Annotated in this window: 116 protein-coding genes, 4 tRNA genes and 1 other RNA gene (2 of these 121 cut by a window edge); 65 read left to right on the top strand and 56 right to left on the bottom strand. The window is 59.2% G+C overall.

The window, feature by feature from the left end; all coding sequences use genetic code 11:
• The 3 genes in view from ACK509_RS10210 to ACK509_RS10200 are tightly spaced (at most 24 nt apart) and all read left to right on the top strand, a layout consistent with a single transcriptional unit that may run on beyond the window.
• Nucleotides 1-991: the 3' portion of a substrate-binding domain-containing protein gene (locus ACK509_RS10210; RefSeq protein WP_410766433.1), read on the top strand. 26 nt of this gene lie to the left of the window's left edge; the window shows 991 of its 1017 coding nt (coding positions 27-1017); its start codon lies beyond the left edge, outside the window; its stop codon occupies nucleotides 989-991.
• A gap of 24 nt (nucleotides 992-1015) precedes the next feature.
• On the top strand, nucleotides 1016-1708 hold the full coding sequence (locus ACK509_RS10205; protein ID WP_410766432.1) for an ABC transporter permease: 693 nt from the start codon (nucleotides 1016-1018) through the stop codon (nucleotides 1706-1708).
• On the top strand, nucleotides 1705-2487 hold the full coding sequence (locus tag ACK509_RS10200; protein WP_410766431.1) for a phosphate ABC transporter ATP-binding protein: 783 nt from the start codon (nucleotides 1705-1707) through the stop codon (nucleotides 2485-2487). Before ACK509_RS10205 ends, ACK509_RS10200 begins: the two co-directional genes overlap by 4 nt.
• A 281-nt stretch (nucleotides 2488-2768) precedes the next feature.
• On the opposite strand, the gene ACK509_RS10195 is transcribed toward ACK509_RS10200, so the two are convergent.
• Both ACK509_RS10195 and ACK509_RS10190 read right to left on the bottom strand, forming a co-directional pair.
• Nucleotides 2769-3422, bottom strand: a complete 654-nt coding sequence (locus tag ACK509_RS10195) for a potassium channel family protein (RefSeq protein ID WP_410766430.1) — start codon at nucleotides 3420-3422, stop codon at nucleotides 2769-2771.
• A gap of 43 nt (nucleotides 3423-3465) precedes the next feature.
• Nucleotides 3466-4083, bottom strand: coding sequence for a hypothetical protein (locus ACK509_RS10190; RefSeq protein WP_410766429.1), 618 nt, complete (start codon nucleotides 4081-4083; stop codon nucleotides 3466-3468).
• A gap of 95 nt (nucleotides 4084-4178) precedes the next feature.
• Here ACK509_RS10190 and ACK509_RS10185 point away from each other — a divergent pair, with 95 nt between their 5' ends.
• Nucleotides 4179-4790, top strand: coding sequence for a metal-dependent hydrolase (locus ACK509_RS10185; RefSeq protein WP_410766428.1), 612 nt, complete (start codon nucleotides 4179-4181; stop codon nucleotides 4788-4790).
• Nucleotides 4791-4930: 140 nt separating this feature from the next.
• Here the strand turns inward: ACK509_RS10185 and ACK509_RS10180 are convergent, their stop codons facing one another.
• Entirely contained in the window at nucleotides 4931-6256 is a 1326-nt protein-coding gene (locus ACK509_RS10180) for an MFS transporter (protein WP_410766427.1), read from the bottom strand.
• Nucleotides 6257-6638: 382 nt separating this feature from the next.
• Between ACK509_RS10180 and ACK509_RS10175 the strand changes: the two genes are divergently transcribed.
• The 4 genes from ACK509_RS10175 (at nucleotide 6639) to ACK509_RS10160 (ending at nucleotide 9450) form a co-directional block, all read left to right on the top strand.
• Nucleotides 6639-7778 carry a GNAT family N-acetyltransferase gene (locus ACK509_RS10175; RefSeq protein WP_410766426.1) on the top strand — a complete coding sequence of 380 codons (1140 nt, stop codon included), beginning with the start codon at nucleotides 6639-6641 and terminating at the stop codon, nucleotides 7776-7778.
• A gap of 46 nt (nucleotides 7779-7824) precedes the next feature.
• Nucleotides 7825-8031 (top strand): hypothetical protein, encoded by a 207-nt coding sequence (locus ACK509_RS10170; protein WP_410766425.1) that lies wholly within the window; start codon nucleotides 7825-7827, stop codon nucleotides 8029-8031.
• Nucleotides 8028-8177, top strand: a complete 150-nt coding sequence (locus tag ACK509_RS10165; RefSeq protein WP_410766424.1) for a hypothetical protein — start codon at nucleotides 8028-8030, stop codon at nucleotides 8175-8177. Before ACK509_RS10170 ends, ACK509_RS10165 begins: the two co-directional genes overlap by 4 nt.
• Before the next feature lie 265 nt (nucleotides 8178-8442).
• On the top strand, nucleotides 8443-9450 hold the full coding sequence (locus tag ACK509_RS10160) for a tyrosine-type recombinase/integrase (protein WP_410766423.1): 1008 nt from the start codon (nucleotides 8443-8445) through the stop codon (nucleotides 9448-9450).
• Between the two features lie 11 nt (nucleotides 9451-9461).
• Here the strand turns inward: ACK509_RS10160 and ACK509_RS10155 are convergent, their stop codons facing one another.
• Nucleotides 9462-10088: a DUF6338 family protein gene (locus ACK509_RS10155; RefSeq protein ID WP_410766422.1), complete on the bottom strand. Its 627-nt coding sequence runs from the start codon at nucleotides 10086-10088 to the stop codon at nucleotides 9462-9464.
• Nucleotides 10089-10517: 429 nt separating this feature from the next.
• Entirely contained in the window at nucleotides 10518-10742 is a 225-nt protein-coding gene (locus ACK509_RS10150; protein WP_410766421.1) for a hypothetical protein, read from the bottom strand.
• 296 nt (nucleotides 10743-11038) lie between these two features.
• Here ACK509_RS10150 and ACK509_RS10145 point away from each other — a divergent pair, with 296 nt between their 5' ends.
• The gene (locus ACK509_RS10145) at nucleotides 11039-11947 is read left to right on the top strand and encodes an ATP-binding protein (RefSeq protein WP_410766420.1); all 909 of its coding nucleotides are present in this window, start codon (nucleotides 11039-11041) and stop codon (nucleotides 11945-11947) included.
• 518 nt (nucleotides 11948-12465) lie between these two features.
• Here ACK509_RS10145 and ACK509_RS10140 read toward each other — a convergent pair.
• The 5 genes from ACK509_RS10140 to ACK509_RS10120 all read right to left on the bottom strand — a co-directional run bounded on the left by ACK509_RS10140 (nucleotide 12466) and on the right by ACK509_RS10120 (nucleotide 16676).
• Complete coding sequence (locus ACK509_RS10140; RefSeq protein ID WP_410766419.1) at nucleotides 12466-14148, bottom strand: winged helix-turn-helix domain-containing protein; 1683 nt, start codon at nucleotides 14146-14148, stop codon at nucleotides 12466-12468.
• A gap of 474 nt (nucleotides 14149-14622) precedes the next feature.
• Nucleotides 14623-15198, bottom strand: coding sequence for a hypothetical protein (locus tag ACK509_RS10135; protein ID WP_410766418.1), 576 nt, complete (start codon nucleotides 15196-15198; stop codon nucleotides 14623-14625).
• 2 nt (nucleotides 15199-15200) lie between these two features.
• Nucleotides 15201-15401, bottom strand: a complete 201-nt coding sequence (locus ACK509_RS10130) for a hypothetical protein (protein ID WP_410766417.1) — start codon at nucleotides 15399-15401, stop codon at nucleotides 15201-15203.
• A gap of 447 nt (nucleotides 15402-15848) precedes the next feature.
• Nucleotides 15849-15920 (bottom strand) — tRNA-Thr (locus tag ACK509_RS10125).
• 78 nt (nucleotides 15921-15998) lie between these two features.
• Nucleotides 15999-16676, bottom strand: a complete 678-nt coding sequence (locus tag ACK509_RS10120) for a hypothetical protein (protein WP_410766416.1) — start codon at nucleotides 16674-16676, stop codon at nucleotides 15999-16001.
• Nucleotides 16677-16736: 60 nt separating this feature from the next.
• Between ACK509_RS10120 and ACK509_RS10115 the strand changes: the two genes are divergently transcribed.
• Nucleotides 16737-17432 (top strand): enoyl-CoA hydratase/isomerase family protein, encoded by a 696-nt coding sequence (locus ACK509_RS10115; protein WP_410766415.1) that lies wholly within the window; start codon nucleotides 16737-16739, stop codon nucleotides 17430-17432.
• A 29-nt stretch (nucleotides 17433-17461) separates the two neighbouring features.
• Here ACK509_RS10115 and ACK509_RS10110 read toward each other — a convergent pair whose 3' ends face one another.
• A complete protein-coding gene (locus tag ACK509_RS10110; protein WP_410766414.1) occupies nucleotides 17462-18292 on the bottom strand; it encodes an NAD+ synthase in 831 nt (276 codons plus the stop codon).
• A 262-nt stretch (nucleotides 18293-18554) separates the two neighbouring features.
• On the opposite strand from ACK509_RS10110, the gene ACK509_RS10105 reads away from it, so the two are divergent.
• Nucleotides 18555-18625, top strand: a tRNA-Gly gene (locus ACK509_RS10105).
• A gap of 185 nt (nucleotides 18626-18810) precedes the next feature.
• On the opposite strand, the gene ACK509_RS10100 is transcribed toward ACK509_RS10105, so the two are convergent.
• The 3 genes from ACK509_RS10100 to ACK509_RS10090 form a co-directional block, all read right to left on the bottom strand.
• Nucleotides 18811-18990: a hypothetical protein gene (locus ACK509_RS10100; protein WP_410766413.1), complete on the bottom strand. Its 180-nt coding sequence runs from the start codon at nucleotides 18988-18990 to the stop codon at nucleotides 18811-18813.
• A 51-nt stretch (nucleotides 18991-19041) separates the two neighbouring features.
• A complete protein-coding gene (locus ACK509_RS10095) occupies nucleotides 19042-19332 on the bottom strand; it encodes a hypothetical protein (RefSeq protein WP_410766412.1) in 291 nt (96 codons plus the stop codon).
• Nucleotides 19333-19448: 116 nt separating this feature from the next.
• Complete coding sequence (locus ACK509_RS10090; protein WP_410766411.1) at nucleotides 19449-20366, bottom strand: acyltransferase; 918 nt, start codon at nucleotides 20364-20366, stop codon at nucleotides 19449-19451.
• A gap of 158 nt (nucleotides 20367-20524) precedes the next feature.
• Between ACK509_RS10090 and ACK509_RS10085 the strand changes: the two genes are divergently transcribed.
• Nucleotides 20525-21811: a glycoside hydrolase family 68 protein gene (locus ACK509_RS10085; protein WP_410766410.1), complete on the top strand. Its 1287-nt coding sequence runs from the start codon at nucleotides 20525-20527 to the stop codon at nucleotides 21809-21811.
• Nucleotides 21812-21826: 15 nt separating this feature from the next.
• Here the strand turns inward: ACK509_RS10085 and ACK509_RS10080 are convergent, their stop codons facing one another.
• Nucleotides 21827-23995 (bottom strand): GH32 C-terminal domain-containing protein, encoded by a 2169-nt coding sequence (locus ACK509_RS10080; protein WP_410766409.1) that lies wholly within the window; start codon nucleotides 23993-23995, stop codon nucleotides 21827-21829.
• 150 nt (nucleotides 23996-24145) lie between these two features.
• Between ACK509_RS10080 and ACK509_RS10075 the strand changes: the two genes are divergently transcribed.
• From ACK509_RS10075 to ACK509_RS10060, 4 genes are read left to right on the top strand one after another with little or no spacing between them, the layout of a single operon-like run.
• Nucleotides 24146-25219 carry an aldo/keto reductase gene (locus ACK509_RS10075; protein WP_410766408.1) on the top strand — a complete coding sequence of 358 codons (1074 nt, stop codon included), beginning with the start codon at nucleotides 24146-24148 and terminating at the stop codon, nucleotides 25217-25219.
• Nucleotides 25220-25387, top strand: a complete 168-nt coding sequence (locus tag ACK509_RS10070; protein WP_410766407.1) for a hypothetical protein — start codon at nucleotides 25220-25222, stop codon at nucleotides 25385-25387.
• Nucleotides 25388-25432: 45 nt separating this feature from the next.
• Nucleotides 25433-25843 carry an SHOCT domain-containing protein gene (locus tag ACK509_RS10065; RefSeq protein ID WP_410766406.1) on the top strand — a complete coding sequence of 137 codons (411 nt, stop codon included), beginning with the start codon at nucleotides 25433-25435 and terminating at the stop codon, nucleotides 25841-25843.
• 44 nt (nucleotides 25844-25887) lie between these two features.
• Nucleotides 25888-26139 (top strand): hypothetical protein, encoded by a 252-nt coding sequence (locus ACK509_RS10060; RefSeq protein ID WP_410766405.1) that lies wholly within the window; start codon nucleotides 25888-25890, stop codon nucleotides 26137-26139.
• A gap of 184 nt (nucleotides 26140-26323) precedes the next feature.
• On the opposite strand, the gene ACK509_RS10055 is transcribed toward ACK509_RS10060, so the two are convergent.
• From ACK509_RS10055 to ACK509_RS10045, 3 genes are all read right to left on the bottom strand, one after another.
• On the bottom strand, nucleotides 26324-27850 hold the full coding sequence (locus ACK509_RS10055) for a heme-binding protein (protein ID WP_410766404.1): 1527 nt from the start codon (nucleotides 27848-27850) through the stop codon (nucleotides 26324-26326).
• 95 nt (nucleotides 27851-27945) lie between these two features.
• The gene (locus ACK509_RS10050) at nucleotides 27946-29739 is read right to left on the bottom strand and encodes a site-2 protease family protein (protein WP_410766403.1); all 1794 of its coding nucleotides are present in this window, start codon (nucleotides 29737-29739) and stop codon (nucleotides 27946-27948) included.
• 70 nt (nucleotides 29740-29809) lie between these two features.
• A complete protein-coding gene (locus tag ACK509_RS10045) occupies nucleotides 29810-30247 on the bottom strand; it encodes a hypothetical protein (protein WP_410766402.1) in 438 nt (145 codons plus the stop codon).
• A gap of 132 nt (nucleotides 30248-30379) precedes the next feature.
• Between ACK509_RS10045 and ACK509_RS10040 the strand changes: the two genes are divergently transcribed.
• Complete coding sequence (locus ACK509_RS10040) at nucleotides 30380-30919, top strand: hypothetical protein (protein WP_410766401.1); 540 nt, start codon at nucleotides 30380-30382, stop codon at nucleotides 30917-30919.
• Between the two features lie 54 nt (nucleotides 30920-30973).
• Here the strand turns inward: ACK509_RS10040 and lysS are convergent, their stop codons facing one another.
• Nucleotides 30974-32605, bottom strand: a complete 1632-nt coding sequence (lysS, locus tag ACK509_RS10035) for a lysine--tRNA ligase (RefSeq protein ID WP_410766400.1) — start codon at nucleotides 32603-32605, stop codon at nucleotides 30974-30976.
• A 1-nt stretch (nucleotide 32606) separates the two neighbouring features.
• Complete coding sequence (pyrH, locus tag ACK509_RS10030; protein ID WP_410766399.1) at nucleotides 32607-33320, bottom strand: UMP kinase; 714 nt, start codon at nucleotides 33318-33320, stop codon at nucleotides 32607-32609.
• A 93-nt stretch (nucleotides 33321-33413) separates the two neighbouring features.
• Between pyrH and ACK509_RS10025 the strand changes: the two genes are divergently transcribed.
• From ACK509_RS10025 to ACK509_RS10010, 4 genes are all read left to right on the top strand, one after another.
• Nucleotides 33414-33725, top strand: a complete 312-nt coding sequence (locus ACK509_RS10025) for a hypothetical protein (protein ID WP_410766398.1) — start codon at nucleotides 33414-33416, stop codon at nucleotides 33723-33725.
• A gap of 25 nt (nucleotides 33726-33750) precedes the next feature.
• Complete coding sequence (locus ACK509_RS10020; protein WP_410766397.1) at nucleotides 33751-34536, top strand: molybdopterin synthase; 786 nt, start codon at nucleotides 33751-33753, stop codon at nucleotides 34534-34536.
• A gap of 306 nt (nucleotides 34537-34842) precedes the next feature.
• On the top strand, nucleotides 34843-35088 hold the full coding sequence (locus ACK509_RS10015; RefSeq protein ID WP_410766396.1) for a hypothetical protein: 246 nt from the start codon (nucleotides 34843-34845) through the stop codon (nucleotides 35086-35088).
• A gap of 195 nt (nucleotides 35089-35283) precedes the next feature.
• Nucleotides 35284-36435 carry a site-2 protease family protein gene (locus ACK509_RS10010; protein ID WP_410766395.1) on the top strand — a complete coding sequence of 384 codons (1152 nt, stop codon included), beginning with the start codon at nucleotides 35284-35286 and terminating at the stop codon, nucleotides 36433-36435.
• A gap of 12 nt (nucleotides 36436-36447) precedes the next feature.
• Here ACK509_RS10010 and thiL read toward each other — a convergent pair whose 3' ends face one another.
• On the bottom strand, nucleotides 36448-37329 hold the full coding sequence (thiL, locus tag ACK509_RS10005; protein ID WP_410766394.1) for a thiamine-phosphate kinase: 882 nt from the start codon (nucleotides 37327-37329) through the stop codon (nucleotides 36448-36450).
• A 117-nt stretch (nucleotides 37330-37446) separates the two neighbouring features.
• Between thiL and ACK509_RS10000 the strand changes: the two genes are divergently transcribed.
• The 9 genes from ACK509_RS10000 (at nucleotide 37447) to ACK509_RS09960 (ending at nucleotide 44364) form a co-directional block, all read left to right on the top strand.
• On the top strand, nucleotides 37447-38475 hold the full coding sequence (locus ACK509_RS10000) for a lysylphosphatidylglycerol synthase transmembrane domain-containing protein (RefSeq protein WP_410766393.1): 1029 nt from the start codon (nucleotides 37447-37449) through the stop codon (nucleotides 38473-38475).
• A 135-nt stretch (nucleotides 38476-38610) separates the two neighbouring features.
• Nucleotides 38611-39066, top strand: a complete 456-nt coding sequence (locus ACK509_RS09995; protein WP_410766392.1) for a 30S ribosomal protein S19e — start codon at nucleotides 38611-38613, stop codon at nucleotides 39064-39066.
• 112 nt (nucleotides 39067-39178) lie between these two features.
• Nucleotides 39179-39541, top strand: a complete 363-nt coding sequence (locus ACK509_RS09990; protein WP_410766391.1) for a DNA-binding protein — start codon at nucleotides 39179-39181, stop codon at nucleotides 39539-39541.
• 4 nt (nucleotides 39542-39545) lie between these two features.
• Nucleotides 39546-40139: an alpha hydrolase gene (locus ACK509_RS09985; protein WP_410766390.1), complete on the top strand. Its 594-nt coding sequence runs from the start codon at nucleotides 39546-39548 to the stop codon at nucleotides 40137-40139.
• Between the two features lie 49 nt (nucleotides 40140-40188).
• The gene (locus ACK509_RS09980; RefSeq protein WP_410766389.1) at nucleotides 40189-41094 is read left to right on the top strand and encodes an EamA family transporter; all 906 of its coding nucleotides are present in this window, start codon (nucleotides 40189-40191) and stop codon (nucleotides 41092-41094) included.
• Between the two features lie 84 nt (nucleotides 41095-41178).
• Entirely contained in the window at nucleotides 41179-42474 is a 1296-nt protein-coding gene (gene hisS, locus ACK509_RS09975) for a histidine--tRNA ligase (RefSeq protein WP_410766388.1), read from the top strand.
• 63 nt (nucleotides 42475-42537) lie between these two features.
• A complete protein-coding gene (locus ACK509_RS09970; protein ID WP_410766387.1) occupies nucleotides 42538-42984 on the top strand; it encodes a universal stress protein in 447 nt (148 codons plus the stop codon).
• Between the two features lie 73 nt (nucleotides 42985-43057).
• Nucleotides 43058-43873: a tRNA pseudouridine(38-40) synthase TruA gene (gene truA, locus ACK509_RS09965; protein ID WP_410766386.1), complete on the top strand. Its 816-nt coding sequence runs from the start codon at nucleotides 43058-43060 to the stop codon at nucleotides 43871-43873.
• A 188-nt stretch (nucleotides 43874-44061) separates the two neighbouring features.
• On the top strand, nucleotides 44062-44364 hold the full coding sequence (locus ACK509_RS09960) for an amphi-Trp domain-containing protein (RefSeq protein WP_410766385.1): 303 nt from the start codon (nucleotides 44062-44064) through the stop codon (nucleotides 44362-44364).
• A 15-nt stretch (nucleotides 44365-44379) separates the two neighbouring features.
• On the opposite strand, the gene ACK509_RS09955 is transcribed toward ACK509_RS09960, so the two are convergent.
• Complete coding sequence (locus ACK509_RS09955) at nucleotides 44380-45717, bottom strand: M28 family peptidase (protein WP_410766384.1); 1338 nt, start codon at nucleotides 45715-45717, stop codon at nucleotides 44380-44382.
• A gap of 111 nt (nucleotides 45718-45828) precedes the next feature.
• Between ACK509_RS09955 and ACK509_RS09950 the strand changes: the two genes are divergently transcribed.
• The 3 genes from ACK509_RS09950 to ACK509_RS09940 all read left to right on the top strand — a co-directional run bounded on the left by ACK509_RS09950 (nucleotide 45829) and on the right by ACK509_RS09940 (nucleotide 48586).
• Nucleotides 45829-45984 (top strand): hypothetical protein, encoded by a 156-nt coding sequence (locus ACK509_RS09950; RefSeq protein ID WP_410766383.1) that lies wholly within the window; start codon nucleotides 45829-45831, stop codon nucleotides 45982-45984.
• A gap of 79 nt (nucleotides 45985-46063) precedes the next feature.
• A complete protein-coding gene (gene pepF / locus ACK509_RS09945; protein WP_410766382.1) occupies nucleotides 46064-47863 on the top strand; it encodes an oligoendopeptidase F in 1800 nt (599 codons plus the stop codon).
• A 168-nt stretch (nucleotides 47864-48031) separates the two neighbouring features.
• Nucleotides 48032-48586, top strand: coding sequence for a DoxX family protein (locus ACK509_RS09940; RefSeq protein ID WP_410766381.1), 555 nt, complete (start codon nucleotides 48032-48034; stop codon nucleotides 48584-48586).
• Between the two features lie 80 nt (nucleotides 48587-48666).
• On the opposite strand, the gene ACK509_RS09935 is transcribed toward ACK509_RS09940, so the two are convergent.
• Together ACK509_RS09935 and ACK509_RS09930 are read right to left on the bottom strand one after the other, a co-directional pair.
• Nucleotides 48667-49059, bottom strand: coding sequence for a hypothetical protein (locus ACK509_RS09935; RefSeq protein ID WP_410766380.1), 393 nt, complete (start codon nucleotides 49057-49059; stop codon nucleotides 48667-48669).
• 289 nt (nucleotides 49060-49348) lie between these two features.
• Nucleotides 49349-49422, bottom strand: a tRNA-Lys gene (locus ACK509_RS09930).
• Nucleotides 49423-49506: 84 nt separating this feature from the next.
• On the opposite strand from ACK509_RS09930, the gene ACK509_RS09925 reads away from it, so the two are divergent.
• Nucleotides 49507-50751 (top strand): M20/M25/M40 family metallo-hydrolase, encoded by a 1245-nt coding sequence (locus ACK509_RS09925; protein ID WP_410766379.1) that lies wholly within the window; start codon nucleotides 49507-49509, stop codon nucleotides 50749-50751.
• Here the strand turns inward: ACK509_RS09925 and ACK509_RS09920 are convergent.
• Both ACK509_RS09920 and ACK509_RS09915 read right to left on the bottom strand, forming a co-directional pair.
• Nucleotides 50739-51410 carry a hypothetical protein gene (locus tag ACK509_RS09920; RefSeq protein WP_410766378.1) on the bottom strand — a complete coding sequence of 224 codons (672 nt, stop codon included), beginning with the start codon at nucleotides 51408-51410 and terminating at the stop codon, nucleotides 50739-50741. The two genes, ACK509_RS09925 and ACK509_RS09920, sit on opposite strands and share 13 nt — an antisense overlap.
• 67 nt (nucleotides 51411-51477) lie before the next feature.
• On the bottom strand, nucleotides 51478-51651 hold the full coding sequence (locus tag ACK509_RS09915; protein ID WP_410766377.1) for a hypothetical protein: 174 nt from the start codon (nucleotides 51649-51651) through the stop codon (nucleotides 51478-51480).
• Nucleotides 51652-51955: 304 nt separating this feature from the next.
• Between ACK509_RS09915 and ACK509_RS09910 the strand changes: the two genes are divergently transcribed.
• The 4 genes from ACK509_RS09910 to ACK509_RS09895 all read left to right on the top strand — a co-directional run bounded on the left by ACK509_RS09910 (nucleotide 51956) and on the right by ACK509_RS09895 (nucleotide 55697).
• Nucleotides 51956-52276, top strand: a complete 321-nt coding sequence (locus ACK509_RS09910; protein ID WP_410766376.1) for a hypothetical protein — start codon at nucleotides 51956-51958, stop codon at nucleotides 52274-52276.
• A 90-nt stretch (nucleotides 52277-52366) separates the two neighbouring features.
• Nucleotides 52367-54139: a nitrite/sulfite reductase gene (locus ACK509_RS09905; protein ID WP_410766375.1), complete on the top strand. Its 1773-nt coding sequence runs from the start codon at nucleotides 52367-52369 to the stop codon at nucleotides 54137-54139.
• On the top strand, nucleotides 54136-54420 hold the full coding sequence (locus ACK509_RS09900; protein ID WP_410767248.1) for a DUF6360 family protein: 285 nt from the start codon (nucleotides 54136-54138) through the stop codon (nucleotides 54418-54420). The genes ACK509_RS09905 and ACK509_RS09900 overlap by 4 nt, the downstream gene beginning before the upstream one ends.
• Nucleotides 54421-54776: 356 nt before the next feature.
• Complete coding sequence (locus ACK509_RS09895) at nucleotides 54777-55697, top strand: DMT family transporter (RefSeq protein WP_410766374.1); 921 nt, start codon at nucleotides 54777-54779, stop codon at nucleotides 55695-55697.
• A gap of 169 nt (nucleotides 55698-55866) precedes the next feature.
• On the opposite strand, the gene ACK509_RS09890 is transcribed toward ACK509_RS09895, so the two are convergent.
• Together ACK509_RS09890 and ACK509_RS09885 are read right to left on the bottom strand one after the other, a co-directional pair.
• The gene (locus ACK509_RS09890; protein WP_410766373.1) at nucleotides 55867-56301 is read right to left on the bottom strand and encodes a hypothetical protein; all 435 of its coding nucleotides are present in this window, start codon (nucleotides 56299-56301) and stop codon (nucleotides 55867-55869) included.
• A gap of 144 nt (nucleotides 56302-56445) precedes the next feature.
• Nucleotides 56446-57384 (bottom strand): DMT family transporter, encoded by a 939-nt coding sequence (locus tag ACK509_RS09885; protein WP_410766372.1) that lies wholly within the window; start codon nucleotides 57382-57384, stop codon nucleotides 56446-56448.
• Nucleotides 57385-57586: 202 nt separating this feature from the next.
• On the opposite strand from ACK509_RS09885, the gene ACK509_RS09880 reads away from it, so the two are divergent.
• On the top strand, nucleotides 57587-58075 hold the full coding sequence (locus ACK509_RS09880; RefSeq protein WP_410766371.1) for an Lrp/AsnC family transcriptional regulator: 489 nt from the start codon (nucleotides 57587-57589) through the stop codon (nucleotides 58073-58075).
• 62 nt (nucleotides 58076-58137) lie between these two features.
• Complete coding sequence (locus tag ACK509_RS09875; protein WP_410766370.1) at nucleotides 58138-58479, top strand: hypothetical protein; 342 nt, start codon at nucleotides 58138-58140, stop codon at nucleotides 58477-58479.
• A gap of 1 nt (nucleotide 58480) precedes the next feature.
• Here ACK509_RS09875 and ACK509_RS09870 read toward each other — a convergent pair whose 3' ends face one another.
• Nucleotides 58481-60232 (bottom strand): ATP-binding protein, encoded by a 1752-nt coding sequence (locus ACK509_RS09870; protein ID WP_410766369.1) that lies wholly within the window; start codon nucleotides 60230-60232, stop codon nucleotides 58481-58483.
• 524 nt (nucleotides 60233-60756) lie between these two features.
• On the opposite strand from ACK509_RS09870, the gene ACK509_RS09865 reads away from it, so the two are divergent.
• Nucleotides 60757-61140, top strand: coding sequence for an SHOCT domain-containing protein (locus ACK509_RS09865; RefSeq protein ID WP_410766368.1), 384 nt, complete (start codon nucleotides 60757-60759; stop codon nucleotides 61138-61140).
• Here the strand turns inward: ACK509_RS09865 and ACK509_RS09860 are convergent, their stop codons facing one another.
• Nucleotides 61141-62373, bottom strand: coding sequence for an MBL fold metallo-hydrolase (locus ACK509_RS09860; RefSeq protein WP_410766367.1), 1233 nt, complete (start codon nucleotides 62371-62373; stop codon nucleotides 61141-61143). It lies immediately after the preceding gene.
• An 86-nt stretch (nucleotides 62374-62459) separates the two neighbouring features.
• Here ACK509_RS09860 and ACK509_RS09855 point away from each other — a divergent pair, with 86 nt between their 5' ends.
• Nucleotides 62460-62756, top strand: coding sequence for a hypothetical protein (locus ACK509_RS09855; protein ID WP_410766366.1), 297 nt, complete (start codon nucleotides 62460-62462; stop codon nucleotides 62754-62756).
• Between the two features lie 12 nt (nucleotides 62757-62768).
• Here the strand turns inward: ACK509_RS09855 and ACK509_RS09850 are convergent, their stop codons facing one another.
• From ACK509_RS09850 to rnpB, 5 genes are all read right to left on the bottom strand, one after another.
• Nucleotides 62769-64001: a digeranylgeranylglycerophospholipid reductase gene (locus ACK509_RS09850; protein ID WP_410766365.1), complete on the bottom strand. Its 1233-nt coding sequence runs from the start codon at nucleotides 63999-64001 to the stop codon at nucleotides 62769-62771.
• Between the two features lie 178 nt (nucleotides 64002-64179).
• On the bottom strand, nucleotides 64180-64491 hold the full coding sequence (locus tag ACK509_RS09845; RefSeq protein ID WP_410766364.1) for a hypothetical protein: 312 nt from the start codon (nucleotides 64489-64491) through the stop codon (nucleotides 64180-64182).
• Between the two features lie 69 nt (nucleotides 64492-64560).
• A complete protein-coding gene (locus ACK509_RS09840) occupies nucleotides 64561-65436 on the bottom strand; it encodes a hypothetical protein (protein WP_410766363.1) in 876 nt (291 codons plus the stop codon).
• Between the two features lie 52 nt (nucleotides 65437-65488).
• Nucleotides 65489-66529, bottom strand: a complete 1041-nt coding sequence (locus tag ACK509_RS09835; protein ID WP_410766362.1) for a zinc-dependent metalloprotease family protein — start codon at nucleotides 66527-66529, stop codon at nucleotides 65489-65491.
• Nucleotides 66530-66629: 100 nt separating this feature from the next.
• An RNA gene (gene rnpB / locus ACK509_RS09830) (RNase P RNA component) lies at nucleotides 66630-67107 on the bottom strand.
• Nucleotides 67108-67258: 151 nt separating this feature from the next.
• Between rnpB and ACK509_RS09825 the strand changes: the two genes are divergently transcribed.
• On the top strand, nucleotides 67259-67861 hold the full coding sequence (locus ACK509_RS09825; protein ID WP_410766361.1) for a TIGR00296 family protein: 603 nt from the start codon (nucleotides 67259-67261) through the stop codon (nucleotides 67859-67861).
• Nucleotides 67862-67947: 86 nt separating this feature from the next.
• On the opposite strand, the gene ACK509_RS09820 is transcribed toward ACK509_RS09825, so the two are convergent.
• From ACK509_RS09820 to ACK509_RS09805, 4 genes are all read right to left on the bottom strand, one after another.
• Nucleotides 67948-69099 (bottom strand): nicotinate phosphoribosyltransferase, encoded by a 1152-nt coding sequence (locus ACK509_RS09820; RefSeq protein WP_410766360.1) that lies wholly within the window; start codon nucleotides 69097-69099, stop codon nucleotides 67948-67950.
• Between the two features lie 70 nt (nucleotides 69100-69169).
• Nucleotides 69170-70564 carry an Hvo_1808 family surface protein gene (locus ACK509_RS09815; RefSeq protein ID WP_410766359.1) on the bottom strand — a complete coding sequence of 465 codons (1395 nt, stop codon included), beginning with the start codon at nucleotides 70562-70564 and terminating at the stop codon, nucleotides 69170-69172.
• Nucleotides 70565-70607: 43 nt separating this feature from the next.
• A complete protein-coding gene (locus ACK509_RS09810) occupies nucleotides 70608-71045 on the bottom strand; it encodes a hypothetical protein (RefSeq protein WP_410766358.1) in 438 nt (145 codons plus the stop codon).
• Between the two features lie 41 nt (nucleotides 71046-71086).
• On the bottom strand, nucleotides 71087-72550 hold the full coding sequence (locus ACK509_RS09805) for an Hvo_1808 family surface protein (protein ID WP_410766357.1): 1464 nt from the start codon (nucleotides 72548-72550) through the stop codon (nucleotides 71087-71089).
• 145 nt (nucleotides 72551-72695) lie between these two features.
• Here ACK509_RS09805 and ACK509_RS09800 point away from each other — a divergent pair, with 145 nt between their 5' ends.
• Nucleotides 72696-73268, top strand: a complete 573-nt coding sequence (locus ACK509_RS09800; RefSeq protein ID WP_410766356.1) for a cysteine hydrolase family protein — start codon at nucleotides 72696-72698, stop codon at nucleotides 73266-73268.
• A gap of 15 nt (nucleotides 73269-73283) precedes the next feature.
• On the opposite strand, the gene ACK509_RS09795 is transcribed toward ACK509_RS09800, so the two are convergent.
• On the bottom strand, nucleotides 73284-73769 hold the full coding sequence (locus tag ACK509_RS09795; protein ID WP_410766355.1) for a PaaI family thioesterase: 486 nt from the start codon (nucleotides 73767-73769) through the stop codon (nucleotides 73284-73286).
• A 113-nt stretch (nucleotides 73770-73882) separates the two neighbouring features.
• On the opposite strand from ACK509_RS09795, the gene ACK509_RS09790 reads away from it, so the two are divergent.
• Nucleotides 73883-76477 (top strand): PAS domain S-box protein, encoded by a 2595-nt coding sequence (locus ACK509_RS09790; RefSeq protein ID WP_410766354.1) that lies wholly within the window; start codon nucleotides 73883-73885, stop codon nucleotides 76475-76477.
• A 60-nt stretch (nucleotides 76478-76537) separates the two neighbouring features.
• On the top strand, nucleotides 76538-77671 hold the full coding sequence (locus ACK509_RS09785) for a hypothetical protein (RefSeq protein WP_410766353.1): 1134 nt from the start codon (nucleotides 76538-76540) through the stop codon (nucleotides 77669-77671).
• Nucleotides 77672-77850: 179 nt separating this feature from the next.
• On the opposite strand, the gene ACK509_RS09780 is transcribed toward ACK509_RS09785, so the two are convergent.
• Nucleotides 77851-78549, bottom strand: coding sequence for a helix-turn-helix domain-containing protein (locus ACK509_RS09780; RefSeq protein WP_410766352.1), 699 nt, complete (start codon nucleotides 78547-78549; stop codon nucleotides 77851-77853).
• 273 nt (nucleotides 78550-78822) lie between these two features.
• Nucleotides 78823-79737: a hypothetical protein gene (locus tag ACK509_RS09775; protein ID WP_410766351.1), complete on the bottom strand. Its 915-nt coding sequence runs from the start codon at nucleotides 79735-79737 to the stop codon at nucleotides 78823-78825.
• Between the two features lie 54 nt (nucleotides 79738-79791).
• On the opposite strand from ACK509_RS09775, the gene ACK509_RS09770 reads away from it, so the two are divergent.
• From ACK509_RS09770 to ACK509_RS09760, 3 genes are all read left to right on the top strand, one after another.
• Complete coding sequence (locus ACK509_RS09770) at nucleotides 79792-80475, top strand: biotin/lipoate A/B protein ligase family protein (RefSeq protein ID WP_410766350.1); 684 nt, start codon at nucleotides 79792-79794, stop codon at nucleotides 80473-80475.
• 45 nt (nucleotides 80476-80520) lie between these two features.
• Entirely contained in the window at nucleotides 80521-81810 is a 1290-nt protein-coding gene (locus ACK509_RS09765; protein WP_410766349.1) for a dihydroorotase, read from the top strand.
• 129 nt (nucleotides 81811-81939) lie between these two features.
• A complete protein-coding gene (locus ACK509_RS09760) occupies nucleotides 81940-82461 on the top strand; it encodes a hypothetical protein (protein WP_410766348.1) in 522 nt (173 codons plus the stop codon).
• On the opposite strand, the gene ACK509_RS09755 is transcribed toward ACK509_RS09760, so the two are convergent.
• Nucleotides 82458-83216 carry a DUF5806 family protein gene (locus ACK509_RS09755; protein ID WP_410766347.1) on the bottom strand — a complete coding sequence of 253 codons (759 nt, stop codon included), beginning with the start codon at nucleotides 83214-83216 and terminating at the stop codon, nucleotides 82458-82460. The genes ACK509_RS09760 and ACK509_RS09755 overlap by 4 nt on opposite strands.
• A 100-nt stretch (nucleotides 83217-83316) precedes the next feature.
• Here ACK509_RS09755 and ACK509_RS09750 point away from each other — a divergent pair, with 100 nt between their 5' ends.
• Nucleotides 83317-83685, top strand: coding sequence for a universal stress protein (locus ACK509_RS09750; RefSeq protein ID WP_410766346.1), 369 nt, complete (start codon nucleotides 83317-83319; stop codon nucleotides 83683-83685).
• Nucleotides 83682-84221: a GNAT family N-acetyltransferase gene (locus ACK509_RS09745; protein ID WP_410766345.1), complete on the top strand. Its 540-nt coding sequence runs from the start codon at nucleotides 83682-83684 to the stop codon at nucleotides 84219-84221. Before ACK509_RS09750 ends, ACK509_RS09745 begins: the two co-directional genes overlap by 4 nt.
• On the opposite strand, the gene ACK509_RS09740 is transcribed toward ACK509_RS09745, so the two are convergent.
• The gene (locus tag ACK509_RS09740) at nucleotides 84218-84673 is read right to left on the bottom strand and encodes a universal stress protein (protein ID WP_410766344.1); all 456 of its coding nucleotides are present in this window, start codon (nucleotides 84671-84673) and stop codon (nucleotides 84218-84220) included. The genes ACK509_RS09745 and ACK509_RS09740 overlap by 4 nt on opposite strands.
• An 80-nt stretch (nucleotides 84674-84753) precedes the next feature.
• On the opposite strand from ACK509_RS09740, the gene ACK509_RS09735 reads away from it, so the two are divergent.
• Both ACK509_RS09735 and ACK509_RS09730 read left to right on the top strand, forming a co-directional pair.
• Entirely contained in the window at nucleotides 84754-85212 is a 459-nt protein-coding gene (locus tag ACK509_RS09735; protein ID WP_410766343.1) for a universal stress protein, read from the top strand.
• Between the two features lie 54 nt (nucleotides 85213-85266).
• Complete coding sequence (locus tag ACK509_RS09730) at nucleotides 85267-86481, top strand: DHH family phosphoesterase (protein WP_410766342.1); 1215 nt, start codon at nucleotides 85267-85269, stop codon at nucleotides 86479-86481.
• A gap of 1 nt (nucleotide 86482) precedes the next feature.
• Here ACK509_RS09730 and ACK509_RS09725 read toward each other — a convergent pair whose 3' ends face one another.
• The 3 genes from ACK509_RS09725 to ACK509_RS09715 are packed head-to-tail and all read right to left on the bottom strand — an operon-like array spanning nucleotide 86483 to nucleotide 87821.
• Entirely contained in the window at nucleotides 86483-86905 is a 423-nt protein-coding gene (locus ACK509_RS09725) for a DUF5807 family protein (protein WP_410766341.1), read from the bottom strand.
• Between the two features lie 49 nt (nucleotides 86906-86954).
• Nucleotides 86955-87392 (bottom strand): hypothetical protein, encoded by a 438-nt coding sequence (locus ACK509_RS09720; RefSeq protein ID WP_410766340.1) that lies wholly within the window; start codon nucleotides 87390-87392, stop codon nucleotides 86955-86957.
• 24 nt (nucleotides 87393-87416) lie between these two features.
• A complete protein-coding gene (locus ACK509_RS09715; protein ID WP_410766339.1) occupies nucleotides 87417-87821 on the bottom strand; it encodes a 30S ribosomal protein S6e in 405 nt (134 codons plus the stop codon).
• Between the two features lie 153 nt (nucleotides 87822-87974).
• Between ACK509_RS09715 and ACK509_RS09710 the strand changes: the two genes are divergently transcribed.
• A complete protein-coding gene (locus ACK509_RS09710) occupies nucleotides 87975-88181 on the top strand; it encodes a rubrerythrin-like domain-containing protein (RefSeq protein ID WP_410766338.1) in 207 nt (68 codons plus the stop codon).
• 15 nt (nucleotides 88182-88196) lie between these two features.
• Here the strand turns inward: ACK509_RS09710 and ACK509_RS09705 are convergent, their stop codons facing one another.
• Both ACK509_RS09705 and ACK509_RS09700 read right to left on the bottom strand, forming a co-directional pair.
• Entirely contained in the window at nucleotides 88197-88721 is a 525-nt protein-coding gene (locus ACK509_RS09705) for a high-potential iron-sulfur protein (RefSeq protein ID WP_410766337.1), read from the bottom strand.
• A 70-nt stretch (nucleotides 88722-88791) separates the two neighbouring features.
• Nucleotides 88792-89892 (bottom strand): aminopeptidase, encoded by a 1101-nt coding sequence (locus ACK509_RS09700; RefSeq protein WP_410766336.1) that lies wholly within the window; start codon nucleotides 89890-89892, stop codon nucleotides 88792-88794.
• Between the two features lie 100 nt (nucleotides 89893-89992).
• Between ACK509_RS09700 and ACK509_RS09695 the strand changes: the two genes are divergently transcribed.
• The 8 genes from ACK509_RS09695 (at nucleotide 89993) to ACK509_RS09660 (ending at nucleotide 96745) form a co-directional block, all read left to right on the top strand.
• Nucleotides 89993-90865 (top strand): RimK family alpha-L-glutamate ligase, encoded by an 873-nt coding sequence (locus ACK509_RS09695; protein WP_410766335.1) that lies wholly within the window; start codon nucleotides 89993-89995, stop codon nucleotides 90863-90865.
• Between the two features lie 15 nt (nucleotides 90866-90880).
• A complete protein-coding gene (gene gnd, locus ACK509_RS09690; protein WP_410767247.1) occupies nucleotides 90881-91816 on the top strand; it encodes a phosphogluconate dehydrogenase (NAD(+)-dependent, decarboxylating) in 936 nt (311 codons plus the stop codon).
• 106 nt (nucleotides 91817-91922) lie between these two features.
• Nucleotides 91923-92507 (top strand): 2Fe-2S iron-sulfur cluster-binding protein, encoded by a 585-nt coding sequence (locus tag ACK509_RS09685; RefSeq protein ID WP_410766334.1) that lies wholly within the window; start codon nucleotides 91923-91925, stop codon nucleotides 92505-92507.
• A 223-nt stretch (nucleotides 92508-92730) separates the two neighbouring features.
• Nucleotides 92731-94197 (top strand): MATE family efflux transporter, encoded by a 1467-nt coding sequence (locus ACK509_RS09680; protein ID WP_410766333.1) that lies wholly within the window; start codon nucleotides 92731-92733, stop codon nucleotides 94195-94197.
• Nucleotides 94198-94250: 53 nt separating this feature from the next.
• Nucleotides 94251-94323: transfer RNA gene (locus ACK509_RS09675), tRNA-Arg, on the top strand.
• A gap of 308 nt (nucleotides 94324-94631) precedes the next feature.
• Entirely contained in the window at nucleotides 94632-94856 is a 225-nt protein-coding gene (locus tag ACK509_RS09670; RefSeq protein ID WP_410766332.1) for a hypothetical protein, read from the top strand.
• A 180-nt stretch (nucleotides 94857-95036) separates the two neighbouring features.
• Nucleotides 95037-95465 (top strand): hypothetical protein, encoded by a 429-nt coding sequence (locus tag ACK509_RS09665; RefSeq protein WP_410766331.1) that lies wholly within the window; start codon nucleotides 95037-95039, stop codon nucleotides 95463-95465.
• 644 nt (nucleotides 95466-96109) lie between these two features.
• Nucleotides 96110-96745, top strand: a complete 636-nt coding sequence (locus ACK509_RS09660; protein ID WP_410766330.1) for a hypothetical protein — start codon at nucleotides 96110-96112, stop codon at nucleotides 96743-96745.
• Nucleotides 96746-96853: 108 nt separating this feature from the next.
• Here the strand turns inward: ACK509_RS09660 and ACK509_RS09655 are convergent, their stop codons facing one another.
• From ACK509_RS09655 to ACK509_RS09645, 3 genes are all read right to left on the bottom strand, one after another.
• Nucleotides 96854-98062 carry a CBS domain-containing protein gene (locus tag ACK509_RS09655; RefSeq protein ID WP_410766329.1) on the bottom strand — a complete coding sequence of 403 codons (1209 nt, stop codon included), beginning with the start codon at nucleotides 98060-98062 and terminating at the stop codon, nucleotides 96854-96856.
• Between the two features lie 627 nt (nucleotides 98063-98689).
• A complete protein-coding gene (locus tag ACK509_RS09650) occupies nucleotides 98690-100498 on the bottom strand; it encodes an SLC13 family permease (protein ID WP_410767246.1) in 1809 nt (602 codons plus the stop codon).
• Between the two features lie 197 nt (nucleotides 100499-100695).
• Nucleotides 100696-101112, bottom strand: coding sequence for a cyclic nucleotide-binding/CBS domain-containing protein (locus ACK509_RS09645; RefSeq protein WP_410766328.1), 417 nt, complete (start codon nucleotides 101110-101112; stop codon nucleotides 100696-100698).
• A gap of 487 nt (nucleotides 101113-101599) precedes the next feature.
• On the opposite strand from ACK509_RS09645, the gene ACK509_RS09640 reads away from it, so the two are divergent.
• The gene (locus ACK509_RS09640; protein WP_410766327.1) at nucleotides 101600-101794 is read left to right on the top strand and encodes a cold-shock protein; all 195 of its coding nucleotides are present in this window, start codon (nucleotides 101600-101602) and stop codon (nucleotides 101792-101794) included.
• Nucleotides 101795-102013: 219 nt separating this feature from the next.
• Here ACK509_RS09640 and ACK509_RS09635 read toward each other — a convergent pair whose 3' ends face one another.
• From ACK509_RS09635 to ACK509_RS09625, 3 genes are all read right to left on the bottom strand, one after another.
• The gene (locus ACK509_RS09635; RefSeq protein WP_410767245.1) at nucleotides 102014-103159 is read right to left on the bottom strand and encodes a Fic family protein; all 1146 of its coding nucleotides are present in this window, start codon (nucleotides 103157-103159) and stop codon (nucleotides 102014-102016) included.
• A gap of 675 nt (nucleotides 103160-103834) precedes the next feature.
• A complete protein-coding gene (locus tag ACK509_RS09630; protein WP_410766326.1) occupies nucleotides 103835-104278 on the bottom strand; it encodes a hypothetical protein in 444 nt (147 codons plus the stop codon).
• A 203-nt stretch (nucleotides 104279-104481) separates the two neighbouring features.
• Nucleotides 104482-106590 carry a DNA cytosine methyltransferase gene (locus tag ACK509_RS09625; RefSeq protein WP_410766325.1) on the bottom strand — a complete coding sequence of 703 codons (2109 nt, stop codon included), beginning with the start codon at nucleotides 106588-106590 and terminating at the stop codon, nucleotides 104482-104484.
• A gap of 244 nt (nucleotides 106591-106834) precedes the next feature.
• On the opposite strand from ACK509_RS09625, the gene ACK509_RS09620 reads away from it, so the two are divergent.
• Both ACK509_RS09620 and ACK509_RS09615 read left to right on the top strand, forming a co-directional pair.
• Complete coding sequence (locus ACK509_RS09620; RefSeq protein ID WP_410766324.1) at nucleotides 106835-108181, top strand: DNA methyltransferase; 1347 nt, start codon at nucleotides 106835-106837, stop codon at nucleotides 108179-108181.
• Nucleotides 108182-108526: 345 nt separating this feature from the next.
• Nucleotides 108527-109615: a TrmB family transcriptional regulator gene (locus ACK509_RS09615; RefSeq protein WP_410766323.1), complete on the top strand. Its 1089-nt coding sequence runs from the start codon at nucleotides 108527-108529 to the stop codon at nucleotides 109613-109615.
• A 26-nt stretch (nucleotides 109616-109641) separates the two neighbouring features.
• Here the strand turns inward: ACK509_RS09615 and ACK509_RS09610 are convergent, their stop codons facing one another.
• Nucleotides 109642-110399, bottom strand: partial view of a glycoside hydrolase family 3 N-terminal domain-containing protein gene (locus ACK509_RS09610; protein WP_410766322.1) — the 3' portion only. Its footprint extends 1435 nt past the window's final position; only the last 758 of its 2193 coding nucleotides appear in the window; the start codon falls outside the window, past its right edge; the stop codon is at nucleotides 109642-109644.

The raw sequence follows: 110399 nt of genomic DNA, 5'->3' as shown, positions 1-110399 counted from the left end.
TCAGGCGGCAGGTGTCGGTGCAATTCTCGGATTGAGTGGCTGTACCGGGGATACGGGTGCCCCACAAGCCGGCGGTAGTCAAGATTCGAGTAACAACAAAGAGACGAGTGGCTCGACACAGGAGTTGACGCTTGCGACGACGACGAGTACGTACGACACGGGACTGTTGGATGCGCTCAACCCCGAGTTCGAATCGATGTTCAACGCGACGGTGAAGACGATTCCGCAAGGTACCGGCGCGGCCATCGAAACCGCCCGAAACGGCGACGCTGACGTGATTCTCGTCCACGCCCGCGGTGCCGAAGACGAGTTCATGGAAGAAGGCTACGGCGTCAACCGCCGCGACGTGATGTTCAACGACTTCGTTATCGTCGGCCCCGCAGGTGACCCCGCCGGGATTCAGGGCATGTCGAGCGCGGCAGACGCGTTCGCAACGATTGCTGAGTCTCAATCGACGTTCGTCTCGCGCGGTGACGACTCGGGGACGAACAAGAAGGAGTTGCTCATCTGGGAGGCCGCGGGTGTCGAACCGTCGGGGCAGTGGTACCAAGAGATTGGCAAAGGGATGGGCGACACGCTCGTCCAGGCCGACCAGTCCGGCGCGTACACGCTCGCTGACCGCGGGACGTACCTTGCTACGCAGTCGAACATCGACCTCGAAATCCTCGTGCAAGGGCCGCTGAAAGGCGGGCCGACAATTCTGAAGAACCCCTACGGTGTGATTGCGGTCAACCCCGCCGTCTATCCCGACGTGAACTACTCGCTTGCGATGGCGTACATCGGCTTCTTGACCGGTCCACAGGGCCAGACCATCATCGACGAGTACACGGCCAATGGCTCGCAGTTGTTCTTCCCCAACGCGCTCTCCGAGTCGCCGAACTTTGGACAGTACGTCTCTGAGGGCTACAGCGAAAACGAGTCCAACTCGAACGCGATTGCAGATGCGCAGTTCGAACAGTGGGTCGCAGACCGCGTGCCCGAGGACTTTTAGTCCACCCGGTTCGCACCTCTGTTCGTGTTTGGCCTCGGCGACCTGAATCTCACCTACCTCGTGAGCATTACGCTCGTCTCGTTGTACGTGAGCACGGTGGCAGTCGCGGTGAGTTCGCTCATCGGCCTGCCAATCGCACTCATCGTCGGTTTCCGCGACTTTCGCGGGAAGTCGGCAGTCACCTCGATTATCTCGACCGGGATGGGCTTTCCGAGCGTCGTCGTCGGGTTGGTCGTCCTCTTGTTGCTCTCGCGGTCGGGACCGCTCGGCGTGTTCGACCTCTTGTTCACACCAGAGGCGATGATTATCTCCCAGACGATTCTCGCACTTCCCGTCCTCGTGAGCGTCTCACTCTCGGCGGTGCAGTCGGTTCCACAGGACCTTCGTGACGCCGCGTTCGCCGCTGGGGGGACTTCGACCGATGTCGCGCTGCTCGTGGTTCGTGAGGCTCGCTACGGCATCGTGACCGCTCTCTTAGCCGCCTACGGGCGCGCAATCAGCGAAGTCGGGTCGGTACTCATCGTCGGGGGCAACATCGTCCTGACGGGAGATAGGTCGTTCACGCGGACGCTCACGACGGCGATTACCGTCGAAGCACGGAAGGGTAACATCGAGACGGGTATCGCTCTCGGCGTAATCTTGCTCGCGCTCGTCCTCTTCGTCAACGCGCTCGGGGCGCGGTTCCGTGACCGAACCCAGACGGGTGGTCGGCAATGACGGACGCACCGCCTGCATTGGCGACTCAACGGGTCACTCACGGATTCGGTAACGGGGCGATTCTCGAAGACGTGTCGCTCTCGGTCGAACCGGGTGAAATCTTGGCCGTCGTCGGCCCCTCTGGGACCGGAAAGACGACGCTCTTCCGACTGCTCGCACTGTTCGAGCGACCGGATTCAGGCACCATCGAACTCGCCGGTGACGACGTGTGGTCGATGCCGGACGAGCAACACCTCGCCGTGCGTCGGAAAATCGGCATGGCGTTCCAGAATCGAAGTTTGTTTTCGACCAGCGTCGCCGAAAACGTCGCCTACGGCCTTCGCGTCCGCGACTCGTGGAAGATTCGCCTTCGTGACTCCATCTCGAAACTCGTCGGCGACGAAAATCCACCTACTCCGGTCAGCGAGGCGCTCGAAACCGTCGGCATGGCCGATAAGGCGTTCCGAGACGCGCGTTCTCTCTCGGCGGGTGAGGCCCAGCGTGTCGCAATCGCTCGCGCACTCGCGCCCAACCCCGATATCTTGCTTCTCGACGAACCAACCTCGAATCTCGACCCGCGTAACACGGCCGTCATCGAGGCGACGATGCGCGCGGCGAGAGAACGCGGCATCGCCGTCGCGTTGGCGACACACGACATGCAGCAGGCTCAGCGCGTCTCCGACCGAACGGCAGTACTCCTGAACGGGACGTGCATCGAATCGGGGAAGACAGAGCAGGTGTTCGAATCACCAGCAGACGACCGGGTGCGGCAGTTCGTCAACGGCGAGCTGGTGTACTGACAGGCAATTTTTACGGACAGTCACGGCCACGTGAGGCACAAGAATGTTCGTTGGTGAACAGACTCACCACACTCGGGTGACGACGTGTTGCGAATAGCAGACAATCGTCTGACACAGATTTAAGATATCTCATACGTATCCGTCGATTGGGCGCGTTTCGGCCTCAGTTCCTACCTACAACTCGCGCGCCCGGCACACCACCACAACCGTTCTGGTTCCCCCGGCACGGAAAATCGACGATTCGGCGCCTCCCCCGGCGCCACTCGCGTCCCCGTTTTCACTTACCCGAGAAGTTCCTTCTGGACGCGTTCGAGTGCGTTGCGTTCGGTGAGCAGTGCGAGTCTGTCACCGGGTTCGACCACCGTTCCGGGCAGCGGAATCGTCATCGGTTCGCGACGGCGACCATGTGCGTAGATTCGTCCGTCGCCGTCGAGGTCGATAGCGGCGACGTGTTCACCCACGATTGGTGCGCTATCGGGAACGGTGACCGTCGCCAGTCGGAGGTGGTCGGTCAGGTCGCCGATGGCGTTGAAGTTCCCGCCGAGAAGCGCCGTCTTTGCCCCCGCAGCACCGAGTCGCTCGGGGTAGATAATCTCGTCAACGTCGTCGGCGTAGCGCTCGTAAATCTCCTGTCGGTAGTCCTCGCTGATGCGCATGACCGTCCGACAGCCGTATTCTTTGCCGAGCATGCAGGCCGCGAAGTTCGTGTTCGGGTCGCCAGTCAACCCACCGACCGCCGCCACGTGTTCGACACCGGCCTGTTTGAGGACGCTCTCGGTCCCGCCATCGCCGAGGTACGCTTCGAAGCCATCCTCAGTGGCACGTTCGACCTTCTTCTCGTTGTTATCGACGACAGTCACCGTATGACCTTCTTCTCGAAGCACTCGTGCCGTTCGTGCACCAACCCGTCCGTACCCAACGATAACGAAGTCCATGGTACTACCATACACACCGGGTGGCTAAAAGATGGCCCCCATCTCAGGACCGAGCCCGTTCGAGTCGTTCGTTCAGCGACTCAATCGTCTCGGAGAGTGTTGGCGTCCCGAACAGGGCGACGAGCATCGCACCGACGGTGTCGAAGACGAGGTCGATGATGGTGTCGCCGAGTCCGTACTGAACGAGGACGGCTTCGATACCCAGTGCTTCGGCCGAGAGTCGCGCCCCAAATTCGAGGACTTCCCAGAGTACGCCCGCGGCGAGCGTGAAGAGCAGAATGTACACGAAGAGAAAACGCGGCGGGAAGTACACTGCATCGGAGTACTCGTCGAAGACGCGTGCCGAGACGTAGCCGACGGCGGCGACGACAGACGCCGAGAGCGTGTGAGTGACGTGGTCCCACCAACTGATGTAATTGTACGGCCCGAGCATTCCAATCGCGTGCAAGAGGACGGCGGCGGTCAGCCACAGACCGGGCAACGGGTGGAGTCGAATCTCCCAGTCACGCTGGAGAATTGCGGGGAGAAACGTCACACTGAGTGCCAGCAAGGAGTTGACGATGACACTCAGATTTCGCGTGTATACACCAGCGAAAAAAACCAGACAGATGGCTCCCTGCATCGCCTGACTGGCACGATACTCGATTCCCCGCGAATGCATACGTCCTGATAGGGTCCGCGACGGCTAAATGTAGTTTGTTCAATGCTAGCACATGTACCGACACCGTTTTTCTCTCGGATTACTTACGGCCACCGATGATGGCCACCACGCACGCCTTGGCAGGTGTCTTTATCGGCACCATCGCCTGGGCGTTGTTCCCCGAGGCCGGGACGCTCCCAGTCCTCGCGGCCGCACTCGGCGGTCTGTTTCCCGATTTTGACCTCTATGCAGGTCACAGAAAGACGCTTCACTTCCCCGTGTACTTCAGCATACTCGCGGTTCCCGCGCTCGCAATCGCGGCGTGGAATCCAACCACGGTGAGTCTCGCGATCGCGTTGTTCCTCGCGGCCGCGGCGCTGCACTCGGCGTCGGACGTACTGGGCGGCGGTCTCGAACTCAAGCCGTGGCTCGCAACGTCCGAGCGCGCGGTGTACGACCACTGGAACGGTCGATGGCTCGCGCCGAAGCGCATGATTCGCTACGACGGCGCGCCCGAAGACCTCATCTTGGCGACGTCGCTGGCGGTCCCGCCAGTCATTGTCTTCGACGGCACGATTCAATTCCTCGCGATTGGGGCTGTCGCAGTCTCCGGTGTCTACGTACTGCTGCGCAAGCCCATGGTGGCCGCCGCAGAGTACGCCGTCGCCGCGATGCCCGACCACATCATCGACTACATCCCCGAGCGATTCGTCCGCGACCTTCAGTAACGACAGCGTGAGGACGACGGGTTTTTCACTGCGCTCCCCAGATTCTCGAGTGAAGCGAGCGAGTTGCGACGTAGGATACCGGAACTCGCTCTCTTCACTGTACTAACTGCTGAGCGGCGCGACTATGTCTTTAAAAACGCCTAGTCAGTCGGTTCGACAGTCGCCGTCGAAGCCGCATCGAGTGCCGACTCGCGGCGATGGAGTGCGTACGCACACACCAGCGCGACGACTCCCGAGACGGTCGCGATTGCGAACGCCACGCGGTAGCCTGCGGCGGTGTAGACGCGTGCCCCCGCGAGCATCTCGCCGGTCCAGAACGCGTCGAGCGCGTAGCCCATCAACGCGGGCAGGACGGCCGCACCGAAGTAACCAAGACTGTTTATCGCGCCCGTCGCAGTCGCGCTCGCTTCGGCCTCGTGTCGCTCTTTGATGACGGTAAAGGCGATGACCGTCCCACCCATGACGAACAAGGCGACAAAGAGCAATCCACCAGCGACGAGCAACGGCGGCGTCACGGTGACGAGCAACACTGCATAGGCGAGCGTGAACAGCGTACAGGAGAAGACGATGAGTTCTGTTCGGTAGCCCAGTCGGTCCGAGAGCGTCCCCATGATGGGAGACCCGAGGAGGAATCCGACGTTCCCGGCGAAGACGAACAACGACGCCGTCTGGACGGAGACGTCGTAGAGGTTGGCGATGTAGGGGACTCCCCACAGCCCCAGGAAACTGAAATTCGTCCCCAAGACGAGAAAGAGCATCGTCCCCAACAACCACGTCTCGCGCTCGTGGAGGACGGTTTTCGTGTTCTCGACGACGGTCGAAAAATCGACGGTCGAGGTCGATGGTTCGACGCCCGAAAGTGGAGTGAAACCAGCATCTCGTGGGCGGTCACGAACGACGAAGAAGGTCAAGACTGCGATACCAACCCCGAAGACCCCGATTGCGAGGAGGACGGTGCGCCAGTCGGCGGCGTCGATGGCGAGTGCCAGCGGCGTCGTTGCGAGTACGCCACCCATCCCCGCGGCAGCGACAGTCCATCCGGTCATCGTTGCGAACTCGTCCGGGCGATACCAGTTGGCGAGAAATCGAAGCGTCGCCGTGTAGAGGACGCTCCCACCAAGCCCTAAGAGTGCGCGTGAGGCGAACGATATCGCGTAGGTCGGCGCGAGTGCAAACCCGAAGACGCCAAGCGACATGATGAGCAGACCGGCTGATGCGACGCGACGCGACCCCACTCTATCTACCAAAATTCCTGCGGGTAATTGCAACCCGGCGTAGATGTAGAAGAACGACGCGTGCAGTAAGCCGAGTTCTGCCCCGGTCGTGTCGAACGCCCGAGAGAGGTCTTCGGCGAGGACGGCGGTCGTCACCCGGTGAAAACTAACGAGGATAAACCCAACAGCGAGCAGTGCCCACAACACCCATCGCCAGCGTGTTGGACTCGCCCGAATCGAGAACCGTGCCATGGTCACGAGACAAAGCCTGCGTGTAAATGTCTGTCGTGGGAGGCAGAGGTAGTGTCCAAATCTCGAACGACAGCTCGGCATCGTGGTGAGTCACGACAGCGAGAGCCATCTATTCAGTATCACGTCGAGACATATGTTGTGGGATAATAGCACATTACACCCCGGCAGTAGTGATTTTCTCAACATGGCGGTTTTTAACATATAGTCTACTGCCTTCGCAAACGTAGCTGTCAGGCGTTCTGGTACGTACCTGCACAATAAATGTCCGGTTCGAACGAGTGGCAGAGGAGTCTGGTATTAGTCTCGTATTCAACCTCTTAACCGACAATTCAGTGCAATTAGGAGGTCCATTGCTAATTCACTTTCAGTCTAATACCGCCATATGTCGGTGCGAAAAGTATTGGAGGACGAGGCAGGTGGCGACGACGCCTACGAGATTCGCTGGTACGAACCGGAGGACCGAGCGGCGTTCATCGACCTGTACGAACTCGCCTTCAATCAACGCAGCGAGGCGTGGTTTTCGTGGAAATACGAACAGAACCCGTACGCCGAGCGCGTTCCCATCATCCTCGCCGACAAGGATGGTGAAATCGCTGGCCTGCGACCGTTTATTCCACTCCCACTACGCATCGGTGACCAAATCATCACTGCACACCAACTCGTCGACCTCGTCGTTCACCCTGACCACCGCCGAAAAGGGTTGATGACGCGGATGTCGCGATGGATGAACGCCGCGATTTGGGACGACTCGGCGGCGACGTTTACCTACGCAAATCCGCCCGCACACCGCGGTCTGATGAAGATGACGAGCGAGTATTGGACGAACTACCACCTCGACACGTTCGTTCGATACGAGCGTCTCAACGACATTTCGGCGTTTCTGACGGCCGACCACCCGTTGTCGGTTCGCCTCGGCGTGGCCGCGATGGACCCCTATTATCGCGTGAAACATCGCGTGCAAGACAGGCTTTCAGACGACGACTCGACTCTCACGATTACTCGCTTCGATTCTGTTCCGATATCGACGCTCACGCAGCTCTACGAGCGCGCCCCACCATCGAACGCCCACATTCTCCGCGACGACACGTTCTACCAGTGGCGCTTTGCCGAGCCCGACCACCAGTTCATCACGTACGTCGCCGAACGCGATTCGACACCGGTTGCCGCAATCGTCGTCGGGGCGAAAGACGACTACGGGATGCCATCGACCACCGAACTCGTCGAAGTACTGCCGATGGCCGGCGGAGCAGACCTTACAGACGCGTTTTCGGCCCTCCTCTCGGAGATTACCGCCGACTTCGCATCGAGTGACCACATCTGCGCGTCGAACGGGTGTATCCCCCACGAGGTGTTCGCGTCTCACGGCTTTGTTCGAACCGACGAGTTCCCCCTCTCGAAGTTCGTCGACGAGACGACGTTCATCGTCTGCCCGTTGGGTGGGTTAGACGACGAAGGGGCGAAAGAACAACTGACGGAGCGAGGGTCGTGGACGATGTCGTACTGTGTTCGGTTGCTCGGGTGAGATGGTCGAGCGGTTATCTGTGTTGAGTGGTATCTGTAGGGAGACGATGACGACGACGCGACGATGCCCAGACTGCGGCGTGATGATGGAGAAGATGGAGATACAGACCGGCGACGGATTCAACCTCTATCTCGTGACGAACGAGCCAAAGCCGGGGATGCTCGGGGGATTGGGATTGAAAGAGAAACTCAAACCGGTGGTCGTAGTGTGCCCAGAATGTGGGTTGATTCGGCAGTACGCGGAGAAAGAGTGAGCAGTTCGGCTCCGCGAAATCAGTCGAAGCAAGTTCGGCAGTTGCTCGAAGCGGCTGAGCTGGACGAAAAGCTCGGTGAAATTGAGGAAGAAGAGACGGCCGCATCGACCATCGACCGCTGGCGGGGTGGGCGTGGAGTGGTGTGAATCCTGTGTTCCCTTTTTTGAGGAAAAGATTCACCGCTCAGAATGTTGCGTTCGGAAGAAGCCTAGGCCGGGATTTGAACCCGGGCTCTCGTCGCCGCCAGGTGGTTTCACCACCTTCCGGCTATGAACTTACCAAGGACGCACGCTTTGAATCTGGGCCACCCAGAAATCGGCCTGTTCGGCTTTGGGTTCGCTCTGAATCGGCTCGATTCAGGACGAGTGTGGCTGTGGCTGGTTCCTTCGTGGACGAATTGACGGAAACAACATGAGCCTGAAAACGACACCGCCCCACGAAGCGAAGAACCGGTTTCTGAAAGACAAGAACCCCGGAGTCACCGAGAAGACCCTCAAGAACTACCGGACCTGCCTGCGTCAGTTCTGTGATTGGTTAGACGACCAGCGGGTGACGAACCTGAACGACCTCGACAGCGAACTCATCCAGCGGTACAAAGAACACCGTCTATCCAAGGTCAAGGTCATCACCGCCCGGCAGGACATGATGACGATAAAGCAGTTCATCGAGTTCTGTGAGCATATCGCGGCAGTCCCACGCGGAATGGGGGACATGGTTCGGATACCCTCGGTCAGTGAGCAAGACGAGATTTGTGACGACCTGCTGACCCGGGACGAAGCCACTGAGATACTGGACTTCCTCGGGAAGTACGAGTACGCGAGCAAGCGCCACGTCACACTCCTCCTCTTGTGGAAGACCGGGATGCGGATGAGTGGTCTTCGGGCTTTGGACCTCGGGGATTTCGACGAAGGAAGGCCCGCGTTGGAACTCAGGCATCGAGCAAGAGCGGGAACCCCACTGAAGAACAAAGAGAAGAGCGAGAGAGATGTCCTCATCACGCCTGAGACGGCTGAGGTTGTCTCCGATTACATCACACAGACTCGGCCTGACGTAGCGGACGAACACGGGAGAGCGCCGCTTCTCGCCTCTGAGAGTGGAAGAGTTGTGGGAACGACCATCCAGCGGTACGTCTACACTGCGACTCGGCCCTGCTACTACAACGGTGGGGAGTGTCCGTTTGACCGGAATCCCGAGGACTGTGAGGCTATGTCTTGGAATGCCTCGTGTAAGTGTCCGGGTTCGGTGAGTCCTCATGCACTCCGTCGGGGGTATGTGACTGCCGCTCGGAACGCAGGGCAGCCGAAGGACGTGACTGGAGAGCGGGTGAATATGAGCGGGAAGGTGCTGGACAAACACTACGATAAGGGGACGAGTGCAGAGAAGGCCAAGCGGAGACAAGGATATATTAAGGACATATAGCTATCTGACCGTCAATCCTTTTTTGTGATAATCGTGAGGCGTTGAATATCATCTTCTAACAGCACTACGCTTTTTTCACCCGATTTGACTAAGTTCCCGCTTTGACGGTCTAACCAAGATGGGTCTTGGAGAACTAATTGACGTTCTTTCTCAACACGGCTGTATTCGCTCAAGATTCCGTTTACTAGCTCTCTGTCCGACGTGATTACGTTAACTTCGTGAGCATTCTCAAGTGCCCCTTCCCAAGGCTGTCTATGATGTCGTGAATAGTGGTTTCGTGACCAAATCCCACGCCGGATTCTTTTCGGAATATCGTATGTTAGAGCAATCGCATAGAGGAGACCAAGTACCACAGAGCCTGCGAGTAATCCAAGGACCAAGTCACCACGGAACTGTGGTGTGAAAAATATTGTTTGTGTACCGGAAAGACTGGTTACACTTCCTCCTGTTCGCTGATATAGTTCTATGAATACAGTGTCGATAATTAGACTAGAGACAAGGCTGACACCCAATAGCCTCGTTTCAGATATCTTTCGTTCTACAACTCCTAGGTTAATCGCAATGAGAGTAGAGATAAAACCGGGTGCAACTAACAATAGCGCCAGCAGAATATATTGGGGAGAGAGAGATGGGGCCAAAGTATTCTAGATGTCGAATCTATTCGTCTGACGAACCGCTGTCAGAGGAACCACTACCACTGTCTCCACCTCCACTCCCTTGCATGTCATGAGGGATATGACCAGTTACCTCTTGACGTGCTGGGCCATCTCCATCGTTTGACCCACTTTTCTTGACACGGCTAAATTCCCTTCTCTCACTTAGAGAGTCACCCTCAGAGGCTGAAGAATCATTGCTGGAATTAGATTCTGATGAAGAGTTCGATGATGATTCATCACTCATAATCATATGATATAACGCCAATAAGAAAAATATGCTGGTGAAGAAAGTCTAAATATCGTGATTGAATGCAGTCCTTCGTCAAGCACACTTTGACATCTAATCGTTCTATCTCTTGTTGGACATGGTGAATAAATTGCGTAGAAGTGCTAACAGAATCCCGTACAGACTTAGGTTGAAGTGAAGTAGATGCCAGAGTCCGCTGAAACATAGACTCGGAACTCATCGCCTTCATCGAGTACGTCGTCTACATAGTCAATTTCTAGAACGTCGTCAATATCCAAGCCTGAACTCGGTATATACACATCTACGCTCTTGTTACCACTGGCGTCAGGGTTTTCACGTTTATCGGAGAATTCGGCTTCGATTCGAGATTTTGCTCGCTCTTTAGACATACCCTCACAGAAAATCTAATGGCATATCAAACTTGTCCAGCCCACATACATTCCAAACAGGTTACCAGACGATAGGAGGTAGGCTACACTCGCCACAGATAGAATCTTGTCTATCAATACTGAGTCGTGCTTAGCCCTTCACTGACCGCAATCCTTCGTATGGAAAGGACTGCGGTCTCGTAAGGAGGGTTGAAATGATGCGGGAACGGAGAGGTCACTGAACGCCGTAGAGAACCATCCACAGGGAACGCAGGACGCGTTGGGGTTTTGTGAGTTGGTTGCGATGGGGATAGACGATGGAGAGCCAACCGTTCCCCTCTGAAGTCTCTGACTGGACGTGGGACACGCTTCAATCGTTATCGGACTCTGGTCAGTCCGAAAACCTGTATCTCGAATACAAGCAACATCTACGATACGCAGATACGAACCAAGAGAAATCGAAAAGCGAGTGGAAGAAGAACATTGAGCGAGAATTCACGGCCTTTGCTAATGCGAGTGGTGGCATCATTGTTTTCGGGATGGACGATGATGGCAAACCCGCTCCGTTTGACCCACCCGAACATGAAATTTCGAGGACTGTCTCGCAGCTCATACAGAACACTACTCCGCTGGTCAAGACGGATGTTTCACCACCACTGCGCGTCCCGAGCGAAAACGTTGACATGGTGGTATTAGCAGTACGTGTTTACGAAGCAACCAGAAAGCCGGTTGCGACTTCTGATTCTGCTTACTACGCTCGTATCAACGACCAAAAGCAGCCGATGAGCCGTGAACAAATCGAGTCGCTATTCGTTGAGGCCGATAGACGGCAACAAGCAGTCAGGCAGCTTGAAATGGAGATTGGTCGTTTCCACGATGTGTATGAATCCTCGTTTAGGGGCAGGTCAATAACGGAATCCGTTCCCGAGTTCCACATTATTAACGTCGAGTCGCTGCGGGAGGTACTCCGCGAGAATACTCACCTATACGCTGACGAGAACCTACAGGGGATTATCCTTGGTATCTTCAGCAAACTTCGAGATATAGACTCCCGAGAACGGCACTATGGTCGAGTTATCAATGGCAAGGCAGACCCCTCGCTCCGCGTAGAGCGGGATAGATTCAACCGGAGCCAACAGCGTGAGTTGGCGAGGGAAGCCCGAAGACTTCACACTCTACTTGAGAACCTCACTGAGCAGGCTGGCTTGGAAGCACTCGAAGACTAGTATCGGAGACCACGATTACTCCTCATTGGGCCGTACTTCGACTCGTAAAGGACTGTTGTCTGTGAATCACGGTAGTATGTTCCTCCGGGGGCGGTTAGAACACGACGAAGAAGGCGACCGCAGTCACAACGTAACCTGCCGCGGAAAATTCTCTAAATTCTCTTCGCGCGCATGGGCCTCACTAGAAGACTGGTTGAACCAATAGGCTGCTTAAACGCGATAACCCGGACTCTCGATTAGGTTCGGGGGTCACCCCATCTACTTGGTTGAGACTTGTTCAGTAAATCCACCTCCCCTTCCCGCTTTTGAGAAGCCGTTTTGCGGAAGTCTACCATATAGAGTTATAATATGGCTCACTTCCGGAACTTTGCTGTTTAAGAGACCAAGAAGACGGCCGATGAGTATTCTGGTGCAACGGAAGGACCAGACCCATGTAGGATAACTTGAATGAATAATGGCCTACTCTGCTTGGGGATTTCAAACGGGGATGATTTCTGGTTAGCCTGACGAATCAGTGTTCACCCAGAGTCGTTGGACGTTTTGAAGTGTACATGGCCTCGCCCAGACTGGTCAATGTTTTTAGCAAACCATGTCTTTCCTCGCCCAACGGTTCTGTGTCCCACATATCCCAACTCTTCGAGTGAGTTGAGGTGTGTTCTTACCTGCCTCGTTGAGATAGAGACCTCCTCTGCAAGCTCTTTTGTTCTCCATTCGGGGATTGGAAGAGCCTTAATGGCGTCAATCACTTCGAGCATTCCGTCCGACCATTGACGGACATCAGGTACAGGCTCCTCAAGCTCTACCCAATCAGGGATTGCTCCCGTATGGACGTAGACAGTAGCTCCACGTCCATCTCTGCCAAATCGCAATAATGCCTGCAAGACCTCTGATTCTCTCATCCCTTGGAGAATCTGGTTTCCGAAGGGCCCAAAGTCTTGTTCCACCCCATCTGTATCCTTTTTTCGAGATGCAGACTCCTTGGCAAGGGCTGCCCACTTCTTGATGTAGGGGTCTCCGTAGTGAGGACTCCCGGCGACAATGCCCACTCGGGTTGCACTGAACTCATTGCTGCCTTTGATGCCACCGTAGTTTGCACAGTCGCTGACATATTCTGCAACGCCTTCCTCCTGATACGCCTCCAAAGCAGAATTTGTCGAAATTAATACTGGCTGCACCTCCTCACGGTTACTAACGGCTTCAAACAGCACCATGTCTAACTCCTCCGTTAGAGAGATTCCGCTCCGTCCGGAGTAGTGATTAGCAGCCGTGGTGGTCTGAACGACCTGTATTCCCAACTCGTTCCTCAGGAAATTTGCTTTCTCAGAGCCAGACATGAGGGACTGGTGATGGAGGTCATTGCCAAGCAGCAGTTCCCACTTTTCTACCGTTGGCGTTCCGTCAAGTGCAAGAACACCTTGTGCCTCATCAAGGTCTGGTCTGTCCAGAACGGTGAGTTCCTCATTACTCGGGTCAATGACCGCTGGCCGACCGTCAAGAAGCTGGGCGTGCATCCAGTGGTTCCCGACATCTTCTGCGGCAAGAAGTGCGTTGGCCATTGCGGGTGCGCGTGGGTGTGCGCCACCTGCCGGACTATTAATTGCACCGCGTGCGTCTCGACCAACAATTCCGTAAAGCGGTTCTAGCCACTGAAGAACATCTCTTTCGTCTGAAGAGCCCTGCTGAACCGCTCTCAGCTCTTTGGGGTAAGAGAATCGAATATCGTCATGCTGGTTGAGAAGCGAACTGATGGCTTCTTTCCACGTTCCAGCGTCATATTCTGAGCGGAAGGCCCCTTCTGGGAACTCGTCGAACACAACGTGTCTGCCGTCCACGTTTTTTGGAACATGGGCGTGAACGTAGTGCCCGACCAGCACATCGTACTCTTCTGGGTCGTAATCTTGGTTTGCGAGATAGCCGCAGTTACCTTCCCGCGTACAAGGGAGTTGTTCCCCGAAGAGGCACTCTGCCTCTCTGTGTATCTCCTTGGGCAGCAGTCCAAAGGAGTGGTACTGATTCCGGACTTTTTGTTCCCACTCGGTCCCGTGTTCGCCTTTTGCAGTTTCACAGTCACTGTGGAACGACGGGAGCTTCCGAGAGGACAGCCCTGCCTCATCACACCAGTCTTGGACCTGGTCGAAAAGTTCTACACGTGAAGTCAGATACGTGAGAGTCCTATCAGATTCAGCAGTTTCCTGAATCACACCGTAACTCTTCCCTGTGGAAGGAAGAGCCTCAATCAGGCTGGGCTCGTCTCGTTCCCAGGCACTTTTAATGGCGTGCTTGAGACGGATTCGAGCGGTATCAACTGAGATGGAACTATCACTAGTGTCTGTTGCTAGCATGGTTAGTAAGCGAGGGGAATCAGAAGTGGCTTTTCAGCCCCAATCCTGGCGCTCGACAAAGCAGTAGCTCAATTTGTAATGAGCTGTGAGCGAAGACGTCTGTCAGACGCGACTGCTGCGCAGATTGTGGATATCGCAGAGATACGACCGATAGACAGCCGTCTGTGACGGTTTGGGTTCAGAACTGAGGCCGCAGAAGACGTTCTTTCTTCCCTTAGATATTGTGGCTGGAGATTTTTAAACCTTTGTTACCCAGTCTCGCTGACATTCCCACGAGTGCTAGCACTAATGGCTCTTCTCATACCATTCGATAGCGTTGAACAAGGGGGCTTATCAGAGCCCCAGAATCGACTTCATCTGAGACGATTTACGAGTAACAGCCGTTTCAGTGAGACTTAGCCCAACCTTGAGTCCACCTCCAACCGCTACGTTCGCAAATCCGGCTATTGCTAATCCAAATCCGACTTTCCCGGCTAGCGATGGCTGAAGCAGAGCGAATTGAAGCCCGTACACATCCGCGCTGATGGAAAGCGTAATCATCATCATCCCGGCTAAAGCGGCAATACCACCAACACGCAACACATTCTCTGAAACGGTTCGTCCCTCTTCACATACCCGAGCGAACCAATAACGCTCTGCGGAGACAGGACGCTTACGTTCATCTTCGGCCAGATACCAAGCGAGGTTCCCACGTTCTGGATGCCCGATTCGCTTTTGATGAATACGACCTTCGTCTTCGAGATTCTCCAATCGGTTACGTACAGCGTCCTCTTTCAGGTCAATCCGCTCGTCGTCACTAACCTCGGTCGTGCCAACGAAGCCAGCTTTGCTCTCTCGGATGACATTGAGTATCTTCTCGTCAATAATTCGGTTCTCTTTTTTCTCACTCAGGTAATCTTTGATTCCCATCGTTATCTCCCGAAGAGTCCACCGAAGAGCGTTGCTACCACTCCGACCGCGAGGACAATGCCAAGCAGTATCATGAAGAGACCATAGCTACTGAGGTTGTAGAGGATTGAGCTAGACTCGATTGCCGAGCCAATCAGAAGAAGCATGAACCCGCCAATGATGAACGCGATAGCTCCTTCGACCGCTTCAATGACATCACTCATGGGTGCCTCCGCACGATACGTCGGTCATTTCAGTTCTCTTGAACATCACAAGAATAGACACGGGTTGGATGACTATATAAGGGGTTGACGTTTCACGATTTCCGCCATCAATAGCTCTACTGCACGGAGAGACCTTTCACGTCGATTTCCCCAGAGTGTGTAATCAGCCGGTGTTGAATTGGTGGTCGGCCTAGGCCGATTGGCAGACAGCGGAGGGGTGCCGACTCACCTCTCTCTGGAATAAGAATACGTGCGCGTTCCCGCGTTTCACCGTCATTTTCAGAAAACCGTCCACGGCATAGGGTGGTTGCGCTCGCGGGTGTCCTTTCACAGGCCAATCCACCGGCAAAACAGGCCGGATAACGGGTGTCCTTCTCGAAGCTAATCGGCGGAAAACTTATGCTAGAGGACCACTGTCTACGAATTACAATTTGTTCCGCAGGAACAAGCCTAGGCCGGGATTTGAACCCGGGCTCTCGTCCTTACCAAGGACGCGCTTTACCGCTAAGCTACCCAGGCAGGCAATCATTCGTTGTCCGGGTTCCTCTTTAGGGGTTTCGATTCGAACCGACCCGGAACCATGGTAGCGTATGTCGATTACCGGTCCGCAGTAGAGGTCACTCGGTCGTCGGCAGCGTCGCCCTGATAGAGCGTTGCGATACGCTCGACAGTCGAATCAGAAATCGACGCCGCTTCGGGAAGCAGTTCCTCGTCTTGCCCGCTGACGAGAGTCGCAGCGTAGTCGAGGAGTGCCGACGGCGGTGCCGACCCAACGGCAGTCGTTCCGGCGATGACAGCCAGTGTGCAGATGTTCACTTCGAGGTGTCGGTCGAGCGTGTGGCGCTCGGGGTTGGAAGCCGACTGCGCGCGAGTTTGGTCGCGTCCGAACGCGCGAACCGTCTCGACGGCGTGGTCGGCGGCCTCGGTACGAGCGAGGAGGTAGAAGCCACGCGAAACGAGTACGTCGGCGGCGAGGATATCCAAATCGGCGGCAGTGTCGTCCGAAACGGCGTCGAGGTGGGCCCACGGTTCGTCGTTGGCGAGGCTCCGCGTGAGGCGGAGCCCTTCGTAGATGAGTTGCACGCCAGCGGCACGCTCCGAAAGCCCACGCAAATCGACGTTCGGGTCAACAGCCCGCGCGCTCACGAACGTGAGTACCGCCGGAGTAACAGAGGCGGTGTCGAGACGCTCGTTTAACGCCGCCAAGAGTGCTTCGGGCTCAATGTCCGAGAGCGCCTTTTTGGCGGCCTCACGGGCTCGAACGGCGTCGTCCATTAGTCGGGGGTTACGGGTGTGAGGGCAAAGACCTTTGGAAAACCACAGCCCACCGAGAGTATGATACAAACGACGGACGACGATGGAATTCGAGTCATCACCATCAATCGCCCGGACAGTCGGAACGCACTCCGTCCACAGGACCTCGAAGCACTCGACTCGGCCGTCGAAGAAGCTGAGACGCCAGTCATTCTTGTTCGGGGCGCGGGGAACGCATTCTGCGCCGGTGCCGACCTCGACAGCGTCGCCGAACTCTCGGACCCAGAGGCGTTCGCTCGATTGGGCCAAGAGGTTGCCTCGACCATCGAATCTTCGCCAGCAGTCGTCGTGGCGGGCATCGACGGACCAGCACGCGGCGGCGGCGTTGAACTCGCGCTCGCCTGCGACGTTCGCGTTGCAACCCCTCGTGCGACTCTCGGCGAGCCCGGCGTCAAACTCGGATTGTTCGGCGCGTGGGGCGGGACAGTTCGGCTGCCGCGAATCGTCGGTGAGGGGCACGCGCTCGAATTCTCGCTCTCCGGACGCGTGGTCGATGCCGACGAAGCGCTCCAGATGGGGCTCGTCTCGCGCATCGAAGACGACCCACGAACGGTCGCCGAGGAAATCGCCGAAAATGAGCGACAGTCACTTCGAGTCATCAAAGAGCGACTTCGTGACCGCGGAAGTGACGTGTCCCGGTTCGAAGCAGAGGCGCAGGGCTTCGGTGAGTTGCACCGCGCGAACGTCGGCGACATCGCCGCGAGTCGAGAGAAGTAAGTAAACTCGGAATTCGGTGCCGACCGGGCTTACAGCGACAGCGCGTCTGGTGCGGGTGGCATCGAGCGCTTGTGTTCGCTGCGTTCGACCAGTTCGACCACTCTGTCGATTTGTTCTGCGGTCACGCCGAGGTGACGAACCGTCACCGACTTCGTGAGCGGGCCGTCTACGTGGAGTGCGAGAATCGCGTCCAGCACGTCGTAAGTAAGTCCCAGTTCGGCTTCGTCGGTCTGACCAGACCACATCTCGGCCGACGGCGTCTGCATCACGAGGTCTTCGGGGACGCCAACGTAGGCGGCGAGTTGGCGGACCTGCTGTTTGTACAGATTGCCAATCGGGTTGCAGTCCACAGCTTGGTCGCCGTACTTCGTGAAGTAGCCAGTCATCGCTTCGGCGCGGTTGCCCGTCCCGAGGACGATGCGGTTCTCGTGGTTAGCGACGAAGTAGTTGAGGATGCCACGAGTCCGGACGTAGACGTTTCCGGCGGCCATGCGGTCGTCTGCCGCTTCGGGGAAGACGTTGAAGAACGCCTCCGCGATGGGCTGGATTTCCACCACGTCGTACTCGATTTCGAGTTGCTGGGCGACACCTTCTGCGTCGCTCATCATGTCTTCGGCGTTCGCCACGCTCGGCATGACGAGGCCGTGGACGTTCTCTTTCCCGAGTGCTTCGACGGCGAGGAACGCGGTGAGCGTCGAGTCGATACCACCCGAGAGGCCGATGACCGCACCCTCGGCGCTGGCGGCCTCGACCGTCTCGGCGATGAACGAGGTGATGTGTTCGCGGTGGGCTTCGAGTTCCGAGTCGGACAGGCGGAGGTCAAGCGGGGCATCCGCAGAGAGGATGTCGGCTTCTGACATGCAGACGGATTAGGACCGGAGGGGCAAATAGTCACTCGTTGGCGAAGAATGGTGGACGGGCGTCCAATTTTTGGACAGGATGTGGTCAGTGAAGCGCTATGTTCAAGTGTCCACGCGGTCTACGGATTTTTGCTTCCTATCGAAGCGCAATGCGCCGATGTGTTGTCGAACGAAGTGAGACAACGCTCAAGGCGAATGCAATGAGCGCTGATGTTTCACCGAACGAAGTGAGGTGAAGCACGGGGCACGAGCGAAGCGATGTGCGCCGATGGTCCAATGGTAGGACACGAGCTTCCCAAGCTCGAAGTCCGGGTTCAATTCCCGGTCGGCGCACTTCCGGCGAAGCTTTGCTTCGCCGACGTACCACTCACCAAACTCGTGGTACTCCCTACGGTCGTTTGCCGACCGACCTTCGCAAACCTTCGGTTTGCTCAGTCCTGACGAGACTTCGTCTCGTCAACGTTCACTTCGTTTCACTCAGTAAACTCCCAGTCAGCGCAAAGAATTCTCAATAGCTTCTAAAAAAACAAATCCTGCACGTCGTCAACCTCACCGGGGCCGGACCGAAACACGGGCGTGTGGGCACGCTGGCGGACCTGCGAGTGGCGGTCGATTGCCGTGTCGAATTCGAGAATCGCCCGTTCGACGTCGCGTGCGAACGCATCGAGTTCGTCGTGGAGGTTCTCGCTCTCAGCCATACCGTAACGGTCGTGACGGGTGGATAAAACGGAATCGACTGAAAAACGAATTTAGCGAATGCGGCCGGTGCAGTTCCAACAGAGGTCGAACGTCGGGTCGGGTTCGTTTTCGGTGCCGCAGTGGGGGCAGATACGCTCGCCTGTGGGCGTGCGTCGAACCCCAGTGCGGTCGTCGAAGGGAACTGCAATTTCGGGGTGACCGTACCGGTCGGTTCGGTCACTGTCACGCCCCATTCCGTCCCCCATCGTTGGCTCACCGTTGGTGACGAGATAGCGGTAGACCAACAACTGGAGGAGCGTCAGCCCAAGGGCGTAGACCACAATCCATCCCCACGTATCCATGATATGATGTACGTTAGCACGCTATATTGGTTCTTCGGTTGACCCACGTTTTCAGCAGAAAACCAACGGCGAGAAACGACTCTCAGTCGAGAGATGTTCAGAATCCGTGGACGTCGTTATTCCGTCCGGTGGGGCTTGACCGGCCCGCCGAAATCTCGTCCAAATTCGTCGAATGCATCGAGGTCGTCGGGGAGCGTGTAGGGAATCTCTCGCTCGTCGGCGTGCTTCTCGCCGCCAGCATCGAGTGGTTCGGCGACGTCTTCGAACCCGGGTTTGATGCGGACGCTCTTGGCGGGCGCCCCGACGACGATGTGGTGTGCTGGAACATCGCCTTGGACGATCGAGCGAGCGCCCACGATGGCGTTCTCGCCGACGACGTTTCCGGCGTTGACCATCGCGTCGTAGGTAACCCGAGCGTCGTCGCCAATCTTCGTGTGATAGTTCCGAACCTCTGTTTGGTCCACGACGTCGTGCGAGTGAGAGTAGATGTGGGCGCCGTCGGAGATTGAGACGCGGTCACCGATTGTGAGTTTCCCGCGGTCGTCGAGGTGGACGTCGTCGTGGATGACTGTGTTGTCGCCGACAGAGATGTTGTGGCCGTACGAGAAGGTGACGCCCTTGAAGATACGGAGGTTGTCGCCCGCCTCTTCGAAGAGGTGAGTGGCGAGCATCTGCCGGAATCGAAGCGCGAAATCGACGTTGTCGGCCATCGGTGTGGCGTCGAACTGCCGCCAGAGCCACTGGAGGTGCTTCGATTGTTTGAACGTCTCGTGGTCTTTCTCGGCGTAGTATTCAGCTTCGAGCGTCGCGTTACACGGGTCGTAGCCCTGCAAGCGCACTTTCGTCGCGGGCGAGACAGGCTTGCCGTTCTGCCAGCGCTCCCACGCCTCGCGGTCGCCGAAGAGGTCGATAAGCGTGTCTCGGACGACGATACAGGTGTCTTCGTCCGAAGAGAGGCGTTCATCCACCTCGTCGATGAAGGCCTGCAAGCCTTCCTCGGCGTCATCCGGAAGCGAAACGTGGACCTTCGTCATGCACCGTCGTTTGGTGGCATCGTTCATATGGGTTCGGTTGTGCGAACCGAACGACAGAGAGCGTGTGGGCAATATTCACTGGTTTCAGACGGAGCGCGCTGTTCGTTGCCCAGCGAAGAATGGTGAAGCATAACACCCCCTCCGAAGTTCATTCACATATGAGTGAAGAGGACGCCGGAGGCACGCCAGCGTGGACGCGAGAACACGCATCGAGCCTTCGTCGCGACGAGTCGAACGTCGCACCCATCATCTACCCGCCGGAAGAGCGAATCGACGACGACCTACACATCTGGGACACGTGGTTTCTTCGCAACCGCGATGGAACCATCGCCGAAATCGACGGCTATCGTGTCATCTTCTCCTTAACGTCGCCATCGCACTTGTTGCCGGGCAAGCGTCACGACGTGGCGACCATCCGCTATTTCTACTCGCATGACGGCGAGAATTGGACGACCGGCGGCACCGTCTTCGATGGCGGCGCACTCGGTCAACGCCAGTGGGCCGGGTCTGCGATGTACGACCCCGACGGCGACGAGGGAGAGATATACTTCTACTACACCGCCGCTGGCGAGGACGGTGCCGAGGAACTGACCTACACCCAGCGACTCGCGCTTGCGACGGGCGGCACCGTCAACACGGATTCCGGATTCGAAATCGACGGTCCGTGGGACCACCAAGTCCTCCTCACGCCCGACGGCGACTGGTACGAGCGCGAAGACCAGTCTCGCGGGATGATTTACACCTTCCGCGACCCGTGGTTCTTCGAAGACCCTGAGTCGGGAGAGACCTACCTCTTGTTCGAGGCCAACACCCCCGTTCCCGAAGGGACTGGGGCGTGCGACGACCCCGTCTGGGAGGAGTTCAACGGCAGTATCGGCATCGCCCACTCGCCGACCGGCGACCCGACAGACTTCGAACTTCGGCCACCGCTCCTCGATGCAGTCTGCGTGAATCAAGAGTTGGAGCGCCCGCATCTCGTCGTCCGCGACGGCACGTACTATCTCTTCATCTCCAGTCACGTCCACACGTTTGCACCCGAACTGGAGGGGTACGATGCTCTCTACGGCTTCGTCGCAGACGACCTCCGAGGCGAGTACGAACCCCTGAACGGTCACGGGATGGTCCTGACCAACCCCGCAAACGCACCGTTCCAAGCCTACTCGTGGCTCGTCTACGACCACGGCGACGAACTGCTCGCCTCGTCCTTTTTCAACTACTTCGACTACAATCGTCCGAATCTGGACGACGTTTCACTGCTTCCCGAAGACGAACAGATGCGACGCTTCGGTGGGACGCTCGCGCCGACGGTCCGACTCGGCCTCGACGGCACGGAGACGAACGTCATCGACACGCTCGGCCACGGACACCTGCCGCTCTCGAGCGAAGCACTGCCGAAGTCGTGGTGGGAGAACGAATCGAGCGAAGGCGGCGACGGCTACTACTGAACGCGGATTTCTTTCTTAGTCGTCTCGCTTTCTCGCGTCGAACGTCGCATCGAGTTCCCACGCGTCGAGCGACGTCACTTCGACAGCGTCGCCGTGCGCCGAAATCGACACGCCGTCAGCATCCGAGCGAATCGGGTACGCACGCGTCGTGAGACACTGCTGTTCGTCGGCGAATACTTCGACAATCGAGCAGTCCACGAAGACGCGGAGCGTCACTGAGTCACCTTCGACCGGCATCGACCGGGGTTCTTTGTCCACGCCGTGGTGGCGACTGCTGTGTTCGCGGTCCACCGTCACGTGGTCGCCGTCGTACCAAATCGACGTTCGTTCCAACCGCGTCGGCGACTCGAACACCGAGAGTTCGAATGCGGACTCGTCGCCGACCGAGACTTCGAGTTCGAATTCGTACGCGTTGCCCGCGAGGTCGAGCGAGCGGCGCTGGTCGGAAGCGAGTTCGAGAGTGTCGAGTTCGACGTGGTTCCCACGGAGTTCCGCGAGTTCGCGGGCGGGTCGCTGGCGAAGTTCGCCATCGTCGGTGACCGAGACCTCGCGCGGGAGCGAGAGCATTCCGGACCATCCGGCGTGCCACTGCTCGTTGACGCCGCGGCTCTCTTTCACCCAGCCCCACATGAGGGCACGACCGTCGTCAACGACCGTCGATTGAGGTGCGTAGAACTCGCCGTAGTCCAGCAGTCCTTCGTTGTCCACGTCGAAGTCCGGCGTTTCGAGGTCGGCGTGGCCGACGAAGTATCGAACGTCGTCGTAGTTCGAGACGTGAAGCAGGTCGGAGTCCGAAAATTCGAGCAATTCGGGGCACTCCCAGACCGTTCCATGGCCTTCTGTGCCGCCGAGAAGCGAGCCGACGAACTCCCAGTCGCGGAGGTCGGAGGAGCGATAGAGGAGTGCGACGCCGCCGACGTCGGCGAGTGCAGAGCCGATGAGTTGGTACCAGTCGTCGCCTACTTTCCAGACCGCGTGGTCGCGGAACTCGGCGGCCCAGTCGTCAGTGCCGAGGATGTCGAGGTTGGCGGGTGCGGTCTCGATGATGGGGTTCTCGTCGTGTCTATCCCACGAGCGAAGTAATGGGTCCGACGAGGTTGCGAGACACGGCAGTTGATGGTGGTCGCGCCCGCCCGTGTAGAGAATCGTCGGGGTGCCATCGTCGTCAACGACTGTACACCCGGACCAACAGCCATCTCTGTCGGGGCCATCGGGGTCGGGTACGAGGGCGACCGGTTGATCTTCCCAGTGGAGCAGGTCGTCGCTCGTCGCGTGGCCCCAGTGAATCGTCCCATGGAACGGCCCGCCGGGGTTGTACTGATAGAACAGGTGGTAGGTGCCGTCGTACTGGACGACGCCGTTCGGGTCGTTCACCCAGTGTGCAGGCCCGGCGAGGTGGAATCGTGGCCGATGGTGGTCGTCGCCGAGTCGTTTGCGCATGGCCTCGAATCCGTCTCGGTCGGTCGGCCTGTCGGTGAATGTCGGTCGGCGTCGGGTGTCGCCACCGAGGAGTGCGAGCGCATTTCTGAGGACGTGTTCGTTCGACCCCATCGTCTCGAAGTCGTGGCCGTGGTGCGAGAGAAACGAGACTTCGGCACCGATACCGTAGATTCGCCCGTCTCCGCGTTGCCACTCGATGACCGATTTGAGAGCGACGAGGAAGTCGTCGCCGTGGATGATGCTCGCCAGTACCTGCCCGTCTTCGGGGAGAATGTGTTCGTAGCGGGCAAACGGTCGGGGAGAGTCCGGCGGTTGCATGTGGACGCCGAGTGTGTCGAATCCCTCGAACAGTGGGTGGTCGGCGTGGATAGATTTGGTCAACAGGCCCGTCGGGTGCGGAGAGTTCTCCGTGCCAATCGCGTCGGGTCCGACTGGGTCGATACCCAGTTCTTCGACCGCGGCGAGGGCGTGGAGCGTCAAGAGAACCCCGCCGCCGTCTTGCAAGTAGCCGTCGAGCACCTCGGCGCAGGCCGTAGCGAGTTCGCGTTGTTCCGAAGAGAGTTGGAGGCTACTGTGCCACCACACGACGTCGTAGTCAGAGAGTTCGACTGCGCCAGCGGCAACTGCATCGAACGAGATGGTTTCGACGGAGGCTATCGTCGCCGCCCAATCCCGCGCTGCGCGCTGTTCGTCCGTGAGTTCCGCCGCGACGAGGAATCCAACGCGGACGGAGAGTTCGTCCATTGTCGCTGGACTTTGACGTCATCGGTCATGAATCCGCGGGTTCGAGCGAGGATGCGCACAGAACGAACACATTCGTGCGCGAGAGGATGTATTCTCACTCTGCGAGAACGAAACACACGCCATAAGTCATCCGCCTCCTAACGCCCAGTCATGCACTACCGCGAACTCGGCTCGTCCGGCGTCGACGTTAGCGAAGTCGGCTTCGGCGCGTGGGTCGTCGGAACCGACTGGTGGGGCGACCGCTCCGATGAAGACTCCATCGAGATGATTCATCACGCCATCGACCAGGGAATCAACTTCTTCGATACGGGTGACGTCTACGGCATGGGTCACTCCGAAGAGGTCGTCGGCGAAGCCCTCGCCGAGTACCGCGACGAGGTGACTGTCGCCACGAAGATTGGCTACGACTTCTACAACAACCCGCAAGCAGGCCACGGCGAGTTGCCGAAAGAAATCACGGGCGAGTGGGTCCGCGAAGCGACCGAAAAGAGCCTCGAACGCCTCGATATGGAGTACATCGACCTCCTGCAACTCCACAACGCGAACGTGGACGAGGTGACACCCGACGTACTCGAAGCACTGGACGAACTCAAAGAAGAAGGCCTCATCAAGGCGACTGGGTGGGCACTCGGCCCCTCCATCGGGTGGCTGGCCGAAGGCGACATGGCCATCACCGAAGAGTTCGACGCGCTCCAAATCGTCTGGAACATGTTCGAACAGGACGTTGGCAACCACTTCCTCGACACTATCGAGGAGACTGGCTCCTCGACGAGCCTCATCGGTCGCGTCCCGCACTCCTCGGGCCTCCTGAACGAACAGGTTCGCCCCGAGACCGAACTCGGCGCGGGCGACCACCGTGGTTTCCGCCCCGACGAGTGGTACGAGACGGGCTGGGAGAAACTCGAAACCCTGCGCTTCCTCGAACAGGATGGAGAAAGAACGATGGCACAGGCTTCCATCGCGTTCCTCCTGGGATTCGACGCCACTGCCGCCGTGACGCCAACGTTCCGCACGAAAGACGACATCACCGAGTGGGCCGCCGCGAGCGACGTGCCGAAGCTCTCCGACGAAGAGATGGAGCGCGTTCTCGACCTCTACGACGAGAACTTCGGTATCGACCGATTCGACGGCATGGACTCCCTGCGCTCGTCTGTCGGCGGTGACGACATCCGCGACGCCGGACTCGACAAACACGTTGCGAAGGGCGCTCGCAACGAAGCCTGAATGCGACTTCGAAATTTCGTCGCACTGACCGCCGTCGCGCACGTCGTCCTCGCGGCACTCGTCAAACGCGACGCCGACAAGCGAGGCGCGAGCGCCTGTCCATGGGTCGGGGCGACGCTCCTCACCGGCGTGGTCGGCGCTGTGGGGTACGTGTTACGCGGTCGTTGATTGGCTGACCGAACGTTTTTCGCACGATACTGTGAACAGCGAGACATGTCTTCGCTCGATACCCTCCGCGAGCGCGGTGTCGTTAGGTTCGTCCACGACCATCCGTGGCTGTTCGCCATCGGTGTCGGACTCGTCGGTGCCGGTCTCGCGTTGTCGAACGGCGTCAATCCTCTCCCGGCGTTCACCAACATGTTTCTCGTCGGCGCGATTCTCGGACTCGCAGTCTCGTATGCAACCGACATCGCATCGGTCGCCAGCGACCGATTCGATAGCTGGGGTGAGCCGACAACAGTCACCGCTGCCGACCCACTGCACCACCTCCGCGAACGGTACGCGACGGGAGAACTAACCGAATCCGAGTTCGAACGGAAACTAGAGCGGTTGCTCGAAACCGAGACGAGAGAGTCGGCCAGCGAGCACCTCTCGAACCGCCAGCGTGACGTTGCTACCGAGTGACGGGACCAAAAGAGAGATACTGACTGAGTGATTGAGGTCTCACAATGAAGTCCGGATTTCTCGAACTCCTTCCAGAACTCGTTGAACTCGTCATCTTCGGCCTCGGCAGCCTCGGCCTCTCTGTCGCCGGAGCGTACGTCGAACGATTCGCCTTCGTGACGGCGACCGGCGGCGACATCCAACTCGGCGCGTGGGCTGTCGTCATGGGTGCGGCGATGCTCTACTTCGCCTACCTCCTCGGCACCGACAAGGCGTACCCGAAACTCCGAGCGGTGAAGACGGCGCTGGCCGAGTAGAGAAGAATCGAGCTTTTTCGAAAATAGAGGTGCGAGCCTAGGCTAAGAACACGTGACGCGGGCGGTCCGCCAGCACCCACACGCCACCTTTTGCTGCGCTCGCGCTGCTCGCTGGCAAAATCTGGACCAAAAGGCTCGTCATCCCCGAGGGGATTCCTCACCCCGCTCCCGCTGGTCGCGGAACTCAGGCGAGGAACACGTGACGCGGGCGGTCCGCCAGCACATCGCGGCCCCACTTCACGGTGTCGCGGAAGGCGTCAGACCGGAAGAAGCCCATCGCATCGTCTTTCGAGGCCCACTGGCTGGCGATGAACATGTCGTTCTCGTCTTCCAGATTGACCATCAGGTCCGTATCGAAGTGGCCCTCCATGTCGTCGAGGAGTCCACCGACGACGCCGAACTTCTCCACGAAGTCCTCGCGCGAATCGGGTTTGACGGTGTAGAACATCCCCATCGTGCCGAATCCGGACTCTTCACCGGCGCGCTCGACGATGCCGGGGAGTTCGGAGAGGAACCCTGCGGCGGTTTCGGCGGCCGACGCCGTCTTCCAGATGGAGACGACGGCGAGACGGCCGCGTTCGTTGGCTTCGTAGACCGCGGACTTGACGTGCGTCGGGTAGTGGTCGAAGTTACCGCGCAGACCTTCGACTTCGTCGAACACCTCGTCGGCGTCGGCCTCGGAGTAGAGAACCGTCGCGTACACGTCTTCGCCGTGAGGCTTGCCCGCGTAGATGTTCAGGTCTTCGAGTTCGCCGCGGATGTCTTCGTCGCTGGTCTCGTCGCTGTCGTCGCCGTGGTGACCGCCACTGTCGCCGTGGCCGTGGTGGCTACCTTCGCCATGTCCGTGACCGTGATTGCCGCCTTCACCGTGGTGGTGACCACCCTCGCCGTGTGCGTGCGCGTGGTGATGCGATTCGCCGCCGAACTCGCTCGACGGGACGCCCTCTCCAGCGAGGAACGCACCGAGGTCAGACGGCGGGAAGCGACGACCGACGTAGAAGTCGCCGAACTCGCCGTACTTGCTCGATGCCTCGTCGAAACGCATCTCGTAGACGATGTCCTTGATGTCGGTCACGTCGTCGGCGAAGAGCGTGACGCCCCACTCGTGGTCGTCGAACCCGACCGAAGACGCGATGACCTGTTTAATTTTACCAGCGTATTTTCTACCTGTGTCGCCGTGGCCGGACATGAGTTCGCGGCGTTCGTCGAACGGCAGGTCGTACCAGTTGTGTTTCTCGCCACGGCGCTTCGACATCGGGTAGAACGACATGTAGGTGTCGTCCGGAATGTCGGGCTTGAGTTTGCCCTCGATGTAGCGAAGCAGTCCGGTGTCGATGTCTTCCTCGTTCCCTTCGAAGTAGTCGTCCGAGACGTAGCCCGAGACCTCGGTTACAGAGACGTACGAGGTCGGTTGCTCGGTGAACGACGCGAACGCGGTCTGTTCGAACTGGCGTTCGGCACGCGAGAGCGCGTCGAGCGACGGTCGGAAGTGAACGATGACGAAGTCGGCCTTGTGGCCGAGTACGGAGAAGACCGCAGATGCGCCCTCCTCGTCGTCTTCGACTGCTTCGTGTGCATCGAGATACGCCACCGCTTCGTCGATGGCGTGGTGACGCTCGTGGTCGGGTGCGTCCCGCCACGCGTCCCACTCGACGGTTCGGAAGTCGTGCAGCACGAACCAGCCCTCGTCGGTCTGGGGGGCCTCTACCATAGGCCCACCTTGGGAGTCATCCCGTATTGAAGTTGCGAGTCGGACGTGACAATCGAAGCGCGAGAAAAAGCGAATCCGAGTGTTGCGAAGCGCGATTATCCGCCGAGGATGGTCGGCCCGAACACCATCAACAACAGCGACATGAGCATCATCAGCCCAATCGAGGTGGTGATAGTTCGAACCAACGTGTGGCGGTCGCCGACCGGAAGCCGTGAGACGATTGCTTCGGTTCCAGTTCGGAGGATGCGCCCCCCGTCGAGCGGGTAGCCCGGGATACAGTTGAACAGGCCGAGTTGGAGGTTAATCCACGCCGTCCAGAAGAGGACGTTGGCGAGGAGGAACACCCCACCGCCGAGGAAGTCTAGCGGGCCGCCGACCTGATAGAAGTTCATCACCGACCCGGTGAACCCGGGGAAGTTCGGAATCCCGAGGACGACGGATGCGAAGGGGAGCAAGAGCGAGACGTAGACGAGTTGCAGGGGCGAACCGGCGAGTGCGCTCTGGATGCCACCTGCACCGTCGCCACCGTCACCGCCGAGGAGCGAGAGGTACGTTCCAGCGGGGTACTCGCGCGTCCCGAAGTCCGAGAGGAGGAGGCCGCTCGTGCCGGGGAAGATGTTGACACCGAGGAAGCCATTGCCATCCTGCGGATTCTCGTTGAGCGTCACGTCGTACGTCTCGAAGCCACTGTTCTGATAGACCTCGACCGAGACAGTTTGACCGGGCGACGTTCGGTCGAGTGCCTGCTGGAGGTCGGTCGCAGACGCGATTCGCTCGCCGTTCAGTTCGGTGATGATGAGCGGGTCGCTCGTACCCGTCTCGTTGTGGAGTGGTTCACCTTCTGCGACGTTGGTGATGTAGGCCCCGACGGGGACGGTACGCTCACCTTCAGACGTATCGAGCGTCGCAAAGCGTGAGTCGCCGACGGCATCTTCGAATTCGGCTTGTGTGTAGACCGGCGTGCCGTTCACCGCAATGATGCGAATCGGGTCGCTATCTGCACTCACGGTGAGTCCCGCAGGGTTGCCTTCGACAGACCCGGCGACGATGAGTTCGCGCGTGACCGAGACGGTTCGCTCGCCGTCGATTTCGACCGAGACGGTTCGCTCGTCGCTCTCGCGGAGCGCGGATTCGAGGTCTCGTGTCGTGTTGATGGCGACGCCATCGACGGCGGTGAGTCGGTCACCACCGCTGATTCCGGCCACGTCGGCAGGCGAGCCAGCGTAGGCACCCTCGACGGCAACACCGGGAGCGACAGAAATCGACCCGATGACCGGCCCGAAGAGGAGGGCGAACGCGACGATGGTAATCGCGAAGTTGTTCGTCACGCCCGCGGCGAACATCCGCGACTTGCCGCCGCGGTCTGCCTTTTTCTGGCTCTCTTCGGACGGTTCGACGAACGCGCCGACGGGGAGAATCGCCAGTAAGACGACGCCCATCGATTCCACGTCGATGTCTTCGACGCGGCAGAGAATGCCGTGGCCGCCTTCGTGGACGACTAAGCCGACGAGCAGGCCGAAGAGAATCTCGGGGGCGACCGAGAGCGGGAGGAAGTCGTTGACGCCGGGAATGACGAGAAAGTTCTGCGGTTGGTTGACCGCGGTCGGTGCGGGGGGATTTTGGATAATGAGGCTCGCCTGAAAGACGAGCAGCACGAACGTCCCGACCATGATGACGAGTGCGACCCCGAGGCCGATGTTACTCCACGCTCGCCAGAAGCGCTTGGGCTTGGCAAGCCTGTCGAGCAACAGTCGGCCGCGACGGGTGTGAATCGTCGTCAGTGGCCCTTGGACGCGGACGTACTCGGGGAGGATACCGCGCGTTCGGAGGAACGTCGCAAGAATCGAGTACGCGATGAATCCAATGAGGACCCAAAGCAGCGTGTTCATCGCAGAAACGGAGGTGTCGTGGGCCAAAAGGCGTTCGGGTTACGGAAGCATCACGACGGCCTGATAGTCACTATTCTTCGTCAGTCTCGTCGCCACCTGGACCTTCGATTTCGACTTCGACGCCCTCGTCGTCCGCGTCTGCTTCGTCGGTCTCTTCGGCAGGTTCGTCGGGAATCACGTCGATTTCCGACTCGTCGTCGGTCGGGGTGTCGGCCGATTCTTCCTCGGCGTCGTACTCGACGGTGACGGTTGCGTCGTCCTCGGAGTCGTCGAGGTCGATATCGGTGAAAGATTCGTCGTCGCTCGATGCGGCCGAACGGAATCGGTAGACGACGTAGGCGACGGCCGCGAGGAGGGCGACGGCCACGAGGACACGGCCGAGTGACCGGCCGCCGGACGATTCCGATTCGATATCTGCTTGCTCGGAATCCGGGTCGAACTCTTCGAGTTCGACGTCGAAGTCGTCTGTCGATTCCTCAACGGCACGGATGAAGTCGATGAGAGACATTTGGTAAATCACTGCGGCGAGTGCCGCGGGCGTCGCTCGCGGGGTGCGAGAACTACACGTCGTGATACGCAGGATGGAGACATAAGTCGTCCCCCACAAGGGTTTTATCTCATAACGATACCAGAGAGGGCTATGTTCGACGCAAGCCAGTACGAGGTTCGGCAGAAGATTTCTATCGGCACGAAGTACACCGTCTACGAGGGCGGGTCACCAATCCTCTCGGCGAAGAAAAAGAAGTTTAAACTGAAAGAGGACTTTCGACTCCACGACCACGACTCCGGCGAAGAACGCTTCCGCGTCAAAGCCGACAGCGTCCTCGACGTTTCGGCGGCCTACGACATCATCGACTCGCAGACCGGAGAACGCGTCGGCGCGGTCAAACGCGGTGCCTTCTCGTTTGTCAAACACACCTACCAACTGCTCGGCCCGAACGGGAACGTCGTCGGGCGAATCGTCGAAGACAACGTTCCGATGGCGATTGCCCGCCGACTCATCACGACGCTCATCCCCTTTTCCTACCGCATCGAAGGGCCGAACGGCGAGCCGGTTGGCTCGATTGGCGAACAGTTCTCGCTCAAAGACAAGTACAACATCGACCTCGATACGAGCGTCATCGACCCGCGACTCGCCGTCGTCGGTGCCGTCGTCATCGACGCAATCGAAGAGAACTAAGAGAGAATCGAGAAGAGAGCAGAGAATCGGGAGGGGAGCGGGGGAGCCGAGCGTCTATTCCTCGCGTCGCAGACGCTTGACGACGAAGTCTTGCTCTAATTCGCCCAGGAACTCGCCAAGGCGCGGTCCTTGAGTCGCATCGAAGAACAGGCGATAGCCAGCGGCGAAGAAATCGCCCATCTCGATGTCGTGGCGGCGTGCCGTCTCGTAAATCTCGCCTTGAATCTCCTCGCCGTCGTGGCCGTCGGCGACGAAGTCGGCGAGGTCGTCGAGTGCGTCTTCGACAGCGGGCGCGAAGTCGAATTCTGGTAGCTCGACTTGCAGGCGGTAGTTGTACTGGTTGTCCATCTTCTCGGCCCAGCGACGGGCGCGTTCGACGCGGTTGAGCGCCTCGTCGATGACTTCCTGCGGCGTGTCGTCGTCGAAGAAGCCCTCGTTTTGGGCCATCTTGATGCGCAAGTCCTCGTCGTCGGTCATGCCGAGGACAGCCGCGAAGGTAAAGGGAAGGCGAATCCGGTCTTCGCGCACGTCCTCGACGACGAACGGGTAAGCGCGTTCGGCGAAGCGCGTGAGCGTCTCGTCGTCAACGTCGCCGAAGTAGGCGCGTTCGAAGCGGTCGAAGTCGTCTACGAGTTGGTCGAGACGCGAGAGGTCGAGGTCGCGGGCCTTGCGCGGGTTAAGCGCGAAGAAGTACCGCAGAACCTCGGGTTCGAGCAGTTCGAGCATCTCGCAGACGGTGACGATGTTGCCAGCAGACGACGAGAGGGCCTCGCCGTTGAGCGTGAACCACTCGTAGACCATCGGAACCGGTGGCTGAATTTCGAGGACGTTCTCGGCGATGTCCTTGCCCGAGGGCCACGAGCCTTCGGCGTGGTCCTTGCCGAAGGGTTCGAAGTCTACGCCCAGCACTTGCCACTGGCCGGGCCACTCGAAGCGCCACGGCAGTTTGCCTTCGCGGAAGGTTGCGGTACCTTCGTGGCCACAGCCGTCGATGGTGTTGTCACCGACGGTCATGTCGGTACACGTGTATTCGACGGTTCCGGCGTCGAGGTCGATAGAGGTGACCGCCTCGGTGATTTTGCCGCACTCGGCGCAGACGGGGTTGAAGGGCACGTAGTCCTCGTCGACCTTCGACTGGTACTCGCTCAGGACCTCGCGGGCGTTGTCGATATGTTCGAGGACGTGTTCGACGACGGGGTCGAAGTCACCCTGTTCGTAGAGTTCCGTGTTGGAAATCATCTCCACTGGAATGCCAAGACGGTCGGCGTCGGCCTTCAGCAGTGCAGCGAAGTGTGCGGCGTAGGATTCTTCTTCGCCGAAGGGGTCGGGAATCGACGTGTAGGGCTTGCCGAGGTTGCGCCCGAGTGCGCCCGCATCGACGTCGCCGAGACCGACGATGTTGCCGTCTTCGTCGGCGAGTTTGCGAGGCAGTTTGCGAAGCGGGTCCTTGTCATCACTCGTGAAAACCTGTCGAACCTCGTGGCCGCGTTCGCGGAGGACGGCCGCGACGAAGTAGCCGCGGATGATTTCGTTGAAGTTACCGAGGTGAGCGACACCGGAGGGCGAGACACCGCCCTTGATGACGACCGGTTCCTCGGGGTTGCGTGCCTCGATTTCGTCGGCCACGTCGTCGGCCCAGAAGGCGTGGTGGTTCGTCTCGTCGGCAGCGTCGGTCTCCTCTGCCATCTTACTCGGCCCAGTAGGTTGGCTCGTCGCCACCTTGCGGCACGATGTCCGTTCCGGTGTGCTCGCCGTGGAGAACGGCCGGTTTGATGCGCTCGGGGTCGGTGCCGTCGATGACGATGGTGCGCATCTTCGCGCGCTCGATGAGTTTCGCAGCGAGGAGGTCCACAGGTGCCGACGAACCGGCGTTCATCTCGATGCCGCCGATGACATCGACGAGTTCGGCCGCGGTCATCTCGTCGAACTTGGTCGCGTCGGGGTCTTCTTTCGGGTCGGCGCTGAAGACGCCATCCACACTGGTCGCGTAGACGAGCAGGTCAGCATCGACGTATTCGGCGAGTGCGGCGGCTACCGCGTCGGTGGTCTGACCGGGCGTGACGCCGCCCATCACCGAGATATCTCCGCGGCGAATTGCGTCGCCCGCGGCTTCGTAGTCGTAGGCGACTTTGGGGTCGGCCTGCGACCCGAGTGCGGCGATGAGCAGACGGGCGTTGATTCGCGTCACGTCGATGCCGATTTGGTCGAGTTGGACTTCATTCGCACCGAGTTCGCGGGCCGCACCGATGTAATCGCGGGCGACACCGCCGCCGCCGACGACTGCACCGATTTCACACCCTTCTCGCGCGAGTGCTTCGACGACCGACGCGTGTGCTTTGACGCGTTCTGGGTCGAGGTTCGGCGCGAGTACACTCCCACCGATGGAGATGACGACTCTCATTGCACAGGGCTATCCGCGAACGCATCTTAAGGGTTATCAAGTGCGAGAAGGGCGTGTCGAGTCCTTTAACTCGGTCTCGGCGCGACCGGATGTATGCAACTACTCACCGCCGAGTTGGTCACGCTCCTCATCGTTGGGTGGGTACTCGCACTTGGGGCGATTTTTATCCGCTACCGACGAGGTGAGTTCGGCACTCGGAGTGGCCTCAGTTGGGTGATGATTGCCTGTTTCGCTATCGGGTGGGCGCTCTGGCAGTACGAACGCTTCCCGGCAACTGCGGAAACGCTCATCGGGACGCTCGCTCCGTGGGCCGCCGCGTTGTTGAGTATGGCCGGAACCGGTGTTGCCTTCTATCTCTACCGAACGCGCCCGACCGGAGAGGCCCAAGACCCGGAGCAATCTTAAACCGGTCGCGGACCTCAGCCATGGTATGCACATCCTCGGTATCGTCGGCGCAGATGCGACCACGCTCTGTGAACGACTTGCGACCCGATTAGACGGGCGTGTTGCGACACTCGAATCGCTCCCAGACGCAGAGACCGACGACGAACCACCTTCTGGCGTCGATGCCGCCTACGGAATCTCACCGAACGGCCAGTGGGTTGCCGCGGGCGACGAGCGACCACTCGACGAACTCATCGACGACCTCGCCGCGCGATACGACTATCTGCTTCTCTCTGGGTTTGCCGACGCAGGTGTACCGACGCTCGCACTCGGCGGCGCGGATGCCCGAAACGTCGTCGCAGAGGCCGCGAACGCAGACGCCGTCGAGTTCGACGAGGTTCGAGAGACGATCGACTCGCTCGAACCACACATCACGCTCGGAACGCTCATCGAGCGTGTGAAAGCTGATTCGCGGGGGGACTACGCAGGGGCAATTGCGACCTTTACCGGGAGGGTGCGCGCGAAAGAGTCAGAAGACGATGTACGGACCACGAGCCTCGAATTCGAGAAGTACGACGGTGTCGCCGAGGCGCGAATGGACACGATATCGGAGGAATTGGAGTCGAGAGACGGTGTCGAGCGCGTTCTCATGTACCACCGCGTCGGCGTCATCGGCGATGGCGAGGATATCGTGTTCGTCGTCGTCCTCGCAGGCCACCGAACGGAAGCGTTTCGGACGGTCGAAGACGGCATCAATCGGCTGAAAGACGAAGTTCCGATATTCAAGAAGGAGACGACCGTCGAAGAGCAGTTCTGGAAGCACGAGCGCTGAGACGGAATCGATTCCACGCACGAACGAGTCTGTGAACCAGACAGTCGTAATTCAGATAATTTGCGGACAAAATCACCGGTTGACTGGGGTAGAACTGGGGTTTTGAGGCGGTTTTGTGAGTGTATTGAATCACAACAATTCTAAATGAATGAAAGACTGAGAGGCGATTATAAAATTTCTAAGCGATTTCAAAAGAGTTGTAAAATGAACAATTCTCCCGAATTTGGCTGAAAGCGACCGAACTAAGGTCAACGTTCCTTCCTTTATAACACCCTACAAGCGGATGTTGTGAGTGAGGTGTATCAGATGAGCGCAACAGTAACCCCCTCCACCGACGGCATCTCCAAGGAAGACCGCCTCAAGCAGTACCTGCTTGACCGTGCGAAAGACGGCGAGATGTACTTCAAGAGCAAGTTCATCGCCGACGACGTTGGACTGTCGCCGAAAGAGATTGGAGCCTTGATGGTGAAGATTCGCGACTCCGCGACTGAGATTACCGTCGAAAAGTGGTCCTACACGAGCGCGACGACGTGGCGTGTTGAAGCCGCATAAAGCCCCCCTGCCCCTGCCCAGTCACCAACTGGCCGACTGACTGCCCCACTGTCTAGCCAACGACTGCCCCTACTGCGTATCGACGGTTATCCCCCCGCATTCTCGTCGGTACACTGTTTTCACACCCCTGAGCCGACGGCATCGAGACGCCCGCCGTCACGGGGTTTATACAGACTGCAATCTTAGTCGTCGCCGATGGAACAGTCCGAATCGGCGGCACCCGACTCGGTGACAGACCCACCAGTCGAGGTGCTTAGTGCCGTCTTCGAGATTACCGAAACACGGCGCGATGGCGACCGAATCGTCTTCTACGGCGAATCGTTGGTCCCGGAGCGAATGCTCGTTCGCGAGGTATGGCCCGAATTTCGGCGTGCTGGGTACGAGATGCACGCACAACTCTCTCGGATGGGTGAAACGGACATCGTCATCGCCGAGCCAATCGCAACCGGTAACGGTGTTCCGTGGAAGAATCTCGCACTCTTCGTAGCGACGATTCTCTCGACGATGTTCGTCGGCGCAGTCGGGTGGTACTACGTTCCGCTCTCGGATATCGTCGCCAACCCGCTCTTGATGCTTACCGCGTGGCCATTCACGGTCGCCATCCTCGGCGTCCTCTCGGTCCACGAACTCGGCCACTACCTGATGGGCCGGTATCACGGCGTCAACGTCTCGTTGCCGTATTTGATTCCGTTCATCTTCCCGTTCGGGACGCTCGGGGCTATCATTCGCATGCGCGGGCAGATGCCCGACCGAAAGGCACTGTTCGATATCGGCGTCGCCGGGCCACTTGCCGGACTGGCCGCGACGATTGTCGTCACCGCAGTTGGGCTTTCGCTCGAGCCGATGACCGTGCCCGCGTGGGCGTTTTCGGGGTCGGGCGACGTGATTGTCTTCAACAACCCGCCACTGCTCGATGCGATTGCGACGGCACTCGGCCAACCGACCGAGTACGCCGACCCGCGAACCGTCGTCCACCCCGTCGTCATCGGTGGCTGGGTTGGGATGTTCTTCACCGTCCTCAACCTGCTTCCGGTCGGCCAACTCGACGGCGGACACATGATGCGGGCCATGCTCGGCGAGCGCCAAGAGTCACTCGCGGCCGTCGTTCCCGCGCTCCTGTTCGGTCTCGCAGGGTACCTCTACTACATCCGTGGTCTCGGCATCAACGAGTCGGTCGGGCTGTGGTTCTTCTGGGGCATGCTCTCGACGTTTATCGCCTACAACGGCCCGGCAGACCCGGTCGATGAGACGCCCCTCGACCCGGTTCGCGTCGCTATCGGACTGTTCACGTTCGCACTCGGGGCAGCGTGTTTCTTGCTCGTCCCGATTCAGGTCATTCCGGCCTGAGCGGCTCGAAAATTAGTCGCCGCCGTGGGTGTATCCCCGGTCGGCCACCGGTTCGCCGTCTGCGAGAATTTCTCCAGTGTCAGTGACGCGGCCAACGACAGTGAGCGCAGTATCGAGTGTTTCCCGTGCGGTTTCGAAGTCTGCCTCCGGAATCGTACACACGAGTTCGAAGTCTTCGCCGAACTGCGTTGCGAGCGCGTGATAATCGGCGTCGTCGGTCGCAACCCCGCTGAGGGCGTCGTGGACCGGGAGCGTGTCGAAATCGAGGTCGAATCCGCAGTCGCTCGCTTCGGCGAGTTGGTGGACCGACCGGACCAGCCCGTCGCTCGAATCCATCATCGCCGTCGCGTAGTCTGCGAGTGCGACACCAGCCGCGACGCGCGGAGTGAACTGAAAGAGGTCGTTCGCGCGTTCGTACTCGCCGTCTTCGAAGAGTCGAACTGCGGCGGCAGAGCGCCCGAGTTCGCCCGTCACACAGAGTAGGTCGCCCGGTTCGGCACCCGACCGAAGAATCGGTTCGTCGGTCTTCCCGATTGCAGTCGTCGCAGTCGTGAACTCTTTGTGTGTATCGAGGTCGCCGCCGACGTAGGATGCCCCGACTGCGGCACACACGTCTCGTGCCCCAGAGATGAACTCGTCAAGTTCGGCTTCGTCGAGTTCTGGGGCGGCGTAGACGGCGACAGCACACGTCGCGGGCGCGCCCATCGCAGCAACGTCCGAGAGCGACGCGCCGACCGCTCGCCACCCGGCGGTGTAGCGGGTCGTTCCGGTGGGAAAATCCGTCGACTCGTGGAGCATGTCTGTCGTAATCACGAGTTCATCGACGACGGCAGCGTCGTCACCCGCAGCAGGGAGGTCTGCTTCGAGCAACCGGAGGGCGGTGCGCTCGTCCATATTCCGTGCCACACGCCCGGGGCGGAAAGGTCCATCTATCCCAGTTACCGACGAGTGGCTGTCGGACCGTCTCCTAATTCGGAGGCTTAATGCCCGTCGTGAACCCATTCATGTCAGATGCCCCGCGAAAATATCCGAGCCACGATTCTCGGGTTCCTTGCGGCGTTCGTCGTCTTTGCGGTGTTATTCTACTTCGCAGGCGTTGACGAACTCGTCGCGCGATTGACGACCGCAGACCCACTCATCTTGGCGGCCATCCTCGGCGTCTCGATGCTGTGGCTCGTCGCGTGGGGAACGTCGCTCAAGACCGTCCTCGGCGTTCTCGGCGTGCAAATATCCGTCGTCAGGTCGTTTCTCGTCTTCACCGGGGCGATGTTCTCGAACAACATCACACCGTTCGGGCAGGCGGGCGGAGAGCCGGTGACAGCGTTGCTTATCTCCCGGAGTACCGAAACCGAATACGAAACCGGACTCGCGGCGATTGCGAGCGTCGATACGCTCAATTTCGTGCCGTCGATTACGATTGCGCTCATCGGAGCAGGCTACTACGCGACGGAAGTTACACTTGGTCGAAACCTCGAAATCGCCCTCGTCGCGGTTGGCGTCCTCGCAATCGGCGTCCCCACACTCGTGTACACGGCGTGGCAGCGACGCTACGAACTCGAAACACGTGTCATCGAAGCGTTGACGCCAGTCATTCGGACGATTGCGGAGTATGTCCCTCGCGTGTCTGTCCCGTCCGTGGAGACGGTCAAGGGACGGATTGCAGGCTTCTTCCGGTCGATAGAGCGCGTCGGCCAGAATCCGCGTGGGTTGACAGTTGCGCTCGGCCTCTCCGGACTGGGCTGGTTCTGCCAGATGGTTGCACTGTGGCTCGCATTTCAGGCGATTGGCGCACCAATCGCATTCTCGATTGCACTCTTCGTCGTCCCAATCGGCGCGATTGCGGGTGTGACGCCACTTCCCGGCGGGGCAGGTGGAATCGAGTGGACGCTGGCAATTCTCGTGACCGCTGCAAGTCCAGCCGTCTCGTTCGACGTTGCAACCGCTGGTGTCGTCCTCTTCCGCGGATTCGTCTACTGGGTGCCCACGCTCCTCGGCGGCCTCGTGATGGGTGTCGAGGGGACGCGTGGGTGGGGGTCGTGAAGGTCATCAGGTACGTTCGACAGCGACGAAATCCACTCGTATGCTACCTGTCCACAAGGGCCGTGAACGCCGTCCGAACGGGCCGTATCGCGTGAATACGATGCCTTTAAACGCCGCGATTATGAACCAATAGCCATGGTAACCATCTATGACGTCCCGGCGGACGCCCTCATCGAAGAGGTCGCCGGACGACTCGAAGACCGTATCGAGCAGCCTGAGTGGATGGCCTTCGTCAAGAGCGGCCAGACCCGTGAACTTCCCCCACAGCAGGACAACTTCTGGTTCATCCGTGGCGCAAGCCTGCTCCGCAAGGTTGCGATGAGCGGACCTGTCGGTGTCGACCGCCTCTCCACCGAGTACGGTGGACTCAAGCGCGGTTCCAACCGCTACAGCGTCGCCGGCGCACACAGCGACACGGCAAGCAAGAAGGTCATCCGCACGCTGCTCCAGCAACTCGAAGAAGAAGGCCTCATCGAGACGGCCAAAGGCGAAGGTCGCCGCATCACCCCCGAAGGGACGAGCTTCCTCGACAACGTTGCATCCGACGTGTTCGCGGACCTCGACCGTCCGGAACTCGAACGCTACGCGTAAACAGCGCCGCCGACCCCGACCGAACTGATTCTTCTTCGACTGCGAATCCCGCCGAGAGACGCGGATATCGCTGTCCGTAATGGTTTTCAGATGTCAGACCGTGCCCTCACGTATGAGTGGCAGCCCAGACGACGAACGAATCGAAGAGCTTCGACGAAAGAAGATGCAGGAGCTCCAGCAGCAGGCCGAGTCGCAACAACAGGGTGCAGAACAGCAGCAGGCCGAAGAGGCCGCCCAGCAGCGCGCCGAACAGCAGAAACAAGCACTGCTCAAGAAATTCCTGACCGACGAGGCACGACAGCGCCTCAACGCAGTCCAGATGTCGAAGCCCGACTTCGCCGACCAGGTTGAGCGTCAAATCGTCGCGCTCGCCCAGAGCGGACGGATTCAAGGCCGTATCGACGATGCGAAGATGAAAGCCCTCTTGAAAGAGTTACAGCCGGAGTCCAAGAGTTTCAACATCCGGCGTCGGTGACGACGTGGACCTCGCGCTCCTTTACAGCGGTGGCAAGGACTCCTCGCTCGCCGCGTTACTCCTCGATACGTTCTACGACGTCACGCTCGTGACTGCACACTTCGGCGTCACCGACGACTGGGAACACGCCCGTGATGCCGCGCTCGAACTCGGCTACGAGTTCGAGACGCTCGAATTGGATTCGGAAGTCGCCGAATCTGCCGCCGCACAGATGGTCGAAGACGGCTATCCACGCAACGGAATTCAGCGCGTCCACGAACACGCACTCGAAGCGGTGTGCGAACTCGACTTCGACGCCATCGCCGACGGAACTCGCCGCGACGACCGGGTGCCGTCGATTTCGCGGGCACAAGCCCAGAGCATCGAAGACCGCCACGGCGTCGATTACCTCTCACCGCTCTCGGGGTTCGGTCGTGGTGCAGTCGACCGACTCGTCGATTCGCACCTCCGGGTCGAAACCGGTCCCTCCGAAGAGATTCCGAAAGCGGACTACGAAGGCGAGTTGCGCGCGCTCATCGCCGAAGAACACGGCCCCGAAGCCGTCGCCGAAGTGTTCCCCAAACACGTTCAAAGCTACGTCCACGGCCGCCGCGAGTGAACTCACTCGGTATCGGGTTGCTTTTCACTCTCGCTGGTTCCCCTAGGGCATGGACCCCGGTATCTTCTACTCCATCTTCGCTGCGTTCGTCTGGGGCGTGTACATTTTCACGCTCAAACGGTACTTCCCCGAGTACTCAGGCGCGGTCATCACCGTCGTCGTCAACGCCTTTGCAATCCTGTGTTACCTCCCCGTCGCGGCCGTCACGTACGACCCGGCGGCAGTCCCGTCGCTCGGCGAACTCGGCCTGAACGGAATCGCAATCATCCTCGGAACTGGCGCGTTCGTCGGTATCGCCTTTATCCTCTTCGTCGATGCGCTCGACGAGGGTGACGTCTCGTACGTCGCACCAATCAACAAGCTCGTCCCCGTCTTCGTCCTCCCCATCGAGATTCTGCTCTTGCACCAAGTCCTCTCACCGCTCCAAATCGGGGGCGTCGTCGTGGCTACGTTCGCCGTCTACATCGCAAACTACGAAGGTGGCGACCTGTTCGCTCCCTTGGCGCGTGCGGCCCGCTCGCGGCCTGCACAACTCGCACTCGCCAGTGCCGCGTTCTACGCCGCCAGCGACGTTGGAAAACGCGTCGCCCTGCAAGAACTCGGAATGCCGACGAGTGTGTTCGTTCCCACACTCTTTGCTGTCGCCGGGTTGACCGTTCTCCCGTTCGCACTCCGTGACTGGACGCCAATCCGAGGAAGCGTGATGAAATTCGTCGGCGCGGGCGCACTCGTCGCACTCGGTGAACACGTCACCTCCACCGCGTTCGGGATGGTTCCGGCCAGTATCGCCTCTCCAATCATCAACACGCAGGCAATCGTCGCCGTCGTCCTCGGCGGCATCATCCTCAAAGAGTCCCAATTTGCACTCCGTCTCGCCGCGGCATTGCTCGCCGTCACTGGCGTCTCGCTGATTGCGGTCGGCGACGTGGCGACGCTCGTGGCATTCGTCAACTAATCGCCATCCCGCACCCTTCGAATCCCCTGCTTGTCGCACATCGGAACAACAGGTTTCAAGCGCAACCTCCCCGAATCACCGCCCATGTACGACCGACTCAAGGGATTTCGTGATTTCTATCCCGGCGAGATGTCGGCCCGGCGGGAAGTCATCGACACCGTGGAGTCTGCCGCGGGTCGCTATGGCTTCCGCGAAATCGGGACGCCGTATCTCGAACGGACCCAGATGTACGTGGACAAATCCGGCGAGGAAATCGTCGAGGAACTGTACGCCTTCGAGGACAAAGGCGGCCGCGACATCACGCTCACACCCGAACTGACGCCGACTGTCGCCCGAATGGTCGTCGCCAAGCAGCAAGCCCTCTCGAAGCCAATCAAGTGGGTCTCAACGCGCCCGTTCTGGCGCTACGAGCAGGTCCAACAGGGCCGCTTCCGCGAGTTCTATCAGACGAACGCCGACATCTTCGGCTCGTCGGAACCCGAAGCAGACGCCGAGATTCTGGCGTTCGCGGCGGATATGATGACGGACCTCGGCCTGACGAAAGACGATTTCGAGTTCCGCGTCTCCCACCGCGACATCCTCGGCGGCCTGCTCCGAAGTTTCGACGAAGATGTCGACGTCCGCGATGCGGTTCGCGCCGTGGATAAGTCGGCCAAAGTCGAACGCGAAGAGTACCTCGGCCTGCTCTCAGATGCCGGACTCAGCTACGACCAAGCACGGGAGTTCGCCGACCTCCTCGACCGCGGCGACCTCGACGAAATAGCCGAGTTCGGTGGCGAGAACGTCGATTCGGCGGTCGAGAACCTCCGAGCAGTCCTCGCTGCAACCGAAGACTTCGGCGCACGCGAGTTCTGTAAGGTGTCGCTGACGACCGCTCGCGGCCTCGACTACTACACGGGCGTCGTCTTCGAGTGCTTCGATTCGACCGGGGACGTGTCGCGTGCCGCATTCGGCGGCGGGCGCTACGACGACCTCATCGAGTCATCGGGTGGCCAACCGACCCCCGCAGTCGGTGTCGGTATCGGGTTGGCACCGCTCCAACTGCTCTGCCAGCGCGCCGGTGTGTGGCCCGAAGAAGAACTGAGTACGGATTATTACATCCTCACTGTCGGCGACACCCGTACCGAAGCCTCCGAAATCGCCCGTGAACTGCGTGCGGCGGGCAACGTGGTCGAAGTGGACGTTTCCAGTCGGAGTTTCGGCGCACAGATGTCGTATGCTGACTCCATCAACGCCGAAACCGTCGTCATCGTCGGCGAGCGCGACCTCGAAAACGGCGAAGTGACGGTCAAAGACATGACGAGCGGCGAACAGACGACCGCCGATATCGACGACTTCCCCGGCGAACGCGACGCGCCAACCTACGAAGACTACGAGTAACGCAGTTCTCACAGAACGGGATTCACACCCGTATTTTTCATGTCGTGTATCGTACATACATTCATGTACGACGTGATTCTCGTCCCACTCGATGGAAGTGGCCCGAGTGATGCGGCGCTGGCCCACGCATTCGACCTCGCCTCGAAGATGGACGCGACAGTCCACGCCCTCTCGGTCGTCGATGAGCGTGTCCTCCACGCGACACAACTCGATGCTGGCGGACTCATCGAGGCGTACGAGAAAGAGGCGAAACGAATCGTCTCGGAGGCCAGTGAAAAAGCCGAAGAGGAAAGTGTTGACGTCGTTACGTCGGTTAGAAACGGCGTCCCCTACCGAGAAGTACTCGACTACGCCGCCGAGGTCGATGCAGAACTCATCGTTATGGGAACCCACGGCCGCCGTGGCATCGAGCGCTACCTCCTCGGCAGTGTTACCGAGCGCGTCCTCCGACTCTCGGACATCCCGGTACTCACGATTCGCGCCGAAGACTCGATAGTCGAAGACGAATAAGCGACCGGCTGCACGACGAGCGCGACCGACCGCAGAGTGTGGCCGTTAAGTGTGGTCACGGCAAAGGTCGAACATGCGTGCGTTCCGCGTTGCGTACGACGGTCGGCCCTTTTACGGCTTTCAGCGACAGCCGGATGTCCCGACTGTAGAAGATACACTTCTTTCTGCCTGTCGAAAACTCGACCTGTGCGAGACTGACGAGATACCAGAAGGGTACGCCGCATCAGGCCGAACCGACGCAGGCGTCTCGGCGCTGGCACAGACAGTCGCGTTCGAGTGTCCAGAGTGGTGTACGCCACGGGCACTCAATTCGGAACTTCCCGGAACCGTCCGCGTGTGGGCGTCTGCGGACGTTCCCGACGACTTTCACGCCCGCCACGACCCCGAGCGGCGGGAGTACACCTACGACCTGTATGCGCCCACCGACAGCGTTGACGACGAACGGGCACGAGATGCACTCTCCGCACTCTGCGGCGAACACGACTTCCACAACCTCACACCCGACGACCGCCTCACCGTCAGAACCCTCGATGGTGATATCACTCGTGACGGTGACTTCCTCCTGATTCGCGTCGAATCGCGTGGCTTCTGCCGCGAGTTCGTCCGCCGCCTCGTCTCTCTCGTCCACGCAGTCGCCACCGGGTCGGCACCGATGTCGAAGGTAGACACCGTCCTCGGGCCGGAGCCAATCGAAGGGCGCGCTGGGGTCGGACCCGCACCGCCGACACCGCTCGTCTTGTCCGCAGTAGACTATCCGGGCATCGAGTTCGAGCGCGACGACCAGGCTGCCGAGGTGGCAGTCGAAGTGTTCGGTGAACGGGCGCTCGAAGATAGAATCAGATGGCGCGTCGGCGGGCGGATTCGAGACGAAATTCAGGGGTTCGACTGACTCAATAGTCCTCCCGAGCGGTAGCCCTCCGGCCCGACCGACGACCTCGACTTCGCAGGTGAACTGATTGCTGTCTGCTGATTGTCGTACTTCCGGGGCATTCGTTCTCCAGTACGTTCACCAGTCGAGACTCGCGCAGAAGTGACATTCAATCAATAGCTATGCCGAGTGGCGGCATCTGTGGTGTCATGGGTGAATTAGAAATCCAAGCCCAACTGAGTCGCGCAGAGGTTGCGATGTACCTCCGCGAATTCGCCGACCAACTCGATGGTGACGGCGACGTCACGCTCGAACTCGGCGGCCAGCGAGTGACGATGACACCGAGCAATCCGGTCACCTTCAAAGTCGAAGGTGAATCAGACTGGGAATCCGGTAGCGCCGAAGCCAAACAGAGTATCGAGTTCGAGTTGGTGTGGTGGCAACAAGCGGCGACCGCCGAAGAAGGGGCATTGAACGTCGAACGAGAAACCAGTCGGCAAGCCAAAACGTAGGGGAGAGACAGTCGATTAGCCCCAGTGTTCGGGCCAGATATCGGCCGCTCGCATCCCGACTTCGAAGTCTGCATCGCCGAAAGCCGTAGCGACCGATTCGTCGTCGAGTCGCGGTATCTCGCCAGTTGCGGCCTCGTTGGCGAGTTCCCGGACGAGAAGTGCGGTCAGCATCGCGTGTTCGCGGATATTTCTGTCGTCTACTTTGTCGCGGGTGTCGGCGTGGGTGTGACCCCATCCACGTCCGCGTTCGCCACTGTCGCTGTGGAGTTGCACGGTGGGAATCCCGGCGCGGACGAACGGCCACTGGTCGCTGAAGGGGTGCGGTTCGCCCTCGATACGAATCGGGTGGCGCGTCTCGTCGGCGACTCGGGCGGTCACGTCTTCGGTCCAGTCAGAAGTGTGCGTGAAGGCAACCAAATCGCGGAATCGACCCGCACCGTCGATGTTGACCACGCCCGCAACTCGGTCGAGTTGGAGTGTATCCACGAGGTGTTCCGCACCGACGAGTCCCACTTCTTCCGCGCCGACACCGACGACGCGAACCCCTATTTCGAGGTCCATCGCGGCGAGGATTCGCGCGGCGGTGACGACGGTTGCGATGCCACACCCGTTGTCGAGCGCGCCTTCGGCGATATCGTGGCCATCGTAGTGGGCACAGACGAGGAGTTCGCGGTCGGTGTCGGGGCCGACGTGGCCGACGACGTTTTGGCTGGTTCCGGCTTCGGTCGTGGCGTCGATAGTCAATCGGACGCGGCCACCACGGCTCGCGTAGTCGGTGAGCCATGCTCCGGTCTCTTTGCTTACGCCTGCGGCGGGGGCGACTGCTTCCTCGTTGTATCGGAGTGCGCCCGTCGGGGGGAGTTGCCCCGGGACGTGATTGACGAACAGGAATCCGAGGGCCCCCGAGTCGATAGCGTATCCAAATTTCTCCATTCGGTGGACGAATCGCCCGCCAGAGGGAGTCGTCGTACTCGCAACGACGATTGCGCCCTCGACGTCTTGGTCGTCGATTTCGGCCGGGGTACCGTATCCAACGTCAACGAGTGGACCTTCCACGTCGCCAGTGGGCGAATACGGGAGCGCGATGGCTTCGAAGGTTCGCTCGTCAGGCGCAGTGAGTTCGAGCGTCGTCTCGCCGCGTGTCCAATGAGCCAGGTCGAACTCGTCGAATTCGACATCGCGGGCACCAGCGTCGGTGAATGCCTCCGCAACGAGGGTCGCGGCACGCTCGTCGCCGCTACTTCCCGCCATGTGGTCACCGATTGCAGTCAGATTCGTGATGAACTCCCACGGGCGGCCGTCGGTCCACGTTCGGGCGAACTGGGCCATCTCCTCGGGTGAAAATCCGTCCATGTGGCACTGTCTCACTACCGGGAGAAGTCGGTTGCGGCGACGGTGAACGTTTATACAATTAATAAGTTACGCACAACTGATAAGTAATGGCACGTGGTATCGCCGATTACCATGCCAAAGTGTCAAAACTGTGAATCCTTTGTCACGGAGAACTACGTCCGGGTGTTCGCACCCGACGGCATGGAGGAACCGCGAGTGTGTCCCCACTGTGAGGACATGGTGCGCGACGGTGCGCAGGTACGACAGGCACGAGCGACGCGCCACTGACGCCACGTTTCGCATCACGCGTCTCTCCACCGCCAATCGATAGGTAAGGCTTACCACCCGAGAGTGCAACCGAAGCAACATGAGTTCGGTTCCCGAGCGAAGCGACATCGACGAGGAGTACAAGTGGGACCTCGACAGCATCTACACGTCTGACGAAGAGTGGGACGCGGCGTTTGAAGACGTCGTCGAACGTATCCCCGAGTTGGAAGCCTACGAAGGGCAGGTCACCGACGATGCCGAGACCCTGCTCGAACTCCTCGAAACGATGGAAGAAGTCCTCCGCGAGGTGTCGATGGTCGTCTCTTATGCAAATCTCCGAAGTAGCGAAGACACCCGCAATCAAGAGTATCAAGCCCAGGCCGCCCGCGCCGAGTCGCTCGCGTCGAAGGCCCGAAGCGCCGTCAGTTACCTCGACCCCGAACTGCAAGAACTCGACCGCGACGAGATTCAGGAATTCATCGACGAAGAACCTGCACTCGAAGCCTACGAACACTACTTTGACGACGTTCTCCGCACGAAAGAACACACCCGCTCTGCGGAAGTCGAAGAAGTCCTCGCCGACCTCTCTGATGTCACTGGCTCGCCGAGCGATATCTACTCCATGCTCGCCAACGCCGACCTCGAATTCCCGACCGTCGAGAACCCCGAGGGCGAGGCCGTCGAAATCTCGCAGGGTAACTTCACGAAACTCCAGAAGCACCCGAACCGTGAGTTCCGCAAGACCGTCCACGAGCAGTTCTACGACCGCTGGGCAGATGTCCGAAATTCGGTCGGCTCCTCACTCAAAAACAGCGTCAAGAAGGACGTAAAGATGGCCCGCATCCGCGGCTACGACTCTGCCCGTGAAGCCGCACTCGATGGCCCCAACGTCCCCGTCGAAGTGTACGACAACCTCCTCGAAACCGTCCGCGACAACCTCTCGCATCTCCACCGCCACGCCGAACTCAAGCGCGAGGCAATCGGTGCAGACGAGTTGCAGATGTGGGACCTCTACGTCTCCTTGACGGGTGACCACGGCCCCGAAATCCCCTACGAACAGGCCAAGGAGTACATCATCGAAGCCGTCGCTCCACTCGGCGAAGAGTATCAAGAGCGCATGGCCGAAGGCCTCGAAGACCGCTGGGTAGATGTGTACGAAAACCGCGGCAAGCGCGCCGGTGCGTTCTCCGCTGGCACCTACGACACCCAGCCCTTTATCATGATGAACTATCAGGACGACGCCGCCTCGATGTTCACCCTCGCGCACGAGTTGGGTCACTCGATGCACTCCGAACTCGCCAACGACGCCCAACCGTGGCACGACGCAGGCTACGAAATCTTCACCGCCGAAGTCGCTTCGACGGTCAACGAGACCCTCCTCACCGAATATCTCTTGGAGAACGTCGAAGACGACGACCTCCGTGTCCACGTCCTCGACGAGTACCTCGAACGCTTCCGTTCGACCCTCTTCCGACAGACGATGTTCGCCGACTTCGAACTCCAGATTCACGAAATCGTCGAAGAAGACGGCCCACTCACTCCCGACCGCTTCGACCAACTCTACGGCGACCTCAAAGCAGAGTACTACGCTCCCGCCGAAACTGACGAACGCATCGCCCGCGAGTGGATGCGCATTCCGCACTTCTACTACAACTACTACGTCTACCAGTACGCGACGGGCATCTCTGCGGCCGCCGCAATCGTCGAACGCATCCGCGAGGAAGGCGAAGATGCCGCCGCAGACTACCGCGAGGCACTCGCTCTCGGCGGCAGCAAGTACCCCATCGAAGTGCTCGAGACCGCTGGCATCGACATGTCTTCACCTGAACCAATCGAAGATGCGATGAACGTTTACGAGTCCTTCTTGGACGAAGCGGCCGAGTTGTTAGAGCTGGAATAGGCAGTACAAAACCGTCGGTCTAGTTGTTTTCTGATGTGATTTCGCGTGATTCTCTGATTCTGTTCTCTAACCAGCAATGCATCAACAGATAAATCATTTCTACAGAGACATTCTAATTTTCATAGAATCAAAAGAGCGTATTTAAGAGATGCTTGCGTTGGACCTAGTATGGCATCGCAAGAAGTAGCACTACGGAGTACAGTCGGCGGATTCACTGCGGAAGGGAAACTCCACACACTCAGTGTCTGGTTCATTCTCGCACTGAGACTCATGATGGGTCTGGCGTTCTTCCAGAGTGGCATCAGCAAGGTTCTCTCGGGGAGTTTCTCGGCGAGTGGCTATCTGATGAATGCACCGGCAGCGAACGGGAGTCCTGTTGCTGACCTCTTCGTTGCGATGGGGAGTGCGCCGTGGTTCGTGAACTTCGTCAACGTCGCTGTCCCGTGGGGAGAGGTACTCATCGGCCTCGGCCTCATCTTCGGGGCGTTCACGCGCCTCGCAGCATTCTTTGGCGCGTTCATGATGCTCCTGTTCTACCTTGGAAACTGGGACATCGCCCACGGCTACATCAACGGCGACTTCGCGTACATGCTCGTGTTCCTCGCTGTCGCCGCCTTTGGTGCTGGTCGAATCCTCGGCCTCGACCAGTACATCGAAGCGTACGACGTTGGTGGGAAAGCACTCGTCGAACAGTATTCGTGGGCGCGGTATATCCTCGGATAACAGCGGTCTCGGGGGATGTACCTCGCGAACACAGGTTGCGAAAGCTGAGCGCGATTTCTTTTGTAGGTTCTGTTGGTCTGCTACTGTCGTTCAGACACGAGACGCAGTTTGGTCGGCAACGAATCTGCCGAGATAGTACGCGCTAAGGCCGAGAGTAACCGCGACCCCAACCACGAGTACGTAGTACCTCGATTGCACTGGTGGGAGACGAATCGCTTGTCTCGTCCGAATATCTCGCCGAGTACGTGTCCTCCCGCGACGAGGAGTGTCGTGACGACACTCAATTCGGGTGTGTCCTGCCAGTAGCCACTCAAACCAGCGACGCAGATAGCGGTGGCGACGATAAGCGCAACGAGTACATCACCGAGTGGACGGACTGCCGACCAGAGACCAACAGTAACCACGAAAAACACAACTGCGAGTCCGCTTGCCAGCGCGAACAGCGTGATTCGTTTGCGAGTTCTACTGGCCATCAAACAATACTCTTGGCAGGAGAATTGTATGTTTTCTGCGCCCGTGCTATCGAGCGTTGCGTTCGAGAGAAACGGGCTGGGAGGGACTTGAACCGAGTCGAGACGTACTCACTTCGTTGTGCGCGACTCGCCGGGTTCAGTCCTCCCAGTGACGTTCTAATACCGCTCACTGTTGCTCGCGGATTGTAGAAACGGGCTGGGAGAGACTTGAACCACGGTCGCAACAAGTTGCTCCCTGTTTCAACTCCCACGGAGCCGTTTCACTCCTCACGTAAGTTCGTCGTAGAAACGGGCTGGGAGGGACTTGAACCCCCGACCGTCTGGTTAAAAGCCAGACGCTCTGCCTAACTGAGCTACCAGCCCTCGAATCTTCTTTAAGTGGGGATACTGATAAGCGTTTATTTTCGTTCCCCCAATCTCCTTGTACCCCGTTGCCGTCCCACACATATGGACCTCCGGGAGTTCGTCGATACGCTTCTTCGATTCGAGAGTACCGGCGGGGCAGAAGGCCCCGCCCAAACGTGGCTCAAAAACAGACTCACAGAGTTCGGCTTCGACACCTACGTCTGGTCTGCCGAAGCCGACCGCCTCGCGGAACATCCCTCGTTTCCCGATGACCCCGAGGAGATAGACACGTACAGTCGCCCGAGCGTCGGCGGCGTCCTCGAATTCGGCGACCCCGATGCTGGGAAGACGCTCGTACTCAACGGCCACATCGACGTGGTTCCCGCCGACGCGGAGTTGTGGTCTCACGACCCATTCGTCCCCGAGTGGAACGAAGAGGAAGGAACCGTCAGCGCCCGTGGCGCGGCGGACATGAAATCCGGCCTCGCCGCGTGTGTCGCCGCGGCGCTCGACATCAAAGAGGCAGTCGAATCTGGTGACCTCGAACTCGACGGCCGACTCGTGGTCGAGAGCGTCGTCGGCGAAGAAGAAGGTGGCATCGGCGCGGCGGCCGCAGCCCTCGACAATCCGTATCCGTTCGACCGGGATGCGGCGCTCGTCGCTGAACCGACCGAGTTGACCGCCGTCATCGCCACCGAAGGGTCGGTTATGAAGCGTCTCCACCTGACGGGGCGGACTGCCCACGCCGCCTCGCGCTGGCGCGGTGTAGACGTACTGCCGAAGTTCGAAACGATTCGAGAAGCGTTCTTCGACCTCGAAGCCGAGCGGACAGAGAACGTCACGCATCCCCACTACGACTACCCGATTCCGTGGCCCATCTGTGTCGGCAAGGTCGAAGCCGGGTCGTGGGCCTCCAGTGTCGCCGGAACGCTCACTGCGGAGTGGCGCTTGGGCGTTGCACCGGGCGAGTCGGTCGAGGAAGTCGAAAAAGAATACGAGCATCGCCTCGCGGAAGTCGTCGCCGAAGACGACTGGCTCAGCGAGCATCCGCCGACGTTCGAGCGATTCTCCATCCAGTTCGAACCCGCCGAAATCTCTGCGGACGAACCGATTGTTGGGGCGCTCCGACAGTCGCTCCAAGCCGAGGGCCTCCCAGACGAGCCACGAGGGGCAACCTATGGCGCTGATTCGAGACTCTACGTCGAAGCGGGGATTCCGACGGTGGTGTTTGGACCGGGGAACATCGACAACGCGCACTTCCCTGACGAAGAAATCGAGTGGGCAGAAGTCGAAACCGCGCGCGACGTGATTCGAGAGACGAGTACGGCGTTCCTTCAGTCGAAGTAACCGTCGAGGGCATCGGCGACGAGTTCGCCCGGGTGCGTGTCTTCGAGCGAGGCGCGACGGCGAAGTTCGAGATAAACATCCGGTGGGAGCGAGACTTCGAACGTCCCGATATCGACCCCGTGGTTCGTGAGTGCTGTCGTGACTGGCGTGCCATCGTTGACTTCACTGGCGAGGCGGCGGATTTCGCGGACAGTGAGGTCCGAGTCGAGCGTCGCCCACGCGAGATGGAGCCGGGCGTCGCCGGAGACGCGAGCGATGTGTTTTGCCGCGGTGGGGGCGATATGCCCGCGAGCGACGTGGCGACGAACCGACTGCGGGAGGTCGTGAACACGTGCCCACTTGCGAATAAAGGAGACAGAGACGTCGCCACCGGCGCGCTCGGCGGCTTCTTTGTACGAGCCAACACCGCGGACGAGTGCGGCGCAGGCGGCAGCACCGCGAAGCATAAACACGTGATCGTCGGTTCCGGCGGTTGATTCGGCGAACGAACGAACCGTCCGCGCGGCCTCGGCCACGCTCTCGGGGTCGTTCGGGTCGAAGCCGACTGCTTGGCGCGCACGCTCACCGGTGACGGCAGGGTCGCCGCGAACGACCGGTGCACCCACTGGCTCCTCGCGCTCGGTCGCCGTCTGGGTGTTTCGGCGTTCGTTTGGATTCATCTACGGTCGAATTACGCGTTCTGGCATAAAAGCGTCCCCCCGACTGGTGTCTGTCACGCGCATCCGATTAGTCGTCGCGGGATTCAGAGAGATGCGACCAGATTTCGGTACACCCCGCACCGTCTTCGAGGTCTTTCAGGTGGGCTGCCGGGTCGTCTTCGATGCTCTCAGCATCCGGTTCCACTTCGGCCTCTTCTTCTTCGCGGAGTTCTTCCGGTTCGAGTTCCGGGTTACTGGTCATTCGGTGTCCTCCGATGCGGGCGGGAACAGTTCAGGAGCTGCATCGGCGGAAACGTGTTGTCGCGTGGCCGAACGGTCGTCACTCATTACACCCACATATAGAGGGGACGTTCATAAAGCAACCCGCATCTGTAAACTGCACCTCTACTCCCGGGTGTCGGAGCTACTTGCCGCTATCTTCGACAGGAGGAAGGCAGAATAATCGACAGACTGCAACGGGCTAAGAGGGAATATGGCTGTCGCGCACCCCCGCGGGGATTGCGGTCGCCGTCCAACCTACGTACTCGGAGCGTTTTCACACACGTATGAGCGTCTCTCTCCGCGTTCTCGATGACGGGGCGTGGGTCTCGGTGAACGATGCGCGTCAAGTCAGCGTCAGCGAACTGTGGCGGCTTCACGCGCCGGAGTTCTGTGTGTGCGACATGCCAGATTTCGTCGTCGAAAACGTCCTTCGTGTCGGTGCTGACGGGCGGACAGTCTCCGCGAAAGTCTACGGACAGTGTATCGCCTGCGGACAGACGGGCGTACCCGGATGGGTACCAGTCGGTCGCATGTACGAGAGCGAATTCGTGGATATCGACCGTGAGAAGGTCGTTCTCCCGGCAACGGTGACTAGCGACGAATAGAAGGCAACAATCTCCGCTTTATCGAAGCACCGGGAAGGGTTGACGGTACGCTCGGGGCCTTACGTGCGGAGATTGTGGAGATTCGTACGAATGCCTACGGACGTCGAACGCTGGAAATCAGAGGTGTACGGAAACGAAATCCGTGAACATCTGTATCGATTCGCCGAGGAGGGTTGGGACGCCATCCCCGACGACGAACGAGACGCGTGGTTCGAGCGCTTCAAATGGTGGGGATTGTACCACCAGCGCAACGGCCAAGAGTCCTACTTCATGATGCGTATCGGGACGCCAAACGGCCGTCTCGAACCCGGGCAGCTCCGCGTCGTCGGCGAGGTTGCCAAGGAGTACGCGACCGGCCCTGGTACGAATCCAATTTTCGGTGACGCCTACGCCGACTTCACGACTCGTCAGTCTATCCAACTCCACTGGATCAAACTCGAAGACATCCCCGACATCTTCGAAAAACTCGAATCCAACGGCCTGTCGGCACAGCAAGCCTGTGGTGACTCGTGGCGGAACATCGTCGGCAACCCGATGGCGGGCGACGACGCCGAAGAGATCATCGACGCGTGGCCAGTGATTCAGGAACTCAACGAGACGTTCAAAGGCAACGACGACCACTCGAACTTGCCTCGTAAGTGGAAGGTGTCGGTGGCTGGGTCACCCGACGGCTCCGGCCAAGGAGACATCAACGACCTCGCGCTCGAACCCGCGTACAAGGAGATTGACGGTGAAGAGCAAATAGGCTTCAACGTTCGCGTCGGCGGCGGCCTCGCCCGCAACGAGGAACGCTTCGCCCGCGATATCGACGTGTGGGTCGCACCCGACGACGCCGCGGCAGTCGCTGGCGGTCTCTCCGCACTCTTCCGTGACCACGGCGACCGCGAGAACCGTTACAACGCCCGTATCAAATTCCTCGTGGACGAGTGGGGTGTCGAAAAACTCCGCAACACGTTACAAGAAGACTACGTGGACTTCGAACTCGAAACTGCAGGCGACGACATCCGCGACCAGTACACCTACAACGCGGGCGGTGAGGGACGAAACGACCTCATTGGAATTCACAAACAGAAAGACGGGTCGAACTTCGTCGGCCTCAACGTCCTCGTCGGTCGGATGGGCGCGGACGAAGTTATCGAACTCGCCGACCTCGCCGAAGAGTACGGCTCTGGAGCCGCACGACTCACGCAGCGCCAGAACGTCATCATTCCCGATATCCCAGACGACGAGCTAGATGAATTCCTCAGCGAAGACCTCTTGGAACACTACTCCCCCGAGCCATCGCCGTTCATGCGTGGCTCTGTCGCCTGTACGGGTACCGAGTTCTGTTCGCTCTCTATCGTAGAGACGAAGAACCGACAGGTGCGCTTCGCCCGCTGGCTGAAAGAGAACGTCGAGCTTCCGTCCGGCGTCGAGGAGTTCCACATCCACCTCTCGGGATGTACGGCCTCCTGTGCGCAACCCCAGATTGCCGACGTGAGCCTCCGCGGCATGAAGACGCGCAAGAACGGCGAACCGGTCGAAGCACTCGACATCGGTCTCGGCGGCGGCCTCGGCGAGACGCCACAGTTCGCCCGTTGGGTTACCCAACGCGTTCCTGTGGACGAAGTACCCGGAGCCATCAAGAACCTCCTCGCCAACTTCGACGACGCGCGCGAGGACGCCGAGACGTTCCGTGACTTCGTGGCCCGGCACGACGAAGACGAGTTGGCCGAACTCGTCGAACCCGAAGAGACCAGCTACGAAGACCCGATGATGCACAACACGAAACGCACGTGGTACCCGTACGCCGAAGACGACAGTCTCGATTCGAGTCCGGCCCCGACCCGCGGCGACGGGACGCCCATCACCAGCGACGACTGATGGACCGCATCCTCAGGGTCAACGCCTACACGACGTTGGACCTCCTCGATGGGAGCGCACAGGGCCAAGACTTCGAGGAATCGGCGTACGCCGTCTGTAACGTCACGTCGCCGCGCAAGAATCCGGATGCGGTGACACTCGAACTCGAACTCGACGGCTCCGAACTCGACACGCTCCCACCACACGCTGACCGCTTAACGCTCTCCGCTGCCGAAGCACGCACACTCGCCGCCGACCTCGAAAAACACGCGGCCCGCGTCGAAGACGCCCAAGGCGACTGACTACGATCCCTCTTTTCACTCCACCTCTCCCTTCGTTTCGTCGTCTTTCGCTCTGCACTCTCTACGTTTCCTCACTCATTTGACCTTCATTCCATCCATCTCTAGGGGTGAGAACCACTAACACCCGTGTTAATTAATAACGCAGTTTGAGACTGGATAGTAAACTAATTCCCATCTGTGCTAGTGTTTCGTACACCCATTGAAAGAATCGCTAAACATATGGTGACCCGTGAGAGAATCGTACCTGTGCAACAGTTGAGGCTCTATCTTCGTTGTCGCACTGCACGCAGACCTCTCTCCACCTCCCGTGCTAAACCGGCGAATCGAACGCCGGTTACAGCACGGGGGGTGGTGGCGTGAGTCGCCACCGGAGCCTCGTCCTCTTCGTCGCCGCCGCGATTCTCTTCGGCACCTCTTTCGTCGGCATCAAAGCTGCAATCGGTGCCGTCCCGCCAGTCCTCTTTGCAGCATTCCGCGTCGATGTCGCCGCCGTCGTCTTGCTGACGCTCGTCGCCGCCCGCGGTGGCTACTGGCGTCCACAGACTCGCGGTGACGTCCTTGGAGTTCTCATCAGCGGTGCGTTCGTCCTCGGTGCGAACAACATCTTGCTATTTCTCGGCCAGCAGAGCGCCACCTCTGGCGCGGCGGCTGTGATGTACAGTATCCTTCCCATCGCCTCTCCCGTCTTCGCCGTCTTGCTCCTCAACGACGAGCGCATCTCTGCTGTCGATGCCGCCGGGATTCTCCTCGGACTCGTCGGCGTCATCGTCATCGTCGGCCCCGAGAACGTCCTCGGCGGCGGCAGTGTCGGACAGTTGTTCGTCGTCGGCGCGGCCATCTCCGTGGCGTTCGGGTCGGTCCTCCTCAAGCGCGTCAACGCGACGATGGGGACGATTCCCCTCACTGCGTGGTCGATGCTCGTCGCCGGAATCGGCATCCACGCCGTCAGCCTCGGTATCGGTGAGACACCCATGCAGGTCGCGTGGTCGCCGACTATCGTCGCCGCGATTCTCTACGTCGGCATGCCCGCGACGGCCGCGGCCTACCCGGTGTACTTCTCGCTTCTCGCGGAGGCCGGGCCGGTGAAGGGTAACCTCGTCGCCTACGCCATGCCCGTCGTCGCGACCATCTCCGGATGGTTGTTCCTCGGTGAGGCAATCTCGATGGCCACGGTCCTTGGCTTCTGTATCATCCTCGCCGGGTTCGTCGTCATCCAACGCGTCTCGGTATTGCGTATTCTCGGGTGGTCGGCACCCAGAGTCGCGGAGACGGACTGACGCAGAACCAAACGGGGAGATTTACCCCGTCTGTTTTCGTTGAAGATTCCACTAATCGACAGGAATAGCGTGCTGAATAGAGAGTGTGTAGTAAACGACCATCGATACTCGACCGTCGATAGTTGTGCATAACCGACACGGAATCGACCGTTTCGTTTCGGTGGTTTGGCTACCGGATACCAGTCTTGGTTCGGAGCAGGTACTCACCTCCGCCGAGGATACCATAGAGTACCAGGTAAATTGGGGAGAACATCACTGCGTAGAGGGCAAGCCCGAAACTCGTCTGGAGCGAGAGTACCCCCTGCACGACGCCGATGGTAAGCCACAGGAGCAGCACGAGGGTGAGAACCACGAGTGGGGCAGTCAGACCGAATCGAAGGTAGGCGAGAACGGGGAACCCAAAGACGGCGGTGACGAGGGCAACCATGCCAACGAGGTACCCCACTACACCCGGTGAGAGATGTGCAAAGAACTCGTATAGACTCCAGTCTGCGATGAGTAGGCCGGAAACAGTGTACACCCCAACCACGGCCAGACCGGTGGCCACGCCCACAAGCAGTGCAGTTCTAGTCGAGACTCGACTGCGCTCTAGGAGGGTGTTCATATACGTATAGTACGCCTGAATACTAGATAACTATTGACAGACAATCTGTCTTAGACGCAGACGATGCTGGCTATGGGCCTTGTATTCAGCACGATTCTAAAAATTGTCAAACCTAACCGAGTTCACCAGAAGCAAAAATCCCACTTAGACCGCGACTCGCCGACGAACCACGCCGACGAAACTGAGCAGGGCGTCCTTCTTGATGAGCGCGAAGCCGACGAAGATAGCGACGAAGCCAACGAGCGTCGATTGGCTGACGAGGTGACCGAGCAGTACCCAACTCATGAGTGCCGCGACGACGGGTTCGAGATAGCCGATGAGGTTGAGTTCGGTCGGCCCGAGACGGTCGAGGAGTTCGAAGTAGAGGAGGAAGGCCACGGCCCCGGAGACGATTGTGAGATAGAGGAACGCCGCGATGCCTTCTGGCGTCCAGTGAATCGCCGCCATCGACTCGCCGCGGGCGAGACCGGCGACGTGGAGGATGACACCGCCACCGAACATCGTCCACGCCTGAATCGACTGGACGGGGAGGTCGGTTCGGAGCGGGCGAGTGAGGACCGACCCGAGTGCGAAAGACACCGCACCGAGGAAGATGAGCGCGATACCCATCGCTTGCGACGAGCCCAAAATCCCGGTGTCGGGGTTGGCGACGACGACGACGCCAGCGAATCCAGCGACGAGTCCAGCGATACCAGTCTTTCCGAGCGAGCGGTTCGAGAGGACGATTCCTGCAAAGGCGGCAGTAAGAATCGGTGAGAGAGAGATGATAATAGAGGCAATCGCACCGGGGACGTAGTTCTGTCCGAGGTAGAGGAGTGCGTGGTAGGCCGCGATGATGAACACCGCACTGATGGCGGTCATGAGCAGTTCGTCCCGGTCTTTCGGATACCAGCGGTCGGTCGAGACGAAAGCGTAGCCAAGCATCACGAGACCTGCGAGTTCGTAGCGGAGTGCCGCGTAAGTCAGCGTGGGGAAGAACTCCAAGCCGACTTCGATAGCGACGAACGACGTGCCCCACATCGCCGCGAGTGCGACGAACATGAGACCGGTCGTCGGAATATTTCTCCAACGTGTGAGCGTCATAGTTGAATCTGTTTCAAACCTCGTAGATGCACGTGGTTAAATCCTTCTACAAAAGAAACGTTATAGATTGTATTTTTCGTTTAGTTTGGTTCTAGGATTCGAATCCTGATGAACTTTCACTCGAATAGTAGAAACAGAGATTCTCAAAAAGACGCGGGCGACAGCACAAGAACTTACAATCGTGCCTGCGCGCAGTGTGAGTATGGACGAACGTGACGTGCGCCTGTTGAAGGCCATCGCGGACCTCGGAACCGGGAGTCCCGAGAAGTTACACGAGGAGACCGACATTCCTGTCTCGACGATTCACTATCGACTCAACAACCTGAAAGACGACGGCGTCATCGAGAACGACCTCTACGATATCGATTTAGAAGCGTTCGGACTGGGTGTCACTGTCGTCATCGAAGTTCTCGCCGATTACTCCGGTTCGTACGAGTCTGTCGGGAACAAACTCCTCGAAATCGAAGGCGTCACTCAACTGTACTTCACGATGGGCGAGACAGATTTCATCGTCGTCGCCCACCTCGCCGACTCAGATAAGGTCGAACGACTCATCGGGAACTTCGAGGCGATTCCAGAAGTCGAACGCACCAACTCGACGTTCGTCATCTCGACGATGCGCGACAGCCATCGCGCCTTGCAGAGTTACACGCTCGAAACGCTGTTAGACGAACTGGGTATCGACGACTGAACACCGGACCGAGTCAGTCCCCGCCGAGATGGATTTTCAGTCCGTGAACACGTACGTGAACTATGGTCAACGACGTGGCGAGCGGAGCAACGACACCAGGTGTCGGTATCGACGAGAAGAGCGACGACAGCGACGACAACCGCAGAACGTGGCTTGTCGAGCGAACCTACTCTGACGACGAACAGAACATCATCATCCTCGTGTACGCGACGACAGACGGGTCGTACTATCTCAGAAAAGAGCGCTCGCTGACGAGTTTTGACTCAGATATTCGAGACACGTACGTCGCCATCGACATGCCGACCCACGAACTGGGAGAAGTCCGGGATGCCGAGACGCGCGAGTACTACGCGGCGACTGCACGGGAGATGGCAGCAAAACACGACCCGACGGACACCATCTGAGTTACGGTGAGGCCAGCGGGAGTTCGATGACGACGACGGTTCCAGTCGGGTCGTTGTCTTCGATGTGGATATCGCCGCCGAACGATTCGACGAGCATATTGACGAGATAGAGTCCGAGACCAGTTCCAGTACTGTTCAGTCCGTGTTCACCCTTCCCGAAGACGACGTCTTTTCTGCGGTTGGGGATTCCCGGACCGTTGTCTGCCACGGAAACCCGAACGACGTGATTGTCGAGCGTTGCTGAGACAGTGACGACAGGGTCAGACTTGGTGTGCTGAACGGCGTTGTTGAACAGATTGCCAAACACCGAGGTGAGAAGCGGATTTGCTCGTACCATCACGTCTGGAACGTCACCGTCTACCCGAAATTCTGCGGTCGGGAACGCTTCCCTTCGGACTGTGAGTTCTCTATCGAGCGTCTCTTGGAGTGAGACGGGGTGAGTCTCAGTGACACCGCCACTCATCGTTTCGATAAGGTCGCGAGCGACTTGCGTGATTTCGATGGTGTGGCGACCTGTCGAGAGAATTCGAGCGAGGACCGAACGGCCATCTTCGTCTACGTGATCTTCGAGGTACTCGGCCCACCCAACGATGACTGCCATATCGTTTCGAATGTCGTGGCGGATGATTCGGTTGAGTGCTTCGAGTTCTTCGTTTGCCTGCTGCAACTCCTTTTCACGGCTTCGTCGGGCGGTGATGTCTTGGATAGTTCCGCGGAGTGCAACGATTTCGCCGCCGGTTATGACCGGTTCACCACAGGCTCGAACCCAGCGTTCGGACCCGGTCGCGGTCGTAATGAGAAATTCTTCTTCCCACAGGACACCTTCGTTTTGGCACCGCTCGACGAGAGCATGGATTGTCTCGCGGTCTTCGGGGGCGTAGAACTCGAGTACGTCGTCCGTCGTCGGTTCGTAGTCCAACGGAACCTCGTGGATACGTTTTGTCTGCTTGGTCCATTCGAGCGTCTCCGTTTCGAGGTCGAATGCCCAGCCGCCGACTTTCGAGATGCATTGGGTCCGTTCGAGCAGTTCGCGGTTTCGTTCGAGGTCACGCTTTCGAGCGTGTTCGTCGGTTGCGTCTTCGACTGTCGAGATAAGTCGTTTCTCTCCCGAAATCGTCGTGGCGGTCAGACTCACGTGAAACCATCGCACTTCGCCGTCCGGTCGTTCGTATGAACACGTGAACTCGTGTTTGTCCGAACCCTCCACGCCGACCATGCGTCGAATCGACGCCGATGAAATCTCCGGAACGTCAGGAGCCGCGCGAGGGGTTGTTTCAAATCTCGAACAGAGCGTTTCCTCGTCGACACCGAGAAGTTCGACGTATCTTTCGTTGACGTCGATGAGCGATAGCGTCTCGTAGTCGCGGACCGCCAGGCCAACATCGACAGCGTCGAACAGCATTCGGTAATCGACCGACCCGACGGTGTTGCGGGCGGCGTCGTAGATGACTTCTCCGAGGTGTTCGATTTCGTCGGGAGACGGGTCCGTCCGCATGAACGAGACGACGGGAACGCCTTCGGTTCGGAGCGTCGAGACGAGTCGCTCGCCCGACTCGTCGACCATGCGTGTGGAAACGACCGTACAATCGACGCGCGAAGTTTCGAGATGCTCCCACACCGATTCGACGTCGCCAGCGGTCGAAACGTGAACGTCGAGGCCCGAACTACCGATGGCATCGGGAAGGGAGATTGCGAGCTGGTCACGTACCGTGGTCACCGTGTCAGCAACGACGATATTCAATCTCCCACTCATATCGTGTGATGCGGGTAGACGGTGAAATATGAATCGGACAAGACAATCATCTGAGATGTATGTGTTCGAGAGGGTTGCAGTGGAACTGGAGGGGTGTGAGAGTCGCCACTAGAGAGCGGACACTCGGGTCGAGATTCGACGCGAGTAGCAGCAGTGCCCTGCGTCTGTCCGGCGGTCGCTGAGAGTGAGCGATTCAGAATAGATAGTCCCACGCGAAACAACCGCATAACAGTTTGTCTTTGAATATCATATCAGATAATTAAGCGTGAGAACGCCGATGGGGAGAGCTTAAAGAAAAGTTCGCTGATAATTGGAGATAGAGAAACGGAGTGTGTACGACCAGTCACTTCATCTCTCACTCAGCGATGGAAACGACCACCATAGACTGTCGAAATCGACACCTCTGCTTTCGATTCGAAACTCCACGGCGAAATAATTCGTCTTTTCTAAACCACAATTTGGGTAAAGTGAGAGTGCGTATTTCAACGTACGAACCGGCAGTCCGCCGGTTCGGGAGTATACGCATGACGACGACACAGCAAAACACAAATCGACTCGTCGGTATCGTTCTCCTCGCACTTGCCGCGCTGTTCGTCCTTCCGGCACTCTTCGGGATGATGGGCATGTTTGGCGGCGGCCCGATGGGATGGGGTGGCGCGTGGATGCACGATACGTGGATGCACGGCGGAACAGGAACCGCAATCCCGTGGTGGATGTGGGGAATGGGTATCCTCGGTCAACTGCTCGTCCTCACCGTCATCGTCGGAGGCGGACTTCTCGTCGTTCGAGCGGTCCGCGGAAACGACGACGCAGACGACGCGCTCGATGAACTTCGCCGAGCATACGCCCGCGGCGACATCGACGACGACGAGTTCGACCGGCGACGTGCCCGTCTCGAAGACGAGTAATCAGACCTCGACGACTTCGCCCACATCGGGTGCAGTCGCATCGTAGCCATCCGCTCGCAGTTCTTCAGCGAAGGCCGCACAGCGGTCGCCGTGGTTAATAAAGAGCCTCGAATCGCGGTAGTCGGTGAGGAAGTCGAGGAGGCCGTGTCTGTCGGCGTGGGCCGAGAAATCGTACATCTCCGCGCGGGCGGCGACAGGAACGACGCCACCGTTGAGTTCGCATCGCCCACGTTCGACCAGTTCGCGGCCGGGTGTGCCTTCAACTTGATATCCGGTGAGACAGATTTTGTTCGTCGGGTCCTGTCGAATCTCGGGGATGTACGTCATCGCTGGGCCGCCCGAGAGCATCCCACTCGTGGTGACGATAACCGTATTCTGCCGGGCGATTCGACGCCGCTGACCATCCTTGCCCGAGACGATTCGAGCGTTCGATTTGGCGCGTTTCAGCGCGTCCGGGTCGCGGACGTACTCGGGGTGATTTCTGAGCATCCGAAGCACGTGCGTTCCCATGCCATCGACGTAGCAGTCGATATCGTGGGCATCGAGTACCATCAGCAACTCCTGTGTGCGACCGATGGCGAAGGCCGGAACGACGACAGTGCCGCCCTCCCAGAGCGTCGTCCGCACCGATTCGACGAACTGTTTTTCCACACTTGCTCGGTCGTCGTGTTCGACGTCCGAATACGTGGACTCGCAGATGACCACGTCCGCTTCGGGGCGGTCGGTGGTTCCCGAGACGAGTCGCTGGTCGTCGGTGTGGAAGTCAGCAGTGTAGAGCAAGCGCGTCTCGCCGTCGTCGATGAGGACGTGGGCACTGCCGGGAATGTGGCCAGCGTTGTAGAAGGTGACCTCGTGGCCCGCCGCTTCGAACGTCTCACCGTAGTCGTGGGGTGCGGACTGCTGGGTCATTCGGCGGATGTGCGTCTCGGTGAAGGGGCAGTCGTAGGTGCCGCCGTGGAGTTTGAGCGTGTCGCGCGCGAGCGTGAGGGCGAGTTCGTACGTTGGGGGCGTCCAGTGAATCTCCGGCCAGTGGTCGCCGGAGAGAAGCGAGGGGACCGTCCCGACGTGGTCGAGGTGGCCGTGAGAGACGACGACGGCCTCGGGGGAGACCGACCCGACGGGGAACTGTGGAGGATTGCCCGTCAGCATGCCGTAGTCGAGAAGCAACGACTCGTTGACGAGAATCGCGCTCCGGCCGACTTCCCCGGCCCCGCCGAGGAATTGAAGTTGCATTGGCGGGGCTTTGCGACCGAGTGGGCTTTTGTCCGTCGGTCGTCGCTGGTGGCGGTGTTTTTCACGAACTCGGTCATTGAATGGGTATGAGCGACGACGACGTGGAGCGCCTGTTGGTCACGCTCCACGACCACCTCGCGGCGACGGCAACCCGGCCCGTTAGAGAAGATGTGAGTCGATGGCTCGGCGAAGCAGAAGCCGTCGCCGGTGACCTCGCACTCGGAGCGACTCCCACCGATGACGTTCTCCGGACGCGACTCGGCCACGTCGAACACCTCCTCTCGAACGTCGAATCGACCGAAGACGCCGAGGCCGACGACCACGTCGCGGCCGCGAACGCGGCGCTGGCGGATGTGTTGAAACTGCTCGACGAACGCGAGTGAGACGGAACGCGGTTAGTTGCTGAACCAGTCTTTCGCCGTCGCGGCGAGAACCGAGAGGTCTTGGAACTTCAGAAGTCGAAGCATGCCGAGCGGTGAACCCTGGTTCGCGGCTTCGAGTTGGTCTTCGGAGTAGTTGTGGAGGTCGGAGATGAGCGAATCGTACCGCTCGTTGGAGGTGCGGTAGAGCATCTCGGTCATGAACAGACGCTTTTTGACCTTGGGCGCGACGCGTTCGTGCCAGAGTTGGTCGTAGATAGCGAGTTGTGACGCAGAGGTGTCGCGCTCGCTGTGGGTGAGCACGCGGTCGGCGGTCGCGGCGGCAACCCGACCCGAGCGCATACATTTGTCGATACCCTCACCCCACAACGGGTCCACGGTCGGGACCGTATCGCCAATCGCCATGAAATTGTCCGTACTCATGCGGTCGGGGAGTTGGATGTGGGCAGACCCACGGTGCTGTTTGCCTGCAATGCGTTCGGCGTTTTCGAATCGGGGGTCGGTATCGACCCAGTACTGGAGGTAGTCGTCGATGGTGAACCCGGTTTGGGCGTTGTCGCGGTGGCCCTGATTCTGGATGTAGCAGACGCCGACTTTCGCGGTGTCCTCGCCCGTGTGGAAAATCCACGAGTAGCCGCCGGGTGCGAGGTTGTGGTCGAGTCGAAGCATCATCGCGTCCGTCAGGTCGGCGTATCCGTCAGGGGCCAAATCCATCCCTTCGAATTCGAACTCGATGCCGATGGCCTGGCGCTCGCGTTCGAGGTTACAAACGTCCAGTTTCTTGGCGAGTGGGGCGCTCGGACCGGTGGCGTCGATGACGATGTCGCCGTAGACTTTCTCGTCGCCGTTGTACTGGACGCCGACGATGTCGCCACCCTCCATGATGGGCTTGGAGACGCGTGCGTCGAATCGGTACTCTGCGCCGTCGGCTTCGGACTCGTCCACGAGCCAGTTCTTGAAGTCTGCGAATTCGAGGACGGCACCGGGTTGGTGGCGTCGGAAGTGGTGGTTCGGCGATTCGAGTACCACGTCGTCGGTGAAGTTCATCACGACCTCGTCGGGGATGTTGAACGAGGCCATCGTCGAGGGGAACGTTCCGGCCGTCGATTTGTTACTCCGCGAAGGGAACTCTTCTCGGGTTTCGGTTTCGAGGACACACACCTCGTAGCCACGTGCAGCGAGGTCTCGCGCCGCTTGTCCACCCGCGGGGCCCGCACCAGCAATAATCACATCGTATCGGTCTGTCATAGTAGAGTAAGCATCACTAGGAGGTTTGTTCGTACGCGTTACTCGTATCATTCTAAAACAAGTGTGTAATCTGCTTTGGTTTTACTCAGCCGGAACAGACAGTCGTTATTAGTGTCGTAACAGCCCTCAAACGGCGAATAATGCAGGAATTAGGGTTTGTGGCCCTGTCGATTCAGATTTACGCTTTCGGGAACCGTCTGACGCGGAAGTCGTGATAGCCACCGTAGGCGACTTCGAGCGCGCCGAGCCACCAGTTCCACCGTGTCGCGGGCGTTCCGCGAGGAGCATCTTCGAGGTTGTTCACGATTTCCTCGACGGTGAGCGGTGTGCCCCGGTCACGCATCGCCTGCCCAGAATCAGCTAAGTCACGGGCTTGTCGAGCGACGATTCGTCGTTCGGCGTCGGTGCCACCGAAGACGACGAGCGCCTCACAGAGCGCACGCTCGTCTAACTGCTCGCCAAATTTGTCGTGCCCGTTAGTGAACGTCACACATGACCTACGTGGAGGAAGTAAAAGAACTCGGTGGCAGTGGCCCTGGTTGGCCGCAAAGTTGGGATTTCATCGTTGCGAACGAAACGCGAGGAGGAGGAACAACGCGCCGAACGTTCCCAAGAACAACGAGATATACACTACGATGCCACCGCTTGCATTGGGAATCTTGCCGAGTCGAAGCAGGACCCACGGCGCGAGTGCGAGCAGTACAGAGCCGACGCCGAACACCGCGAGTACCGCTGCTGCTGCTTTCGAGACACTCGTATCCGTGTCCGACTCTTCGGCTATCGACGTGAGTGCGACGCGTACGTGGTCAGCCCGGTCGGACGGAGCAGAGATGAACGACGGGCCAGACAGTCCTTTCGTGCCGACGTATCGGAGTCGGAAGAGTGCGGTATCGGCGACGCGGTAGGTCGAGAACGAACGGAGTCCATCGAGGTTGTACTCGAACGTTGCGGCTTCGTTCTTCGGAATCGTGAACGTCTTGGCTTCGACGTCGATGGTTCCGGTCCCGTGTCGAACCCATCGAATGACTACGAGGGCGACACCCAGCACTAAAGCGACGTACAGCAGTGGCGGGAAGAGTGCAACGACGACGATGACGACGGCACCAACCACAGACACCAAGAGTGAGGGAACGAGCCGAAACGCCTCGATATTGGGAAACACCTGTGTGAGTTTGCCGCGTGAGACGGCAGCAGCGATGACGATGAGCGAGACGGGGCCGCCGAAAACCACCGCAGCGGCGAGAACGATAAGGACGCCGTACTCGCCATTTCGGACGAGACCGGGAATTATCAAGAGAATCAGCAGCATCGCGAGCAACGCCATCCCACCGAGCAGTCCGAGAACACTGTAGCGAAGGAGTACTGCAACCCAGTCCGACGCGTCGCTGGACCACGAAATGACGGTTGCAGGCGGGAGCGAATCAGCGGAGGGCACGTCGTGGAAAAGTTACCTTGCCGGTGTTTTAAATCATGTCACCGTCCGTGAATTACGCCCACCACTCGCTTCGACGTTCCTCGTAGGTCGCAGAGCGGAACGGTTCGGGTTTCTCTGAATCTGCTTCCGCGCCGAAGTAGTGCGCCACCCAGTAGCCGACGTGCCAGCCAACCGCGTCGGTTTCGAGGTCCACGAGGACGATTCGGAGTCCGTCGTAGGTTTCGAGTGCGCCGTCACCGTCTGGGTCGTAGCCGCCGATACTCGCACACGACCCAGCGTCGGGACCGCACGGCGACGTGTCGGTAAAGGAGATCGCGATGTCGGCGTCGGCTGGGTCGGAGACGTACCTAAACGTGAGATTATCGGGCATACCCTCCGAACCGTCTTCGTAGTAGTCGAGCGCCTGTTCGACCTGTTCCCTACTTCCGTCTGGGTCTCTCGCGTCCGAGTCGTCGATGTAGACGGCGAAATCGGTGTGCGTCCACGGGAACGGTCGGTCGGTCGCGTTGATTTGCGGGAGCGTGTAGAGCCTGCTCGTCGAGTTCATGAGTCGAGTCGGCTCGTCGCCGTGAGCCAACCCGAGCGTGTGACCGAGTTCGTGTGCGACGATTTCGGTCGTCGAATCGTTGCTGAATCCGGTTTTGATGTACACTTCGATTGGCCGGTCGATCTGAGAGCCGTCGGTGATGTAGGGCGCACACCCTGCGGCCTCGTTGTGGCCGCTACAGCCCGGAACTTCCGGGCCGAAACTGACGATGAGGTCCGGGTTAGTCGCGTTCGACTGCACCTCGTAGTCGATTTCGTAGCCAAGATAGCGAGAATCCTCGGTCTCCCAGTAGGTCGTCGCCGCTTCGACCAGCATCGTGTAGTTTCTGCCGTCACTTGGTGCCGAAACCGCGACGATAACGGGGTCACTCCCCCACGGTCCCGTCGAACGCTGTGAGATGGCCGCCTCGGTCTCTGCCGCCTCGTCGGTTGCGACAGCGGCGGAGTCCGGCGTTTGGGTTCGTTGTTGGTCCGGACCGACCGCAGAAGGCGCGACACACCCTGCGAGAAGAACGAGGGCGACAACACAGCAGACGAGGAGACGCATACCTACTCAGGAGTGATGAACCAGCATGAGGGTTTCTCAAACAAGTCCGAGACCGAGAACGTCTTGGTACACCCAACGCCGTTGCTCACGGGTCAAAAGTGGCTGAGAGGAGTAAGCCCCCTTCTGTTCGTCCCAGCATTCGGCTAAGCGTCCGCGTCCTCCTCAGACAAGACGTCCGAGGGCACGTCGGGCGAACCCGAGCGTGCCGTCCAGATTACCTTCGCGGCGCGGACTTGCACCAGTGAGGATTCGCCGTTCCATCCATTCTCGACCGTCAGTGAGACGGCGGTGCCGTCTCGTGGGTCGCGGCTACGCCGCTTCCCGTCGGAGATGACGATGTCATCTCCCCTCCTCTGTGGGTTATCTCCCTTCCCTCTCGGGTCAGTTCGCGTACGCACGAGGCGTACCGGCAACGACCGATGGTCGTCGCGCGCACATCATTGGTCGGGTCGAGGGGTCTCGTTTCTGTTCCAGAGCCAGCCGTCTCCGACTCCGGGCTTGCGCCCGGTCACCTATCCGGACGGTGGGGGGACTTTCCTCATGCCCGTCGCGGGCACGGAAGCCGGGCTCTCTCTGCCGTCGTAAGGTAGCCTCGTCCCGTGGATAAGCGGTTCGATTACGATGGTCGAAAACCCGTTTATGGGTATGTTAATGACTACACAACTACAAATAACATCCAATTAACACGAAGGGGAAGCGTTGAAGTCGCTTGGGGCCTTCATGTGGTATATGTCCGAGGCGCAGACCGTGCAGCTCACCTACGAGGATGGGGCGAGGGCGGTCGAACTGGCGCGGGAATCGGTAGAATCGTACGTTCTCCATGGACAACGAGAACAACCAGGCAGCATGCGGGATGCCTTTTACGCGCGAACCGGTGCGTTTGTCCGAATCAAGTCAACACGCGGTCGCGGGCGACTCCGTGGCTGTGCTGGCGCGTATCGTGGCAAGGACCAACTTGGCCACGCCATCGTCGATGCCGCAATCAAAGCCGCATCCGGCGACTCGTGTCAGACCGAAATCGAAGCTCCCGAACTCCCGAACCTGAACATTTCCGTTTGTATCGTTAAGAATTATACACTTACTAACGACCCACTTGCTGACCTCGAAATCGGTACCCACGGGGTCGCAATCGACGCCGGTGGCAAGCACGGATGGATGTATCCGACTCTGCCCGTCGAACTCGGTTGGTCGAAAGAACAACTGCTGACCAACGCCTGCCGTAAGGCTGGCCTGTCGCCGCTCGCGTGGCAAGACGAAGATACGATGGTCACCCTCTTCGAAGGGCAAGTCTTCCGCGAGCGCAACGACGGCGGTAGCGTCGAAGCGCTGTAGACGCGTTCTGAAATTTTCACGCGTCGTTCGGACCTGATGCAATGCAGTGCATCGCTGGTCCGGTAACAGACTGAAAACGAGAGTGTCTACTCCGCGCCGAAACCGACGCGTTCGGCGTCCGCTTTCGAATAGTCGGCCGCCGCGTCGATATCGAAGTCGCGGACGAGTTCGCCATCGCGGATGAGCGGTTCGAGCAGTGGCGTCGCATCGTCGGGTGCGTCCTGTCCACGAAGGCCGATGTGGTGTCCACCGTCGGCAGTGCGGTACACTTCCTTCGTCCCCGAGAGTTTGCCGCGCTTGGCCGCGAGTTCACCCTCGACTTCGACGATATCGAGTGCGAAATCGACCGGGTTCGCGTTGGAGATGTAGCCGCCGACGCCGAATCCGGCGACGACATCGCGCAGTTCACGCAGTTCTTTGGGGCCGAGGCCGCCACTCACGAAGATTCCGACATCCTCGTAGCCGCGCGCGTCGAGTTCCCAGCGAACCTCGCGGACGATGTGGCGGAAGTTCCCGCGACGCGACGAGGTCGTGTCGAGCCGAACGCTGTCGAGGTGGTCTCCGAGCGCATCGACGGCCGAGAGGACTTCACCGACTTCGTCGCCGTAGGTGTCACAGAGTGCGACCCGTGGGACGTCCTCGGGGACTGCTTCGTCGAAGGCGCGGAAGGCATCTTCCTGCTTGTTGCGGCCGAAGGCGATAATCAGTGCGTGAGGCATCGTCCCGCTGGCCTCGCGGCCGAGAATCTCCCCGGCGGCGACGTGCGAAAAGCCATCGAGTCCGGCGATGAGCGCGCTTCGCTCGACCATCGCGGCGATAGACGGGTGGACGTGACGCGCGCCGAACGAGAGAACGATAGAGTCGGGCGCGGCGACACGTGCTTCCAGCGCGGCCGTCGCGCATCCCGAGGCGTGCGAGAGAAAGCCGAGAAGCGAGGTTTCGAGGCGCGCGAAATCGAGGTACTTTCCTTCGATTCGCATGACAGGGCCACCGTCGAAGAGGCATCCCTCGGGGATGGCATCGACATCGAGGTTGTGGCCTTCGAGCAGTGCCGCCGCGTCTTTCACTCCGGCGAACACCTCGAACTCCCCGTCGGGGAACTGGTCTGCGGTCACTTCGGCGACGACGTGGGGGTTCTTCCCCGCGTGCCGAAGCGTGGCCTCAGTCCGCTTGAAGTAGGCGTCGGTCGCGTCGCCTTCGCGGATGGCTTCGGGACCGACGATGTCGAACTCGGTCATTTCCTGTGTATTCCATCCGCGCGATGAAAAGGTTACATAATCGGTCCGGCGGGTCGAAGAGGAATTTTCTTCAATCGCTCGTGGAGTGGACCGCGTCCAACTCTTCCGCGGTCGGTGCGTTGACGACGGTCACCGTGTTCTCGTCTCGTGTCACGCGATAGGCGTCCGCGAACGGCCCCTCGTCGATGACGTAGGTGTTCGGCGCGACACGGGAAGCACCCATCCTGAGTTGGAGCATGATTCTCGTGTAGGTAGTCTCGAAGCTCTCCGCGTCGGCCTCGGTGTCCCACGTCGTTCGCCAGACGTAGGCACGCTGGTCGGGGTTTTCGGCGGCCACAGTGTCGTCAGCGGGGCGGTACGGGACCACGAGGTCACCCGCCCACCCCGACGACGGTCCACTCGTGTAGTTGTACGGCGAGTATGCGCCCGTATTTCGTTGCAGGTCGCTGCGGTCGATGGCACGATTCGCCCTGAGCATCGCGTAGATGGAGGCTTCGCCCACTGTATCGCCGACCGGTTCGTGGTCGAAGCGCGTCCACGTCTCGTCCGAACGGTCTTCGATTGTGACTTCGACCGGTCGTTCGTCGGGATAGCTCCCGGGAGACAGGAGTTGTTCAGTGGAAACAGGGGGGTTGGCGTAGGCGTCGTTGACCGCTTGCCACCCACCACGCTCGCGGAGGTCGGAGACGAACGTCGGTCCTTCGCTGTACGGTGTGTAGATGACGAGGAATACCGAGAAGTCGAACGAACCGCCAGCAGAGGCCGCTCGTTCTGGGCGAGGGACGCACTTCCATTCGTCGCCGCAGCGGTCGGCGTAGAGATACTCCACGTAGCGCGCGTCGCCCTCGACCAGGCCGTTGTCGGCGAGTTGCATATCCTGTGTCGGCGGCGACGCGTCGAGTCCGAAGTGCTGGTCTTGGAGTGCGTGTACGAGTTCGTGTGCGAGTGTTCCGCGTTCGATAGCCGGTGTGGGACTGTCACTGACGATGACGATTCGGTCCTCAGTCGGGTCGTAGTACCCGAGGACGGCACCACCATACAGGTCGTCGAACACCTCCTCGATGGTTCGGTCTTCGCCGACGAGGAGAAGCGACTCCCAGACTTGGTCGTTCCAATCGGCGTGAACGGGGTCTGTCGGTGTGCCAGACTGCGCTTGGTACGCCTCGCGGGAGACGACTTCGACGGGGACCGGTTCTTTGAACTCCAGTTCGCGGACGAGTTCGACCCGTGCCATCGTCCGGGCGACGAAGGCCTCGCGTTCGCTCGCGTTCAGTCCATCGGACTGGTCGATATCGATTGACTCGTTGTGCCAGTAACCGTTTTCCCACCCGAGTCTGTCCGTCGGCGGGTCGTCCGGCCACGACCAATCAGTTGACTGCGACTGTGTCGGGTCGGCGACTGGCGCGGCACACCCCGAGACGACGAGAAGGAGGGCGGCGAGAATCGGTGCGAGGTGTGACCGCATCTATGCGAACCTGCGCGGGAGAGGTGAAAAGCGGTTCGGCGGGTTAGCAGATTGCGATTGCATTTGTGAACGTCTGGCCGTCTTTCTCGACGTACCGCAATTCCACCCAATATGAATACGCCTCGCTTTGTTCCGAAAACGTCACACTGCCACTCAGTGCGTGGTCGAATTCTGAACGACGGTCAACCGGAAGTTCACTGTACTGCACCACCGGTTCATCGTCCGGTACCGACTCGACGGTATCGACGTAGAGACTCGCATTGCAACCAGTGTACGATGGAGTTGATGTCGTCGTCGTTGGAGTGACGGCAGTCGTAGTTGGGGTTGCTGTGGCTGTCTGAGTTGTCGTCGTCTCGGTCGGTGTGTCGGTAGTTGTAGTCGTCACCGATGACGTCGTCGTCACATCGTCAGTCGCAACGGGCGCGCCCACGCACCCCGAGAGAATTACGAGGAGAGCAACAGGGAAGAGAAAGCGAACCATGTCACCCAATGAGAGGTGACAGCTAAGTATCTTGTCGAGGCTTAGGACGCGAGTTCGGGTCGAATCTGGTCAACGTCTTCGGGTTCTGGGCCGTTGACGATGGTGACGCGTGTGCCGTCGCGGACGACACGGAAGGCGTCGTTGAACTCGCCGTCTGGGACGACGTAGATGCCGTTATCGAGTTGCTCGATGCCGTTCGAACGGAGGATGTTCAGATACGCAGTCTCGAACTGTCGGGCATCCTGTTCGCTGTCCCATTCGGTCACCCAGACGTAGCCGTACTCGGTGTCAGCGCTCCCGGTGGTCCGGTAGGGGAACACGCGGTCGTTCCCCCATCCTGCGGAGGGCTTGGCGTCGTAGTTGTACGTGTCGTACTGGTCGTTCGTATCGAGCAGGCCACGGATGTTTATCGTATCTGCGCCGTTCATCCGCGCTTGGTACCACATCATCGCGTAGATAGACGCCTCGCCGACGGTGTCAGAGCCGCCTTCGCCCTGATTCTCGAAGGTCTCCCAGCCGTTCGTCGCGGTACTCTCGAACTCGATTGGGACCGGTTCCTCGTCGGTGAGGTGAATCGTCTGCTCGGAAGAGACCGGTGGGTTACGCATCGCGTCGTTGACTGCCTCCCAGCCACCCTGTTCGTAGAGCGAATGGACGTAGACCGGGCCGTCCGAATACGGCTGGTAGATAGTCAAGAGGACGCCGAGGTTGGGGCCAGCGCCGCCCGAGCTACCCGAGCCCGACCCACCGCTCGCGGCAGGCGGTTTGACACACTCCCATTCGCCAGCAGTACAGCGCTCAGTGTACTGCTTTTCGACGTATGAAGCGTCGCCTTCGACGATGCCGTCGATAGCGAGGTCACCGTCTTGGGTCTGTCCCGAGAAACGCTCGCTCGTTAGGTCGAAGTGCTGGTCTTGGAGGGCGTGAACCAGTTCGTGTGCGAGCGTGGCATTGTCGATGGTCACCGTCTCGGGCGTGTCAGTCACGATTTTGATTTCGCCTGCTTGTGGAGAGTAGAAGCCGAGAACGGCGCTACTGGTCGTGTTCCCGATTGCGGTCGAACTGCTCTCTCGCTCACCGGTGATAAAGAGCGCTTCCCACACCTGGTCGTTCCAGCGATTGAACTCAGACGTGGGTGACTCAGAGAAGTTCGCACTCTCCTGCCGGTAGCCGTCGCGCGAGATGACCTCGACGGGCACTGTCTCTTTGAATTCGAGTTGGCGGATGTGTTCGACCCGAGCCATCGACCGGGCGACGTAGGCTTCGAGTTCGGCATCACTCAGGCCATCGGACTGATTCACGTCTATCGATTCGTCGTACCAGTAGCCGTTTTCCCAGCCGAGAACGTCCCTATCGGGGTCTTCGAACCCGACTCGCTCCGTAGTTGCAGTTTGAGTCGTCTCTTGGGACGGCGCTGGTCCAGCGGGCGCAGAGGTAGGTGCTGCACAGCCTGCGAGGACGAGGAGGGCGGCCACGAGAAGCGCGCGGAGACCGGTCTTTCGCATACATCACCCTTAGACCGCACAGTGAAGTAGCTTGTCTGATTCACTCACACACGATTCTCCTGGGTAGCGACGAGTTTGTCCCTGCAACCAGTTCGACAACTGCGTGCGCGGCTATCATTTTGGTCGTCCCCCTCGAATAGGTGGTATGGAACTTTCGCCGACGCAGACGGCCGTTATCGTCGTGGATATGCAGAACGGATTCTGCCACCCCGACGGGAGCCTCTATGCACCGGGAAGTGAGGCAGCAATCGAACCCGTCATCGAGTTGGTCGCGGCGGCCCGGGAAGCAGGCACACGCATCGTTTACACCCGTGACGTCCACCCACCCGACCAGTTCGACGACGCCCACTACTACGACGAGTTCGACCGTTGGGGTGAACACGTCGTCGAAGGGACGTGGGACGCCGAACTCCTCGGCGAACTCGACGTTCGGGACGAAGACCTCATCGTCGAGAAACACACCTACGACGCCTTCTACGAGACACAACTCGACGGCTGGCTTACCGCCCGTGGCATCCACAACTTGCTCATCTGTGGAACGCTCGCCAACGTCTGTGTCCTCCACACTGCCGGAAGTGCAGGGGTTCGAGACTATCGCCCAATTCTCGTCACCGACGCCATCGGGTCGCTCGAAGACGCCCACAAGGAGTACGCCGTCGAACACGCCGAGTGGCTCTTCGGCGAGACTGCGACACTGGACAGTATCGAATTCGAGTAGTAGAGAGAGTCGAGGTTACTCGCGGAAGAGTCGGTACGCACCCTGTCCAGTCGCAACCGCGTCGTCCCACTCCGTCGCTGGAGTCGTCCGAGCGGCCACGTCTTCGTCCGCTTCGGGGTCGGTGCTGACGACAGTAATCGTGCTGACGCCGACACTGCCGCCTGCACGGACAACGTCGGCGACGGCGGTGAGGTCACCCGAGGCACGGCGGAGGTAGTTCACGTTGAGGTTGATAGTGGCGACACCGCCCGAAAGCGGGTTGTCGAACATGGTTCGAAGCGCAATCCCGCCCGCGGTGTCGATGAGTGTGGCCGCGATACCGCCGTGAATGGTCGGCGGCGACACCGTGTTTGTGAGTTTCTCGTCGTACGGGATGGTCAACACGAGACGGCCGCGTGCGATGGAATCGACCTGCGTGTTGAGCCACGAGAGATAGCCGTGTTCCTCCTCGATGTGCCGCTGGACGATAGTGGCGGCCTCCGGAGGAAATTCCTCTGTCATGGCACGACTGAAGTGGCCCGGTGTCATGTAAGCGACGGTCGTCGGACGGTCGAAATCGAGTTCGATGTCTCACTGGGCGTGGGATATATACCGAATGGCGTGGGTCAACACGTATGCAGGGATTCCGTGTCCTTCTCGTCGCCCCCGAGGCGGCATCCGAACTCGACGCCGCGTTGGCCGACCGTGGCCTCCGTGTCGAGCGACAGACCGAGAAGGATGGGGTATTCGACATGGAGACAGAGACTCCCGACTGTGTCGTCGTCGTCGGAGAGTTCGATACCGGGTTTCTCTCTCGCGTCAAAACACACGTCGGGTCGGTCCCCGTATTCTTCGTCACGAGCGGTGAAGACGCACAGACCGAACACGAGGGCGTCAAAAACGGGGCGTCGATTATCGACCAACCCGACTCTGAAAGCGAGCGGCAAGCACTCGCCGCCCGCATCGAGCGCGCAACTCAATTTGCAGACTGGTCGTCGCCGGGCGAACCAGACTCGCTGTATCGGACAGTGGTCGAACAGAGCTTTCACGCGATTTTCATCGCCCAAGACGGTGACTTTCAATTCTGGAATCGAAAACTAACAGAACTGACTGGCCTCGACGACGCCGAACTGAGCGAGACGCCGCTTCTCGACGTTATCCATCCCGATGACCGCGAACGCGTCTCGTGGATAGCCGAACGACGGCGTGCCGGGTCGAGCGCACCCGAAAGCTACGACGTTCGCGTCGTCGATGACGACGGCGAGACACACCACTGCCAAGCGAACGTCAAGGACGTCGAGTATCACGACAACTACGGCGTACTCGTGTCGATTCGTGACGTGACAGAACAGCGCCGGACCGAAGCACGCTTCCGCGCGCTAGTCGAGAACACTCAAGATATCGTCTCGTTCGTCGATATCGGCGGGAAAATCAGATATCAAAGTCCAGCCGTCGAATCTGTGCTGGGGTTCAAACAGAACGAACTGGTCGGCAGTTCCGCGTTCGAGTACGTCCATCCAGATGACCGTCCAGAACTCGAACGCGCGTACGAAGGGGCGCTCGAAGGCGACGACGTCACTGGGGAGCCGTATCGATATCGCCACCAGCACGCAGACGGGTCGTGGGTGTGGTTAGAATCGGTTGGTAATCGGAAGACTGGGATGCCTCTGAACGGGTTTATCATCACCTCGCGCGACGTTACCCAACAACAGCGCAGAGAGTCGCAGCTCGAACAGTACGAGACGATTATCGAGAACATCGAACTCGGTGCGTACGTCGTCGATGCGGATGGGGTTTTCCAGTACGTCAACGATGCCGCCATGTCTCGCGTCGGCGTTCCACGCGAGTCGTTCCTCGGCGAGCCGATCTCGGTTGCCGTCGAGAGTGGCATCATCACCGATGCACAATACGACAATATCCAGTCGGTTTTCGACGCGATTCTCGCCGGAGAGAGCGATGGCGAGCGGTTCGAAGTCCCGATTTCGAGAGACGGTGGAATGCGTATCGTCGATTTCGCAATCACACCCGTCACCGAAGACGATGGGTCAGTAACCGGTGCGGTCGGTATATCGACCGACGTCACCGAACAAAAACGGTACGAACGACGACTCAACGCCCTCCATACAGCGTCACGAAAACTCAGCGCCGAAACGACTCGTAAGGGGGTCGCAGAAATCGTCTCATCGGTCTCCGCGGAATCGCTTGCATTCGACATCAATCGCGTATTTCTCTACGATGAAGCGACCGACACGCTCGTTCCGACCGCCGCAACTGAGGTCGCATCGGAACTCGCAGAGGACATCACGCCAGTCAGCCGAAATCCCGGGCGACTGTGGACGGTGTTCGAATCGGGTGAAGACCGGTTATTCTCGAGCGTCACGTCGAGAGCGTGGAACGAAACGACGTCGGTGAATGAGACACACGCCGAATTACTCGTCTCGATTCCGGACCACGGCGTCCTCGTTATCTGCGAAGACGACGAAACGCAGTTGCAAGACCATCGACGCCCACTCGCGAAAGTGCTGGCCTCGAACACGAAAGCCGCACTCGATAGAGTAGCGCGCGAGCAACTCTTGCGCCGACGTGAAGCAGAACTCGCCCGACAGAACGAACAACTCGAATCGTTCGCGTCCGCCGTCTCACACGACCTACAGAATCCACTCAACGTCGCGATGGGCTATCTCGAACTCGCCAGAGAGTCGTGTGATACCCCCGAGTTGGACCGAATTAGCGAGGCTCACGACCGAATGTCGGCAATCGTGCAGGACGTGTTGGCGCTCGCCCGAAACGGCCAGCGCGTCGAAGAAGTCGAATCCGTCTCGGTCACACAGTCCGCACTCGAAGCGTGGAACATCGTCTCACCAGGTGCGCCGGGTGCGACCCTCGAACTCGAAACGGCCGTCACCATCGATGCACATCCCGGGCGTCTCCGACAACTCCTCGAAAATCTCCTGTCGAACGCGATTCGATACGGCGGCGACGACGTGACGGTCCAAATCGGGCCCCTCGAAGACTGGGAAGGGTTCTACGTCGAAGACGACGGCCCCGGTATCGATGCAGACAACCGACCACGGATTTTCGAAGCAGGCTACACGACCGGGAGCGAGGGAACTGGCTTTGGACTGAATATCGTCCAGAGTATCGTGAACGCCCACGGGTGGAGCATCTGGTTCAAAGACGGCGCTGACGGTGGGGCACGGTTCGAAATCACGACGGAACCTAACCGATGAGGTCCGCGAACGTTACCGACAGTGTAAACGCCTAACCGCTGGGCGAGAGAACGCCACAATATGAGTCGCCCAGATGAGGAGACGACACGAGCGGTCGAGTCGTGTCACGAGACGTTGCCACCGACTGTGGAGGGCGGGCGCGTCGTCTTCGGCTTCGACGGGTATATCGACCGGGTCCGAGAGGTGGTTTCGGAGCGACAGTCCGCAACGGAGTTCGACCGTGTTTCGACGTTGGATGCCTTCGCCGACCGTGTGAACAGCTCAATCGAGGCTGAAAGTTCGCTCAGTTTCGAGTGGATACAACGGGGAGTCAGAACCGGTGGCCACGTGAGCCATCTCGCGCGTGCCTTCGGCGAATTCGGGTTCGACCCGGCAATCGTCGGGTGTCTCGGCCACCCTCCAGAAGACCCCTTTATCGAAGAGTTTGGCGAGTTCACACTGGAGTCGATTGGGTCGCCGGGGTACACCGATGCCGTCGAGTTCACCGACGGGAAGTTGATGCTCACCGAGATTGGCACCCTGATGACGCTCGATTGGGACGCAATCGAATCGCGCGTCGGCATCGACCGACTCGCGGAACTCATCGATGGCAGTGACCTATTTGGAATGGGCTACTGGTCGGAGATGCCCGAACTCCCCGACGTTGCGCGTGGCCTGCGCGAAGAACTGTGGCCCACGCTCTCGGACCCACCAGAGACGCTACTTCTCGACCCCGGTGACCTTCGAAAACGAGAGTCGGACGTGGTTGCCGAGGGCGTCGAACAGGTGTCGAATCTCGACGACGTCGTAGATGTCGCCGTCTCGGCGAATCGCTACGAGACGCGGTATCTCGCTCAACTCGTAGGTGCGCCCGAGAGCGACTTCGTAGCTGAGTCACAAGCGGCGTTCGAACACCTCGGAGTCACGCGATTCGTCGGCCACGGTATCGACGCTGCACACCTCGTCGATGCGAACGGGCTTGCGTCAGTACAGGTGCCGCGTACCGACGACCCGGTTCTCACGACGAGTTCTGGAGACCACTTCAACGCCGGACTCGCACTGGGGCACATTCTCGGTTTGGACCCCCACGAGATGCTCGTTCTCGGGAACGCAGTCGCAGGACATTTCGTCAGAAATGGCACCCCGCCAACATATCTAGAAATTAGAAATTTTGTTTCGTCGTATTGCGACGCCTTCGCATGGTCTAATAAATAGTTTGTAATATAAAGCAGTAAAGACATCTAGTACATTTACATATATAAACTGTCGAGGCACGGGAGATTCGCTGTGTGAATGCAGAGAGTTGACAGTTGCCCCGACATTCACGTCCCACGAACACCCCGTTTGGCGTGATGGCGTACGAAGTGCGTTCGTTGCGTCGAACCGGTGTTCTACTAGTCGGACGATGAATTTTCACCCAGTTCCTCATCAACCACGTCGTCGACGAGAGACTGGACCATTCGGCGGGTCGCCCGTCGGAGTCGCTGGGAGAGTGCCTGTTCTGAGATATCGAAATTAGCGGCCAGCTTGGTGAGTGTCGTCTCCGTCGGCGTCTCGAAATAGCCCTGTTCGTAGGCGAGTCGAACTGCTTCTAATTGCTTTGTCGAAAGCCCTCGATTGGGGCTAGAGTTGCCATCGAGGTCACCGCGCTGGACGCGAAGAATTTCGATGTCGTGGTCGCGGTCTCGACACCGCTCGTAAAATCCAGTCGCCAACTCGTGAGTCGCGAAGAAGATAGACGTGGTCCACCCTTCTGTGGTCCCCCGCATCTTTCGGACGATGCCGTCACAGTCACGCACAGTCGATACCAACCCGTCTTGCGTCGGGGTCCACGAACACTGATAGAGTCGCTCTTTCGGACGTTCAGACAGGAGTTCGAAGTTCGAAATCTGGTCGTGAGAGTCGAGTAGGTCGTCCACTTCGCTTACGTCCGGCCCGCGGACGTAGAAATATGGAATCGGGATTGGAGCGACTGGAACGCTTTGAACGAGTGTAATCTCGACATCTAAGTTATGGAGTATCTGACCCAGATAGACGCTCTCTACCGGACAACGCAGTTCGACTTCATACCCCGTTCGTTCCTCGCTATTCATTCCTCTTGAAAATTGGATTGGCGATGGCCATCCTGTATGTCACACATATATCGCTCACCGGTTAACGAACATCCAAAAAGTAGGAGGACAGACGCATATTATTTTCTAATCTACGGCCTTTCACCATGAAGCCATTTAAATTCAGGAATTGGCATGGGTGTGGTTGAACGCGTGAGGTACCGCCGTGGGGTGGGTCGCCCAATTCGACTCGAGAGCGTCTGAACTGCCGCCTTTTGAACCCCCCTACTTCGAGTCGAAATCACACCATTCCAACTATCCGAGTCGAATCGGCGACGTACTCGGGGCAATCGACAGTTCGAGTTCGTCACCGACGACGAACTCGTGGTCTGGGCAGACGACTTTCGCGCCGAACTCGATTTGTGATGCGAATAGCGAAATCCCGGTGACGCGTTCACCGTTTGCCAGCACGTCGATATCTGCCCACGGAATATCACCGTCGGAGACGGTCCCGACAGGTGTCCCAAAGAGCGACAAGTCTGTGCCGTCAGCAACCGCAGAGAGCGTACCACCTGCAGCGTAGTGTGCGAGTCCGCCGTCGAGAACAGCGCCTTCGTCGCTGGCGATGCCGACGAACCCTGAACCCGACCGGTCGATGGGTTCGTCGAGGACGACGTACGTCTCACCGGTTTCGACAACTGTGCCTCGGCCATCCCACGAGAGCGGAGTCACGTCGTTCTCGACAGCGAGTGGGAGCGACCCCCGGGCGCGATGATGGTTCGCGTCTGCTCCACGAAAGCCGAGGTGGATGTGGTTTGCGACCCACGGGGCGAAGAACCCGGACCTGACCAGACGCCCCAGTGGGTCGCCAACGTCGAGTTCGTCACCCGATTCGACGGTCGGTTCGACGTGGAGTATCCGAGCGACGAGTCCGCTGAGGCCGTCGTCCGGTCCGTCCTCGCCGTCGTCAGTGTCCGCTCGGCCCCACTCCAATCCCGTCGCTTCGGTATCGACGTCGATGAGGATCAGATACTCGTCGTCGTGTGCGTAGGATTTGTTCGGGGCGCGAACCGTCCGCGTCTCGCGGACGACACCGGCGACGGGTGAGAACGCGAGGGGGTCGTCGAGATAGAGGTCGATTGCACAGCGGTGGTCGTGTGCGGGATACGGCGAGTTGTAGAGCGAAAATCGCTCGTAGCGCGAGATGAGGGCCGCAGGGAGGCCTATCATGAGTGGGCGAACGGGACGGGTGCGCTTAGATACATCGAGCGTCTTCGATGTGATATGCGTGTCATCCGCGGCCGCGGACCCGACCCGACGACCGACCGCGAGGTCACCGCAGCGATGCTCAGCGAGACGGCAGAGACAGGTGAACCCGCGTTTCGGGCGTGGACTCCTCACCGGCAAATCGCCTTCGGCCGCCGTGATACCCGAGCAGAAGGGTACGACGAGGCCGCCGCTGTGGCCGAGTCGCGTGGGTTCCCGGCCATCGAGCGCTCTGTCGGCGGCCGCGCCGTCGCCTACACCGGAACCACTGTCGCGTTCGCACACGCTATCCCGCTCGAAGACGCACGAGCGGGCTTAGAAGACCGCTACGAGGCGGGGGCGACGGCCGTGATTCGCTCGCTCCGAACGCTCGGTGTTCCCGCTCGACGAGGCGAACCGCCCGAATCGTACTGTCCGGGTGACCACTCAGTCCAAGCGGGCGGGAAGATTTCGGGACTCGCCCAACGAATCGTCAAATCCGCCGCGCTCGTCTCGGGGGTCGTCATCGTCAGCGACCGCGACGAAATCGCCGCCGTCCTCGACCCGATATACGACGCACTTGGCGTTCCGTTCGACCCGGAATCAGTGGGGAGCGTCGCGGATGCTGGCGGCCCCGGTGACCCCGATGCCGTCTGCGAGGCACTCGAACAGGTGTTCGTCGGCGAGGCAGAGACCGTCGTCGTCGATGCCGAGACACGCTGAGAGACAACCGCCGGACTTAGGATGCGACACGTCACACCCGCAGGTATGCGAATCGAGAACGCGACGCTCGCGGACGGGCGCGTGGTGGACGTACGCGTCGAAGACGGCGAAATCGCTGCCGTCGGCGACGTCGATGCAGTCGAGGGTGAGACGGTCATCGACGCCGACGGCAACCTGTTGCTGCCGGGGGCAATCGACGTACACGTCCACTTCCGCGAACCGGGATTCGAACACAAAGAGACGTGGGCAACCGGTTCGAAGAGTGCCGCCGCAGGCGGCGTGACGACGGTCGTCGACCAGCCAAACACGACGCCAACGACGACCACCGGCGAGGGGTTCGACGCCAAAGCCGAACGTGCCGAGACGTCGATTATCGACTACGGCATCAACGGCGGCGTGACGCCCGACTGGAACCCCGAGAGCCTCTTCGAGCGACCACTGTTCGCCCTCGGCGAGGTCTTCCTCGCTGATTCGACCGGCGACATGGGCATCGAAGCCGACCTCTTCGCAGACGCCGCCGCCCGCGCTGCCGATGCGGGTATCCCGGTGACGGTCCACGCCGAAGACGCCGACCTGTTCGACGAATCGGCTATCGAAGGCGGCCTCGGCGGTGTCGGCCGCGACGCAGATGCAGATTCGTGGAGCGCCTACCGCAGTGCCGAAGCCGAAGCAGTCGCCGTCGAACGCGCCGCTCGCGTCGGTGCCGAGGCGGGCGCACAGATTCACATCGCCCACACGAGTACGCCCGAAGGTGTCGATGCCGCCCGCGACGGCGACGCAACCTGTGAGGTCACGCCGCACCATCTCTTTCTTTCGCGCGACGACCTCAGCGAGTTGGGAACCTACGGGCGGATGAACCCGCCACTCCGCTCCGAAGCGCGCCGTGAAGCCATGTTCGAGCGCCTCGCCGATGGCCGAATCGACATGGTTGCGACCGACCACGCACCCCACACGGTCGAAGAGAAAGAACAGTCACTTTTGGACGCCCCGAGCGGCGTCCCCGGCGTCGAGACGATGGTTCCGCTCCTCCTCGGTGCCGCAGTGGACGACAAACTCAGCCTCGAACGCGTCCGCGACGTGGTTGCGACGAATCCCGCAGACGTGTTCGACCTCCCGAAGAAAGGGAAAATCGAAGCAGGCGCAGACGCCGACTTCGCGCTCTACGACCTCGACGCGCCCCGCGAGATTCGTGGCGACGACTTGCACTCGAAGTGCGAATGGACGCCGTTCGAAGGCTTTTCTGGGGTGTTCCCCGAGTGGACGATGGTCCGCGGAGAGATGGTCTGGGACGGCGAGGAGTTCGGCGACGTTGCGGGCGAGAACGTCCGAAAATAGCCGGTTCTCGAACGGATGGGCCACTCCATCGATTCGGCTGTCGGAAAGAGAATATTCACCTCTTCTGTCACTTGTGGCCGAAGACAAGCGAATCCTTTTCACTTCAGACCGTCCGAGTCATCCACACGCATGACCGACGAGCCAACGCCGCCGCGAACTCCCGCGCCGAACGCGGGCGAGCGCCACCCGCTTGAAAACATGGTTGACCGCTGGGAAGACGTGGTCGAAGATGCCGAAGCGATGGCCGCCGAGTACGCCGAAGATGGCTGGGAGACACTCGTACTCCACCCCGGCGACGTGACGCCGATGCCGCCCGCGAACCTGCCCGATGCGACCGACCGCGTCGGCTTCGACGTACTCGTTCCCGGGAGCGAGTTCGACGCGCTCTCGGAGTGGGTTTCGGATGCAGACTTCGACCGCTACGACGTGTATCGCGCCAAAGAGAAGGGCACCATCTTCGCCGTCTCGGCCGTCGAAGCCCCGGAGTCAGAACAAGTCGTCCTCGTGCCGCTGTACTACGGTGTGGAGAAAGTGACAAAGACCGCCGAGAAGGCGCGAGAACAGGGAGAACTGCGGTTGTACGTCCGGCCGCTCGAATACGAAGAACACGTCGAACTCGTCCAGTCCGAACCGAGCGCGCTGTTTCCTTAGTCGTCGTCGGTTGCAAGTTCGTCGGCGCGGAGGTCTTCGCTCGCTTCGCGGACTTCACGCATCACGCTCGAAATCCGCTCTTCTGCTTCTAACTCCTCTTCGACCGAGAGGTCAACGCCCTCGACTTCGAGCAGGAACTTCGCAATCTCGGTGACCTCGTACATCATCTCGTCCAACTCTTCGGCAGTGAAGAAGCCGGACATCGCGCCGTAGAGGAACGTCGCACCCGACTTTCGAACCTTATCGCGGAAGGCAGAGCGGGCTTGATTGACTGCCTGTGGCGTGTAGGTGTCGGTCATGAAGGGAACGAGTTCGGGCAGGTTGTTCCCGATTTTCGTCATCTCGACACCCGTCTCGGTTCGGAAGTCGGCACAGAGGCGGGCGATAGCCCACTCGCGGGCGGTGACGTAGGTTCGGTCCCGAAGGAAGTCGTTGACCCGGTCGTACTGCGCGCCATCGACTTTCTTGAAGCGAGCGTACTTCTGCACATCTTTGGGAACGCTCGGTTCGTCGGTGTCGGACTCGTCGGACGTGGATTCTTCGGAAGGAGCGTCGTCAACGTTGTCGGTGGTGTCAGCATCACCCTCGTCGCCAGCAACGTCGTGGTCTTCATCGGCGGCGTCAACGACGGGTTCTGCGTCGTCGCCATCTGTGTCGAAGGCGGCGGTCTCTACTGATTCGGATTCAGAAGTTGGCTCCGCGTCACCCTCAGGTTCGACATCAGCGGTATCGAACCGGTTGGCGTCGTCAGTCATACCGCGGGCTACCACACCACGGCCGAAAAGCGTTCCGCGTGGGTGTCGCGGGTCTCATTTCGGGCAAGGGTTTTCTAACCGGGCCACGACAGTGGCACTCATGAAGGTACTGCTCGGAATCGGTGGCAGTGACGATTCCATCCGGGCACTCGAAGAGACAGCAGAACGGGCGGCGAAAGCAGGGGACGACCTCAGCATCGCAATCGTCGATAACCCCGCGTCTGAGCGTTCGAAAGAGTCCATCGAACAGACCGTCAACGACGTCCTCTCGGAAGCAGGCATCGACGCCCAAATCGTCCACCTAAAGGGCGACCCGGGGAGCGAACTCGTCGATATGGCCGAGAGCGAGGGCTACGACCAACTCGTCCTCGGCGGCGGGCAGACGAGTCCGATGGGCAAAATACAAATTGGGGGTATCGCGGAGTTCGTCCTCCTCAACTCCCACATCACAGTCACCTTAGTCCGATGAGTACACGCATCTACCCAGACAGTATCGCCTCGCCGTTCGACCCACCACCACAGTCGTTTTCCGACCGTGAGGAGCGAACCATCGAACTCCGAGGCTACGACGGGTTAGACGAAGAGTTAGAAGCACTGGTCGAGATGTACGACTCGTTCGACCCGGCGGACCGCGCACAGGGGATTCCGCCGGGGCGCGAAGACCGCATCCGCGAATGGCTCGAGAACATCCTCGGCGAAGACTGTCACAACGTCATCGCCTGGGACGGCGACGAGGTTGCAGGCCATGCGACGCTCGTCCCCGACGGCGACGCCTACGAACTCGCCATCTTCGTCCACCAGACCTACCAGCGCGCAGGTATCGGGACGAAACTCATCAAATCACTGCTCGGCTACGGTCGCGAAAACGGTGTCGAGAAGGTGTGGCTCACCGTCGAACGCTGGAACCGCGCCGCCGTCGGCCTCTACCAGAGTGTCGGGTTCGAGACGAGCGACTCCGAAAGCTTCGAACTCGAAATGACGATTCGCCTGGCCGAGTCGGCTTAAACAGAGAGAACGGGCTGGCTGGCGTACAAGAGGACGTATTCGGCGGCTTTTGCGAGAATCTCGCCGGGGTCGCTCGTGACGGGTTCGCGCGGGACGACGATGAAATCCGAGTCTAATTCTTCGGCAGTGTCGAGGACGACGCTCCCGGGGTGGAGGAGTTTACTCGTCGTCGAAAAGCCGTAGGCGACCGAGGTGGTGATGGTGACGCCCGCTTCGTTCGCAATCTCGGTGACCGTGTCGGTGACGACTTTTCCTTCTGCGGCGACGGCATTCTCGTCGACGACACCCTGTTCGATTGCGCGAACGACGTCCTCACCGAGGACGTGGATGGCGTGAACTTTGGCCCCGTATTCGGCGGCGATAGCGACGGCGTATTCGGCCGCACGAATCGCTTCGTCGCTTTGGTCGACCGGGACGAGAATCAGGTCGAGAGAAAGCGGGCGTGCTGACATAACCCCACGTCGGTCGGGCGACGACAAAAAATCTCCCCCACCGGGCGGGTTTTATACCACCGCGAAGCAAAGTCGGGAACATGTTCGACACCATCGTCATCGCCACCGATGGTTCGGCGAGCGTTCGCCGGGCAGTCACAGTCGCGCTCGACCTCGCCGAACGGTTCGATGCCGACGTTCACGCGCTCTACGTTATCGACGCCGGAGATGTCGATACGGCGCCCGAACGACTCCGAAGCGAGATGCGCGAGGCGTTGACTGAACGCGGCGAAGAGGCGCTCGCCGACGTGCGGGCCGAAACTGAACGCGAGGTGACAATCGCCGTCCGCGAAGGCCGACCCGCCGGAGAAATTTCGACTTACGCGCGCGAGGTTGACGCGGACATCGTTGCGATGGGAACTCGTGGCCGCCACGGTGAAAACCGGTTCCTCATCGGGAGTGTCGCCGAGCGCGTCGTCCGAACGTGTCCGGTGCCAGTTCTGACGGTTCGGCAACTCGAATCGGGAACGGTTGACCCGCTTCTCGACGAGACGACCTAGGAATCCTGAAAGAGAATCGGGGGGAGTTTTCCCCGTCGCGCGCAACCTGACGATATGGAAGACGAACTCATCGACAGTTCTCGGCTCTCGCTTCCGCGAAAATCTGTCTTGCCGGGTGCTGGATTTTTCTACCCCGATTCGTTCGACGAAGAGCGCGCCGAAGAGCGTTCGAAAGCCAAACTCGAAGGTGCTGACGTCGCCATCGTCACCGACACGGACGCCGACGGACTCGGCTGTGTCGCACTCATCCGCGAGATGTACGACGCCGCCCTCGACGTGGCCGACTTCGAAGAGCGAATCGCCGAGCGATTGGCTGACGACGACGAAGAAGAAGAGGAGGACGTTGACGCCGACGACGAAGAAGAACGGACGTATCCGCCCGTCGCACTCGTCGGGTCGAGTCCTTACTCGCTCGAAGACGACCTGCTTCGTGTCGCCGAGTACGCCCCTGAAGGTATCGACGTGTACGTCTGCGACCTCTGTCCTGACAAGTACGAATACGTCGAAGAAGAACTCGAAGCACTCGCCGAGATGGCTGGCGAAATTCACTGGTACGACCACCACCAGTGGAAACCTGAAGTTGCTGAACAGGTCCGAGCAGCAGGCGTAGACCTCGTCGTCGGCGAGTCCGACGAAGAGTGTTCGACCGACGTGACGCTTCGCGAACTCGACTACGAGTTCGACGGACACTTCACCGAACTCGCAGCCGTGACCCGTGACCACGACCTGTGGCTGAACGAAGACCCACGAAGCAAGGATCTCGCGGATTACGCCTACTGGACCTCGAAAGAGGAGTACGTCGCTATCGTCGGTGCCTACGGCGCAGACCTCCCCGCAGTAGTCGAGGAGTACATCGCCGAGCGACGAATCGAGAAAGAGGCGCTCATCGAGGCGGCCGTGAGCCGCGCCGACTTCAAGTCCATCGGCGAGTGGACCGTCGGCATCACTTACGGTCGTTGTTCGCAGAACGAAGTCGCCGACGCACTGCGAGAAGAGGGTGCCGACGCCGCCGTCATCGTCAAGCCTGCCGGAAGCGCCAGCATCCGTGGCTCAGAGGACTTCGAACGCTGTCACGAAGTCGCCGACCTCGTCAACGGCGGCGGCCACCCGAAAGCCGCTGGCTGTAAACCCGATATCTACGACGACATGCTCGACTACGCGCACCACTGGACGACAGAAGGCGCGACGACCAAGCGCGTCATCCTCAACGCGTTCGAGCGCGTGGCCGAAATCCCAGCCGAGGACGACGAATCAGAGACGGAAGAATAGATTACTCGACGACCCAGCGTTCGGAGTAGGCCGTCCCACAGGTACACTTCGCGTAGGCGTGAATCACGTCGCCGTCTTCGTACAGTCCGCCGACCTCTTCGTTCTCTTCTTCGGCGAACGCGAAGATGAACTTCGCCTCGTGATTCTCGTCGGTCTCCGTATCGGGGCAGACGCCGTCGCCGAGGTTGCGGTCGATTTCGCTCTTCTCACCCATCGCACTCTGTGCGAACTTCATCGCGTCCATGCCGGTTCCGGCGGCGAAGGCGCGACGGCCCTCGTCACCGGGGACGACGAGGACGTAGCCGTTTTCGACGGCTTCGCCCATGTTCGGGAGTTTACCCTGGCTGTCGAGATACTCCTGAGTCAAAAAGAGAGCAACGTCGTCGAGTCGCTCACCCGCGAGGAATTCCTCCAGTTTGCTCATACACCCGTGTGGGGTTTCACGGTGTAAAAGCGGCGGGTTTCTGTATTTGCTACTCGTCCGAACGCCCGAACTTCTCTGCGATATTGGCGAGTGAGTCGTTCGGGCGTTTGGTGATTCGGTAGACGGTTCGAACACCGGGGACGCGAAGCCCAAAGTGGTAGCCACCGTCGAGTTCGTCGAGTTCGACGGCCTCGCCCGGGCCGCGGTCGTTATCTCGACACCATTCGACGAGACGGTTCTCGCCATCGCCGGGCATGCGAGCGAGGCGCTTGTTGTCGTACGCGCCGCGAATCACGAGTCCAGAGGCATCTGTGGAGATGCGTGCGTGGTACGCGGTTCCGTCGAGATGGAGGCGAACGAAGTCGCCGTCGGTTGCCGAGACGCCGTCGGGGACTCGCAGACAGGGGCGGCGAGTGCCACCGCTGCGGGCGAGTTTCGCGCGGAACGTCTGGACTGACGGGTGGTCGGAAGGGAGTTGTTCGGGCACGGAAACGGGAGAAGTGAAAGTTAGTTACTCTTCGTCTGCTTCGTCGTCGTCACCAGCGAGCGCGTCGGCGACGCTGCCGTCTCCGGAGACGACTTTCGCGTTGATCTGGACGGTTTCTTCGTTGATTTCGCGGCCACGGACGGTCACGCGCTTGCGCTCGCCCGGACGGGATTCCTTGAAGCCGATGTCGACGTCCTCTGCGAGGATTTCCTTGAGGTTGCCGCCGGGAACCTTCGGGTGCATTGGGCGGCCTGCCTTGTCGGAGCCACCGGTCAGTTCGAGGGTGAAGCCGTCGAGACCGACTGCTGCGCCGTCGACTTCGTCGCCGAGGTCTCGGCCAAGGAATCGGTTTGCGTCCTGTCCTTCAACGTCGAATTGGTGGGAGTCGCCAGCCTCGGGGTCAGCGACGACGACCATGAATTCTGCCATGCGCGGATGAAAACGGTCGCAGATAAAAAGTACGTCGAAAACAGGTCTTGAGTCCGGTTGGCTCGAAATGGCCTGAGATGCCAGAATACAAGACTTTCGGCTCTGAAAATGCATGTGTCAAAAGTTAACGTTTGGCAGTGCGTATCCCCTTCTATGACAGCCGATACCAAGAAGAGAGAATCGACCGAATTGGTCGAAGCAGAGACCAGAGAACTCGTCGAACGACCGACCGAAGCCCTCGTCGAACGCGCGTGGTACGAATGTGTCTCGTGTGGCTACCGCTCGGGTCACGGAGTCCACGAACGACTCTGCCCACGGTGCGGTGGGACACTCAAAAACATCGGTGTGGCCCAGGAGTAGTGGGGCGTTGCAGGACTAGTAGACGATTTCGCTTTCGCCTTCTTCCTCTGCTTCTGCTTCCTCGATAGACTCCCAAATGACACACCAGTCGTCCGCCGCGATGTAGCCTTCGACTTTCGCACAGGCTCCGAAGCCATCGCCGTTCTTGTCGGGGATGAACTCTGCGCAGTTCTCACAGCTACTTCCCTCGACGGAGAGGCCTGCTTCGGCGGCGTCGGACGCTTCTTGGAACTGTACGTCTTCTTTCGGGACTAGTTCCTCGACGACCCGCGCTTCTCCCGCTTGGGAGGTGGCAGTTTGGTACTCCTCAGGAACCGGACCGTGTTCGAACTCTTCTTTCGAAACGCCTTCTGGTGGTTGTTCGTGGTCGCGTTCTTCTTGGCCTTCTTGTTCTTCGCGTTCCGTTGTACTCTCAGTGGTGGTCGTCTCGGTCTCCTGTGCGCCGCCATCTCCACCACCCAAACAGCCAGCGATGCTGACGACTGCTCCACTTCCAGCCAGTTGGAGGAATCGTCGCCGTGTCCGCCCAATTCGAGCCATAGTATAACATACCATGGCAGGTCGGATTGGTAGGCGGTTACTTACTAAATCAAAGGTTAGCGATTATGCTCTAGTTTTCGAATCCGTCTTCCCAACGGAACGTCCCATTCCGCTGGATGACCTCGCCGTCGATTTCGATGAACGAGTCCTCGCTCATATCGGTAATCATGTCCTTGTGGACGGCAGACTGGTTGCCTTCTTCGCCGTCTGGGAGACACGAGTCGTAGGCACGGCCAACCGCGAGGTGGATGGTGTCGCCCATCTTCTCGTCGAAGAGGGTGCTGTTCGTAAAGCGGTCGATGCCGCGGTTCATACCGATACCGAGTTCGCCGAGTCGGCGCGCTCCCTCGTCGGTCTCTAAGATACTCTCCAATGCGTCTTCGCCCGCGCCAGCGGAGAAGTCGATGACTTCGCCATCTTCGAATGTGAGATGCACGTTCTCGACGCGAGTTCCGTCAATCGTCATGGGCACGTCGAAGAACACCTCGCCCTCGACGCTCGTCTCGACAGGGGCAGTAAAGACCTCACCCGACGGGAGGTTGTGCGAGTCGTAGGCGACGGAGGCTGCGGAGTTGACGGCAGTTCGACCCTCGATAGACATCGTGAGGTCGGTGTTCTCCTTGACGATGTGAACTTCCGAGCCAGCGTCGAGCGCGTCTTTCATGTTCGCCATCTCGTTGGCGAGTTCCTCCCAATCGCGGAGGATAGCGTTGTAGACGAAGTCGGTGTACTCCTCGTAGGACATGCCCGCCTGCTGGGCGAGTGCGCGCGTCGGGTGAACAGTAGAGACCCAGTCGGTGTCCATACGAGCCTCGCGGAGTTCCATCATCGCGCGGCCGTAAGCTTGCTGCGTCTCCGAGGGGATGTCAGCGGTTGCGGTCGTGTTCCGGGGGGCACTGAGGAACAGTACCGAGTCCGCGTTTTCGAGCAGTGCGAGTTCGTGTTCCGGGAGTTCGAACTCGTCATCGTGTGCGAGAAGGTAGGCTCGTTGGACCTCTTCGGAGGCGTAGGTCGTGGCTACGTTCGCACCGCGCTCGCCCAGCGCGGCCGCGACGGCGACTGCAAGGTCGTGTGCGCCCTCGCCGACCGAGACGACGACGTTGTCACCGGCCTCGATTCGCGCGCTCCACTCGACGAGCACCTCGGCGTGCTCGGAGATTCGTTCGTCCATACGCGCCCGTCGGGTGGGAGCCTAAAAACCTCCGCGACAACGGGGCGAACGACGACGCCGGACCGAAATCTTATCCTTTCGGTCACGCATCGTCCGCGTCGTGACACCTACTATCGCACTCGCCACTGCTGCCCACTTCCCGACACTCGTTGACGACGACGAATCGTTCGTTGCCGCCCTCGAAGCACGGGGGGTGAACGTCGAGCCGACGGTCTGGTCCGACGAATCGGTAGAGTGGGACGACTTCGATGCGATTGTAATTCGGTCGACGTGGGGCTACTACAAGCACGCCGAAGCGTTCACCGCGTGGATAGAGTCGCTGAGCTCGGTGTCCTGTCCGGTGTGGAACCATCCCGAGATGCTCCGATGGAATACCCACAAGTTCTACCTCCGTGACCTCGCCGAACAGGGCATTGCGACGCTTCCGACCGAATACGTCGAGCAAGGGGAGGGTGTATCCCTCGAAGCCGTCTTCGACGAGCGAGAGTGGGACGAACTCATCGTCAAACCCGCGGTGAGTGCGGGCGCATTCGAGACGAAGCGAATCGCACGCAACGAGAGCGAGCGCGAACAGTCGTGGGTCGAGTCACTCAACCGTTCTCACGATTTGTTAATTCAGGAATTCGCACGCGAAATCACGGGGGGCGAGTGGTCCATCATCTTCTTCGGCGACGAGTACAGCCACAGCGTCGTCAAGCAACCCGGCGAGGGCGACTTTCGCGTCCAAGAGAAACACGGCGGGCGCGTCCTCGTCGAAGAACCCGATGAGTCGCTACAATCGCAAGCCAGTGAGGTACTCGATGCGGTCGAAGCCGAGATTGGGGAACGACCGCTCTACGCCCGCATCGACGGCGTGGAGCGCGACGGCGAGTTCTGCCTCCTCGAAGCCGAACTCATCGAACCGGAGCTGTTCTTCAGGGTCGATTCGAGTGCAGGCGAGCAGTTCGCCGACGTGATTCTCGCCGAGTTGTAACTGACGCGGTAAACCATAACCACTACCTCCCCCGCAAGCCGAGTCGCTCGCATGCAACTAGGCGTCATCGGACTCGGACGGATGGGCCAAATCGTCGTGAACCGCGTACTCGATGCGGGCCACGAAGTCGTCGCGTTCGACCTCTCTCCTGAAGCAGTCGCTACGGCCGCTGACTTGGGTGCCGAACCCGCAGACAGCGTCGAAGACCTCGCCGACAAACTCGGCGACGACAAACGAATTTGGCTGATGGTCCCCGCAGGGAACGCAGTGGACGCAACCCTGAACGACCTCGACCCACACCTCGACGCGGACGACGTGGTCGTCGATGGCGGTAACTCGCACTTCGAAGCCTCCGTCCGCCGCGCCGAAGCGTGTTCTGCGGCCTATCTCGACTGCGGAACCTCTGGTGGCCCTGCCGGTGCTGAACTCGGCTTCTCGCTCATGATTGGCGGACCCGAGTGGGCCTACAGCGAGATGACGCCCGTCTTCGACGCCGTCGCAACCGGTCCCGCAGGCCACGACCGAATGGGTCCTGTTGGCTCCGGACACTACGTGAAGATGGTCCACAACGGCGTCGAGTACGTCCTGATGCAGGCCTACGGCGAAGGCTTCGAACTCCTCGCGGAGGGTCGCTACGACCTGGATTTAGAGGCCGTCGCCCGCACGTGGAACAACGGTGCTGTGATTCGGTCGTGGCTCCTCGAACTCTGTGAAGAGGCGTTCCACGAGGAAGGCTCCGACCTCGGCGACGTGGACGACCACATCGCTGGCGGTTCGACGGGCACGTGGACGGTCCAAGAGGCACTCGAACAGGAAGTGCCGGTGCCACTCATCTACCAGTCGCTCGCAGAGCGATTCGGTTCGCGCGCCGACGACCGCTTCTCGCGCCGTCTTGCGAATCGACTTCGCTACGGCTTCGGCCGCCACGAAGTCGCCCGAAAAGACGAATAACGCCGTCAGTGCGGCGAATATAGTGCGTGTGCGGTGAATCGGATGGGCGACGGTGCCCGCCGACATAATCACAATTTCCTTAACCCCTCACTCCAAATCTGCGACTATGTCGTACATCAGCTTGGTGGGTGTCGGGGCTGGAGTGACCCTGACGCTTCTCGCCGTCGCCCTGCACCTCTCGAAAGGGACCGGCTGGGAGTCGACCGCCGACATTTCGCAGGAGGTCCTCGAGCGACGCGCGGCGACCGTTCCGGCAACTGACTTCCCCGAACCGATGAATCGCTCTATCGGCGGGGGTGCCGTCGCTGGCGCAGTTGCGGGCGGCGCAGAAGGCGCAGAACTCGAAGAGGGCGAAGCCGAGGAAGAAGAAGAAAGCCCGGCAGACATGCCCGAAGACGAAATCGAGTACTTCGAAGTCGAATTCGTCAAACAAGGGACGACCATCGAACTCGCGAGCAACGAGACCATCCTCGACCAGGGTGAAGAAGAAGGAATGGACCTCCCCTACGCGTGCCGCCAGGGACAGTGTGTTTCGTGTTCCGCGAAGATTACCGACGGCCCCGCCGAGGAGTACGTCACCCACTTCAAGCAAGAGACACTCTCCGGCGACGAGATGGAGAAAGGATACACGCTCACGTGTGTGGCCTACCCGAAATCCGACTTCTCCATCGAGACCGGCGAAGCACCGTAACGACGCGAACCCACCGCTCGTTTTTCTCTTTCCCACTGGCTGAGTCGCCACACACTCCACTTCTGAATGCCAGGTCTGAACGCTGGGCCGAGTCTGAACGCCGGGATTCGAATTTCACTCGCTACTCGGCGGCCACACTCTCTCCAAATCCCCCGACTGCACGCTGAATTCTGACGACCACTATCGACGCTTTCAAACGGTCGCCGCGTGTTTCACATCGTCAGTGTCTGTCCCCGAAGGAGGTTCGCTGACCGAAGGCGACCTCAAACGTCCGATGTTCGCACTGGCGTGGCCGATTATCGTCACTGAACTCCTCCAGGTGGCGTACAACCTCGCCGACACCGTCTGGCTCGGTCGCCTCTCGACCGACGCCGTCGCCGCGATTAGCCTCGCATTTCCCCTCATCTTTCTGCTCATCTCCGTCGGCGGTGGCTTCACCGTCGCTGGAAGCACACTCGTCGCCCAGTACACTGGCGCAAAAAGCGAAGGCTCGGCGGGAACGGTCGCCGGGCAAACGCTCACGTTCATCACGCTGATTGCGATTACCGTTGGTATCATCGGCTTCTTCGCAACCGACGCGATGCTTGGTGTCCTCCCGAGTTCACCCGCGACCGCAGGTCAAGTCATCCCACTCGCCGGAGACTACATGCGCGTGTTCTTCCTCGGGATGCCCTTCCTCTTCGGCTTCTTCGTCTTCTCGTCGTTGATGCGAGGCTACGGCAACACCCGTGCGCCGATGATTGTGATGTTCATCAGCGTCCTCATCAACGTCGTTATCGACCCGATTTTCATCTTCGGCTTCGACGCCAACCCACTCTTCGAGATGCTCGGCGCACAGGGCCTCGAAGCGAGTTTGTTCGCCGCGACGGGCTTTACTGGCTACGAGGTCGCTGGCGCGGCCTACGCGACGGTCCTCTCCCGTGCAGTCGCCACCTTCATCGGCATCTACATCATCTTCGGAACCTCCGCTGGCCCCGATGTGTCGCTCGCGGACTTCCGCCCGCAACTCGAATTCATCAAGAAAATCATCGACATCGGCGTCCCGAGCGCCATCGAGCAGTCTGCAACGGCACTCGGATTCATCACGCTCACCGCGATGGTCGTTACCTTCGCCCCCGAAGTCGTCGCGGCCTTCGGCCTCGGCAACCGACTCACCTCGCTCGTCTTCCTCCCCGCACTCGGCCTCGGACGCGCGACGAACACGATTGTCGGCCAAAACCTCGGCGCACAGAAACCCGAACGCGCAGAGAGCGCCGTCTGGCTCGCCGCCAAGGTCGGCGCGAGCGTCATGGTCGTGACGGGCGTCCTCGCGTACATCTTCGCCGAGCCGGTCGTCGCCTTCTTCATCTCGACTGGGACGGCCTCCGCGGCGGAGACGATTGACCTCGGCGTGCAGTACGTCCGCATCCGCGCCTTCGAGTTCGGCTTTATCGGCGTGTTGCAGGTGGTCCTCGGTGCATACCGTGGAGCCGGAAATACGAAGACCGCACTCGGGTTCTCGCTCTTCGCGCTCTGGCTCGGGCGTATTCCAATCGTCTACCTGCTCTCGTTCCAGTTCGGCTTCGCCGAAACCGGGATTTGGCTCGGAATGGCCATCGGGCAGATTATCGGTGCGATTGCGGCCACCCTGTGGTTCACCCGCGGGACGTGGAAACAGAGCGTCATCGAGAGCGAACCGAGTACTGCCTAATCGACCGGCGACGGTACGTTTTTACGTCGGTGTCGTGTATCACGTTTCGCTGAGGGCCCGTAGCTCAGTGGACAGAGTGTTTGGTTCCGGACCAAGATGTCGCGGGTTCAAATCCCGTCGGGTCCGTATACTTCTGGAACAGTTTAGAACCAAAGAGAGAGCGCTGTAGCCCTCGAATCGACGGGGTTCCCCACCGGTCGGTTTCGTCACGGAGCATGACGAACTCACTGCAGCCAGAGCGTGGAGATATCGTCCGGATTCAGACCCGTTCAAACTCGGCGACGACCGTGGCTCGTCGTCAACAACGACTCTCATCGGTTCGGCGACCAGCAATACATTGCAGTCGCCATCTCGACGACGGAGTACAGTGACACGACTCCCACTGAAATATGATGGCTGCTATCCTCGTGGAGAACTACATCTGAGTATGTCACGTGGCTTCCTTCGAGAGTGACTCAAAAACCGATTCGTACGCCGCTCGGCGCATTCTGGAGCGAGTATATGATACGATTCGAGAGGAGTCTTCGAGCGGGCGGGAGGACTCAGATGAAACAAGCGAACCCCTCGAGACATTCAAAACGCTCCGAGATGCAGCGAAACGTCCAAGAGTAGGCACGTTGACCATTACCTACGAACAATACGACGACTTCGAGAACTGATCTCGCAGAACACCCGTCACCGAGAGCCGATAAGTCTCAGTCGGCAATCCGCCAACGCCCCCCAAGTTCCTCACGTTCATAATCGCCATATCCGGTGTTGCGTACACCGCCGCTACCGACACACCCACCATTCGTAGACGTTGTACAAACACTCATTCGCCTTGCACTCCTTCTAAAACTATGGCTGAGTTTCCAGATGAGAGACAGCTCGTCCTCCGAGCTCGTTCCCACTTAGAAGAATGGACCAATACGGCTCGAACACAGGCGTACGCTGAACTGTTCGAAAGCGACGACTCAATCCTCACCGAAGAGGAGATTCGCCTCCTCGACGCACTCGATTCTGAACTGGAGCGGCAAGGTGGCGATGGGGTGTGGGGAACTGATCAGTATGGAATCCACACGGCGGGGACCTCAAGTTCGGCTATCTCACTCGGCGTCGTCTGTGTGTACCATCCACAGATCACCAAAGACTCCGTCCTTCGTGGAGCCGACGAACTCGACGATGAGGCCGAAGAGCGACTCAACGCAGCACTCTGGCGATATAGTGAACGGATTGCGACGCTCATCGAAGAGAAGCTCCACGAGTTCATCCGTCAAACACAGAGCTGACGATTCGTCTCGCCACTGTTACCAGACCGCTATCGGTGTACAACTACCGTTTGGTTCGCTCGTGCCCGGGTGCGAGATTTAAATATACGTCTTCCTCGGCTCCACACTCCGGATAGGTGTGCACGAAGTGGAGACTGTCCTCATCGCACTTTTCAATCCGTCACTCCGACTGGGCGCGGGCTTCGCTTCCACACGTTGGACAGCGTTTGGGATGGTCTTGGAGGTATGTACTCATGAAATCGATGAACGACTTCGTTCCATGATGGTATGACCCCATTGTCTGTTGGGTACGACGGCCTCGCTATTAGTTTCCACCTCCTGATTGGTCGTTTGGTCACGGAAGCACGGTCGATCAGCGTTGTTGAACACCTCGAATAGAACTCGATATCGCTTCCTCGGTATCACCGAGTTATTCGCCGAGATTCGTGGTATGGACGTATCTCGATGAATTTCTGTTTAGGAGTGGGGACATTGTGTCCGTCCTGTGAAAACGGACGACAGGGTAAACCGTCTCCCCGGCGTATGTCACGTGGTAGCCGTATGGCCGAATCGGTGACGGCGTTCGTCGATGCAGTCTGTGTCAGCTAGACGGAAGTGGACCACCCGATTGACCGGACGTCAGGTCGACCCACCCTCTGCTCGCTGTGCCCGGTACGCCAGAACCACTAATCATGACTGAGCATGCAAAGAAAACGATAGAAACGCGAACGATCGACGGCGTCGAAGCACTGGTCAACGTAGATCCGGAAGAGATCTTTATCGATCTCCCGGCGTCGAATCCACGGTATATCCGTGTTCAGGAAGGCGATCGCATCCAGGAAGGTGACGTCGGTACTCAGTCAACCGCTGAGATGGCCGGGCCGCTACTCACCCATTGGGTCGTCGAATCGATAACCGAAGAATCCGTGATAGGAAGGGATACCGAGACCAACGAGACACGGGAGTGGGATCGCGAACAGCTGGTTCAGCACCTTGGGCTCGGTGGACTCAGTGCAGAGCTTTCGACGTTCGACCGAGTGAGCATCACCGAACTCGAAGAGTGGCGCGGGAGGCACACCTCCGAAGGTTCTGAGGAGGTCAAGCCGTATGTGGTCGTCATTGCGTACGGTAACAATGGGGGAAAGTTCACACAACTGTATGCGGCAACCGAAGCCGGTGACTGGGGTTCGTTAGAAGTAGTACAGCAGGATTCACACGTCAAGGCGTTCAGTGACGAGCTACGGACACACTTCGACGACGCCGTCCGCGAGGCACTCGAGGTCGAACAGCGGTATCACTAGATTCGCCATTGGTGCAATCAGTCTCTCACAGACTACCTGGAAACCGAGGTACACTGGTCGTCTCTCGATCGACTTCTTGCACCCTTCTCTGTGGGGGAATGGAGTCCGTTACCTACCGAGCCACCAACCGTAGAGGTGCTCTTGCGTCTCAGCGTCGGATTGTTTCTTCGATTGGCCGTACGTCTTCCCCTTGAGGAGTTGGCGTTCGATTGCGTTTGCGGCAAGACGCAGTGCGTGCGTGGCGCCGTAGCCTTCGCCATCGGCCGTGAAGTAGCCGCGGTCGGTGACCAGTCGAATCCGTGCCAACACGAGTGATACGCCCCGACTCTGTTCCTTATGCTCCTGGAGTTCGATACTGGCCTTGATGACGCTCATGTCGCCGTACTTCGAGGTTACACTCTCGATCAACGCGGAGACGTCGTCGTAGTCCATTTCTCCGAGCAGGTCGGGACCGAATACCTGCACAGCGTTCCGGTCTTCACGCTCCCAGGTCAGTGCCTCGATGATATCTGTCTTTGTGATGATACCGACTGGGTCGCCTGTTTCGTCGGCTGTGACGACGAGCGAAGAGATTTCACGTTCGAACATCGTTTCGACGACCTCGTCGAGCGGGGCGCTTCGACTGACCGTCACAACTGCATCGGACATCAGATTGTCCACCGGAAGGTCGAGCATCCGGTCGGAGTCGCCCTCACGGGCACCGAATCCACCGTGGCTTCCCCCAGAGCGTCCGCGGCCACCGAACCTCCCCGGCGATCCACCCTGGCTCTTGCTCCCGCCTCGCGTCGTAAACTCGATAACGTCGTACAGGCTTACCATCCCCACGAGGTCGTCTCCGTCGATAACAGGGAGGTGGGCGATACCGGATTCCCGAAGCATGTTGAGGGCTTTTCCAATTGTCGTCTCGGGGCTCGCGCTGACCAGCTTTGACGAATACGCGTCTTCGACGGCCACAGCATCGAGGAAGGGGCGGACGGACTCAAGGACAGCATCTGCGGTCACCACACCGACGAGCCGGTCGTCATCGAGTACGGGAAGCGTTTTGGCGTCGCTGCCGATCATGAGTCGAGCGACCTCCCGAACGTCCTCTGTGCGTTCGACGGTTGGGACGTGTTGGACCTGTGAGCCGACCTTTGCGGATGGCTGATTGGACGAGGAAGCTAACTGCCGACGGCTGACGACACCACGATACTCGTCACCGTCAGTCACTACGACGCCATCGAGTCCTTGGTTCTCGAATGCGCCGGCAACCTTCGAGAGCGGAGTTCCGATGTCAAACTCGGTGAACTCCGTCGAAAGAATCTCTGAAATATTCATGGGTAACTCTCTGGTGAGAGGGGTGCAGGACGGTTATGCCTGTCCCACCACTGATTATTGAGGTAGAGACGTACAGAGTGCCGTTTTCGTGATAAACGATACTGCGTCGACCGTATGCATTGAGACGACCAGTCTCAACTATTGGTTCGCTATCGCTCGTGGGGTGCCGATCTCACTGGTTCAACACCGGCGACCAGATTGGGACGTTACAGAGTAAACCAGCAGACAACACCCCGATTAAAACAGATTCGTCACACGCGATGACGCATTCCCGTCGGGTCCGTTCGCTTCGCTCACTCCCCCGACGACTTCCCACTCACTAGCGTTCGTGGGAATCCCGTCGGTCCGTCATTTTCTAATCGACAGACAGCATCGACTCGGATTTCTCTATGACGAACCCACGTAGATTTCGTTCGTTTCCAACCCACTAGATTGGAAATATGAATGAGGCAAAGGACAGCGTTCGTCTGACGAACGAAATGAAACCAACCACGAACGGTCGACACTGGTCGTAGAGAGAACCTTGGAATCAGTGTCTCGACATCCCTTGAGGCCAAGTTCACACGATGAAGATGACCGACCTGCACCTCTTCGACGAGTGAATGTGGATCCTCGTCTGTGACTTGTTCACGCGGTCACCCCCCAGAAGAACGCGATTCCGAGGACAGTAACGACCGAGAGCAGCATCTGTAGTGGGGCGCCGACGCGGATGAAATCGGAGAATTTGTACCCGCCGGGTCCGTAGACGAAGAGGTTCGTCTGGTATCCAACCGGCGTCATGAACGCCGTCGAGGCAGCGAACGTCACGGCGATAACGAACGCGAACGCGTTCGCACCAATCGATTGGGCAGCGCTGGCAGCGACGGGAATCATCAACACGACACTCGCGTTGTTGCTGATGACGCTCGTCAACAGACCAGTTGCGACGTAGAACACCCAGAGAACACCGATTACTGGCAAGAACGACGCCGTCGAGGCGACGGCGTCTCCGAGAAGCGCTGCCGCCCCCGTCTGCTGAAGTGCGATACCGAGTGGGATGACGCCTGCGAGGAGGAAGATAACATTCCACTCGACCGACGAATAGAGTTCTGTCGGCTTGAGGACGCCGGAGAAGACCATCGCGACGACGCCGGCGAGCGCCGAGGCGACGATTGGCAGGATGTTCAAGGCAGGCAGTGCGATGACGCCAGCGATGATAGCGACCGCAAACGGAATCTTCTCGCTGCGATAGGTCACCTCGTCGAACTCGTGGGCGACGATGAAGTCCTCGTTCTCGACGAGTCGAGAGAGACTATCCGGAGGTGCCTGCACCAAGAGCGTGTCACCGACACGAATACGGATGTCTTCGAATCGGTCTCGGACGACGTCGCCTCGCGTTCGAAAGGCGAGGACGTTCGCATCGTAGCGCTGTCGGAACGTCGAACTTGCGAGGGTTTCACCGACGAGAAACGACCCCGATGGGATGACGACCTCGACGAGGACTGGTTCTTCCTCACCCGGATGCAGGTCGCCTTCGGTCCGAGGGCCGCCCGATAATTTGACGCCTTCGGCGTCCATGATCTGTTCGAGCGTCTCCCGGTTCGTCCTGAGTCGGAGTGTGTCGTTCTCGCGAATCTCCTTTCGAGCGAGGGGTTCGGAGAAGCGCTCACCGTATCGGATCAGCTGTAAGACGTCGATGTCGAGTTCGTCGTCTCCCAGTGCCTCCTCGACCGTCTGCCCAATCAACGACGAGTTCGCGGGAACGACGACATCGGCGAGGTACTCCTGAAGGGCGTACTCCTCCACGAGGTCCTCGTCGGCCGGGATTCGTTCGGGCAGCAATCGGACGCCGACCGTCATCAGATAGATGGCACCGACCGCGAAGACGAGTACACCGAGTTTGGTGAACTCGAACATCCCGAACGCGTGGAGTCCAAGCCCGGGAGATTCTGCACCGATCTGCGCCGCGATATCGCTCGCGAGGATGTTCGTCGAGGTCCCGATGAGCGTGAGTGTCCCCCCGAGCATCGACGCGAACGACAGCGGCATCAGTAGCTTCGACGGTGAGGTCTTGCCGTTGTGTGCGAGGTCGTTGATGACTGGGACCAGAATCGCGACGACTGGCGTGTTGTTGATGAACCCCGAGACGGGGCCGGTGATGCCGATGGTTGCAGCGAGTTGCTTGCGCCGGTCGGTTCCGGCGAACGACGCCATCTTCCGGCCGATGAGTTGGACGATTCCGGTTCGGTTGATTCCGGTACTGAGGATGAGCATCGCTAGAACGGTGATCGTAGCCGGGTTGGCGAATCCTGAGATGCCCTCCCGCGGAGATATCTGTGTCCACGGTTCCAAAATAATCAGCAACACCATCACCAGAATCGCAGTCACGTCGATGGGAAACCACTCAGTGGCGAACAACACGAGTGCGAGCAGAATAATTGCAAAAACGACGAGCATATCTCCCGTCACGGACGGTGAATCGAGGCTCTGGACCACCAACGAAACTATCGAGAAGGACACGCTAAATAGAGACAGTGGCGCGGGAAAAGCACTGGTATGTACACCGATGGGTTATCGAACATACCAACGCGTGGAAAAAGATGCGACTAGCACTTCGCGAGATCCGACAGAAGTGTTAGACGCTCCGAAGGTCGTTAGTGGTCGGGGACTTCGTTCGGACTCGGAACCGCTCCGTGAGAGACGTACGCCGTCAGGTCCGTTGTCGTGATAACACCGATGACGTCTCCGTTATCGAGAACCGGAACGTGATGGAAGCCGTGTTCGAGCATCAGATCCGCGACGCGACGAATGGGTTCGTTCGCAGTCGTCGTGGTAACGTCCGTACTCATCGACACACCGACAGTCGCATTCGGGTCTGGGGCTCCGTCCGCGATGATGCGAACGAAATCAGTTGCAGTGAGAATCCCTTCGAGTTGCTCTTGGTCGTCGACAACGATAACCGAGCCAATACCGTGTTCGAGCATCAGCCGTCCGGCAGTCCGGAGTGACGTGTCGGTATCCACTGTGTAGACTGGCGAAGACATGAGGCTCCCGACGAAAACATCGTCCATTCAGAGGTAGAACGGGCGTCGGGGTATAAGAGTTCGCACCGCAGGACAGAGCTTGGAGCGGGGTGTGGATTTTTTCGGGGTTGGCGCAGCGGTTTCGATTCAGTAGACCGTCTCTGTTTCGAAGAAGCGCAGAAACGATTCGTTCCCGGAGTGCGGGGCCGACTCCATCGTTTCAATGGCAACAGAGGAGTGATTCTATAACGACATCAACAGGGACACCTACACGACGAGACGCTCACTCATCCCACTACCCCCGACAGACGGGGGAACGTCAATCAAGGACAGAGACGAGCGCAAAACAGGAAGTACGACTTCGTCGGAAGGCTCGGCTCGTTCTGTCGAGGCGGGCGACTATGCTTCCTAGAACCGCCCATACACCCAAATATACAAATTTTTCCCAGGTTAATAGATATTCGTCCAAATAAATCACCTATAATAATATATTTTCGGAAGCCTTAACCGGGTGTTCGGTCTGTCTTTAGTCGTAATGGCAAACGGTAAAGTTGATTTCTTCAACGACTCTGGCGGCTACGGTTTCATCTCGACGGGCGATTCGGACGACGACGTGTTCTTCCACATGGAAGACATCGGCGGCGAAGACCTGACGGAAGGGACGGAAATCGAATTCGACATCGAACAGGCCCCCAAGGGCCCCCGTGCGACCAACGTCGTTCGGAATTAAACGCTGTTCACGCCGTCGCTTGACAGGCGACACTGTGTAACAAGTTTCTCTCACACTCACTCTTCTTCGAGAGCAGCGGCTTTCACAGCGGAGTGTTACTCGAGACACTCTGTGTACAAGGATTCAACTTCGGAGCAGAGGCCCCACAAAGGACTTCTTCAATTTAACAAACGGACTGTCCGTGGTTTCATTCGATACGTCAAACGTGAGTCGGGTCGGTTACTCGAACACGTCGAACACTTCGACCGCTTTGTACTCTTGACCCCACTCTGCACCAGTCACTTCCTCGATGAGGCCAGCGTCTTCGAGATTGTCGATGACGTTGTACGCCGTCCCACGCGATACGTCCAGTTCTCGAATGATGTCTTTCGCTGTGAAGTACGGAACTTCGAGCAATTTGCGGGCGAACCTGTCTGTCGACGTGTTCCCAGCATAGTCCGCCTCGTACTTCGTCTGCAGTTCTTTGAGTGCCCACGTCCGGTCGTACGACTCCTCGGCCTGCGAGCGGAGTGCTTCGAGGAAGAAGTCGATCCACTCGACCCACTCGCCCTGCTCACTCACGGCGCGCATCTTCTCGACGTACTCGACCTTGTGCCGGTTGAAGTAGGCACTCGGGTAGATGTATGGACTCTCGATGTAGCCTTGATCGACCAAGTAGAGGATGATGACGAGTCGGCCGAGACGGCCGTTCCCGTCTGAAAACGGGTGAACCGTCTCGAAGAAATAGTGGATGATTGCGGCATCGATGAGTGGGTGGTACTCGCCGTCCATCCCGACGTACTCGACGAGCGAAGACATGAGACGGTCGAGCGACGACGCTGACGGAGGAATGAACGGGTCGTTGGCTGGATTTGGACTATTGAGCCGGACCATGTGGTCACGGAACTCCCCGACGACGTCGCCTTCGTTACGCACACCGTCGAGGAGCATCTCGTGAAGGTGTTTGAGAAGATTGAGTGTGATTTTCCCACCGCCTTCGACGTGGCCGATACCGTGCAGGAGCGCGTCCTCGTAGTTCAGGGCCTCCCGCAAATCCTTGCTTTGCGGCTCGGCGTCAGCGCTGTCTTCGTGTTTCGTGTGGAACGCGGCGACGTCTTGATAATCGACCTCTGCACCCTCGATTCGAGCCGACTCGACTGCCTCGATTCGGATGAGCGTCGTGTAGAGGACGGCAGCAAAATCGACTGTCGAACTGATGCCATCGACACGACCAATCTGGTAGGCAGCGTCGGCGACGAGGTCGTGTGTCTCGTCAGGAAGTTCGATTTTTGGCTCTGGCGGAAGCGAATCTGGTGAGTAATACGGACGTGGATGATACTCGACGTACTTCCCCGGTGCCTCCTTCGGGAGCTTCTTCGTCCGCATTTTCATGGGATACAATACGATAGCATGTATAATTACTCATATACCAATTGAACAAGCCCGCAAAACGAAGCGCAGCATGTGTAGAGCAACTCCGAGAATTTGAAAAGCGGTCATCGAGGCAAACGTTTGTTAAATGCAGTTTTAAAGGACTGGACAAGTAGTGGTGTTCAACTCACCGCTGTCCACTAGCAGGGAAGACATTTGATAACGAACCGTTCTGTCCGGGAGGCAAATGCTAACGTTCAGATTCCGAACGAACTGAGTGCAAAAATACAGTCTACCGGCCTCATTGAAAATGCGCCATACGGCACCTCAATCGACTGAAGTATAGACCCCATTCGTCCTCCAAACGAAAGCCCGTCGGGTCCGTTCGGCCTTCGGCCTCACTCCCCCGACGACTTCCCACTCGCTTCGCTTGCGGGAATCCCGTCGGATCGGTCATTTTCCGTGACGCTTAGGAACCAACAGACAACGGAAGGCCTCAGACATATTCGGTGTGCTTCAGTCCAGTGATTCGGTCACGTCACGTGACACGGATCGTCGATATCACGCGACCGCCTCTTCAGGAACGACGCGACGAACGACGACAATGACTCCGATGTAGAACATGGGAGAGAAAAGAGTAGATATAATGTCACCTCGAACTGATTGTTCGAATTAACCATCGACAAATAGTCAGTAAAATTTGATAGTGACAGGGCTAGTCGCGTACCGACCCATTACCTGCCCTAGTTCGACGTCAGTCGGGACGTGTTTCTCTATTTCGTTCAACTTGTAGTCGTACCAGTGGACTTCGAAGTCGAAATCGCTGTACTCAGGAGTCCTTCGAACCTCAGCATAGTCTGCATCAGTATCGCTCTCGAGACGAATCACCGCGTCGGTGTCGTTGGTTCGGATGGGGTCCAGTTTGAACTCGGTCACGTAGTACACCTTCGCCTCGCCGACGTGTTGGTGCCGAATGTAGTCGTGTTCAGCGGCGACGATATCGACGTTGTCGAGTACCGCTTGCCTCGACAGAGGCACTCGATTTGTGATATCTTCCACCGTGGCGAACTGATTACCCTCACAGATAGACCGGATGGCTATCTCTATTTTCTGTTGCTCGGCGGTGAGTGCCATGTTGGATGGTGTACCTCCCAATCGTTATCTGTGTTGTTGCACCAGTCGAGGTTTGTCGAGACCAGTGCTGTCGCCAAATCGCGACCACTGGCTCCTGATACGCCGCGAGTTCACCGGCCTCCACGAGCGCTATCACGCCAAGTGGGACACTGCATGGACCCTGCTCAGCTGAGTAACAGCGGTCAAGGTGTTTACTCGACCGGTTACTGACCGCCGTCAGTTTCCATCGCCTGCTTTGAGTTCTCAGCAGACTCCATCTCTCGTGCCTCTTCGTAGAGTCTGTCGAGGTCGACGGTTTCGTCGAAGTGAGAGGTCGAGGTTAAATCAGGGAATGGGTAGGTAAACAGGATATTCTCGTGTCCATTCTCGTCGGTTCCCATCGTCCTATCCGTGGTTGGTGTGCGAATCTCGTACCGCCATCGACGAAGTTGTTGGAACGCATCTACGATCTCGACCGGCGGGCAGCCGACACGCTTGGTCAGCCTCGGAAGCGTCCACTCAGTATTGCTGTTCTCTGCATCGCTCACGAACTCGAGGGTCCGAACGAGTTCTTCCGACTCCGCTACGTCGGTAACAGTGATCGTAGACGAGTAGTCGTCTTTCGTCGTCGAGTAGTGCCCGACGATGTCCACGAGCTTCTCGTATCGCGTCCTGGCAAGGACATCCTGTTTGAGAATATACCAGAGCGGGAACACCTCCTCGAGATTCACACCATCTGCAGCAAGTTCGATACGATTCACACCAAGTGATGCGAGCAGCGAACCGTGGTTTCGCCAGAGAGCCAGTTCGATTCGTCCTTCGGCTTCGTCGGAACCCTCCACTTCGATAGCCAGTGTTTGGCCGTTGATTTTGCTCTCTACGGTGTACGTCTGCGGGTATTCGCTAACACCCTCTGCAGTCTCTGCGGACTCGCTATCGAAATGCGAGTCCGCTGAGAACCCCCAGTGAACCGTTCGATGGTCTTTTTCACCACCATCCGAGTCGCCGTCACCGGTGAAGTTCTCCAAGCCTTTCTGTCCCGCCTCGCGAGCGTTTGCTGGCTCCCACAGACCCAGTTTTTCGAGCTGCATTCGAGCCATCTGCTTGTACTCCTCAGAGCTGGTACGCTTGCGGGATCGGAAGTTCAGCTCGTAACTATCAGGCATCGGTTCGATGCGCGGGGTGCCGTCGAATACCTCGGTATCGAAGAGTTGCGTTGCCTCCTCTTCGTCGAGTTCGTACCCGAACAGTTGATTTCCGATTGCAGTTGCAAGAACGCACGCGATTCGCGGTGGCACCGAGTTTCCAATCTGCTTGACGACGTGTCCGTATCCACCTTCGAGAACGTAATCGTCTGGGAACGATTGCAGTCGCTTGAGTTCGGCCTCGGTGAACTTACGGTTCTCCCAGTGGAACGGACCGGAAGCCGCACCGGGCTGAGCTTTCAGCGTCCGGACTGGCGATTCGGGGTCCGCCTTGTAGAGGTAATCAGAGAACCGAGAGCGCCATCCGAACACGGGGTCGGGATGACCCAACTTCTCGGTGTAAAACGCGTAGTTCAGGCCGGGAGGGATGTCATCGAGCAACGGCGCGTGCTTCGAGGTAATTCGGTAGGTGTCGTCTTCGTTTGCCCCGTTCGAATCGACCTTCTCGAGTGCCTCTCCGGCGGATATCAGATCTGGGCCATCTTCGGAGTCCGGGCCGTGAGTTGGTTTTGGAAACCTGAACGCCGCGGTTGCAGTCTCCTTGTCCTCGTGAACGCCGACGATGAACGTGCGCTCGCGATGCTGCGGGACACCGTAATCTGCGGCATCCAAAGTTCGAGCAGTTCGCGGCTTCTCCACCTCGTAGCCAGCGCCCTGAAACGCCTCGACGATAGGTTCCCAGTCCTCTTCGTTCGAGGTGACACCGTAGACGTTCTCGAAGAGGAACCCTTTCGGCTGCCAGATGTCCAGAAGGTCGACGTAGGCCATGAAGAGTTGTCCCTCTTCGCTGTCAGTGCCAACAGTTCCGCCCGCGCGCCGAGCGGCCGCCGAGAACGGCTGACAGGGCGGTCCACCGATAACGAAGTCAATCTCGTCGGCGAGACTCGAATCGAGTCCGTACTTCTCGTAGTTCCCTTGCTCTAAATCCGCCGCAAATTCGGTCACGTCCTCGTTGAGGATAACCGAACTGGCGTCGACGTACGTTCCTTTGTTCGCATTCAGCGTCTCGATCGCGGTATCGTAAACGTCGAGGTGGAGAACGACCTCGAACGCTGGATGTTCACTGAACCCGATATCGAGCCCTCCCGCTCCCGAGAAGAGGCTGGCAACCTTGATTGGTTCAGACATCGTGGCCACCATTCGGCATTGTCATACGGACTGTGTTCCCCGGACTTATCTCTGTCTTTTGTTCAGGTGTCTAGGAGACAACTAGGAGACATATGCATGCGAAATCGGTGACGGTTATTCGGAGAAGGGGACACGCGAGCGTCCCTATACTATCCAATCGTTGTAGAGTACACCATTATTTAAATACTATTTTGTCTACAGTGTACTGAGATTTATAACCAAAGAGTCAAACAGTGTACTGTAGATGGTTCAGAGAAACGCTGCCGACCCAGACCCACGGATGATAGTTCACGACGACCGTGTCGTCATCGTCGACGACGACGGAAACCGGACCAAATTCAACGAGGGCACGCAGTCCAACGCTGCCCGAGACCGTTACCAGCGCATTCACGACACCCTCGACGATGGCTACCTTGAAGACCTGGTTAAGCAGGTAGCTACGACGGGGCACGAACTGGACGTGTTCCCCGACGAAGACGTTCAGCAACTACTCGACGATATTGTCGCTGCCATCACCAGCGAGCGTGGCCGTGGGCTCGCTGGGCTTGCTGTCGGTCAACTCGCCATCAAGAGTATCACACCCGAGCAGAGCATTCGCCTGCACAAGGGCAGTCGCCGCTCGAATCACTTCGGCTGGGAGGAAGGAATCTCGATGCGTACCATCGACAGCACGTACATCGCCCCAACCCTCCGAGAGTTCGACCTCCTGCGGGTCAACAAGGACGGCGTCATGATGACGCGTACGTTGGCGGAGAACTACCCATATGGGCGGTTCTACAAGGCCAACCTCCGCGGCGCTCAGGATGCATGGGGCGAACTTGTAGAGGAACTCGAACGCGAAGGAAGCACAGTCGATCCAGCGGTGGCTCTTCGATACCTCATCCTGGCGCTGGCCAACCGTGGTGACGAAGCGGAGGCCCGAAACCAAGCGCTCCTCGACCAAGTGAGTACGCTGCGTGGGGAGGGAGTCACCGTCGACGGGGTTTTCGAGATTATCCAGTCGCACCTTCGACACTCACCACACTCAGCACGAATCTTCGAGGTCGCCCTGCACGCGCTGTACCAGGTGCTTGAAGACCACGAGATGCTGGGCGAGGTGAGCCCCACTGGCGGGCGGTTGAAGCCGCTGACGCAGATGCGGTCGGCAGACAAGAAACACGGCAACGTTGCGGACATCGAAGTCGTTCACCCCAGCGATGAGTTCCACATCTACACCGCCTGGGACGCCAAATGGGGGAAGCCGTATCTCGCCGAAGAGCTGCGAGAACTCGACGACAAGCTCGAGAGTCACCCTGAGACCGAACGTGTCGGTTTCATCGTCAACGAAGTACCCGAGTTCGATTCGACCGTCGAGGAGCGACTAGCCAACCTCGAGGCCGCTCACAATGTCGAGGTTGTTATCATCACGTTCGAAGAGTTCTGCCGGACTCAGCTCGAAGAACTGCTCGAGGCTGGCATCGACTACTCCGAATGGCTCATCGCCTACGCTGAGACGTTGACCCATCGGCGACGCGAGCGGGCACCAATCAACGAACCCACTCGCGAGTGGGTCGATGAGTTGAACGAAGTAATCGAAGCGCGAAGAGAGTAGCCGCTCGGTGGTTGAACAAGGAATCACCGTGGAACAGGTAGTGAGATGGGGCCAGTGATTTTCTTCAAACAGTCGGTGAGGAACTGGTGAAACACACTCCCGCAAATCGCCCATACAAAGGTTACTGACTCCGCCAATCGCTGTTTACAATCGTCGTTGGTACATCACCGACTCAGGAAGTCGTCGAATCCGTAGACTGGGTTCAACAGGGAGACTACAACACCATCTGGGCCAAAGACACCTAGTAATTAGCAACAAGTACGAGAGACAATCGAATAGATAGCCATCAATCACGAGATACGGGTCTGCGAAGCGTTCATGTAATGCAATCGAGTGTGTGTTGGCATGGACCGCGAGGCGCTCACACAAGCATTAGAGTATGCGGACCTCACGTCGTACCAAGCTGACGCCTATCTGACCCTCTTGGAGATGGGCGTCTCCCCAGCAATCGACGTTGGTCGTGAGAGTTCCGTTCCCGTCTCGCAAGTGTACGACGTCCTCAGAAGTTTGGAGTCCAAAGGCTACGTCGAGACAATCGAGCGAGAGAAACTCTACGTGCGGCCGTGCGACCCAGAGGCGGCGATGGCAGACTTGGAGACACGGGGAGAACTCCTCAACGACGCCGCCGAAGCGGTACGCGAACGGTACCGAACCCCGGCACGAATGGACGCACGAATCGGTGTCACGAAACGTGTCGAAACGGCGGTCGAAAACGCCCAATCCCTTATCGGTGAGGCAAAGACAGTCATCGAAGTCGCGGGGTCGTTCGAGCAGCTGCAGGTACTCTTTCCAGCACTCCGTGAGGCCCGGGAGCGTGGGGTCGTCGTCCGTGCCTCGGTCTACGCTGGTGAGAGTCAACAACCGCCGTCAACGTTCGACCCAACCGGTGTGTTCTCGGAACTTCGAATGTGTACTATTCCGGGGCCGTTTCTCGTCGTTATCGACCGCCACCGAACGTGTTTCGCGCCGAATACGCGCTCAGACGAAGACTACGGCGTGCTGGTCTACGACCGCATCCTCCCGTTCGTGTTCCATTGGTACTACCTCACGTGTCTGTGGAACCTCTATCCGACAGTCTATATCGACGAACGGGACCAGTTCACCTACGTCACGATGGAGGAACTGGTGAGAGACTGCGTGCCGCTATGGCAAGCGGGGTACGAACTCAGAGTAACGGTCGAAGGAGTTGACCTTGCAAGCGAGTCCGAAACCTCTGTGGAGGGAACCGTCGGTGACATCTCGTTCCTCGGAGACGACCACCAGCCATCGCGGTTGGCGCTCTCGGACCTCGGGTCGTACAAAAACGTCACACTCGAGACGGACGATGGAACCGTCCTCATCGGTGGATGGGGCGCGGTGTACGAAGATATTGAGATGCGAACGATTTCGCTCGTCGATATCGACTATGATGAGAAACCGTCCGAAGAAAGATAGCGAAACGGAGGGTTAGTGTTAGAGGTTCAGTGTTCGACTGCTTCTACTGACGCATCGAGCGACTCACAGCGAAGTGACAGCGTCCCAGGTTCGAACCGGCTCGTGCCGTCCGGATGAACCACGTCGAACGCGTCCGTTGGAACGTCGAACTCGACAGTCGTCTCTTCACCGGATGCAAGCGAGATGCGTGTGAAATCGATGAGTTCCTCGACGGGCGTCACGACAGAGGAATACTCGCGGCCACCGAAGAGTTGGACGACTTCCTCGCCCGCTCGATTACCCGTGTTTTCGACAGTGACCGAGACCGAAATTTCGCTGTCTTCGACGACCGATTCAGCAGACACAGAGAGGTCGAGGTACTCGAACGTCGTGTACGAGAGGCCGTGACCGAACGCCCACAGCGGGTCGTACGACGGAAGGTGTTCGTCGGGGCCGATTGGGTGCGGGTGTGGGAGATAGTTGTGTCGAACAGGGAGGTGTCCTTCCGACCGCGGAACAGATATCGGAAGTTTCCCGCTCGGGTTGTGTTCGCCGAAGAGCGTCTCGGCGACTGCACGTCCACCGTCTGCGCCGGGGTAGTACGCCTGTACGATTGCATCGACGTGTTCGGCGGCCCACGAAACCGCGAGCGGGCGACCGGAGACGAGAACGAGCGCCGTCGGCGTGCCAGTCTCGATAATTGCTTCGAGGAGTTCCTGCTGAGCCTCCGGCAGGGTCAGTTGGGCGCGATTTGGGAAGCGTTCGGTCGGACCGTTCACGTCCTGTGGACCGAATTCGTGGAGAT

Origin of the sequence: Haloferax sp. DFSO60, assembly GCF_046557615.1 — an archaeon.
Lineage (GTDB): Archaea > Halobacteriota > Halobacteria > Halobacteriales > Haloferacaceae > Haloferax.
Note: the sequence above shows the minus strand (reverse complement) of the source record. Positions and strands in the feature narration are given on the sequence as shown.

Excerpts from the sequence above, each read along its gene's own strand:
- ACK509_RS09650 (WP_410767246.1), bottom strand. The coding sequence starts at position 100,498 with ATGCTCGTCGTTTTTGCAATTATTCTGCTCGCACTCGTGTTGTTCGCC.
- ACK509_RS09800 (WP_410766356.1), top strand. The coding sequence starts at position 72,696 with ATGGAACTTTCGCCGACGCAGACGGCCGTTATCGTCGTGGATATGCAG.
- ACK509_RS09815 (WP_410766359.1), bottom strand. The coding sequence starts at position 70,564 with ATGCGGTCACACCTCGCACCGATTCTCGCCGCCCTCCTTCTCGTCGTC.
- ACK509_RS09685 (WP_410766334.1), top strand. The coding sequence starts at position 91,923 with ATGTCGTACATCAGCTTGGTGGGTGTCGGGGCTGGAGTGACCCTGACG.
- ACK509_RS10190 (WP_410766429.1), bottom strand. The coding sequence starts at position 4,083 with ATGCATTCGCGGGGAATCGAGTATCGTGCCAGTCAGGCGATGCAGGGA.
- ACK509_RS09885 (WP_410766372.1), bottom strand. The coding sequence starts at position 57,384 with ATGACGCTCACACGTTGGAGAAATATTCCGACGACCGGTCTCATGTTC.
- ACK509_RS09820 (WP_410766360.1), bottom strand. The coding sequence starts at position 69,099 with ATGACCGAGTTCGACATCGTCGGTCCCGAAGCCATCCGCGAAGGCGAC.
- ACK509_RS10020 (WP_410766397.1), top strand. The coding sequence starts at position 33,751 with ATGCACATCCTCGGTATCGTCGGCGCAGATGCGACCACGCTCTGTGAA.
- ACK509_RS09735 (WP_410766343.1), top strand. The coding sequence starts at position 84,754 with ATGTTCGACACCATCGTCATCGCCACCGATGGTTCGGCGAGCGTTCGC.
- ACK509_RS10195 (WP_410766430.1), bottom strand. The coding sequence starts at position 3,422 with ATGGACTTCGTTATCGTTGGGTACGGACGGGTTGGTGCACGAACGGCA.
- ACK509_RS09920 (WP_410766378.1), bottom strand. The coding sequence starts at position 51,410 with ATGAATCCAAACGAACGCCGAAACACCCAGACGGCGACCGAGCGCGAG.
- ACK509_RS09915 (WP_410766377.1), bottom strand. The coding sequence starts at position 51,651 with ATGACCAGTAACCCGGAACTCGAACCGGAAGAACTCCGCGAAGAAGAA.
- ACK509_RS10120 (WP_410766416.1), bottom strand. The coding sequence starts at position 16,676 with ATGGACGACGCCGTTCGAGCCCGTGAGGCCGCCAAAAAGGCGCTCTCG.
- ACK509_RS10100 (WP_410766413.1), bottom strand. The coding sequence starts at position 18,990 with ATGGCTGAGAGCGAGAACCTCCACGACGAACTCGATGCGTTCGCACGC.
- ACK509_RS09835 (WP_410766362.1), bottom strand. The coding sequence starts at position 66,529 with ATGCGTCTCCTCGTCTGCTGTGTTGTCGCCCTCGTTCTTCTCGCAGGG.
- ACK509_RS09615 (WP_410766323.1), top strand. The coding sequence starts at position 108,527 with ATGGACCGCGAGGCGCTCACACAAGCATTAGAGTATGCGGACCTCACG.
- ACK509_RS10065 (WP_410766406.1), top strand. The coding sequence starts at position 25,433 with ATGTCTTCGCTCGATACCCTCCGCGAGCGCGGTGTCGTTAGGTTCGTC.
- ACK509_RS10015 (WP_410766396.1), top strand. The coding sequence starts at position 34,843 with ATGAGCGCAACAGTAACCCCCTCCACCGACGGCATCTCCAAGGAAGAC.
- ACK509_RS09665 (WP_410766331.1), top strand. The coding sequence starts at position 95,037 with ATGGCTGAGTTTCCAGATGAGAGACAGCTCGTCCTCCGAGCTCGTTCC.
- ACK509_RS09890 (WP_410766373.1), bottom strand. The coding sequence starts at position 56,301 with ATGAACACCCTCCTAGAGCGCAGTCGAGTCTCGACTAGAACTGCACTG.
- ACK509_RS09625 (WP_410766325.1), bottom strand. The coding sequence starts at position 106,590 with ATGTCTGAACCAATCAAGGTTGCCAGCCTCTTCTCGGGAGCGGGAGGG.
- ACK509_RS09620 (WP_410766324.1), top strand. The coding sequence starts at position 106,835 with ATGGTTCAGAGAAACGCTGCCGACCCAGACCCACGGATGATAGTTCAC.
- ACK509_RS10080 (WP_410766409.1), bottom strand. The coding sequence starts at position 23,995 with ATGGACGAACTCTCCGTCCGCGTTGGATTCCTCGTCGCGGCGGAACTC.
- ACK509_RS10180 (WP_410766427.1), bottom strand. The coding sequence starts at position 6,256 with ATGGCACGGTTCTCGATTCGGGCGAGTCCAACACGCTGGCGATGGGTG.
- ACK509_RS09780 (WP_410766352.1), bottom strand. The coding sequence starts at position 78,549 with ATGAATAGCGAGGAACGAACGGGGTATGAAGTCGAACTGCGTTGTCCG.
- ACK509_RS09825 (WP_410766361.1), top strand. The coding sequence starts at position 67,259 with ATGTCCGAGGCGCAGACCGTGCAGCTCACCTACGAGGATGGGGCGAGG.
- ACK509_RS09865 (WP_410766368.1), top strand. The coding sequence starts at position 60,757 with ATGACGACGACACAGCAAAACACAAATCGACTCGTCGGTATCGTTCTC.
- ACK509_RS10200 (WP_410766431.1), top strand. The coding sequence starts at position 1,705 with ATGACGGACGCACCGCCTGCATTGGCGACTCAACGGGTCACTCACGGA.
- ACK509_RS09765 (WP_410766349.1), top strand. The coding sequence starts at position 80,521 with ATGCGAATCGAGAACGCGACGCTCGCGGACGGGCGCGTGGTGGACGTA.
- ACK509_RS09880 (WP_410766371.1), top strand. The coding sequence starts at position 57,587 with ATGGACGAACGTGACGTGCGCCTGTTGAAGGCCATCGCGGACCTCGGA.
- ACK509_RS09860 (WP_410766367.1), bottom strand. The coding sequence starts at position 62,373 with ATGCAACTTCAATTCCTCGGCGGGGCCGGGGAAGTCGGCCGGAGCGCG.
- ACK509_RS09750 (WP_410766346.1), top strand. The coding sequence starts at position 83,317 with ATGAAGGTACTGCTCGGAATCGGTGGCAGTGACGATTCCATCCGGGCA.
- ACK509_RS09850 (WP_410766365.1), bottom strand. The coding sequence starts at position 64,001 with ATGACAGACCGATACGATGTGATTATTGCTGGTGCGGGCCCCGCGGGT.
- ACK509_RS10095 (WP_410766412.1), bottom strand. The coding sequence starts at position 19,332 with ATGGATACGTGGGGATGGATTGTGGTCTACGCCCTTGGGCTGACGCTC.
- ACK509_RS09995 (WP_410766392.1), top strand. The coding sequence starts at position 38,611 with ATGGTAACCATCTATGACGTCCCGGCGGACGCCCTCATCGAAGAGGTC.
- ACK509_RS09980 (WP_410766389.1), top strand. The coding sequence starts at position 40,189 with ATGGACCCCGGTATCTTCTACTCCATCTTCGCTGCGTTCGTCTGGGGC.
- ACK509_RS09755 (WP_410766347.1), bottom strand. The coding sequence starts at position 83,216 with ATGACTGACGACGCCAACCGGTTCGATACCGCTGATGTCGAACCTGAG.
- ACK509_RS10175 (WP_410766426.1), top strand. The coding sequence starts at position 6,639 with ATGTCGGTGCGAAAAGTATTGGAGGACGAGGCAGGTGGCGACGACGCC.
- thiL (WP_410766394.1), bottom strand. The coding sequence starts at position 37,329 with ATGGACGAGCGCACCGCCCTCCGGTTGCTCGAAGCAGACCTCCCTGCT.
- ACK509_RS09935 (WP_410766380.1), bottom strand. The coding sequence starts at position 49,059 with ATGGCCAGTAGAACTCGCAAACGAATCACGCTGTTCGCGCTGGCAAGC.
- ACK509_RS10040 (WP_410766401.1), top strand. The coding sequence starts at position 30,380 with ATGTTCGACGCAAGCCAGTACGAGGTTCGGCAGAAGATTTCTATCGGC.
- ACK509_RS09960 (WP_410766385.1), top strand. The coding sequence starts at position 44,062 with ATGGGTGAATTAGAAATCCAAGCCCAACTGAGTCGCGCAGAGGTTGCG.
- ACK509_RS09970 (WP_410766387.1), top strand. The coding sequence starts at position 42,538 with ATGTACGACGTGATTCTCGTCCCACTCGATGGAAGTGGCCCGAGTGAT.
- truA (WP_410766386.1), top strand. The coding sequence starts at position 43,058 with ATGCGTGCGTTCCGCGTTGCGTACGACGGTCGGCCCTTTTACGGCTTT.
- ACK509_RS09955 (WP_410766384.1), bottom strand. The coding sequence starts at position 45,717 with ATGGACGGATTTTCACCCGAGGAGATGGCCCAGTTCGCCCGAACGTGG.
- ACK509_RS09630 (WP_410766326.1), bottom strand. The coding sequence starts at position 104,278 with ATGGCACTCACCGCCGAGCAACAGAAAATAGAGATAGCCATCCGGTCT.
- ACK509_RS09990 (WP_410766391.1), top strand. The coding sequence starts at position 39,179 with ATGAGTGGCAGCCCAGACGACGAACGAATCGAAGAGCTTCGACGAAAG.
- ACK509_RS09730 (WP_410766342.1), top strand. The coding sequence starts at position 85,267 with ATGGAAGACGAACTCATCGACAGTTCTCGGCTCTCGCTTCCGCGAAAA.
- ACK509_RS10150 (WP_410766421.1), bottom strand. The coding sequence starts at position 10,742 with ATGTCTAAAGAGCGAGCAAAATCTCGAATCGAAGCCGAATTCTCCGAT.
- ACK509_RS09635 (WP_410767245.1), bottom strand. The coding sequence starts at position 103,159 with ATGCGGACGAAGAAGCTCCCGAAGGAGGCACCGGGGAAGTACGTCGAG.
- ACK509_RS09760 (WP_410766348.1), top strand. The coding sequence starts at position 81,940 with ATGACCGACGAGCCAACGCCGCCGCGAACTCCCGCGCCGAACGCGGGC.
- ACK509_RS09785 (WP_410766353.1), top strand. The coding sequence starts at position 76,538 with ATGAGTCGCCCAGATGAGGAGACGACACGAGCGGTCGAGTCGTGTCAC.
- ACK509_RS10135 (WP_410766418.1), bottom strand. The coding sequence starts at position 15,198 with ATGGGAATCAAAGATTACCTGAGTGAGAAAAAAGAGAACCGAATTATT.
- ACK509_RS10090 (WP_410766411.1), bottom strand. The coding sequence starts at position 20,366 with ATGACGAAGGTCCACGTTTCGCTTCCGGATGACGCCGAGGAAGGCTTG.
- ACK509_RS09870 (WP_410766369.1), bottom strand. The coding sequence starts at position 60,232 with ATGAGTGGGAGATTGAATATCGTCGTTGCTGACACGGTGACCACGGTA.
- ACK509_RS09745 (WP_410766345.1), top strand. The coding sequence starts at position 83,682 with ATGAGTACACGCATCTACCCAGACAGTATCGCCTCGCCGTTCGACCCA.
- ACK509_RS09775 (WP_410766351.1), bottom strand. The coding sequence starts at position 79,737 with ATGATAGGCCTCCCTGCGGCCCTCATCTCGCGCTACGAGCGATTTTCG.
- ACK509_RS10010 (WP_410766395.1), top strand. The coding sequence starts at position 35,284 with ATGGAACAGTCCGAATCGGCGGCACCCGACTCGGTGACAGACCCACCA.
- ACK509_RS09655 (WP_410766329.1), bottom strand. The coding sequence starts at position 98,062 with ATGAATATTTCAGAGATTCTTTCGACGGAGTTCACCGAGTTTGACATC.
- ACK509_RS09725 (WP_410766341.1), bottom strand. The coding sequence starts at position 86,905 with ATGAGCAAACTGGAGGAATTCCTCGCGGGTGAGCGACTCGACGACGTT.
- hisS (WP_410766388.1), top strand. The coding sequence starts at position 41,179 with ATGTACGACCGACTCAAGGGATTTCGTGATTTCTATCCCGGCGAGATG.
- ACK509_RS09770 (WP_410766350.1), top strand. The coding sequence starts at position 79,792 with ATGCGTGTCATCCGCGGCCGCGGACCCGACCCGACGACCGACCGCGAG.
- ACK509_RS09795 (WP_410766355.1), bottom strand. The coding sequence starts at position 73,769 with ATGACAGAGGAATTTCCTCCGGAGGCCGCCACTATCGTCCAGCGGCAC.
- ACK509_RS10185 (WP_410766428.1), top strand. The coding sequence starts at position 4,179 with ATGATGGCCACCACGCACGCCTTGGCAGGTGTCTTTATCGGCACCATC.
- ACK509_RS10055 (WP_410766404.1), bottom strand. The coding sequence starts at position 27,850 with ATGGTAGAGGCCCCCCAGACCGACGAGGGCTGGTTCGTGCTGCACGAC.
- ACK509_RS10075 (WP_410766408.1), top strand. The coding sequence starts at position 24,146 with ATGCACTACCGCGAACTCGGCTCGTCCGGCGTCGACGTTAGCGAAGTC.
- ACK509_RS09940 (WP_410766381.1), top strand. The coding sequence starts at position 48,032 with ATGGCATCGCAAGAAGTAGCACTACGGAGTACAGTCGGCGGATTCACT.
- ACK509_RS09950 (WP_410766383.1), top strand. The coding sequence starts at position 45,829 with ATGCCAAAGTGTCAAAACTGTGAATCCTTTGTCACGGAGAACTACGTC.
- ACK509_RS10130 (WP_410766417.1), bottom strand. The coding sequence starts at position 15,401 with ATGAGTGATGTCATTGAAGCGGTCGAAGGAGCTATCGCGTTCATCATT.
- ACK509_RS10000 (WP_410766393.1), top strand. The coding sequence starts at position 37,447 with ATGCCCCGCGAAAATATCCGAGCCACGATTCTCGGGTTCCTTGCGGCG.
- ACK509_RS10070 (WP_410766407.1), top strand. The coding sequence starts at position 25,220 with ATGCGACTTCGAAATTTCGTCGCACTGACCGCCGTCGCGCACGTCGTC.
- ACK509_RS09805 (WP_410766357.1), bottom strand. The coding sequence starts at position 72,550 with ATGCGAAAGACCGGTCTCCGCGCGCTTCTCGTGGCCGCCCTCCTCGTC.
- ACK509_RS10060 (WP_410766405.1), top strand. The coding sequence starts at position 25,888 with ATGAAGTCCGGATTTCTCGAACTCCTTCCAGAACTCGTTGAACTCGTC.
- ACK509_RS09700 (WP_410766336.1), bottom strand. The coding sequence starts at position 89,892 with ATGGACGAACGAATCTCCGAGCACGCCGAGGTGCTCGTCGAGTGGAGC.
- lysS (WP_410766400.1), bottom strand. The coding sequence starts at position 32,605 with ATGGCAGAGGAGACCGACGCTGCCGACGAGACGAACCACCACGCCTTC.
- ACK509_RS09740 (WP_410766344.1), bottom strand. The coding sequence starts at position 84,673 with ATGTCAGCACGCCCGCTTTCTCTCGACCTGATTCTCGTCCCGGTCGAC.
- ACK509_RS10050 (WP_410766403.1), bottom strand. The coding sequence starts at position 29,739 with ATGAACACGCTGCTTTGGGTCCTCATTGGATTCATCGCGTACTCGATT.
- ACK509_RS09910 (WP_410766376.1), top strand. The coding sequence starts at position 51,956 with ATGAGCGTCTCTCTCCGCGTTCTCGATGACGGGGCGTGGGTCTCGGTG.
- ACK509_RS09645 (WP_410766328.1), bottom strand. The coding sequence starts at position 101,112 with ATGGACGATGTTTTCGTCGGGAGCCTCATGTCTTCGCCAGTCTACACA.
- ACK509_RS10025 (WP_410766398.1), top strand. The coding sequence starts at position 33,414 with ATGCAACTACTCACCGCCGAGTTGGTCACGCTCCTCATCGTTGGGTGG.
- pyrH (WP_410766399.1), bottom strand. The coding sequence starts at position 33,320 with ATGAGAGTCGTCATCTCCATCGGTGGGAGTGTACTCGCGCCGAACCTC.
- ACK509_RS10110 (WP_410766414.1), bottom strand. The coding sequence starts at position 18,292 with ATGTCAGAAGCCGACATCCTCTCTGCGGATGCCCCGCTTGACCTCCGC.
- ACK509_RS10170 (WP_410766425.1), top strand. The coding sequence starts at position 7,825 with ATGACGACGACGCGACGATGCCCAGACTGCGGCGTGATGATGGAGAAG.
- ACK509_RS09790 (WP_410766354.1), top strand. The coding sequence starts at position 73,883 with ATGCAGGGATTCCGTGTCCTTCTCGTCGCCCCCGAGGCGGCATCCGAA.
- ACK509_RS09705 (WP_410766337.1), bottom strand. The coding sequence starts at position 88,721 with ATGGCTCGAATTGGGCGGACACGGCGACGATTCCTCCAACTGGCTGGA.
- ACK509_RS09925 (WP_410766379.1), top strand. The coding sequence starts at position 49,507 with ATGGACCTCCGGGAGTTCGTCGATACGCTTCTTCGATTCGAGAGTACC.
- ACK509_RS10115 (WP_410766415.1), top strand. The coding sequence starts at position 16,737 with ATGATACAAACGACGGACGACGATGGAATTCGAGTCATCACCATCAAT.
- ACK509_RS10045 (WP_410766402.1), bottom strand. The coding sequence starts at position 30,247 with ATGTCTCTCATCGACTTCATCCGTGCCGTTGAGGAATCGACAGACGAC.
- ACK509_RS09855 (WP_410766366.1), top strand. The coding sequence starts at position 62,460 with ATGAGCGACGACGACGTGGAGCGCCTGTTGGTCACGCTCCACGACCAC.
- ACK509_RS09905 (WP_410766375.1), top strand. The coding sequence starts at position 52,367 with ATGCCTACGGACGTCGAACGCTGGAAATCAGAGGTGTACGGAAACGAA.
- ACK509_RS10145 (WP_410766420.1), top strand. The coding sequence starts at position 11,039 with ATGGAGAGCCAACCGTTCCCCTCTGAAGTCTCTGACTGGACGTGGGAC.
- ACK509_RS09715 (WP_410766339.1), bottom strand. The coding sequence starts at position 87,821 with ATGGCAGAATTCATGGTCGTCGTCGCTGACCCCGAGGCTGGCGACTCC.
- ACK509_RS09810 (WP_410766358.1), bottom strand. The coding sequence starts at position 71,045 with ATGGTTCGCTTTCTCTTCCCTGTTGCTCTCCTCGTAATTCTCTCGGGG.
- pepF (WP_410766382.1), top strand. The coding sequence starts at position 46,064 with ATGAGTTCGGTTCCCGAGCGAAGCGACATCGACGAGGAGTACAAGTGG.
- ACK509_RS10085 (WP_410766410.1), top strand. The coding sequence starts at position 20,525 with ATGAGTGAAGAGGACGCCGGAGGCACGCCAGCGTGGACGCGAGAACAC.
- ACK509_RS09875 (WP_410766370.1), top strand. The coding sequence starts at position 58,138 with ATGGTCAACGACGTGGCGAGCGGAGCAACGACACCAGGTGTCGGTATC.
- ACK509_RS09710 (WP_410766338.1), top strand. The coding sequence starts at position 87,975 with ATGACAGCCGATACCAAGAAGAGAGAATCGACCGAATTGGTCGAAGCA.
- ACK509_RS10160 (WP_410766423.1), top strand. The coding sequence starts at position 8,443 with ATGAGCCTGAAAACGACACCGCCCCACGAAGCGAAGAACCGGTTTCTG.
- ACK509_RS09640 (WP_410766327.1), top strand. The coding sequence starts at position 101,600 with ATGGCAAACGGTAAAGTTGATTTCTTCAACGACTCTGGCGGCTACGGT.